A 112381-nucleotide genomic window follows, 5' to 3' on the forward strand; every position below is an offset into this window, starting at 1 on the left:
TAACACGCACCTCGTGACCAACATGAACCTGCCGCTCCTTATTCAGCTGCTGTTCGTGCCCGAATCCACCCCGATCGATGAGGCCATTCGCCAGATCGTCGAGGCGGACGACACCAAGGTCAAGTACGTCAACGACCTGCTGGGGCAGGCCGAACTCGATGAGTTTTAACCACTAGGGAGCACATCATGATTCAGATGATTCGCGTGGACTATCGACTGCTTCACGGCCAGGTTGCCGTTAGCTGGACCTCGGCTCTGGGTGCCGACTGCATCTTGTTGGTGAGCGACACGGTCCTCAATGACAAGCTTCGTCTGCAGGCCCTGTCCCTTGCAAAGCCGGAGGGCTGCAAGGTCGTTGTCAAAAACACCGAGGATGCCGTCAAGGCGCTCCAGAGCGGAGTGACCGACAAGTACAAGCTCTTCGTGGTTTGCGAGACGATCCAGCAGGCCGGTGCCGTCGCCAAGGCGATGGGAGTCAAGAAGATCAACCTCGGCAACGTTGCCTTTAGCGAGAATGCCCGCCAGGTCTCGACGAGCGTGTTCCTTACGCCCGAAAACGAGGCATACGTCAAAGAGCTGCTCGGCGAGGGCTATGAACTGTTCATTCAGATGATTCCGGCAGATGCGAAGACTGACGCCGCGAAGGTTATCGGTTAGGGGCTGTCATGGTTATCAAGACAATCCTGATTTTCCTGATTGCCCTTTTGGGCTATTCCGAGTGGCTGACGGGCACGAGCTACCTCCAGCGCCCGATCGTGCTCGGACCTCTGGTTGGCCTTGTCATGGGCGACATGGTGACCGGTACGATCATGGGCGCCACGATGGAGCTTGCCATGGTCGGCGCCATCTCGGTCGGCGCCTATAACCCGCCCGATACGATTTCCGGCACTATCCTGGGCGTATCTCTTGCCATGCAGGCCGGCGCGGACGCTTCGGCGGCCCTGACCCTGGGCATTCCCATCGCAACGATCGTCCTGGCGCTCGATACTGCCCTGGGCCAGCCGGTGATGCTGCTGCTGGTGCACCGTATCGACAAAAACGTCGAGGACGGAGACACCAAGGCCATCACGCGCAACATGCTCATCGCCGGCTACGCGCAGAGCTGGTGCGGCCTGCTGATTATTCCCCTGGCATTCTTCTTTGGCGCCGATGCTGTTGCCAGCCTGCTCAACATCATCCCCGATTTCGTTCAGACCGGTATGGATGTCGCCGCCGCCTTCTTGCCCGCACTCGGTTTTGCAATGTTGGCTCAGATGATTATGAACAAGACGGTGGCGCCGTTCTTCTTCGCTGGCTTCTTCCTCGTCGCCTACTTTGGCATTAGCACGACGGGCGTGGCGATCTTTGCCGCGATCATCGTCGTCGCGATGACGGTTTTGGGTGACAAGAAAAAGGCGGAGCAGCCCGCAGTGGCAACCGATGATCCTGCGATTGGGAGTGGGTTCGATGAGTTTTAAGTTTGAGTCTTCTTACGACGGGCTGATTTCCCGCGCAGACCTTAAGAAGCTGTTCTGGCGCTCGATTCCCTATGAGCATTCCTGGAACTACGAGCGTATGGGCCATATCGGCTTTATGTGGGCCCTTATGCCGATCCTTCGCAAGCTGTATCCGCAGGATGCGGACTTTAAGGCCGCCCTCAAGCGCCATATGGAGCTCTATAACGTCACGCCGTACATCTCGACGCTCCCCATGTCCATCGCCGCTGCAATGGAGGAGGTCAACGCTACTGACGATAGCTTTGACACGAGCGCGATCTCTAATGTCAAGCTTGCTTTGATGGGGCCGCTGTCCGGCGTGGGCGATGCCTTCTACTGGGGCACGCTGCGAATTTTGGCAACGGGTGTCGGCACGTCGCTGGCGCTACAGGGCTCTATTCTTGGCCCGATTTTGTTCCTGCTCGTGTTCAATGTCCCTCACTACATCATCCGTTACCTGCTGACGTTTGTGGGGTATCGCTTTGGCTCGGACATGATCAGCAAGGTCCAGGAATCGGGCATTATGGACACGATCGTCAAGATGGCCTCTATCATGGGCGCCATGGTGATCGGCGCTATGACCATGGAGATGGTCACCGTGGACATTCCGCTCATGGTCGGTGCGGGCGATGGTGCTCAGACGCTGGCCGAGCTGCTCAACGGAATCTTCCCGGGCTTTGTCACGATGGGGCTGTTTGGAATCGTCTATCTCATGCTCAAAAAGAAGATGAATCCGCTGGTCATCATGCTCGTGATCCTGCTCGTGAGTATCGCTGGCGCGTTCTTTGGAGTGCTTGGTGTCCAGTAGAGTATCCGTCATAATGAGAACAATGTAAGAGGGGGCGTCGCGCACACTGTGCTGCGGCGCCCTTTTGCCGAAAGGTGGACAAGATGGAGTATCCGCAGCTTGCCGTTATGAATATCAGCCATCGCTACTTTGATCTTGAGGAGTTCTTTTCTTCGGCGTCGGCTTCGGGCTACACGTGTTGCGAGCTTTGGACCGGGGCGATGCATCTGTATGTCGATTGCCATGGATACGATTCGCTCGAGCGGGTACGGGAGCTGTCGCAGCGGTATGGGGTTCGGATTGTGGGACTTTGTCCCGAACAGAACAACCCCAAGCCGTGGAATATCGCGGCGCGCGGGAATGAGGCGCGTGCCCGCACGCTCGCGTACTTTAAGAACGTTGTAGATATCGCGGCGGAACTTGGAGCCGAGCAGGTCATGGTCTCGAGCGGCTGGGCATTTTTGAACGAGCCGATCGGGGACGCGTGGGGTCGCAGCGCCTCGATGCTGCGTGCGATTGCCGAGCATGCGGGAGAGTGCGGTGTGCGACTGGTGCTCGAGGCCCTACAGCCGGTTGAGTCGATGATCGTGAACTCGGCGGCCGATACGAAGCGCATGATCGAGGCAGTTGATCATCCGGCACTTAAGGCGTGTCTGGATTTGGGCGCTATGGCGGTGGCAGGGGATACCATCGACGATTATTTCGATCTGCTTGGCGATGATGTCGCCCACGTGCATTTTGTCGATGTTGCGGCAGATGGCACGACGCATCTTGCCTGGGGTGACGGCGACCGCGATATGCGCGCCGACCTGGATAGGCTGGTGGCGCGCGGCTATCGCGGAGTTGTTTCGGCCGAGACCTATGACTGGCGCTATTTTGCCGACCCCGCAGCTGCCGATGCGCAGGTAATGGCAGAGTATCGTCGTGCGATTGGCGTCTAGGTGGGGTTGGGTTGCGACAATCCGCTCCTATGTTTCCAAATGAATACGGTGTGAGCCGAGGAGGACGATTCTCCCCGCAAACACTCTAGTATGCTAAAGTACCCAGAAAACCGGCGGAGCTATGCCGGTCTTCTGTTCCATACGAAACACAGCATGAGGAGGCTCACCAGATGACGGCCACACCGTGGGGATTCCGGGACATATTGCCCGAGGAGGCTCAGGCGCGCGAGGAGATTGCGCTGACGGTGAAGGGCTGCTTTAGGGAGCATAATTATCTGCCGGTTGAGACGCCGCTGCTCGAGGACAAGGGCTCGCTCGAGGAGGGCGGCCGTATCGCGGACACGCCGTTTAAGCTTTTTGACGATGACGGCCGCTTGTTGGTGGTTCGTCCCGACAATACGTTGCCGATCGTGCGTTTGGTCTCGACCCGCATGCGCGCGGCCGACTTGCCGCTGCGCCTGCGCTATGAGGCGCCGGTGGTTCGCGAATGCCAGCGCAATGCCGGCGGTTCGCGTCAATTTACCCAGCTGGGTTTTGAGCTCATCGGCGCGGGCGATACCGCGGGCGATGTCGAGATCGTCTCGCTGGTGGCCGAGGCCGTTCGCAAGTTGGCGCTGCCCGATGCGCGCATTATCGCAGGTAGCGTGCGCCCGTTTAAGGAGCTGCTCGCGGCGTGCGAGGATCGCGAGCTGGCTGCCGAGGCTCTGCGCTGCGTGCACGCCAACGACTTTGTGGGCCTCGATGCCCGCGTGGCGGCAAGCGCCGAGACCGATGCCGTTAAGGCCGCCGTCAGCGAACTGCCGCGCTTGCATGGTGGTGCCGAGGTGCTCGACCGCGTGGACGCGCTGCTGGAGGCCGCCGGTATCGCCGCGCCGCTGACGCGCGAACTCCGTGCCCTGGTCGAGGGCCTGGCTCCCGAGGACGCTCAGGTACTGTCCTTCGACTTTTCCATTATGAATTCTTTCGATTACTACACGGGCCTGGTCTTTAAGGCCTATGCCGGTGGCCTGCCCGATCCGGTGGGCTCGGGCGGTCGCTACGACTCTATCTTTACCGGCGCGTTCGGCGACGGCATCGAGGTGCCGGCGGCGGGCTTCGCCTTTTCGCTCGAGCGTCTGGAGGCCGCGTGCACCTCTGCCGAGGACGCCGCCTCCGATGGTGACCACGCCGTGGGCCGCGGCGCCGAAGGCCCGCTACGCATCGCCGTGCCCAAGGGCTCGCTTAAGGCCGACACGCTCGACGTGCTCGAGGCCGCGGGCCTGGATGTCTCTGAGCTGCGCGACCCCGGCCGTCACCTGATTGTGCGCGGTCGCGACACGCGTGCCGGCGAGGGCACGGTCGGCGATATCGAGTTTGTCATCGTGCGTCCCAGCGATGCGCCCGCCTTTGTGGGCTGCGGCGGCGCCGACTGCGGCATCTGCGGTTGGGACTCGCTTATCGAGGCCGACCTCAACCTGCTGCAGCTGGTCGATCTGGGCTACGGCCTGTGCACGTTTATCGAGGCGGAGCCTGCATGGCGCGCCGGCCAGGCCGAGCGCAACTACGCCCGCCGCGGGTCGCTTCGTGTGGCCACCAAGTACCCGCGCATCGCGAGTGCCTGGTATGCCGAGCGCGGCGTGAATGCCGATATCGTCTCGCTGCACGGTAACATCGAGCTGGGCCCCATCGTCGGCATGACCGATCGCATCGTGGACGTTACCGCCACGGGTGCCACGCTACGCGACAACGACCTGGTTATTACTGGTCGCATTATGGACTGCACGGCCCGCTTCTTTGTCAACCCGGGTGCCGCTCGCCTGGATCCGCGCGTGCGCAACCTGGCAGATCGCCTGGCCGCGGCCGTGAAGGACAAGCATTTTGAGCCCGTCGCGGGCTCGGCACAATAGCGCGAGCACGCACGGGCGTCCCAACGTCTGGGCTGCGGGCCGATTGGCGCCGCCGCCCGGTCTCTCGTTTTTTCAAACGCAACCTCGACCGATAGGGGATACCGATATGAAGACCATCAAGCTTGCTCCCGGTGAGCGCCTCGTTACCAACCAGCTCAACCGCAAGGGCGTGCTGCCGCAAAACATCGTCGACGCCGCCCGCGATATCGTGGCCAACGTGCGCGCCAACGGCGATGCCGCAGTGCGCGATTACTGTCAGCGCTTTGACGGTGTTGAGCTGCAGAGCTTCCGCCTGCCGCAGGAGCAGATCGATGCCGCGCTCGAAGACCTCGACCCCGCGTTTGTCGCGGCGCTCGAGAAGGCCGCGCGCCAGATTCGCGAGTTCCACCAGCGCGAGGTCGAGCAGAGCTGGTTTACCACGCGCGCAGATGGCACGATGCTCGGCGTTAAGGTGACCCCGCTCGCGGCGGCCGGCATCTACGTGCCGGGCGGTCGCGCGCAATATCCCTCCACGGTGCTCATGAATGCCATTCCCGCCAAGGTTGCCGGCGTCAAGCGCGTGGTCATGGTGACTCCTCCGCAAAAAGATGGCCTGATCAGCCCCTATACGCTCGCGGCTGCCAAGCTCGGCGGCGTGGACGAGATCTATATGGTGGGCGGCGCTCAGGCCGTGGCCGCGCTGGCGTACGGCACCGAGACCATTCCGCGCGTCGACAAGATCACCGGCCCGGGCAACGCCTTTGTCGCCGCGGCCAAGCAGATTGTCTCGGGCGACGTGGGAATCGATATGGTCGCTGGCCCTTCCGAGGTCTGCGTACTTGCCGATGCCACGGCCAAGCCCATGGTGGTCGCGGCCGACCTGATGGCCCAGGCCGAGCACGATCCGCTGGCAGCCTGCTATCTGGTGACCTGCGACGAGCAGTTTGCGCGCGAGGTCGAGGCTGGTATCGACATTCTGGTAGCGCAGTCCCCGCGTGCCGAGATCACACGCGCCTCGCTCGATAACGAAGGCACCATCGTGGTGGCCGCCGACATGGCTGCCGCCGTCGAGGCCGTGAACACCGTGGCGCCCGAGCACCTTGAGCTGCACTGCAAGGACGCGATGGGCCTGCTCGGCGGCATTCGCAACGCCGGCGCCATCTTTGTGGGCGCCTGGAGCTCCGAGCCGCTCGGCGATTATGTTGCCGGCCCCAACCACACGCTGCCGACCGGCGGCACGGCCATGTTCTCCAACCCGCTTTCGGTCGAAGAGTTCGTTAAGCGCTCGAGCGTCATTTGCTATACGCCCGAGGGCCTGCTCTCCGACGCTCCCGCCACACAGCGTCTGGCCGAGGCCGAGGGCCTGTGGGCGCACGCGCTATCCGCCGCCCTGCGTCGCCGTGTGCTGGAGCAGGGCGAGGATGCCGTGAGTGCCGAGTCTCTGGCCGCGGCCGACCTGACCAAGGTCGCTTGGCCGGGTGACGCCGTGGCGACGGTTGCCGAGGGCGTTGACCTGGCGGCTGCGGGCGCGGATGGCGTTGGCGCGACCGGCGAGGAGGCCTAACATGGCCGAACTCACGCCGCGCATGAAGGAGCTCGTCCAGCCCTACCTGGCCGGCATTGAGCCCTATGATCCCAACTTTACGCCCACGCGCATCAACCTTTCGGCCAACGAGAACACCTATCCCGTGCCGGCCGGCGTGCGCGAGGCGATTGATGCAGCCCTGGCTGCCACGCCGCTCAACCGTTATCCCGACCCCATGTCCAACGACCTGCGCGATGAGCTTGCTGCTTGGCATGGCGTGACGCGCGAGAATATCTGCGTGGGCAACGGCGGTGACGAGCTGCTCTATAACTACTTGCTGGCGTTTGGCGGCGCGGGGCGGACCCTGCTCAACTGCCCGCCGTGCTTTAGCGAGTATGCGTTCTTTGCGTCTCTGTGCCAGACCGAGGTGCGCGACGTGTGGCGCGACCCGGCGACCTTTGAGCTCGACCAGGCGGCGGTGCTTGCGGCGGCTCCCGAGTGCAATCTGGCGATCGTGACCTCGCCCAACAATCCCACGGGTGACGTGGCGCCGCTCGACTTTGTTGCGGCTCTGTGCGATGCCTGCCCCGGCATGGTGATGGTCGACGAGGCCTACGTGGAGTTTGCCGACGATTCGTTTGGCGCGGCCACCACGGCGCAGGGGCTTATCGCCGAGCATCCCAACCTGGTGATTCTGCATACGCTGTCCAAGGCGTTTGGCGCCGCCGGCACGCGTCTGGGCTATGTGATCGCGGCGCCCGAGGTCATCGATGTGTTTGCGGCGATTCGGCAGATCTACTCGGTTAACGTGCTAAGCCAGGCCGCCGCGCTTGCCTGCGTACGTGCCCGCGATGCGTACGCACCCGTGGTGGCACAGGTTGCATCTGAGCGCGAGCGCGAGCTGTGCGCCCTACGCGCAATGGCTGCCGAGGGTCTGCCCGTGGAGGCGTGGCCGAGCGCGGCGAACTTTGTGCTCGTGCGCACGCCGCATGCCACGCGCGTGCGCGAGCGTCTGCGCGACGAGTATTCGATTTTGGTGCGCGACTTTAGCTACGCGCCGGGGCTCGCGGACTGCCTGCGCATTACCGTGGGCACCCCGCAGGAAAACGACGAGGTGCTGGCAGCGTTTGCCGCGCTGGTGAAGGAGGAGATGTAGATGGACCGCTATGCCGAGGTAACCCGCAAGACGGGCGAGACCGACATTGTCGTAAAGCTCGACCTGGACGGATCTGGCGTGTGCGATATCTCGACCGGCGTGCCGTTTTTCGACCACATGCTCAACGCTTTTGGCCGCCATGGTCTGTTCGATCTGACGGTGCACGCGGTGGGCGACGTCGAGGTCGATGCGCATCACACCGTCGAGGACACGGGTATTGTGCTGGGCGAGGCGTTTCGCCAGGCGCTGGGCGACAAGGTGGGCATTACGCGCTTTGCCGACGCGGCGATCGCCATGGACGAGACGCTTGTGATGGCTGCCGTTGATATTTCGGGCCGTGGGCAGGCCTACTGCGAGCTGCCCGTACCGACTGAGCGTGTGGGCAGCTTCGATACCGAGCTGGCCGTCGAGTTCTTCTACGCCTTTGCGCGCGACGCCAAGCTCACTCTGCACGTGCGCGAACTGGCGGGCGGCAACTCGCATCACATTATCGAGGCCGCCTTTAAGGCCGTGGGCCGCACGATGCGCCAAGCCTGTGAGCTGGACCCTCGCGTGCAGGGCATCCCCAGCACCAAGGGTTCACTGTAACCGCCACAAGGGTAAAAACCACCACGAAGGTGCCTGTCCCCTTTGTGGTGGTTTTGGATGATGGGAAAAGGGAGGGTCGCGTGGGCGAACCGAAGATCGTGGTGGTCGACTACCACAAGGGCAACTTGTCGAGCGTCGTGCGCGGGCTTGCGCGCGCCGGTGCCGCCGCCTGCACATCGGACGACCCGGAGCAGATTCGCAACGCCGACGGCCTGGTCATCCCGGGCGTGGGCGCGTTCTATGACGCGATCGCCTTTATGCGCCAGAGCGGCGAGGAGGCGGCCGTGCTCGACGCCGTTGCCGCTGGAACTCCGCTGCTCGGCATCTGCCTGGGCCTTCAATTATTTTTTGAGCGCGGCAACGAGGGCGTGCCTGCGGACGAGGGCGCAGTTGCCGACGGCAACACCCCCGAGCAGGCCGGTGGCCCCTGGGTCGATGGCCTGGGTATTATGCGCGGTTCGTGCGCGCGTCTGGAGTCGAGCCGCCTGAAGGTGCCGCACGTGGGGTGGGACCAGGTGCACATGACGCCTGCCGGTGCGGCCGATCCGCTGCTCGCCGGTTTTGCCGAGGGCGCCAATATGTACTTCACCCACAGCTATGCGGTGGCCGACGATGCCGATGCCGCCGATGTTCTGGCACGCACGCACTACACGCGGAGCTTCCCGTGCATCGTGCGCCACGGCAACGTGTGGGGCTGCCAGTTCCATCCCGAGAAATCCTCTGCGCTGGGTCAGCGCATTCTTAAGAACTTCGTGAGCATCGTCGAGGGGGCCGGCCGATGATTCTGTTTCCCGCAATCGATTTGATCGGCGGCAAGGTCGTGCGCCTGGAGCGCGGCGACCGGAGCCGCTGCAAGGTATATTCCGACGACCCCGTGGCCGTTGCCGGCTCCTTTGCCGAGCAGGGTGCGAGCTGGGTGCACGTCGTCGACCTGTCCGCTGCCTTTGGCGAGGACGAGGACGCGTGCGCTGCCAACTCGGCAGCGATTAAGGCCATCTGCAGCGTCGACGGTCTGTCCGTGGACGTGGGCGGCGGCGTCCGCTCGCTCGCGCGGATCGACGAGCTGGCCGGCTACGGCGCGCGTCGCATCGCACTCGGCACGGTGCTCGTGACCGAGCCGGGATTTGCCGAGGTGGTGGCTCGCGGCTTTAGCGAGCTGTTGGTGGCAGACATCGCCGCGCGCGACGGTCAGGTCAAGGTGAACGGCTGGCGTGACGGCGCGGGCGTGGCACTCGACGACGCCGTGGCGCAGCTCACCGAGCTGGGCTTTAAACACTTGGTCTATACCGATATCGCGCGCGATGGCATGCAGACGGGCATCGACGTGGCGGCATATCGCCATGTGGCCGAGGTCGCGGGCTTTCCCGTTGTGGCTTCGGGCGGTATCTCGACACTCGACGATATCCGCGCGCTTGCCGCGGTGGGCGAGGATGCCATCGAGGGCGCCATTACCGGTCGTGCGCTCTACGAGGGCAACTTTACGCTGGCCCAGGCGCTGGCCGCCGCCCGAGGGGAGGAGTAGCCCATGCTTACCAAACGCGTAATTCCCTGTCTGGATGTTAAGGACGGCTGCGTGGTCAAGGGCGTCAACTTTGTGAGCTTGCGCGATGCGGGCGACCCGGTGGAGCTAGCGCGTGCCTACGATCGCGAGGGTGCGGACGAGGTCGTCTTCCTGGATATTACCGCCACGAGTGACAACCGCGCGACGACTATCGAGATGGCGGCGCATGCGGCCGAGGAGCTGGCTATTCCCTATACCGTGGGCGGCGGCTTTCGCGATCTTGCGGGCATGCGCACCATGGTTGCCGCCGGTGCCGACAAGGTGTCGCTCAACTCGGCGGCCGTGCGCGACCCGTCGCTGATTAGCCAGGCTGCCGCGGCGTTTGGCAGCCAGGCCGTGGTCGTGGCGATCGATGCCAAGCGCGTGGGGCTGCCCGGGGAGCCGGGCGCCGATAAGTGGGAGGTCTTTACGGCGGGCGGCCGCAACGCTACGGGTATCGACGCGGTGGCGTGGGCCGAGGAAGCGGCTCGTCGCGGCGCCGGCGAGATCCTGCTGACCAGCATGGATCGCGACGGCACCAAGGCCGGCTTTGACCTGGCACTCACCCGTGCCGTGGCGCGCGCGGTGCCAATCCCCGTCATCGCGAGTGGTGGCGTGGGCACGCTCGAGCATTTTGCCGAGGGTGTGATCGAGGGCGAAGCCGACGCCGTGCTGGCGGCGAGCGTCTTTCACTTTGGAACCTTCAGCATTCGCCAGGTGAAGGAGTATATGGCCAGTCAAGGCATCCCCGTGAGATTGGATTTTTAAATGGAGCAAGTGACAACTGCGTCCGAGCTCAAATACGACGCCTGCGGGCTGATTCCTTGTGTGGTTCAGCAGTATGACACCAGCGAGGTGCTTATGGTTGCTTGGATGAACGAGGAGTCGGTGGGGCTGACGCTCAAGACCGGTACCACATGGTTTTGGAGCCGCAGCCGCCAGGAGCTCTGGAACAAGGGCGCGACGAGCGGCAACATGCAAGAGGTCAAGGAGCTCTGGGCCGACTGCGATAGCGATACGCTGCTGGTCAAGGTCGACTCGCCGGGTCCGGCCTGCCATACCGGCAACCGTACCTGCTTCTTTAAGAAACTCGCGTAGGGCGGGCGCTCGGCTAAGCGCTTGGCCAACCAGAAAGGATTGAACCATGGGTGTGCGCACCGCGAATGTTCAGGATGGAAATATCGGCGAGACGCTGACGGGGCTGGCCGAGGTGATTCATGGTCGTCGCGACGCGTCGCCGCAGGAGAGCTATACCGCTCGTCTGCTGACCGACGTCGAGGATGAACTGCTCAAGAAGCTTGCCGAGGAGGCGAGCGAGGTCATCATGGCCTGTAAGGATAACGACCACGATCACATTCGCTACGAGGCCGGCGACCTGGTCTACCACCTGCTCGTGACGCTCGAGCGCTACGGTATCACCCTTGACGAACTGGCCGGTGAGCTCAACGCTCGCCGCCACTAGTCTTAGGCGAGGGGTATGGATTCCCATTCTCCGGTGGGGTGGGGGATGTCGAAGGTTCGATAACCACAGTCGTAGGCGTGGGCCTGAGCCTCGCGGATGTTCCAGCAAATATCACAGGCGCGGTGCGCGTCCGAGCCAAAAGTAATCGGCACCTCGGCATGGGCAAAGCGACGCAACAGCCCGGTCGCGGGGTAGTAATCGTCGAGCCCCTTGCGCGGCGCAGCCGTCGAGACCTCAACGCGGCGACCCGTATCGTGGGCGCATTCGGCCATCTGCTCCCAAAACGGCGCCGGGTCAAAATCGGGCGCAAAGCCCTCCTTCGAAAAGCGCATGACCAGGTCGGGATGGGCCATCACGTCAAAGTTGAGTGAGCTTTCGCAAGCGCGGCACCAGTCGTCGACGTAGCGCTCCCACACGCCGCGTACCCCCAGGTTTTCCCAAACGTGCAGGTTGGTGTCGTCGTCGATCCAACCGCAAAGGGAATCGGGTGTATCGGGGCGAGCGACGTTTTCCGTTCCCGCCGTACCCGCGGCACCGGCCATGATATCGCCGGGGTCGCCAATCCAGTGCACGCTGCCCAAGCGCACTATGGCACCCGCGGACCAGCGCTCAACCAAAGGCTCGCAGCCCTCGTACCAATCGCATTCAAAGCCATAGATAAGCTCGAGCTCCGGCGCAATCTGCGCGGCGAGTTTGCGGGCGTCCTCAAAGGCCAGACGATGTGCCGGCAAGTCGCCCTCGACGACCTGCACCTCGCAGTTGGCGTCCGTGCTGGCGGGCAGGGTGAGGTGGTCGGTCGAGACCATAACGCGGCAGCCGGCGGCGGCAGCAGCGCGAACGTTGTCCTCAAACGAGGCATGGCCGTCCGAAAACGAAGTATGGGTGTGGCAATCGACCAGCGGGCAGGCGGGCATGGCGACTCCTTTGCATTCGGCGAATCTGCTCCATTGTAATGGTGCAGCTCTCAACACACCGCGCACGCCGGAGCTCGAAATCGATCGGAAAGGCTGCGCGGCGCGGCCTCGCTTGCTCTCAAAACATGTACGTCAGCCTCCAAAACCGACATAAAATGACATGTTTGGAGGCTGATGTACATGTTTGGATAGGGGCGAGGGCGGCGACGGACGAAAGTCACGCCTGTGCCACGTCCGATGTGCTAGCGTTTGGGTGAATAAAACGAGCCCGTGCGGAAAGGATCCGGACCGTATGCAACGTGGAAGTACATCTCCGCTGTCCCGCGAGACCGATGCGCCCGAGACCATCGTCAAGCTAGAGTGCGACATCGACGACGCGTCGCCCGAGGTGCTCGCCTTCGCCGCCGACCGCCTGCGCGAGGCCGGTGCGCGCGAGGTACATTGGCTGCCCCTCTATTGCAAGAAAGGTCGCCCCGGCTGGCAGCTGCAGGTAATCTGCACCCACGAGGATATCGAGCGCCTGCAGACGATTATCTTTTTGGAGACCACGACCAACGGCATCCGCCGCCAGGTTATGGAGCGCGTTTGCCTACCACGCCGCTTTGAGCAAGTGACGACGCCTTGGGGCGAGGTGGCCGTCAAAGTAGCCACCCTGCCCGACGGCAGTGAGCGTGCGGCGCCCGAGTACGAGGACTGCGCCCGTCTTGCCCGCGAGCATAACGTGCCGCTCCAGCGCGTGATGCAGGCGGCACAAGCCTCGGCACTGCGATTTGAGTAACGCGGTCGGCGACATCTCGCGCCCAGCCCCATCAACCCCTCCCGAAAGGACCACCATGAAATACCTCATCGCCTCCGACATCCACGGCTCGGCATACTGGACCGAGCGCCTCTGCGCCGCCATCGAGTCCGAGCAACCCGACCGCATCGTTCTGCTGGGCGACCTGCTCTACCACGGCCCGCGCAACGACCTTCCGCGCGACTACGCCCCCAAGCGTGTGATTCCGCTGCTCAACGCCCTGGCCGACCGCATCATCGCGGTGCGCGGCAACTGCGACGCCGAGGTCGACCAGATGGTGCTCGACTTCCCCGTCATGGCGGACTACGCCACGCTGTTCGACGAGACCGGTCGTGAACTGTTCCTGACGCACGGCCACGTCTTTGGCGCCGGCATGCACAACAGCGTCGACCACGCGCCCGCGCTGCCCGAGGGCTCCGCGCTCGTCTACGGCCACACGCACATCAAGGTTAACGAGGAAAGCGCCGCGCACCCGGGCCTGTGGCTCTTCAACCCCGGCAGCGTGAGCATCCCCAAGGACGGCTCGCACAGCTACGGCATCTACGAGGGTGGTGCGTTCCATCACGTGATCATGGAGGAGGACTAACCATGGCGCAGCATATGGCTCAGCAAAATGCCGAGGGTTCGCGCGACCTGTCCACGCTGGTCGACGCGTCGGCCGAGCTGCAGCATCTGGTGCAGACCATCTGGCGCCTGCGTCAGCCCGACGGCTGCCCGTGGGACCGCGAGCAGACGCATCAGAGCATCGGCAAGAACATGATCGAGGAAGCCTACGAGGCGCTCGATTGCATCGAGGCGGACGACGCAGCGCATCTGCGTGAGGAGTTGGGCGACGTGCTCATGCAGGTAGTGCTGCATGCGCAGATTGCGGCGGACGCCGGTGAGTTTACGCTGGCCGATGTGGCACGCGATATCGACGCCAAGCTCATCCGCCGCCACCCGCACGTGTTTGGCGATGCGGACGCCGATAACCCCGACGAGGTGCTCAAGATCTGGGACGAGGTCAAGCTTGCCGAGAAGGCCGCCAAGGACAAGGCCGTGGCGGCGGGCGAGGCTGCGCCCGAGGGCCTGCTCGACGGTGTGCCCACGCATCTGCCGGCGCTGATGCAGGCCCAGAAGGTGTCGCGCAAGGCAGCGGCCGTGGGCTTTGAGTGGGAGACGGTCCAGGACGTGTGGGACGAGGTCGCCGAGGAGCGTGCCGAGTTTGAGGCCGAGGCTCCCGGCTCGCCCGAGCGCGAGATGGAGTTTGGCGACCTGCTCTTTGCCCTGGTCAACGTTGCGCGCAAGGAGGGAATCGACGCCGAGAGTGCCCTTCGTGCCAGCACGGCAAAGTTCCGCCGCCGTTGGGCCGCGATGGAGCAGATGGCGGCCAACGCTCATGTAGATCTGGCTGAGCTTTCGACCCACGGCCTCAACGACCTCTGGGATGCCGCAAAGGCGGAGGAGTAAGACTGCGGGAACGACGGGCTGACATGCCTCATCGTTCCCGCTAAATTTTTCGAAAAACAATTGTATCCCTCGGCTAACTTATGGCATAATGCAAAAAGTGCGACATGGCTAACTTACGGAGGCGCACCGATGGTGCACGGTCGGCCAGTCGCTTGCATCAACTACGTTTCCAAGTGAGAGGGAGACAACATGAGCGATATTTTGGATGTCTACGGTCGCGAGGTGCTCGACAGCCGCGGCAATCCCACCGTCGAGGTCGAGGTCGTGCTCGAGGACGGCAGCTTTGGCCGCGCAATGGTGCCTTCGGGTGCTTCGACCGGCGCCTTTGAGGCCTGCGAGCTGCGCGACGGCGACAAGGGTCGCTACCTGGGCAAGGGCGTTTCGCAGGCCGTCGAGCACGTCAACAACGAGTGCACTAACGCCGTCGTGGGTCTCGACGCCTTCGACCAGCGCGCCGTCGATGCCGCGCTGATTGCCGCGGACGGTACCCCCAACAAGACCAAGCTCGGTGCCAACGCCATCCTGGGCGTGTCGCTGGCCGTCGCCCGCGCCGCTGCCGAGTCGGCGGGCCTGTCGCTGTACCAGTACCTGGGCGGCGTCAACGCCCATCTGCTGCCCACGCCCATGATGAACATTCTCAACGGCGGCGTGCATGCCGACAATAACGTTGACTTCCAGGAGTTCATGATCATGCCGGTGGGCGCCCCGAGTTTTGCCGAGGGCCTGCGTTGGTGCGCCGAGGTCTACCACACCCTCAAGGGCGTGCTGCACGAGGCCGGCCTGGGCGGCGGCGTGGGCGACGAGGGCGGCTTTGCCCCCAACCTTAAGACCAATGCCGAGCCGTTCGAGTACATCACCAAGGCCGTCGAGAAGGCTGGCTTTAAGCCCGGCGTCGACTTCATGTACGCCATGGACCCGGCGTCCACCGAGTTCTACAACGCCGAGACCGGCATGTACGAGCTCAAGGGCGAGGGCGTGGAGTACACGAGCGCCCAGATGGTCGATTACTGGGAGAAGCTCGTCGACACCTATCCCATCATCTCCATCGAGGACGGCATGGCCGAGGAGGACTGGGACGGCTGGGTCGAGCTTACCCGCCGCATTGGCAACAAGGTGCAGCTGGTGGGCGACGACCTGTTCGTCACCAACACCGAGCGCCTCAAGAAGGGCATCGAGCTTGGTGCCGCCAACGCGATCCTGGTCAAGGTCAACCAGATCGGTACGCTCACCGAGTCGCTCGAGGCCATCGAGACCGCCAAGGAGGCCGGCTACGCCTGCATCGTGAGTCACCGCTCCGGCGAGACCGAGGACTCCACGATCGCCGACCTGGTCGTGGGCGTCAACGCCGGCCAGATCAAGTCGGGCGCCCCGTGCCGCAGCGATCGCATCGCCAAGTACAACCAGCTCATCCGCATCGAGGACGAGCTCGAGGGCAGTGCGCGCTACGCCGGCAAGGCCGCGTTCTACAACATTCGCTAGGCACGCGGAGCTCGCGGGGGCGGGGAAGACTCGGATTCGCCTTGCTTCAGCCGGGCGCTGTTGAGCACCATTGGGCGCTGGGCCATATGACTCAGCGCCTTTTTTATGTCGAGCAAAGGCTGGCGAAGGCGGTGCGGGCGCTCGTGCTATAACTAGAATACTTAGCGCAAACAAACCTCAACCGCACAAGGCGCACATGGATCAGATTTACGACAACAGGTACTATTCCGCCGGTTCGCGTGAGCCGTCGCCTCGCCGTGCGCGCACGGTGCAGCTCGGTGGGTCCGCCTACGCCGGCGCCGACCGCTCCATGCAGCGCCCGACAAGTACCTCGCGCCCCAATGCTCAAGTGAATACTTCGACAGATGGACCGGTGCGCCCGGCACGTTCGTCGCATGCGTCGCGTCCCTCGGCCCAGACGCACGACGGGTCGAGCAGGCCCTCGAGCCGTCTTTCGGGCTCGGACTTTATGCGCTACGCCAACGACAATGCGGTGGTCAAGGCGATCTATGACTTTACGCATGGCTCTCTGCGCCCGCTGTTTATCGGTATCGTGGTGGTGCTGGCGCTTGTGAGCCTGTATTTCCCCGTGCGCGATCTGTACGTGGCAAAACGCTCGAGCGACATCTTGGCCAAGCAGGTTGAGATTCGCCAGCAATACAATGATGGGCTGCAAAAAAGCGTCGACAAGCTGCTCTCGGAGGAGGGTATCAAGGATGCGGCATCCGAGGACCTGGGCTTGGTGATGCCCGGCGAGAAGAGGATTGAAGTGCAGGGCCTGGACGGCGATTCGAATGCCTCGTCGAGCCAGAAGTCGTCGAACGCCAAGAAGGCCAGCGAAGTTGCCAAAGAGATCGAAGAGGTCGGCAAGGACGCACCGTGGTACATCCAGACGCTCGACATGCTGTTTGGATTTAACGGCGTCGAGGGCCAGACGGTCGTGTCCAACGGCGAGTAGCGCCCGGAGGGGAGCCTGCAATGACGAATTGCAAACGATATAAGGTGGCGGCGATTGACCTGGGAACGGTGTCGTCGCGACTGGTGCTGGCCCAGGTCGAGGGCGGGGCGATCGTGGAATCGTCCAAGCATACCGAGATTACCGATTTGGGCGAGGGCGTGGATGCGACGGGGCGCTTTTGCGAGGCGGCTGTCGAGCGTGTACTCGCTGCGTGTCGGATGTTTGTGGACGAGGCCCGTGCCTTTGGGGCCGCGTGCATCTGCACCACCTGCACGAGCGCTGCGCGCGATGCGTCCAATGCCGCGCTGCTGCTGGACGGCCTGCGCGATCTGGGGCTTGAGCCGCAGGTGATTCCGGGCGAGGTCGAGGCGCGCCTGACGTTTTTTGGCGTAGCACACGACTTTGCCGGCGAGCGCATCATTGTTGCCGATTCGGGCGGCGGATCCACGGAGCTCGCGACGGGTGTCTATGCACCGGAGCGCGGCGTCTTTGCGCTGGAGGGAACGCGCTCACTGGATATCGGTTGCCGTCGCGTGACTGAGCGGTTTTTCTCGGCACTGCCGCCGTCAACGGATGAGCTTGCGGCTGCTGCCGGCTGGGCAAACGAGCAGTTTGCGGGCTACTTTGAGAGTCTGCCTGTCGACTTTGAGCGCGCCGAGCGCCTGGTCGCGGTGGGTGGTACCGTCACTACGCTCGTGGCACTCGTTCACGAACTGGAGCCGTACGACTCGAACTTTGTGCACCTGCGCGAGCTTTCGATGGAGCAGATTTCGGCCGCCATCGATCGTATGTCTACGCTGGATGTGGAGGGTATCGCTGCGCTGCCAGGCGTGCAGCCCAAGCGCGCGGGCGTGATCCTGGCAGGTGCCGTGGTGATTCGCGAGCTCATGCGAGCCGGCGGCTACAAGACGCTCACCGTAAGCGAGAACAGTCTACTCGCTGGCATGGCCGCCACCATCAACGAGGTTCTCGACGGCGTGACTCCCACCATCGCCTGGACCCCGAGCCTGAGTGCTCTTTAACCGTCTTCCTCTGAGTTGCGGTGAAATAGTTCCTAAATAAGCTGGTAAACGGTATAAAGCAGTCCATATTCCACCGCAACTTAGAGCCCCGCCGGCGTGTAAAAGAAACGAGCCCGCATCCCTTGGGGACACAGGCTCGAAAGCTCCATATGGTAGGGGCGGTGGGACGTCTGCGTATTTGCTGCGCAAATACGCACCGGCTTCGGCCGCCTGTCGGCGCCCTCGCCGGCTCGCTGCGGACGCTGCGCGTCCGCTTGACGCTCGCCCCCTCGCGGGTTCGAGTCCCACCGGCATCTAAAAGAAACGAGCCCGCATCCCTGGGGGACGCGGGCTCGTAAACAATACGTGGTAGGGGCGGTGGGACTCGAACCCACAATCCTTGCGGCGAGAGATTTTAAGTCTCCTGCGTATGCCAATTCCGCCACGCCCCCGTGAGACTAGAAGTCTAGCACAAGCCGTCCGTTACGCGTTGACGGCCATCGAGTGTTGCCCCGACTTCTCCAGGAACTCCTGGAACTTGGCTTCGTCGCCCTTGTTCTTGTACTGCAGGGCCAGCAGGTATTCCAGGCGGCAGCTCTTGACCTTATCGTCGCCGGCCTCCTCGAGCATGCGCTCCAGCTCGGGAATATCGTTGTGGCGCTTCAAGATCATCGTGTCGTACATCAGCTGACACTCGTGTGCAACCGCTTCGGCTTGACCGCCCTCAAAGCCCTTGATCTCGTGCAACAGCTCCTTGGACTTTTTGCGGTCCTCCTGGCCAACGTAGTAGTTAAAGGCCTTAATTACCAGGTCGACACGCTGCATCTTGGGGAGGTTGAGTCCCAGCAGCAGGTCGAACATCTCGCTGGCGCGCTCGTGGTCCTCGCGCAGCAGATAGGAGTTCAGGCGCAGGTAGTCGCGGTTATAGCGCGGGTACAGCATGCTGGTGAGTTTGGCGTCGAGCAAACGATCGAACTCGTCCCACTGCTTGGCAGCCATAAGCTGCTGCAAGCGCTTGAACGTGGTGCGTTTTTTGACGCTAAAGAACACCGACACGGCGATGCAGATGATAACGACGGCGGTCCAGAGGGTGCGGGAATCGGGCATATTAGGGTCCTTAGTCGCTTGTAAAACAAGCGGTATGACAACACGTACTAGATGTATTATACGCAGCGCGCAAGCAAACTGGCATAAAAGTGCATCGAGGCCGAGCGCCATCGCTCGCTGCGGTACACTTACCTAAAGTAAACCATGAAGGGAGACATTACCTATGAAGAAGATCGTTTTGGCTTGCGGTGCTGGCGCTGCTACTTCCACGCTCGTTGCCCAGAAGGTCGCCACCTTGCTCGACGCCAACGGTTACGCCGACAAGTACGAGATCGTGCAGTGCGCCATCTCCGAGGCCAAGGACTACTGCGACGAGGGCGCCGACCTGCTGATCGCCACCACCGTTGCCCCCGAAGGCCTCACCTGCCCGTACGTGAGCGGCGTGCCCTTCATGACCGGCATGAACCGCGTCGCTGCCGAGAAGGCCGTTCTCGACGTCATGGCTCAGTAGGCACTGCCTGTATGAGTGAGCAGAACGCCAACCCGGTCGAGCTCTTTGGCATGCGCGTTGCCCATGTGGGCATTAACGCCGCCGACCCGGCAGACGCCCTGGAGATCGCGGAGCTGTTCTCGACGATGATGGGCCTGCCCGTCATCGAGACCCCGGTTTCGTACTTTAACGATTCGCTGGTCGAGATCATGAAGCAGAATGGTCGTGGCACCAAGGGCCACATCGGCTTTGCCGTCAACGACATCGATGCGGCCGAGAAGTGGTTTGCCGAGCGCGGGCTCGAGGTCAACGAGGAGTCGCGCGCGCTGCTGCCCGACGGTAGCACCAAGCTCGTGTACTTTAAGCGCGAGTTCGCCGGCTTCGCCGTGCATCTGTGCCGCGAGTAATGCACAAACTGCTATAGCTAGCAAAAAGGGATAGGACGCGTGGCCCTATCCCTTTATTTATGCCGAGGGGCTTCCTACCGCGGCAGGCGAATCGTAAAGCGGCTGCCGACGCCCTCGACCGAGGTCACGCCGATGACGCCGCCATGGCTATCGACGATCCACTTGGCAATGGCAAGCCCCAGACCCGAGCCCTGCGCGCCGGCATCGCGTGCGTTGTCGGCGCGGTAGAACCGTTCAAACGCGTGAGCTGCGGATTCCTGGTTCATGCCGATGCCCTCGTCCTCAACACTTATGTCGATCGTGCCCGCGCCCGCATCCGGCGTTATGCCAAATGTGACGGTCGTTCCCGCATCCGAGTACTTGGCGGCGTTTTGCACGATCACACGCAGGGCTTGCTTCACGAGCGCCACGTCGACGGGCGCATCGCAGCGCGGGTCGCTGACAAGCGCGGCGTCGTATGCCAGCCGATACGTGTGCGCGGCATCGATCATCTGCGATTCCTCGCATACCTCGCCGACCAGTGCGGCCAGGTTGGTATCCGCACGCCGCAGGACCGTGCGTCCGGCATCGCCGCGCGCCAAAAACAGCAGCTGCTCCACGAGCTCCTGCATGTGCTCGCTTTCGGCCTTGAGCGAGGCGATGGACTCTGCCAGTACGTCCGGGTCGTCTTTGCCCCAGCGGTCGAGCATGTTTACGTAGCCCTGAATCACCGCGATGGGCGTGCGCAGCTCGTGGCTTGCATCGTTGACAAAGCGCATCTGCTGCAGCTTGGCCTCTTGCATCTGGCGCAGCAGGCGGTTGAGTGCGACCTCGATGCTTGCCAGGTCGGCATCGCCGGTGGTGACGCTTGGTGAGTCGACGCTTGCGCGCACGATGGCCTGCTCCAGCGTTTCCATCTTGCCGCCGGAGAGCTGCATGCGGCCGAGCTCGTCCACGCGCAAGGCCAGATCGTTGAGAGGCGCCATGGTGCGGCGTACGCGCCTCGCGCCGCCGAGCATGTTGAGTACGCTGATGACCTGCCAACCCACAACGACAAGGTAGAGAGGCCATAACGTGACGAGGTCCTGTGCGAGGGGGAAAGTCTTGGTGGTACGCGCAAACTCGACGGTATAAGTGAGCGTTGTCAGGTCCCAGCCGCGCGCGGGCTTCAGCGACATGCCACGAACGGTGGCGCTGGGGATCCATCCTGCGGTAAACGCGCCGTCGGGCAGCGTCTGGTTGTATCCATAGACGAGGATCGCCGCCGCAATAACCAACAGCAACAGATCGAGCCAGACGTAGCTCATCAAGCGGCGCCACATATAGCTCCAGTTGATGGCGCGGGCGATGGATGTGACGCGCTTGGCCTCGGCGTTACGCACGGCAGACATAGCCCACCCCGCGCACGGTTTGGATGATTCGGGCGCCGCCGGCGTCTTCGATCTTGGCACGCAGGTGCGCGATGTGCACGTCGACGTTGTTGGTGTCGCCCACGTATTCGTAGCCCAGCGCCTCGTGCGCGATGCGCTCGCGCGTGAGCACGGTCTCGGCGTGTGCCATAAGCAGGGCGAGGACGTCGAACTCGCGGGCCGTGAGCGCGATGGGCGAGCCGCCGACCGTGACTTCGCGGCGGTCGGAATCGAGCACAACCGATCCCACGGTGAGCGTAGCGGGGGAGGGCGAGGCGGATGCCTGGGTCGAGTCGCCGACCGGGGGTATCGCAGCGGCGTCGACGCTCGCGCCGCCCGCCCCGGCGCCGCCAACGCCCGAAGCCGCCCGCACGGCCTCCGAGCGCTTCAGCGCCACGCGGATCCGTGCGAACAACTCCTCAATCGCAAATGGCTTGGTCAGGTAATCGTCGGCGCCGGCATCGAGCCCGGCCACCTTGTCCATCACGGCATCGCGCGCGGTGACCATAATCACCGGCACATCCTTGTGCTTGCGGACACGCCGCAGGACCTCCATGCCGTTGAGCTGCGGCAACAGCACATCGAGCAGAATCAGATCGTAGTCGCGCTCCAGCGCCAGGTCCACGGCGGTGCGGCCGTCGGCGGCGTGCTCCACCTGGTAGCCCTCGTGCTCCAGCTCAAGCGTCACAAAGCGGGCGATTTTCTCCTCGTCCTCTACGATCAGGATCCGTGCCATGCGTGCCCCCGTCTGCGATTACTTGTCGTCGTTCAGATTTTGCTTGATGTCGTCCGCGGCGTCGGCGGCGTGATTCATAAGGTTGTTGATGCTGCCGGGCACGTCGCCGTCGCTGTCGATGCGGTAGCGCATGCCAAAGAACAGGCCAATCAGCATCAGCCAAATCGTAGCGCCCCAGGCAAACAGCGCGACGATGGGGATCAGGATGGGGATGTTGAGGATGATCGCATCGCGGCGCGTGGCGATAAACTTGGTGTCCAGGCTCAGGCGGAAGAGCTTTTTGAGGTACTCCCACACGCTGTCCATCTTCTTGGAGAAGTCGGTCTTTTCGCTCGACTTTTCGTAGGCGGCCTGCGCGGCGACCATCTCGGCCGAGGGCTCGTCGACCGGCACGGACTCGGTGGCGGCGTGCGCCGACGTGGTCTGGGTCTTGCCCTGCGACTCGAGCCAAATGATGGCATCCAGGACGTTGCCGTCGGCAGCGTCGAGCGCAGTCTTGGCATCGGTGTAGCTCACGTTGCACTTGGTGCGGATTGTTTCAACTTTTTCGAGGTCGTCCATGACCTGTCCTTTCGTTCGATGGGCGCGACGCCGGGCGATCTGCCCGGGCGCGAGCGCTGCGTTCGGCGGCCTGCGTTGCGCGGCGCCGCCCCGCCCTTGGTCGAACTCTATAGTGCAGGTTATAGATTAAGCGATTCTTGAGCCAAGATTAATGTTGGATGAGTTTTTGGGTGGCAGTGGGAAAAGTATTAGACCTCGATAGCGGGAGATGGGGTGCCGGTGCAAAACGGCGTCAAGGGTTGGTCGAGCAGGCGGTTTTCAGACGACTGGGACATGGCGGGCGGTCGATCGCCTATACTGGTTGAGCTCAACTGGAGAGGTGATAACTAGTTATGAAATCAATCAATGTTGCAGCAGCGATTATTCAGAAGGACGGGAAAATCATGAGCTGCCAGCGCGGCTATGGCGAGTTTAAAGACGGCTGGGAGTTTCCGGGCGGAAAGCTCGAGCCGGGCGAGACCGGCGAGCAGGCAATCGTGCGCGAGATTCAGGAAGAGCTCGAGGTCACGATCGGCAACCTCGACTATCTTTGCACGGTCGAACACGATTACGAGACGTTTCACCTGTCGATGCAGTGCTACCTAGCTAACATCCTTTCGGGGGAGTTCAAAGAGCACGCTCATGAGGACATGAAGTGGCTCGATACCAATAACTTGTGGGATGTCGATTGACTTCCAGCGGACGTTAAAGTCGTTAGGGAGCTCGAAAAGAAACTCGGGCTTATGTAAGAAAGGAGCGGACGTCGCATGGCGGCCCGCTCCTTCTTTGTTACTCTGTCTCACTCAGATCGCTGAGCATAAACTCGTAAATGTCCTGGCGCACGGGCGCATTGAGTTCATATTCGATTTCGACGGCGTTGTCGCCGCTCTTAGTTTTAATAGCTTTGAACTCGCCAGTCGGATGCATTTCGCCTAGGAAGTAAAATTCCTTGCCACCCTTATCGTCCTTGTTCTTGCGCATAAACAAATACGTCTTTAGCCCGTTGCCCGGCCATGCCTGCAGTCGCTGAATCTCGGGGGAGTTGAGCGTGCGATTGTTCTTAGAGATTGCAACTAGCTTACTCGGCGAAACAAAGCGGTCTTCATACTGAATGGACTCGCTAATGTCGGGTGCCTTGTCATAGTTAATAAACACGGGGAATGTATTGGTCTTCTCGTCGTAGAAGTAGCCGCCAAGATTTTGGCCGTTGATGTTCTTTTCCCAGTTCATCAAGCGGCAAACTTCTTCGTACGTGTACTTGGCGTTGAGAACGAAATTTGTGTTTTGGTACGTCTCGGCATAGTCGAGTCGGTTACGCGCAATGCCAAAATCCAGCACCTCGAGAATCTGACACTTGAACTCTGCGTTGCGCAGAGCGGTCGCAAACGCTTCGGTCAGACGAGGTCCGCATCCATCGTCAATAAGCAGGGAAACGAAATCCTTGGGAGTGGCAAAGTCGCCCTTAAGGACTGTGATTGCCGACCTAACGGCGCTGTCCTTAAGCTGTGTGTGGTAGTTCCTAAGCGCAGCCTCGCGCATATGCCGGTAGCCCTCGTGTCCGGCTTCGACGAGCGTTTGAAGCAAATAGAGGTCTTCGAAACGCTTGCCCGCGGCGAGCTTTTGAGAAATAAATTTGAGAATCTTGGTTTGATCAGAGGAAAATTGAACCGTGTAGTCCGGCTCGTATTTGGATAGAAATGCGTGGTAGGACCCCAGGCCGCTATTCTTGAAGATAAGCAGCGGATCGATGGAGCCATTACGATCAAATTCGAGCAGCGAGGGAATCTTGCCGAGTTTTTGGCGCAAGTCGAGATATTCGTTTTTCAAAAACCTGACGGAGGTGAAATCGCCGCCATCGATGGCCTTGTAGATGCGTGCCTCGGAAATACGATCGAAGCTCACGGTCGAGCATCCGGGGATCGTTGAGTCGCCCTCTTGGACGAGTCGACGCAGGCGGTCTTTGTTGTAGGTCTTGTCACCCGACAGAGCGATGGGTACCAAGAAGTTGCTCTGGTAGTTACCGATAAAGTCGAGTACCAGTGCGTATTCCTTACCATCATTCAGGCGCAAACCTCGTCCGAGCTGCTGAATAAAGATGATTGCGGAGTCGGTGCGTCGAAGCATGATGATCTGATTGAGCGAGGGGATGTCGACGCCTTCGTTCATGATATCGACCGAGAAAATGTACTCGAGCTCGCCGGCTTCAAGTTGGCTGATCGCGGCATCGCGGACCTCATCGGAATCTTGACCGCTAATCGCAGCCGTTCGATATCCGAGAGCGTTGAATTTGCATGACAGCTCTTTTGCCTCGGCGTTTCGATTGCAGAAGATTAAGCCCCTGCGGTTGCTTTTGGTGACGCTATATTCCTCGATCTTCTCGGTGATATGACGTACGCGCTCGTCGGATGTTAGGCGTCCGAACAGGGCGGTATCTTCGACCGTTTCGTCGTCAATCTCCAGATCGTGAATGCCAAAATAATGGAAGGGGGCTAGCATCTCCTCGGCCAAAGCGTCCTGCAGCGTGATCTGGAACGCGATGACGTGATTGAAAAGGGCAAAGACGTCATAGCCGTCGGTGCGATTGGGTGTAGCGGTCATGCCCAGATAAAACCGAGGCGTAAAGTGCGACATGATGGATTGGTAGCCCTGAGATCCCGTGCGGTGGGCCTCGTCGATGACGATGTAGTCGAACTCATCGGGACGGAAATCGCTCAAATGTTTGGCGACTGAAGAACACATGGCAAACACGCAGGTAGCATTGCTTATATTCTTGCCAGTTTGATAGGTGTCGAACGTATAGGTACTACCTAAGAGCCGTTCGTAGCTTGCACGGGAGGCGTCGATAATGCGCCGGCGGTGCGCAAGAAAGAGGACGCGCCGGGGTTTAAACGCGAGTACATCGAACGCCGAAAGGAAGGTCTTGCCGGTGCCGGTTGCCGAGACCAGCAGGGCGCGGGTCTCGCCCTTGCGATGGATTACACCGAGCGCCTCAAGGGCGCGCTGCTGCATTTTATTGGGCTTGATTTCTTCGAGGTCATTCGTGGTTGGGCTAACAGTTGCCTGGAACGTCGGTTTCGATTTGGGCTTTGACGGACGTGCCGATCGATATGCGGCATAGTTCTCAATCCAGTCTTGGGAAAGCAAAACGGTTGAGGTGTCGTTCCACAGCGAATCAAACTCGCCTCTAAGCTCTCCGAGCAGGCGGCTGTTCTCGACAGTCTGGTACAGCACGTTCCATTCTTTATTACAGGTGAGGGCGGTCTGCGTCATGTTGGAGCTGCCGACGATGACCGTGCTGGTTTCGCCCTTATCAAAAATGTATCCCTTGGCATGCAAATTACCCTGGAATACGCGAACTTCTATGTTGTCGTATTCCAGGAGCTTTCGAAACGCATCGGGTGAGTTGAAGTTGAGATAGGTGGACGTGAGCAGTCTGCCCTTAATGCCACGCTGCTTGAGCTCCTGGAACGCCTCGACCAGGATTTGAAGGCCGCCGTCTGCAACAAACGCTACGAAAAGTCAAAAGAGCTGCAGGTTGAGAGCTGCTCCTTGATAACGGATAGTAGTGTTCCGCCTGTCGCCTTCGAGTTGGCGATGAGCTTGGGTGAATCGTTCTCGCGTGCAAGCGAGTCGAATTCAATATCAATCTGCTGCTGCGTAGTCATCCCGGCCAAACCTTTCGAAAGACTATGTTGGCGCCAGGATAACAGATCGATCGTTCGTGTTTTAGATGTATGACGATTGGGATTGGCAGTATGGCGTGATCTTGCACGTGTGTCCGCACGACATGTGACACTTACCCTGCCGCCATGCTCCGTCGCGGCGGCATGCATCTGAACAACGATCCTCTAAGGAGTACGATATCGATGAGTGACAACACCAAGCATCTCGCAAAGAAGTGCGTCAAGGACGCGGGGCCGTGCCTCGCGCTATGCCTTGCCGGCGCAGCGGTCGCGCTGCTGGCTGTTCTGGGGCCGTTTGATGTGCTCCGAAGTGCCAGTTCTCTGCACGTTTGCATGGCTCTTGCCGGTGCCATGATGACCGGCGGCCTGCTAGATCTGGTTTTTTGGGTGCTCGACCCGTTTGGATGGAAGAACGAGGGGTAGGTCCTAAAGGATGGAAGGGCTGGAACGGTTGGCTTAGTGATCGTGCAGAATGTGGGCTAGCGACTTACAGGGAAGTGGTAATCCGATGACGGTCTATGTGACGGGCGATATTCACGGTGGCCTCGACATGCAAAAGCTGCGCGATTGGGATCTTGGGAAAAGCCTGACGAGCGACGACTATCTCATCATTGCCGGCGACTTTGGCTTTCCGTGGGATTTCTCCGCCGAGGAATGTGACGACATCGCTTGGCTGGAGTCGCGCCCCTATACCGTGCTGTTCGTCGACGGCAACCACGAACGCTACGACCATTGGGCGGAGCGCCCCATGGAGCTGTGGCATGGTGGGTTGACGCAGCGTCTGTCGGATACTTCGCCCATACGGCGCCTGACGCGCGGCGAGGTTTTTGAGCTCGACGGCTCAACGGTCTTTACCATGGGCGGCGCCACGAGCGTGGACAAGGAATACCGCATTCCGTATTCCAGCTGGTGGCCGCAGGAACTGCCGGACGAGCGCAACTTTGAGGAGGCACGGACAAAGCTCGACAGCGTGGGCTGGAAGGTCGACTACGTGATCACCCACACCTGCTCTACGCGCATGCTTTCGCCCACGCTTTATCCGGTGCCCGGCTGGAATTGCCCCGCCGTTGATCGGCTTACGGCGTTTTTCGATGAGCTGGAAGATCGCTTGGACTACAGGCGCTGGTATTACGGGCATTTTCATCGAGATGCCAGCCCGGCCGAGCGCCATACCGTGCTCTACGACTGCATCGTTCGCCTGGGCGACGAACTCCAGCCCTGGGATGTTGCGTAGGGGTGGGGTGCCTGATTACTCAGCCGTTACGGTGATGTTCTCCCTGTGCTTGCGGATAACATCCCAGCTAAAATGCTCGACCAGCTGCTCGGCAGAGCGCGGCGTGGTGCCCGGTGCGATGCCTGTTTGTCCGGCGAGCCAGCCCAGCAGCGCTTCGGGCGTGCCAAAGCGGGCGCGGAGTTCGCCCAGGTCCAGATCGCGGTCTCGTTTGGAAAGGCGGCGGCCGTCCGGTGCCATGAGCAGCGGAATATGTGCGTAGTGCGGCGTGGGCAGTCCCAACAGGTGCTGCAGATAGATCTGGCGCGGCGTGGACCCCAGCAGGTCGCATCCGCGCACGACCTCGGTGACGCCCATGGCAGCGTCGTCGACCACCACGGCTAGCTGATAGGCAAACACGCCGTCGCTGCGGCGCACCAAAAAGTCGCCGCACTCGGTGGCGAGTGCTTCGCATTGGGCGCCGTACGTGCGATCCACAAATTCGATCACGTCGTCTGCGAGGTCGTCGACGGTGGGCACGCACAGACGTGTGGCCGGGGCGCGCAGGGCGCTGCGACGGGCCACCTCCTCGGCCGAAAGACTTCGGCAGGCGCCACGGTAGATGGGCGTGCCGTCGCTCGCGTGCGGTGCGCTCGCGGCGTGGAGCTCGGCGCGCGTGCAAAAGCAGGGATAGGTGAGGCCGGCGTATTGCAACTGGCGCAGGGCGTCCTCGTACAAGTCCAGGCGGTCGTGCTGGTAGTAGGGGCCTTCGTCCCACTCCAGCCCCAGCCAGGCCAGGTCGCCAATCAATTGAGTGGCAAGTTCGGGGCGCTTGCAGCGATCGTCCAGGTCCTCAATGCGTAACACGATGCTGCCGCCCTGGCTGCGGGCCGAAAGCCATGCGCACAGGCAGCTGAACACGTTGCCCAGGTGCATGCGGCCCGAGGGCGACGGGGCAAAGCGCCCCACGACGGGGGTGGGGGCGGCCGGCGTCGTTGGCGCGTCGGCGGCGGGTGTTGCTATGTTGCGTGCGTTGATGTCCATGCGGACGAGTATAGCGCGGGGCGCGGTGGGGGAGACGCTGCCGTGGCCTGCAAGTTGCTGAGGCCGCGCGTTGCGCGTGCCGGACCACCGGCTCGGCGCCTTAATCGCCGTCAATCAATCTAGCCCTCAAACGACAGAAACCCCGGCAGCTCTTCGCAACTGCCGGGGTTTCCGCGGAAAAGGGGGACATGATCCTCGAGCGGACGGCAAAGGGGCAAACCGTTTTCGCTCAACTGCTTTATGCCCCTCAACTGGCGGCTCAATCAGCGCATGCCGCGCCCACACAAAGCCGCTACACCTGTGATGGAGCTATGAAGTGGTATCTATTGCCGGGGCAGTGCCTGGCCAAAGAGTGTCCCCAGCGACTAGTCGTTTAAGAACGTCCCCAAAACGACTGCCCGTGGGCGTGACTTTTGTCCCGTTTTGACGCTCCGCTGACCTAGATGTTCGTCACATGAACCCGCAAACGTGGGACAATGACGCTACTGGTACCACAGACAAAGGATGTGCCTATGAACGCCCCCGTTGCCAAGACCTGTCGGCAGCGCCGCCTGTTTGCGCGATTCGCTTCCGTCTGCGCGCTCGTCGCGCTTGCGTTGTTGCTGCTGCCTGCCGTCGCGCACGCCGACGGCTACTCCATGAGCCAAACCTACATCGGCGCCACGGTTGAGGCCGATGGCTCGCTGACCGTTGTCGAGGGACGCCAGTTCGATTTCGACGATGACATCAACGGCGTGTATTGGGATATCAATACAGGCTCTAACCAGCAAGGCGGCTCGGTGGTCGTCAATGTGCTGAGCGTCGAGGAAGACGACACTGCGTTTAACAAGGTCGACAGCGCAAACAAAGGCGACGACGGCGTTTACACGGTGGAACAGTCCGACGACGGCGTAAAGATTAAGGTGTTCAGCCCCCACGAGAGCGGCGACAGCGCAATCTACTACGTGAGTTATTCCATGACCGGTGCGGTTATGAACTGGGCCGATACCGCCGAGCTTTACTGGAAATTCGTCGGCGACGGCTGGTCGGCTGACTCCGATGACGTCGAGATGGAAGTCTACTTTGCAAATGCCGCTGCCGGGACGGCTGCCGTCAAGGGCGATAACTTCCGCGCATGGGGCCACGGCCCGCTGACGGGCGACGTGTCGCTCGATGCGGACGAGCCCATGGTCACCTATACCATTCCCTGCGTGCATGAGGGCGAATTCGCCGAGGCACGCATCGCCTTCCCCAGCGACTGGGTGCCGCAGCTTGCCGTCTCGGGCGAAAAGCGCATGTCAACGATTCTGAGCGAAGAGAAGGAATGGGCCGACGAGGCCAACGCTCGCCGTGAGCACGCGCGTGCGGTTGCCGGCGCGATTGCCGTGGTGTGTGTTGCCGTGGCGGTTGCCTATACCGGTGTGATCGTGATGCTCAAGCTGCGCAGGCCCAAGCCCAAGCCGCTCTTCCAGGACGAGTACTTCCGCGATGTGCCCTCCGCCGACCATCCCGCGGTGCTTGCAACTCTTATGAGCTGGAACGACGTGCCCGATCAGGCATATATCGCCACACTGATGAAGCTGACCGACGACCGCGTGATCAAGCTGGAAGAAGCGACCGAGACCAAGAAGAAGGGTCTGCTCCGTCGCGAAAAAGAGGAGCAGACGTATCGCATCACAGTGACCGACGAGGCCTGGAAGGCTGCCAAAAAGGACGGCATCGATCGCGATGTGCTCAAGGTCTTCTTCGCCGGCGTTAAGCCCGATAAGGACGGAGTCCGTTCGCGCACGTTTAGCGAGCTGGAGGAGTACGCTAGCGAGCGCACCACATCTGTTGGCGACAAGCTCGAGGACTATCAGAGCACGGTTAAGGGCAGGCTGGAGGCGCGCGAGCTTATCGCCTCGGACGGCACCATCGCCCTGGTTGCCGGCCTGGTTCTCGGCATCATCATCGTCTTTGGCATTCTGGGCTCTCTGATCTATACCGACTTTGCGGATGCCAATGTCGGCGCCGCTATGATCTCGATCCCCGTCACGATCGTGGGCTTTGTCCTGAGCTGCACCTTCCGTCGCTACACGCCGGAGGGCGCCGAGGTGGCGGCTCGCTGCAAGGCGCTCAAGCATTGGCTCGAGGACTTTACGCGTCTGAAGGAGGCCGTTCCCAGCGACCTGATCTTGTGGAACAAGCTGCTGGTGATGGGCGTTGCCCTGGGCGTTTCGAAAGAAGTGCTGCGACAGCTGGCCGAAGCCGTGCCTGCGGACCTGCGCAACAGTGACGATTTCTACGACAACTACCCCTGCTACTGGTGGTATTACCATCACTACGGCAACGAGTCTCCGCTCGATTCGTTCAACGATGTGTATCACGAGACCATCCGCGAGCTGGCTTCGAGTTCCGATAGCTCGAGCGGCGGCAGCGGCGGCGGCTTTTCCGGTGGCGGCGGTGGCGGCGTCGGCGGAGGCGGCGGTGGAACGTTCTAGCGAGCGCTTGCTTTGGGGTGGATCTTTCTGGGCGGTTGCCAGGGAAGATTCATCCCATTTTTGTGCATCGAAACGGGCCAAACTTTCCGCTGCGGACCTTCGCGCAAGGGGCAGTGGACAAAAAATGCCAAATATGAGTACTGTTGCTGCGTTGGTCACATATGTTTGCACATAATAATGGGTTCCTAATGAGAGCACTTCTCGTTAGGGGCCCATTTTATTGAACATTTGAGGAGCTACGTCAGCTCGTGCAGCTGGTCGTCATGCCTATAAGCATCAAAAATGCCCCGAATCGCTGCTACTAAAAAGGTAACAGTACTCATATTTGATGTTTTTTGACCACAGCTATTTGCAGACCACCAAGGCTACTCATTGGGGACAGACTTAAATGACTAGTTGTTGGGGATCAGTCATTGGGGACAGACTTAAATGACTAGGTGTGGCTGCTTGGGCTAGGCTGTTAGGTCGAGTTCGTAGAGAAAGCTTTCACGCGGCATGTCGTGACGGCGCTCTTCGCGGTTGGCGCGGTGCGTGGCCGTGCGCTTAAAGCCGTGCAGCTCGTAGAACTTCCACGAGCAGTTGGAGTCGGTGTACAGGTGCGCCCTTGTCGCCCCGCGCGAGGACAGGTACGAGACCGCGGCATCGAGCAACACTGAGCCTACACCCAGGCCGTGGACATCGGGATCGACGGCGAGCAGCGTGACCTCGTTGTCGTGGGGCAACGGGCTGCTTTCGAGCAGGCGGTTGTTGGTTCGGATGGTTGCGCGCACAAACGAGAGATACTCGGCGCAGGCATCGGGCTCCAGCTCGCGCATTTGCGATAGCAGAGCGCGTTCGGTGTCCATCCAATGTTCCTTGACGGTGGCGCCGGAACTCTGTCCCGCGCGCGCGAGCGCAATGCCACGCGCCTCGCCGTCAATCACCGCAACCTGCGAAAACGTCGAGGACGAAAGGCAGTAGGCGAGGTCGCACGCGGCCTCAAGGCGGTTGTACTCATCGTTATCCGAATTGTTATGCCAAAGCTGCTGCAGAATCAGCGCGATGGCGTCGAAGTCTTCGGTATCAAACGGTCGGTAGAGAACCCGCGAGACCATGGTGCCTCTTTCTTTTGCGGATGCATATCGAGCACAGTTCTACCACGCCATTGGCATCTAATTATGGTGCCCCTGTGTTCCATGAACTCACCGTGCCCAGTGCCGTGCCCATCCCCTCTGCTCGCAAACTTTTTCTGCACATGCGCCCGTTGCGGGGTGCATCGATGCGCTTGATGCGCTACATTGAATCAGTATTTTCAATGCCGCTGCGCGAGCGCTACAGATCGACGTATCACCGACTCACAGAGCACGGCGGCGTACCAGACAGGAGGACTGCATGGGATCTGATGTGAAGATCGCACGCGCGTTGATTTCGGTTACCGATAAAACGGGTGTCGTCGATTTCGCACGGACGCTGGTTGACGACTTTGGCGTCGAGATCATCTCTACGGGCGGCACAGCTCGTGCCATCGAGGACGCGGGCGTTCCCGTAACCCCCATCGAGGAGTTCACGGGCTATCCCGAGATGATGGACGGCCGCGTTAAGACCCTGCACCCCAAGGTTCACGGCGCGCTGCTGGCCCGCCGCGATTCCGAGCAGCACATGCAGGAGGCCGCTCAGCATGGCATCAAGCTGATCGACCTGGTCGTCGTCAACCTGTACGAGTTCGAGAAGACCGTCGCTAACCCCGAGGTCACCTTCGCAGACGCCATCGAGCACATCGACATCGGCGGTCCCTCCATGCTGCGCTCTGCCGCCAAGAACGCCACGAGCGTTACCGTCATCTCCGACCCGGCCGACTACGACGCCGTCCTGGCCGAGATGCGCGAGACCGGTGGCTGCACCACGCTTTCCACCCGTCGTCGCCTGCAGGTGAAGGTCTACCAGACCACCGCCGCCTACGACACGGCTATCTCCCGTTGGCTTGCCGCCCAGGCAAGCGACGTGGCGGACACCTCTGCCAAGCTCGAGATTTCGCTGGAGAAGGTCGACGACCTGCGCTATGGCGAGAACCCGCAGCAGAAGGCCACGGTCTATCGCTTTGCCGAGGGCTGCGAGAACACCGCGAGCTCGCAGTTCCCGCTCGTGGGCTCCGAGCAGATCCAGGGCAAGCCGCTCAGCTACAACAACTATCTGGATGCCGACGCCGCCTGGAACCTGGTCCGCGAGTTCGACGAGCCGGCCTGCGTGATCCTCAAGCACCAGAACCCCTGCGGTTCCGCCGTTGCCGAGGACATCACGGCCGCCTACGATCGCGCCTTCGCCTGCGATCCCAAGAGCGCCTTTGGCGGCATCATCGCCTGCAACCGCGAGGTTCCCTTTGAGCTGGTTGAGCACTTTGCCGATCAGAACAAGCAGTTCGTCGAGGTCATCATCGCCCCGAGCTACACCGACGAGGCGCTCGAGCGCATGGCCAAGCGCCCCAACCTGCGCGTGTTGGCTACCGGCGGCGTGGACCACGGCGCCCAGGTGGAGCTGCGCTCCGTCGACGGCGGCATGCTGGTGCAGGAAGTCGACCACGTGACCGAGGACCCCGCGACCTTTACGTTCCCCACCGACCGCAAGCCCACCGACGCCGAGATGGCCGAGCTCGAGTTTGCCTGGAAGGTCTGCAAGGGCGTTAAGTCCAACGCCATTCTGGTCTCCAAGGGCAAGGCCGGTATTGGCATGGGCCCGGGTCAGCCCAACCGCGTTGACTCTGCGCTGCTTGCCTGCGAGCGCGCCGAGGACTTCTGCGAGCGCGAGGGCGTGGAGAAGGGCGGCTTTGCCTGTGCAAGCGACGCGTTCTTCCCGTTCCGCGACAACGTCGACGTGCTTGCCGCGCACGGCGTGACCTGCATCATCCAGCCCGGCGGCTCCAAGCGCGACGACGAGAGCATCCAGGCCTGCAACGAGCATGGTATTGCGATGGTCTTCACAGGGGCCAGGCATTTTAGGCACTAGAGGCTTTCCCAAGCACCCGACCTTGCCCCTCAAACCGTCGCTTGCGTACATTTAGTACGCGGCGCTCCTCTTTCGGGGCAATCTCGGGCACTTGGAAAACCCTTAATGGGATGTTGTTCTATCCCATTAAGCCGATCGGTCGCCTGACCGTATCGTCAAAATAATCTCTGCAAAAGACGGCTGCTCCGTTTGGAGGGCCGTCTTTTTGGTATAAGAGGACGGAATGACTAACACGAAAGGTACAACCATGCCCCAGATTGATGATGCCGAGCTGTTTGGCAATGCCGAGGATCAGCGTGCGTACGAGGACTTTTGCGCCAATCAGGAGGCGGTCGAGAAGTTTACGCTCGACAAACCCGCGCTTGTCTGCCGTTGGCGCATGTCCAACAAAAAGGTACCCATGCTCAACCGCCACATTCGCGCACTGTCCGAGCGCTTGGTGCAGGGCGAGCCGCTTACCCATAACATGCTCAGCTGGGCCAAGCAGCACGTTGAGTGGTCGCTTGCCGAGGGCGATTACACCGCACGCGACGGCGTGCTCATGCTGGTGATCGACGTCAACGGCAACGCCGCCATGACGGTGGGGGAGTACGAGCCGCTAACCGATACGTCGGCCAAGGCGCTACGTGCCCGCTCCGCCGAGGCCCGCTCCGAGGCCGACGAAACCGGCGTGGCGCCCGAGCTGCTCGCTGCCGTCGATAACGGCGAGCTTGCCTTTGTGGCGCCAGCGGACGAGTGCCTGTGCGGCACGGCGACGCTCATCGAGCAGCTGGCCCAGACCAAGGGCATCTCGGTCACGCGCGTAGATATTCCCGCACAGCTCAAGGGCGCGCTGTTCCTGGTGAGCGACGAGCACGGCGTGGTTCCCGCCGACGATACCGATGCCGCCGAGGCGGACGCTGCTATGGTCACCTTCTTCGCCGACGGCTACGAAAAGCTCCGCGCCCGTCGCTAAATGATTTTTCTGGGACGGGGATTAAAGAATCATTCCATCTCTGCATACATGCGTACGCTCGAGTAGAGGCTCGAGGTCGAAGTGATGGGGCCGATCGGTTTAGGACCGAGGCCCCTATTTTCTCTTAAGGCTATCGAACACTTTTGTCATATTAGGTGCCCACGGGGTCGTATCGTTGCGACGCCGTGGGCATAATGGTGTGGAAGGTGCAAGTTACGCGAAATGGGAGGACACATGCCGCTGATCTATATCGTTGAGGACGACGAGCCCATTCGTCGTGAGCTTGTCGACATTCTTGCCCGCGCCGGGTTTGAAATCGAGGCCTGCGAATCGTTCGAGCGCGTCTCGCGCGATATTCTCGCCGCCGCTCCCGACCTGGTGCTGCTCGACCTCACACTCCCTGTCAAAGACGGCCAGCACATCTGCCATGAGGTTCGCCGCGAATCCGAGGTTCCCATCATCGTCCTCACGTCGCGCACGACCGAGATTGACGAGGTCATGGCCATGACGCTCGGCGCGGACGACTTTGTTCCCAAGCCCTACAGCGCCCGTGTGCTCGTGGCGCGCATCAACGCACTACTGCGTCGCACCGCGGCGGCGGGCGAGCGCAGCACGCTCGTCCACAAGGGACTGGAGCTCGACCTCGCACGCTCCATGGTCACCAACACGCAAACGGGCACCAGCACCGAGCTCACCAAAAACGAGCTGCGTATCCTCTCGTTGCTTCTGAGCCGCGCGGGCAAGATCGTCTCGCGCTCGGCCATCATGCAGGACCTGTGGGACTCCGATGCCTTCGTGGACGACAATACGCTCACCGTCAACATCAACCGCCTGCGTACCACGCTCGAAAAAATCGGCATCAAGGGGTATTTGACGACGCATCGCGGCCAAGGCTATTCGGTCTAGGGGCCGGCTATGTCGTTTGGCAAGTTCTTTAAAGATGCGCTGCTTCCCGTCGCCGTGTGGACGTGCGGCGTGCTGCTGAGCTGCTTTGTGCTGACGGCCGCCGGTGCTTCGACATCTATTGTGGTCGTGGCGGTCGGCGTGTCCTTTATCTTTGGTATGCTCGGCATCGTGGTCGAGTACGCGCGCCGTCGCCGTTTTCTGCGTCAGCTGGAGCGTGCGGCCGAGGAGCTCGAGAGTCCCGCATGGGTGCAGGAGATGGTGCAATGCCCGACCTATGCCGAGGGCGAGCTCGAGTACGAGGTCTTGCGTCGCGTGGGCAAAGCTGCTTGCGACGAGGTTGCCGAAGGCCGGCGTCAGACCGATGACTATCGCGACTATATCGAGAGCTGGGTCCACGAGGCCAAGCTGCCCCTGGCGGCGGCCCACCTGATTTTGGAAAACCTGGACGGCAGCGAAGACGACCTGTCGCGCGTGGATGACCTGGGCCGTGAGCTGGCTCGCGTGGAGCGCTATATCGACCAGGCACTGTACTACGCGCGCTCGGAAGTCGTGGAGCGGGACTACCTGATTCGCCGCTGGGATCTCAAGACCTTGGTGACGGGCGCGATTAAAGCCAACGCGCGCGAGCTCATCGCGGCGCACGTGGCCCCGGTGTGCGAGAACCTCGACTTTGAGGTCTTTACCGACGAGAAGTGGCTCGAGTTTATCTTGGGGCAGCTCATCCAGAACAGCATTAAATACGCGTGCGAGGACGGCGCGAAGATCGTGTTTTCGGGCGCGTTGCTGGACGAGGGTCTGGCGAGTGAGCGCATTGAGCTCACTGTTGCCGATAACGGCTGCGGCGTGAGTGCGGCAGACCTGCCACGCGTGTTCGAGAAGGGCTTTACCGGCGACAACGGCCGCACCACCAAGCGCGCAACGGGCATCGGCCTCTACCTGGTGGCACGCCTGTGCTCCAAGATGGGCATTGACGTCACCGCGGCATCCGAGCCCGGCGAAGGCTTCGTCGTCACGTTTGCCTTCTCGACCAACAAATTCCAATACTTTGAGTAGTCGTCGCGGTGTAACGTCCCGGAGCGTCATTCACGTTAAGACAATTATCCCAAACGGGATAATTCCATCATGATGTGCTATGATTATCCCGTTTGGGATAATCATAGGGGATTAGCATGCAAGACTGGAATGAGCGAACGATTTTTGACCCAGCTGAACTCGGTGCATATTTGCGTGAGCGCCGGAAGAAGCTCGGTTATACCCAACGCGATGTGGCTGATTTCAACCAGTGCAGTTTGCGCTTTGTGAGCGAGCTTGAGCGTGGAAAGGCGGGTGCCAATCTTCGCCAAACCCTTCAAATCGCTAACAGCTTGGGGGTCGATTTGATCCTGAGGGAGAGGGGCGACGGCTCATGGCATTAAAGGTTTATCGTGAGTATCGGGGAACGTTTGAGCTGGTCGGAGAATTTGAGAGGGCCGACCCCGTAAACGAGACGTTTGCATATGATGAGGGATATCTTGAACGCGACGATGCTGCCGCACTCTCAGCTTCTCTTCCCTTGCGACATGAGCCATATGCCAGCAATGAGTTTTCGGCCTTCTTTTCGGGCATGCTTCCCGAGGGCCCGGTTCGGCATGAGCTGTCGATGCGTTTTCAAATCCCCCAGTCAGACTATTTATCGATGCTCGAGCGTTTGGGCGATGAGTGCGTTGGTGCCTTGAGGTTTCTCGGCGATGAGAAATCGAGCTACGATCCGGGCTATCGTCCTCTGCAAGACGAGGATTTTGAGGCACTTTCTAAGGCGGAAGTGTTTGAGATTGCAAATGATATGCAGGATTCGAGGCTGTCGTTGGCGGGCGCTCAGTCTAAAACCGGTTGGTTTTTACCGCGCGGTAAAGATGCAAAAAAGGCCGGGTCGGGGGATTGGATGCTGCCGCTCGGCTCTGCCCCCTCGACTCACATAGTCAAGATTGCTTCAACTAAACATCCGGATTTGCCGTTCAACGAATTAATTTGCATGACGGCAGCGTCTGCTGCTGGGCTTGAAATTGCCCGTTCAGAAGCTTCGGATACGATTCCTGGTGCGTTCTTTTCCGAGCGTTATGACAGAATCTGGAGCAATGAGCCGCCGTCGATGAGCGGATTCGATGTGCCTCTGAGGCTGCATCAGGAGGATTTTTGCCAAGCGGTTGGCTGGCCTTCGTATATGAAATACGAGACACGTCCCGATAGCTGCTATATGGCTCTTTGCGGCCGATTGATAAGAGAGCAATCGTCTAACGTAATTGCTGATACTCAAATGTTCGCTCGTCAGGTAATGGTCGATTATGCGTTGGGGAATTGCGACTCGCATCTCAAGAACCATTCGTTTCTTTATAGTCCGAGTTGGCGGGAAAAGAGGTTGGCCCCTGCATACGATATTGTTTGCACGACGATAATGGGATACGACCATAATCTTGGGATTGATATTGGGGATCACCGGGTGATCGATGGGGTGACTCCTGAAGATTTCGAATTCATGTCTCAAGATTTGCATCTGCCACTCAAGATGATCAAGAACATCGCGGCGGAAGTGGCTGAAGAGGTGTCTGCCCAGCTTGCAGAACTTGCCTCTGCAACCGGAGATTTGGGTCGGGTCGCTCTGAAAATTCAGACGGATTCCGTTGAGAGAATGAGGGTTCTGGAGCAATTCTCAGCCTAAAGCAAAGCGGGGCCACCGTAATGGTGGTCCCGCTCTTGGAAGACTTGGGCACGTGGGCTTGCGCTCCGCGATGCGTTAGGCGTACGTTTGCTACTTCACGACCAAGATGTCGCAGTCCGTATTGCGCAGCAGGAACGTCGAAATCGAACCCAGCAGCGCATACTTGATCGAGGACAGGCCGCGGGCGCCGCAGAGCACCAGGTCGGGCTTAACCACGTCGAGCATCTCGTCCTTGAGCGTCTCGCGAATACGGCCGGCGCGAATCATGACCTCGACCTCGGGAATATCGGGATTGGCCTTGGCCTCTTCGAGCTGCTTGGCGATGGAGTTCTTAAATGCCTCCTCTAGGCCGTTGACCAGATCGACCGGATAGGAACCGGCGCTCTCGAGCGCCGTGGAATCGATAACGTGGCCGATGATTAGCTTGGCGCCGTTGTTCGCGGCGACCTTGATGGCGCGTGCGAGCACAAAATCCTGCTGCTCAGTACCGTCGAGTGAAACAAATACCTTGGTGTAGCCCTCGTTCATGGTTTCCTCCTTGGTCTATCGCACGGGCGCGGGGCTCGTGCATCGGGCGGGCGCGGGCGCGTTGGCCGCCGGACACTTTATCTTGTTGCAGTTATACCCAAGGATTTGGGTTTGACCGCTCGCAATTCTGTGAACGGGCGAGTTTTTTGGTAAGGGTGGGCGCAGCCGCGGCCGAACGGTTGATAATGGGACATCGCCCGCAACCGTCCGCAGAACAACTATCGGCGGGTGTCTAACGAGGGGGTCCCTTTGGATATCATCGAGCTTCTAAAATCTGCCTTCATGGGCCTGGTCGAGGGCATCACCGAATGGCTGCCTGTTTCGTCGACCGGTCACATGATCTTGGTGGACGAGTTCGTCAAGATGAACGTGAGCGAGACGTTCTGGAATATGTTCCTGGTCGTGATTCAGCTTGGCGCCATTTTGGCCGTCTGCGTCCTGTTCTTCTACGATCTCAACCCGTTTTCTCCCAGCAAGGGCAAGGAGGGCCGTCGCGACACCTGGGTGCTGTGGGGCAAGATTGTGCTCGGTTGCATTCCCGCCGCGGCGATCGGTCTGCCGCTTAACGACTGGATGGAGGAGCATTTCTATAATGCTCCCGTCGTGGCGCTGGCGCTCATTGTGTACGGCGTGTTGTTTATCGTGATCGAGAACTGGCGCGCGAGCAAGCGCGAGGAAATGGCCGTTGCCGGTTCGTTTGGCTCGCGTGCTGTGGTGTCGGGTGGACGTCCCGCCGGTGCGCACTTTGCGGCGCCCGCCGCGGCTACCGCTGAGGATGAGGACGATGACGAGAATCTGGACTTTGGCTCCATCGCCACGCTCGAGGACCTGAGCTGGAAGACTGCGCTGGGTATCGGCTGCTTCCAGGTGCTTTCGCTGGTGCCTGGTACGTCTCGCTCCGGTTCTACCATCATCGGCGGCCTGCTTTTGGGCTGTACGCGTTCGGTGGCGTCCAAGTTTACGTTCTTCCTGGCCATCCCTGTCATGTTTGGCGCGAGTGCACTCAAGCTGGTCAAATACTTCATCAAGGGCGGCACGTTCGGCGCCAACGAGGTCGCTATCTTGGGCGTGGGCTGCGTTGTGGCCTTTGTGGTTTCGCTCATCGCCATCAAGTGGCTCATGGGCTTCGTCCGCCGTCACGACTTCAAGTGCTTCGGTGTTTACCGCATCATCCTGGGCGTCGTAGTGCTCGCATACTTCTTCGTTCTGGAGCCTATGCTCGGCCTGTAACTTGGTTGACGCCGCTCGCTACCGTTGCCATGACATCGGTGGCTCCGTGATTGGCGCAATGGGGTCAGGTTGCTTTGCAGCAACATGGTGCAGACTAACCTGACCCCATTGCGCCTAATCCGCTGGGGTGGGCCTGACGGTGGCGCACGGAGTCGTGGTGTGATTTGCGTCGGTGTCCGCGCGGCTCGGTATACTGGTACGGCTCAAACTATGGCGCCGCCCGCAGGCGCGCCGTCCGTCAGATGAGGAGTCGCCCATGACCCAGCCCTTGCCCTGGGAAAAGAACGCCACGGTACCCGTGCCGCCCGCGCCGGAACCCGTGCCGCTCGATGCATACACCGCCCCTGCAGCGCCGGAGCCCGAGCTCGTCCCGCTCGACATCTACGACGCTCCTGCGCCGGCACCCAAACCCGCCAAGCCGCTCGTCGACATCGACAGCCTGAATCCCGCCCAGCGCGAGGCGGTTCTGACCACCGAGGGCCCGTTGCTGGTGCTCGCCGGCGCCGGCTCGGGCAAGACCCGCGTCCTGACCTTCCGCATCGCACATATGCTCGGCGACCTGGGCGTTAAGCCTTGGCAGGTTCTTGCCATTACGTTTACCAACAAGGCCGCGGCCGAGATGCGCGAGCGTTTGGCGGCGCTCATTCCCAGCGGTACCCGCGGCATGTGGGTGTGCACCTTCCATGCCATGTGTGTGCGCATGCTGCGCGAGGACGCCGACCTGCTGGGCTACACCGGTCAGTTCACCATCTACGACGACGATGACTCAAAGCGCATGGTGCGTGACATTATGCAGGCGCTCGGCATTGAGCAAAAGCAGTTCCCCATCAACATGATCCGCAGCAAGATCAGCTCGGCCAAAAACGCCATGATCGGCCCCGAGGACATGCTCAAGTCCGCCGATAGCCCCAACGATAAAAAGGCCGCACAGGTCTACTTGGAGCTGGAGCGCCGCCTGCGCGCTGCCAATGCGATGGACTTTGACGACCTGCTCGTGCGCGCGCTCGAGCTGCTGCGCACCCGCCCCGAGGTGCTCGACAAGTACCAGGAGCGCTTCCGCTACATTAGCGTCGACGAGTATCAGGACACCAACCACGTCCAGTACGAAATCGCTAACCTGCTGGCCGCCAAGTACCAAAACCTCATGGTCGTAGGCGACGATGACCAGTCCATTTATAGCTGGCGCGGCGCCGACATCACCAACATTCTGGACTTTGAGAAGGACTTTAAAAACTGCAAGACGGTCAAGCTCGAACAGAACTACCGCTCTACGGGCCACATCCTGAGCGCCGCCAACGCCGTGGTGCGCCACAACTCTCAGCGCAAGGACAAGCGCCTGTTTACGGCCGAGGGCGATGGCGAGAAGATTCAGGCCTTCCAGGCGAGCGATGAGCGCGACGAGGGCCGCTGGATTGCCGGTGAGATCGAGAAACTGCATGCCAAAGGCATGAGTTACGACGACATCGCCGTGTTCTACCGTACCAACGCCCAGTCGCGTATTCTCGAAGATATGTTCCTGCGCGCGGGCGTGCCCTATAAGATCGTGGGCGGCACGCGATTCTTCGACCGTGCCGAGATTCGTGACGTCATGGCCTACCTTAAGATGATCGTGAACCCGGCCGACGAGATGAGCGTCAAGCGCGTCATCAACACACCTCGCCGCGGCATCGGCTCCACCTCGATCCAAAAAATCGAGCAGCTGGCGCGCGACAACCGTTGCTCGTTCTTCCAGGCTTGCGAGATCGCGTGCGCCGAAACCGGCATGTTTAGCGCCAAGGTGCGCAACGGCCTGTCGAGCTTTGTCTCGCTGGTGCGCGAGGGCCGCCGCATGGACGGCGAGCTCAAGGACGTCGTCGAGATGATCGTCGATAAGACGGGCCTGCTGCAGGCGTTTCGCGCCGAGGGCACCATGGAGTCCGAGAGCCGCGCCGAGAACATCCAGGAATTCCTTGGCGTCGCCGCCGAATTTGAGGAGACGCACGAGGATATCGAGGGTACGCTCGAGAGCTTGGAAGAGCTGCGCGCAGCCGGTGTTGCCGATGTGCCTGCCGAGCCCGAGTCCGTCGTGGTGAGTGCGCCCGCGCCCGAGCCGGGGCCGTCCGCCCCGGCATCCTCGTTTGAGGCACTCGTCGGCGCGCGCGATGCTGCAGGTTCCAATCCGCTCGATAGATTAGCCGCCCCGGCGCTCTCACCGCAGGATGCCCTGGCCGCTGCCATCGCGGGCAACGCGTATGCCGCGCCGACGGAGATGCCGGCGGGTGCCGTGCATGCCGACGAGATTGAGCGCACCTACGGTCCGCTCACCTGTAAGGCGCTGCCGGCACTCATGGAGTGGCTGGCCCTGCGCTCCGACTTGGATTCCCTGGCCGGCGAGACGCATGCCATCACAATGATGACCATCCACTCCGCCAAGGGCCTGGAGTTCCCGGCGGTGTTCGTGGCCGGCATGGAGGAGGGTATCTTCCCGCACGTGCACGACTTTGGCGGCAGCGATGACCCGGGTAAGCTCGAGGAGGAGCGTCGCCTGGCCTACGTCGCCATCACGCGCGCCCGTAAGCGCCTGTTCTTGACCTATGCGGCCACGCGTCGCACCTACGGCTCGACCTCTGCCAACCCGCGCTCGCGCTTCCTCAACGAGATTCCGTTTGAGGATATCGAGTTTAGCGGTATCGGTTCTGCCGGTTTTGAGGGAACGGGCTGGGAGAAGCGCGGCGACCGTCGCGGCACCTTTGGCTCGGGCATGGGCTCGGATATGTATGGCGGCAAGGTGTTTGGTTCGCATACGCGCTCGACCGGCGGTTCCGGTTCGCGCGGCGGCTCGAGCTTTGACGATTTCTTTGGCGGTAGCAGCCGCGGGACCGAGCGCCATCGTGGGGTCTCGCCCGACGCCGGCCGTGTTGCCTCGACCTTTGGTTCGGGTGCGCCGCGAGCCAAAAAGCTGTCGTCCAAGGTGTCTCCGACGGTGGAGCGCAAGGTCGATCGTGCCAGCGCGTCGCAGGACTTTGCCGCAGGCGATACCGTGAGCCACAAGACCTTTGGCACGGGTACCGTGATCTCGGTCGCTGGAGACATGATCGAGGTTCAATTCGAAAAGACCGGCCAGACCAAAAAGCTAATGAAGGGCTTTGCTCCGATCGTCAAGCTGTCGTGATCCTGGCGGACCTGGGCGGGCGTATAGGGCAACATCGCCTGCTCGGGCAGTCCTGCGCAAGACGGAGAGCACATTAAGTGCTCTCCTTTGCGTGCGGAACTCGCGATCGATGTTGCCCTATACGCCCGCCCAGGTCCTTGGGTAACGGTGCTTGCGAACGTCGCTCTGCTCGTTCGCTTTTTGATCTGGAGAGCCGGGTGGGCTGAAATGTAGATACGAGTAGGGGCTCCTCCGTTGATGAACGGGGGAGCCCCTTGTTTCGTTTTGGTTGTTGTTGTGACCTAGAGGTGGCTGATGATCAGTTCCATCTTGCCTTCGAGGTCGATGGAGCTGACGGTGCTGGGGGCCAGCAGGTGGCTTCCCTTGCGGACGGGGTCGCCGCAGATGGTGCCTTCGCCGTCGATGACCGACAGACACATGAAGGGCCAGCGCTGCTCCAAGGTCTTGCTGCCGTCGACGCGCACGCGATCGACGGTGTAGCAGGGGTTGGACTCGAGCTCGGTCACGCCGTCCACCTCGGGCGCGGTCACGGTACCATCGACCGGGGCCTGGACGTCAAAGTCGATGCAGTCGAGGCTCTGCTTAATGTGCAGCGGGCGCAGTTTGCCGTCGGTGCCCGGGCGATCATAGTCGTACAGACGATACGTCACGTCGCTCGACTGCTGCGTTTCCAAAATGAGCGTGCCGGCCTTGATGGCGTGAACGGTACCGGAATCAATCTGGAAAAAGTCGCCCTTGTGGATCGGTAGTACGTTGAGCATGTCGTCCCAGCGGCCGTCCTTGATCATCTGTGCGGCCTCAGTGCGGTCTTTAGCACGCTGGCCGACAATGATCGTGGCACCGGGCTCGCAGTCCAGCACATACCAGCACTCGGTTTTGCCCAAGCTGCCGTTCTCGTGCTTGGCGGCGTACTCGTCGTTGGGGTGAATCTGGATCGAAAGGTCGTCCTTGGCGTCCAGAATCTTGATGAGCAGCGGGAACTCCTTGCCTTCACAGTTGCCAAAGAGCTCGCGGTGCTCGGCCCACAGCCACGACAGCGTGTGGCCGGCGTACGGGCCCTCAGCGATCTGGCAGTCGCCGTTGGGGTGGGCCGAGATGGCCCAGCACTCACCGATGGGACCATCGGGAATGTCGTAACCAAATACGGTTTCGAGCTGGCGGCCGCCCCAGATCTTCTCGTGAAAGATCGGCGTCAGCTTAATCAAATCGGACATGTTTATACCCCCATTGTGTTGTGCGGGCGCTGCACAAAACAGCTCAAAGCGAGCGCCCGGATGACTACAAAAACCTATGCCAACGTTACGTTGTGCAACTCAAAGCGGTCGCCAACGTTGCGCGAGACCGAATACTCAAAGGCGGCGCCGCTGTCCAAAAAGCCAATCTGGGTGAGCTCGAGCAGGGGAGAGCCAGGTTTGGTGTCCAGGCGATTGGCTTCTTCCTCGGTTGCTGCCACGGCGCGAATGGTACGGTGGAAGCTCGAAATTTTCAGCCCGCATTGCTCGCGGATGAAATGGTAGACCGATCCGTACAGGTCCTTCTTTTTAAGGCCTGGAATCAGCTCGAGGGGCATGTAGGTGTACTCGATAACGATGGGCTTCCCATCGGCCTGACGCACGCGCACGACGTGATAGGCAAAGTCATCCTCGGCAATTCCCAGCTGGGCTGCGATGTCCGCTGGTGGATTAACAATCGAGAAATCGTAGACCACCGAGGTCACCTTTTCCCCGCGGTGCTCATACGAAAAGCCCTGGGCACGGTCGTTTTTGCCCTGGAAAAACGCCTGGCCGGGAAGTCCCGCCGTGTCCTTAACGTAGGTACCCGATCCGCGCCGGCTGGTAATAAGACCTTCCTCGGTGATTTGCTCGATAGCTCGTTTGACGGTGATTTTGGAAACGCTATAGAGCTCACAGAACTCAACGACGGTGGGAAGCTTGTCGCCCGGTTTAAGAGCGCCATCCTCGATACTTCGACGAATATCTGCAGCTATCGCCTCGTATTTGGGAATCATGGAACCTCCTTTCCGACATATATGAATACAAAAAGTAAGTATAACCCTCAACAGGGCATCCATATTACTTTTATCTAAGAAGTTCGAGAAAGAAAAAAGAAAAAGACGCTTTACTTTTAAAATTAGAGCGCTATAGTTTAAGCAACGAACGGAATCCTTCCGCACAACAGGATCGACCGTTTGGGGACGGTTTTGTTTTGGCGGGTTGGATATCGGTATGGCCGGTGCGCGCCCGCGCCGGATAACCTGCCAAAGCAAACCCGTCTCCAACCGGAAGCTCTAGAACACGAAAGCGAGGACTTTGATGGCACAGTATCAGCTGCCCAACGACTTCTTCTTTGGCGCTGCTATGTCCGGCCCGCAGACTGAGGGTCAGTGGAACCAGGGCGGCAAGCTCGAGAACCTGTGGGACACCTGGTCCATCCAGGATCTGGGTTCGTTCTACAACCGCGTTGGCTCTTACGCCGGCAATGACTTTATGGCCAAGTACCAGGAAGACCTTCGCATTTTGAAGGACTTGGGTCTGGATACCTATCGCACTTCCATCCAGTGGAGCCGTCTGCTCGATGCCGACGGCAACCTCAACGAGGAAGGTGCCGCGTGGTATCACGAGTTGTTCCGCGCCTCTCGCGAAGCCGGCTTGGAGCCGTTTGTCAACTTGTACCACTTTGACATGCCCACCTACCTCTTTAACCGTGGCGGCTGGGAGAGCCGTGAGGTTGTCGAGGCTTACGCACATTACGCCGACGTCGCCTTCCACGAGTTTGGCCAGGAGATTAAGTACTGGTTCACCTTTAACGAGCCCATCGTCGAGCCCGAGCAGCGCTATCAGGAGGGCGTGTGGTTCCCGCAGCTCCACGACTTCAACCGCGCCCGCACCGTGCAGTATCACATCTCGCTGGCGCACGCGCTGGCCGTGGCCAACTATCGTCGCGCCTATGACGAGGGCGCTATTCGCGCCGATGCCAAGATCGGCATGATCAACTGCTTTACCCCGGTCTACACCAAGGAGAACCCCAGCGAGGCGGACCTCGAGGCCGTGCGCATGACCAGCGGCATCAACAACCGCTGGTGGCTCGACCTCATCACCAAGGGCGAGCTTCCTGCCGACGTGCTCGACAGCCTGGCCGAGGGCGGCGTTAAGCTCCCGTTCCGCGCCGGCGACCAAGAGATCCTCAAGCAGGGTGTTGTCGACTGGCTCGGCTGCAACTACTACCACCCCACGCGTGTTCAGGCGCCGGCGAGCAAGGTCGACCAGTACGGCCTGCCGCACTTTGCCGACGAGTACGTATGGCCCGACGCCGTTATGAACGAGAGCCGCGGCTGGGAGATCTACCCGCAGGGCCTCTACGACTTTGGCATGGACTGCGCTAAGAACTACCCCGATCTTGAGTGGTTCGTTTCCGAGAACGGCATCGGCATCATGGACGAATACAAGAACCGTGACGCCGAAGGAACCATCCAGGATGACTACCGCGTCGACTTTGTACGTCAGCACCTGGAGTGGGTGGCCAAGGCCATCGACGAGGGCGCCAAGTGCCGGGGCTATCACTACTGGGCCGTCATCGATAACTGGTCTTGGGCCAATGCCTTTAAGAATCGTTACGGCTTTGTCGAGGTCGATCTCATGGACGGCTACAAGCGCCGCCTTAAGAAGTCGGCGGCCTGGCTCAAACAGGTCGCCACGACCCACGTGGTTGATTAGCGACCGGGCGAACGCCCAGACCGCGCGCCGCCGCGCGCAACACATGGCACATCTGGTGGCAGAGGGCGACAGACCACCGTGCGCATAGGAAAAGGCCGGATTTGAAAGTTAGGAGCAATCATGGCCAGTGACAACGGAAAGAGCTTCCTCGACAAGTTTGCCGAGGTCTCTGCGAAGGTGGGAAACCAGGTTCACCTGCGTTCCCTGCGTGACGCCTTCGCGACCATCACGCCGCTCTATATCCTTGCGGGTATCGCGGTTCTTATTAACAACGTCGTGTTCCCTCTGTTCCCGCTCGATGCGGCGGGCCTTGCCAACCTTCAGACGTGGGGCTCGGCAATTACGCTGGGCACCCTCAACGTCTCTGCCATTATCTTGGCCGGATTGATTGGCTACAGCCTCGCCAAGAACAAGCGTTTCGATAACCCGCTCGCTTGCGTGGTCGTCGCCATCTCTGCCTTCGTCATCATGATGCCGCAGCAGATCACCGCCTCGCTTGCCGCCACGAGCCCACTGCTCACCGACAAGATCACCTCCACCGAGGTCACGGGCGCCCTTTCGACTGCCAACACCGGCACCAACGGTCTGTTCTCGGCTATTATCATCGCCCTGCTTTCCGTCTCGCTCTTCATCAAGATTTCTGGCGTCGAGAAGCTCAAGGTTAAGCTGGGCGAGGGCGTGCCTCCCGCGGTCTCCAACTCCTTCAACGTCATGATTCCGATGCTGCTTAACCTCGCGGTCTTCGCTCTTGCCGCAGCCCTGCTCGCCGTGTGCGCCGGCACCGATCTGTGCACCATCATCTCCACGTGCATCTCCAACCCGCTCAAGAGCATCATGAACGCCGGTCCGTGGGCTGTTATCCTCATCTACACCCTTGCTAACCTGCTGTTCTGCGTCGGTATTCACCAGTCCACCATCTCTGGCGCTACCGTCGAGCCGATCCTGACCATGCTCATCGTCGACAACATGGCTACCTTTGCCGCCGGTGGCACCATCCAGCCCGATCACTACATGAACATGCAGATCGTTAACAGCTTCGCCCTCATCGGCGGCTCGGGCTGCACCCTCATGCTCCTGCTCGACACGCTCCTGTTCTCCAAGAACAAGGCTTCCGAGACCGTTTCCAAGATGGCTATCCTGCCTGGTCTGTTCAACATCAACGAGCCGGTTATCTACGGTTACCCCATCGTGTACAACCTGCCGCTCATGATCCCGTTCGTTCTTCTTCCCGATCTGTTCATCGGCATCACCTATGGCCTTACCTGCGCAGGCATCATCAGCCCCTGCATCGCCCAGGTGCCCTGGACCATGCCTCCCGTCATCAATGCCCTGCTCGCTACGGGCTTTGACTGGCGCGCCGGCGTGTGGCAGGCTATCGAGATTGTCATTGGCATGGCCGTCTACCTGCCCTTTATGAAGATTTCCGAGAAGGCAATCGCCAAGCAGGAGGCTTTCGCCGAGTAGAACGCCTAACGTTCGTCCCTTTCACCTTTGCGGGCGCCGGTACGCGGTGCCGGTGCCCGCAGCTCTCTCCCTTGTGTAAAGATGCAGGGGGTGGGCACAATAGCCGCAAGGAATAAAACCAGTTGTCGTCTGCGCGCCGCGCAGTTATAAGGAGGAAACCATGAAGAAGATCATGCTCTGCTGCAATGCCGGTATGTCCACGAGCCTGCTGGTCCAGAAGATGCAGGCCGAGGTTGCAAACCGTGGTCTGGATATTGAGGTCGAGGCTCGTCCCATGAACGAGGCCCACGATCACCTGGACGAGTGCGACATGTTGCTGCTTGGTCCGCAGATCGGCTACACCAAGGGCGATTTTGAGAAGGAGGCCGCCGGCCGCTTCCCGGTCGAGGTTATCAACATGGTCGACTACGGCCGCATGAACGCTGCCGGCATCATCGACCACTGCGTCAGCGTGATGGGCTAGGTGCTCTGCATGGAGGATATGAACGAACTGCAGATGACCTGCTTTGAGATCATCAGCTACGTCGGTACCGCCAAGAGCATGTACATCAATGCCGTGCAAAAGGCCAAGGAGGGCGATTTTGACGCCGCCGAGGAGCTTATCAAGCAGGGCGACGAGGCCTATAACGGTGGCCACGATGTTCACATGGGGCTTCTGAAGAAGGAGGCCAACGGCGAGCGTAACGGCGAGGCCCCGTTGATTTTGCTGCATGCCGAGGACCAGATGGCCGGCACCGAGACCATGCGCGTCATGGCGACGGAGCTCATCGAGGTTCACAAGCAGCTGCAGGCACTTCAGGCCTAGTCGGCGTTATCGCCGCGACGGACCGTGCGGTCCAACAGACAACATAGTCCCTTTGACGGGCGCCGGGAGCCTCCGCCTCCCGGCGCCTTTATTTTTGGGGATGGTCTTGCGCGGCCTGTTGGGCAGCCAATTGCGTTACCCCAGATAAAACCTGCCAAAACAAACCTGTCCCTTTTTGGTAGGTTTTTGCCTTGAGAGCGGTACCATACAGGCAATGTTTAAACGAGAAAGGTGGGCTCCCATGGAACCTAAGCAGTACTACATCGGCATCGACGTCGGCGGCACTTCGGTTAAGGAGGGCCTGTTCGACGAGGACGGCAACCTGCTTGCCAAGGCCAGCGTGCCCACGCCTCCTATCGTTGACGCTGCGGGCTTTGCCGCGGTGACCGAGGCTATCGACCAGGTGGTCGCCAAGGCACAGATTCCGCGTGCCTTTGTGGCGGGCATTGGCCTGGCCGTTCCGTGTCCCATCCCGGCGTCGGGCGATGCCAAGGTCAAGGCCAACATTTCCATTAATCTGCCCGAGCTGAGGGTCGCCATTCAGAAGCACTGCCCCGATGCGGTCGTTAAGTATGAGAACGATGCCAACGCCGCTGCCATGGGCGAGGCCTGGCTCGGTTCTGCCAAGGGCGTGCAGAACGTGGTGATGGTCACCATCGGTACCGGCGTGGGCGGCGGCGTTATCGTTAACGGCGACGTGGTATCGGGCGTTGTGGGCGCCGGCGGCGAGATTGGCCACATGTGCCTGAACCCGGCCGAGGAGCGCACCTGCGGCTGTGGCGGCCATGGCCATCTGGAGCAGTATTCCAGCGCCACCGGCGTGGTGAGCAACTACCTTGCCGAGTGCAAGAAGGCGGGCGTCGAGCCCATTGAGCTCACCGGCCCCTCCGATTCCAAGGACGTGTTCCAGGCCTGCCGCGAGGGCGACAAGCTTGCGCTGGCCGCAGCCGACACCATGGCCGACTACCTTGGCCGCGCCCTGGCGCTTATCGCCAACGTGGTCGACCCCGAGATGTTCCTGATCGGTGGCGGCGCGTCTGCCTCGGCCGATGTTTATCTCGACAAGGTTCGCGAGCACTTTAAGCAGTGCGCGCTCTCTGCCTCGCGCGAGACGCCCATTAAGGTCGCTTCGCTCGGAAACGACGCCGGCATCATCGGTGCCGCCTACGTAGCCCTGCGCGCCGCCGGTAAATAGTCGGTGCAGGAGGGCGGTGGTACAAGGGGGCAGACTTCGCCCCCAGGCTCGCCCCAAATTGCGCCGCGGCCCTTGCGTCTCATAAGGTTCGGCGCCAGCGTGCTACCATAGCTACGTCCAAGTACACATATCAAGTGGAGGATATCCATGGCAAACGTTCTTGTCTTTGGTCACCAGAACCCCGATAACGACGCCATCATGAGCGCCGTCGTCCTGTCCCAGCTGCTCAACCAGGTTGAGTATGCCGGCAACACCTACGAGGCCTGCGCCCTGGGTCAGCTTCCGGCAGAGTCCGCCAAGCTGCTCGCCGACGCCGGCATCGCCGAGCCCCGCGTGATCGAGTCCGTCGAGGCCGGTCAGCTCGTCGTCCTCACCGACCACAACGAGTCTGCCCAGTCCGTCGCCGGCCTTAAGGACGCCACGGTCTTTGGCGTTGTCGATCATCACCGCATCGGCGACTTCGAGACCGCCGGCCCGCTGCACTACATCTGCCTGCCCTGGGGTTCCAGCTGCACCATCGTCACCAAGCTCGCCGGCGTGCTCGGCGTCGAGCTTTCCGACGTCCAGGCCAAGCTGCTGCTCTCGGCCATGATGACCGATACGCTCATGCTCAAGAGCCCCACCACCACCGATGTCGACCGCGCCGTCGCCGCCAAGCTCGGCGAGCAGGTGGGCGTCGACCCGGTCAAGTTTGGCATGGAGGTCTTCCTCACCCGTCCGTCCGGCTCCTTCACCGCAGCCGAGATGGTCGGCAACGACATCAAGATGTTCGAGCCCGCCGGCAAGAAGCTGCTCATCGGCCAGTACGAGACCGTCGACAAGACCCGCGCGCTCGGCATGATCGACGAGATCCGCGAGGCCATGCGCGCCTACGCCGCCGAGAAGGATGCTGACGGCATCGTCCTGTGCATCACCGACATCATGGAGGAGGGCTCGCAGGTCCTGCTCGAGGGCGAGACCGAGGCTGCTCAGAAGGGCTTGGGCATTGCCGACGAGCACGACGGCGTCTGGATGCCGGGCGTCCTCTCCCGTAAGAAGCAGGTCGCTGCCCCCATCATGGCCGCCTGCTAGGTTTAGTTGACCAAACGCCACGACCGGATCGCGGACGCCCCGCGCTCCGGTCGTTTTTTGTGCACGGCGCCGCGTCGTCTCTTGGACAGGCGTACCCGCGCCGTTAAGCAAATAATGTTCAACCTGTGGTTCCGCTTTTCGGCCGTGCTTGTGCGCTTGTCGTGCAGGGTAGGCTAGATGCAAGCGTAATACGTTAGAGCGCGGCGCCGCCACTTGGGCGGGCCGTGCTTTTTTAAGACGGGAGCTTTCCCGTGAAAGGAGCCGCCCATGGCAGCAACTGAGCAGCTGTTCAACGTTCGTGAGCGCAAGCGTTTTGAGCGCCACGACATTTGGGAGCGCATCACCGAGAACGGCACGATTTCCGCCGCTGTCATGGTCTTCGCCGCCATCGCCGCCGTCATTTGCGCCAATACCGATGCCTACGAGGCCATCCATCACTTTTTGGAGACCCCGCTGTATGTGGGTCTGGGCAACCTTACGGCCGGTCTCACCGTTGAGCTTTTCGTCAACGACTTCCTCATGGCGATTTTCTTTTTGTTGGTGGGCATTGAGCTTAAGTACGAGATGACGGTCGGCGAGCTCAAGAATCCGCGTCAGGCCATGCTTCCCATGCTGGCGGCCGTGGGCGGCGTCGTCGTTCCCGCCTGTATCTACCTGATCTTCAACCATGCCGGCGCCCGCAACGGTTGGGCCATCCCCATGGCAACCGATATTGCCTTTGCGCTGGGCGTGCTATCGCTTTTGGGCAATCGCGTTCCCAACGGCGTGCGCGTGTTCTTCTCGACGCTCGCCATCGCCGACGACCTCATCTCCATCGCCGCCATCGCCATCTTCTACGGTCAGAGCCCCAATCCGTTTTGGTTGGGCGCCGCCGCGCTTGTGACCTGCGCGCTCGTGTGGCTCAACAAGACGCAGCATTACCGCCTTGCCCCGTATTCGGTACTGGGTCTGCTGTTGTGGTTCTGTATGTTCAAGAGCGGCGTGCACGCCACGCTTGCTGGCGTTATCTTGGCCTTTACCATCCCGGCTAAGTGCGGCGTCAAGCTCGATAGCCTCACCGATTGGTTGGGCGAGTGCCTGCCGCTGCTCGATGACCGCTACGACGACGAGGCACACATCCTGGGCCAGCATGACTTTACCGTCTCGACCACCAAGGTCGAGCGCGTCATGCACCGCGTAACCCCGCCGCTCATCCGCATGGAGCGTCTGATCTCCACGCCGGTCAACTTTGTGATTCTGCCGATCTTTGCGTTCGTGAACGCACAGGTTCGCCTGGTGGGCGTGGACATGAGCACACTGCTCACCGACCCGGTGACGCTCGGCGTGTACTTTGGCATGCTGCTGGGCAAGCCGATTGGTATTTTTGGCATGACATTTACCCTGGTCAAGCTCAAGGCTTGCCAGTTGCCGCGCAACGTCAACTGGCACATGATTGCCGGTGTGGGCATTCTGGGCGGCATCGGCTTTACGATGTCGATCCTCATCAGCGGCCTCGCTTTCCCGACGGCCCAGTTCGAGGTCCTGGCTGCCAAGGCCGCTATTCTCGCCGGCTCTGTCACCGCGGCCGTACTTGGCATGATCTACATGAGCGTGGTCTGCAAACACCCCGCGCCCAAGGACGAGTAAGAGCACATACAAGTTTGAAAACGCCGCCTGTGAACACCATCACAAGCGGCGTTTTAGTCATTGGGGACGTTCTTAAATGACTAGGCTTATTCCACGGTGCCGTAGACGGCGCCCCAGCCGTGGGCGGCCAAGGCGGAGTTGAGCTGGTCGCAAAGCGATTGGCGGTCGTAGTAGCCGGGCGGCAAAAGGTTCACGATTTCCATAAGGTCGGGTGTCAGGTCCAAGATCTCGGCCTGCACGATGAGATCCAGGCGGTCGATGGCGTGGCGGTCGTAAAACAGTCCGTCGACCAGGCGCTGAAGGTCGCCGAATTCCTCGGCCTGGAACGATCCGTACTCCATAGTGCCTCCTTGGGCGCTTCATGCCGGCATGCGCGGCGATTCGTAATTCATTGCGATGGACTTAATCTATCACGGCTTCATAACGTTGCGACGGTGGCGGTCTATACTTAGAAGAATTGCAACGTACCGCTTCGTGAAAGGTCGCACCCATGCAGACGATCTACCAGAAGATGGAAACCACCGAACTCGATGCCGCCATCGAGGCACTCAAAGCCGAGGTTGCCGAGGTCAAGGCCAAGGGCCTGACGCTCGACATGGCCCGCGGCAAGCCGTCGCCCTCCCAGGTGGACATCTCTCGACCCATGCTCGATATCCTCAATACCGATGCCGATCTGCACGACGGCAACGTCGACTGCTCCAACTACGGCTGTTTTGAGGGCATTCCCTCGGCGCGCAAGCTGGCAGGGGAGTTCTTGGGCTGCCCCGCCGAGCAGACGCTCGTACTGGGTTCGTCGAGCCTTTTGATCGAGCATGACATCGCCGGCATGTTCTGGCGCTGCGGCTCGTGCGGCAGCGAGCCCTGGGAGGCTTACGAGGCCGCGCATGACGGCAAGAAGGTCAAGTTCCTGTGCCCCGTTCCCGGCTACGACCGCCATTTTGGCATCACCGCCGACCTGGGTATCGAGAATGTCCCCGTCGCGATGACCGACAACGGCCCCGACATGGACGAGATCGAGCGCCTCGTTGCCGCCGACGATTCCATCAAGGGTATCTGGTGCGTGCCCAAGTATTCCAACCCCACGGGCATCACCTTTAGCGAGGACACCGTGCGCCGCCTGGTCGAGATGCCCACGGCTGCACCCGATTTCCGCATCTTCTGGGACAACGCCTACTGCGTGCACGACCTGTACGACGAGGCCGACGAGCTCGCCAACATCTTTGACCTCGCCCGCGCGGCGGGCACCGAGGACCGCGTGGTGGCCTTTGCCTCGACGTCCAAGATCACCTTCCCGGGCGCCGGCATCGGCTTTATCGGTGCGAGCCCCGCGGTTATCGCGGAGTTCTCCAAGCGCCTGAAGGCCGGCCTTATCAGCGCCGACAAGCTCAACCAGCTGCGCCACGTACGCTTCCTTCCCACCATCGAGGCGGTCAAGGAGCACATGAAAAAGCATGCCGAGTTCCTGCGTCCGCGCTTTGAGGCCGTCGAGCGCAAGCTCACCGAGGGCTTGGGCGACACAGACTGTGCCACCTGGACGCACCCCCGCGGCGGCTACTTTGTAAGCTTCGATGGTCCCGAGGGCTCGGCCCAGAAGGTCGCCGCGCTTTGCGCCGACCTGGGCGTCAAGCTCACGCCGGCCGGTGCTACCTGGCCCTATGGCAAGGACCCGCGCGACACCAACATCCGCATCGCGCCGAGCTATCCCACGGTCGAGGACCTGGAGGCCGCGCTCGATGTGCTGGTGCTGGCTGTGAAGCTCGTCGCTGCCGAGCTTGCGCGTGCCGAGCGCGCCTAACGCGCGGCTTCCCGTACTATCCGCACTTTCGATACGTAAAGGAGCGTATACATGGATTTGGGTATTTCCACCAACCCCACGCCAGAGCTCTACACCATTAAGGTAACCGGCGAGATTGATATCTCCAATGCCGATAGTCTGCGCAACGCCATCGACTTGGCGCTCGAGCAGCCCACCGAGGCCGTTGAGCTCGACTTTGCTCAGGTGAGCTACATCGATTCGACGGGCATTGGCGTGCTCGTGGGCGCCGCGCACCACGCGGTCGACCACGGCAAGCGCTTTAGCTGCACCAATGTGCAGCCCCAGGTGATGCGCGTGGTTCAGCTGTTGGGTGTCGACCAGGAGATTTCGATCACCGCTGCATAATCTTTGTCCCCAAAAGGGCGTGCCGTTTGGCATATGTTTGTGATGCGCTCGGACGTTTTGGCGTCCGGGCGCTATACTTGACCGAATGAATAGACGAGTTCCGGCCGAATGGCGCGGTGCGGGCTCGACTCACATCGAGCCTTGGAGGTATGTGTGTTTGGTATTGGAGAGGGTGAGCTCGCGATCATCGTGGTCTTCGGCTTTTTGCTGTTTGGCCCGGATAAGCTCCCGCAGATGGGCCGCACAATCGGCCGTGCCATCCGTCAGTTCCGCGAGACGCAGGAAAAGATGACGGCCGTTGTTCAGTCCGAGATTATCGATCCGGTAAGCGAGGCCGCGTCGGCCCCGGTCAAGCCCAAGAAGGCTGCCGTCGATGACGATTCCGATGCGGACGAGGGTGCCGTCGAGACGGCTGCGCCCGCAAAGAAGGAGACTTTTGCCGAGCGCCGTGCCCGCCTTGCCGCCGAGAAGGCTGCGAGCGAGGGTGCCACCGAGGGCGAAGGCGCTGCTGATGAGGCCGAGAGCGCCGAGTCCGCCAAGGCCGAGCCTGCCGCTGCCGTCGCCGAGCCCGAGCCTGCTGCAGAGCCGGAGCCCGAGCCCGAGCCGGCAGAGCCCACGACGGCTGACCTCTACGCCCGCCGTCCCCGTAAGCGCAAGGCTGTCGTCGACCAGCTCGCTCGCGAGCTCGAGGCCGAGGACGACGCCGCTGCCGCCGACGCCCCGAAGGGAGGCGATGAGTAATGCCTATCGGACCTGCGCGTATGCCGCTCTTCGATCACCTGGGAGAGCTCCGTCGTCGTCTGACCATCGTAGTCGTGTCGGTGTTTGCCGCCGCTATCGTGCTGTATTTCGCCACACCCGTGGTGCTCGACATCCTGGAAGACCCCATCCGCTCCTTTGTACCGGACGGTAAGTTCTACATCACCACTACGCTCGGCGGCTTTGGCCTGCGCTTTTCGCTGGCCATCAAGATGGCCGTTGTCATGTGCACGCCCATGATCATCTGGCAGATTCTGGCATTTTTCCTGCCGGCGCTTCGCCCCAACGAGCGCAAGTGGGTCGTGCCCACGGTGCTCGCCTCGACGGTGCTGTTCTTCCTGGGCGCCATTTTCTGCTACTTCATCATCATTCCTGCGGGCTTTGAGTGGCTCATCGGCGAAACCTCGGCCGTCGCTACGGCGCTGCCCGATCTGGAGAACTACGTCAACATGGAGCTGCTCTTTATGATCGGCTTTGGCGTGGCGTTTGAGCTGCCGCTCATCATCTTCTACCTGTCCGTCTTCCACATCGTGTCCTACGCTGCTTTCCGCGGTGCCTGGCGTTACGTATACGTTGGCCTGCTTGTGGGCTCGGCTGTGATTACGCCTGACGGCTCGCCCGTTACGCTCGGCCTCATGTATGGCGCCCTGCTCTCGCTTTACGAGATTTCGCTTGCCATCGCCCGTGTGGTCATTACCGCGCGCGAGGGCAAGGAGGGCTTGTTCGTGAGTCGTCTGGACCTGTTCTCGGACGACGAGGACGACGAGGAGTAAATCGGTATGCACGAGGTTGGCATTGTCAACGGCATACTCGATACAGTGATTCGCGCGGCGCGTGGGGCGGGGGCCTCGCGCGCCGTTTTGGTAACGCTGCGTATCGGGGATATGACCGAGGTCGTGCGCGAGGCACTCGACTTTGCATGGGAGACATTTCGCGACGAGGACCCGCTCACGCGCGGCTGCGAGCTTGCCGTAGAGGAAGTCCATCCACAAAGCGAGTGTCTGGACTGCGGCGAGGTCTTTGAGCACGACCGCTTCCATTGCCGTTGTCCCCAGTGCGGTGGCGCCAATGTGCGCCTACTGCACGGCCGCGAGCTCGACATCGCCAGTATAGAAATCGAAACCCCCGACGATTAGCCCGCCAGCCACCTGGGGACGGGGTATAAATGTTGGAAATTAAGGAGTGCCGAATATGGCCGAGAAAACGATTGATATCGCGTCGCCGATTCTGTCGCGCAATGAGCGCCTGGCAGATCAGCTGCGACAGCGATTTAAAGAGACAAACACCTATGTGATCAATGTGTTGTCGAGCCCCGGCTCGGGCAAGACTACCACGATCCTGGGCACCAACGAGCGTCTACGTGACAAGGCCGGCCTGCGCTGTGCCGTCATCGAGGGCGATATCGCCTCGGATGTCGACGCCATCACCATGAAGGAAGCCGGCATGCCCGCCATCCAGATCAACACGGGCGGCCTGTGCCATCTCGAGGGCAATATGATCATGGAGGCAGTTGACGCCTTCGACCAGGCTGTGGGTCTTCAAAACATCGACGTCATCTTTATCGAAAACGTGGGTAACCTGGTCTGCCCAGTCGACTTTGACCTGGGCGAGAATCTGTCCATCATGATTCTCTCGGTGCCCGAGGGCGACGACAAGCCCGTCAAGTACCCGGGCATCTTCCAACACGCCGGCGCACAGCTGCTCAACAAGGTCGACGTGGCCCCGGCTTTCGATTTTGACATGGATAGGTATACTAAGACACTCGATGACCTCAATCCGCAGGCGCCGCGGTTTGCCGTGAGCGCGCGCAAGGGCGAGGGCATGGATGCCTGGTGCGATTGGCTCATCGGGCAGATTGAGCAAGCAAGGGCGTAAGTCGGCCGCCATACGGGCGGGCGTAGCCGCAGAGATACGAGATAGGAGCCTCTTTTGAAGCTCATCATCGCCGAGAAAAACGACGCCGCGCGTCAGATTGCCGAGCGTCTGTCCACGGGCAAGCCCAAAAAGGACAAGGTGTACAACACCGCCATCTACCGTTTTGAGTGGAAGGGCGAGGAGTGTGTGACGATCGGTCTCGCCGGTCACATCCTTGCGCCCGATTTTTGCGACAGCGTGCTGTTCGATAAAAAGCTGGGTTGGTATTCGGTGACCGAGGACGGCGAGATGCTGCCGGCCGACATGCCCGATGGCCTGGCTCGTCCGCCCTACGACACCAAGCGTAAGCCGTTTCTTGCCGACGGTATCTCCATCAAGGGCTGGAAGCTCGAGAGCCTGCCCTACCTCACCTGGGCGCCCGTCATTAAGCTACCGGCCGAGAAGGAGCTCATTCGCTCGCTCAAGAACCTGGCTAAGAAGTCCGACAGTGTCATCATCGCCACGGACTTCGATCGCGAGGGCGAGCTGATCGGTTCGGACGCCCTCAACAAGGTGCGCGAGGTTGCGCCGGACTTGCCGGTCGCCCGCGCCCAGTACTCTTCGTTTACCAAGGCCGAGATCACGCAGGCCTTCGATAATCTCGTCTCGCTCGACCAGAATCTGGCCGACGCCGGCGAGAGCCGCCAGCACATCGACCTCATTTGGGGTGCGGTGCTCACGCGTTACCTGACGCTCGCCAAGTTTGGCGGCTTTGGTAACGTGCGCTCTGCCGGCCGCGTGCAGACGCCGACGCTTGCCCTGGTGGTCGAGCGCGAGCGCGAGCGCATGGCGTTTGTGCCCGAGGACTATTGGCAGATTCGCGGCATGGGTGCTGCGCAGGGCGCTGCCGAGGATGACCGCTTTAAGATTGCGCACAAGACGGCACGCTTTACCGACAAGGATGCTGCTGAGACGGCGTACGGCCATGTTGACGGCGTCGCGACGGCAACCGTCGCCGCGGTGACCAAGCGCTCGCGCAAGCAGCAGCCGCCCACGCCGTTTGCGACCACCTCGCTGCAGGCTGCCGCCGCAGCCGAGGGCATCTCGCCTGCGCGTACCATGCGCATCGCCGAGTCTCTCTACATGGCGGGCCTCATCAGCTACCCGCGTGTCGACAACACCGTGTATCCCGCGACGCTCGATTTGGGCGCCGTGGTGAGTGACCTGGCAAAGATCAACCCGGCGCTGGCGCCCGTGTGCAAAAAGGTACTCGCTGGTCCCATGAAGCCCACGCGCGGTAAAGTCGAGACCACCGACCACCCGCCTATCTACCCCACGGGCGAGGGCGATCCGTCCACGCTCGACGGCGGTCAGCGCAAGCTCTACGACCTCATCGCCCGCCGCTTCCTGGCGACGCTTATGGGTCCCGCGACCATCGAGAACACCAAGCTCGAGCTCGACGTGAACGGTGAGCCGTTCGTGGCTTCGGGCGATGTGCTCGTGACTCCGGGCTTCCGCGAGGCGTATCCGTATGGACTTAAGCGCGATGAGCAGATGCCGCCGCTGGAGCAGGGCGATACGGTCGACGTGTTCGACATTAAACTCGAGGCCAAGCAGACCGAGCCGCCCGCGCGCTACAGCCAGGGCAAGCTCGTGCAGGAGATGGAAAAGCGCGGCCTGGGTACCAAGTCCACGCGTGCGAGCATCATCGAGCGCCTGTATGCCGTGCGCTATCTCAAAAATGATCCCGTTGAGCCGAGCCAGCTGGGCATCGCCATCATCGACGCGCTGACGCAATTTGCCCCGCGCATCACGAGCCCCGATATGACCAGCGAGCTCGACGGCGACATGACCCGCGTCGAGCGCGGCGAGGACACCGAAGAGCATGTCGTGACGCACTCGCGCGCGCTGCTGGCCGGTGTGCTCGACGAGCTGCTCAAACATACGCAGGAGCTCGGCGACGCCATCAGCGACGCCGTCACGGCCGATGCGCGCGTGGGTGCCTGCCCCAAGTGCGGCAAGGATCTGGTTATGAAGACGAGCGCCAAGACCCGCGGTAGCTTTATCGGCTGCATGGGCTGGCCCGACTGCGACGTGACCTATCCGGTGCCGAGCGGCGTCAAGGTAAGCCCGCTCGAGGGCGAGGCGGCCGTGTGCCCCGAGTGCGGCGCGCCGCGCATTAAGTGCCAGCCGTTCCGCCAGAAGGCCTTCGAGATTTGCGTGAACCCCACGTGCCCCACCAACTACGAGCCTGACCTTAAGGTGGGCGAGTGCAAGGTGTGCGCCGAGGCCGGACGCCATGGCGACCTGATCGCGCACAAGAGCGAGAAGAGCGGCAAGCGCTTTATCCGCTGCACCAACTACGATGACTGCGGCGTGAGCTATCCTCTGCCGGCGCGCGGTAAGCTCGAGGCGACGGGTGAGACTTGCCCCGAATGCGGCGCCCCCATCGTGGTGGTCAACACGGCGCGCGGCCCGTGGCGCATCTGCGTGAACATGGACTGCCCGACCAAGGAGAAGAAGCCCGCCCGCGGTCGCAAGACCACGACCAAGGCGAGCACGGCCAAGAAGACGACGGCGGCCAAGAAGACGACGGCGGCAAAGAAGACTGCTGCCAAGAAGACGACCGCGAAGAAGTCGACTGCCAAGAAAGCAGCCGCCGACAAGTAGCGGCGCAGTCGAAACATTGCCCAAAACAAAAACGAGCGAGGACCTCAAAATCCTCGCTCGTTTTTTATCCGGCAGTTAGGGACGTTTCTTTTCTGCCGGCAGTTTAGGAACGTCCCTAACTGCCGGCTCGGGAACGACAAAGCGCTAGTTCACTTCGACGGGTTTGGCGCCGGGATAGCGCTCCTCAAAGTCTAGGCGGTACTTATTGTCATTGGTGCCCGCCACGTTGTCGCGCGACAGCGGCGCCACGATCTCATTCTTGTGGTCCGCAGGCTTGGCGTATTTCAGGCTGATCTCCCAGGCATCACAGATTGCGTCAATGCGGTGATTCAGGTCGTCGTACAGGGCAACGATGTCTTTCCAGGAGCTGTAGTTCTTGGAGCTCGTCGGGACGTCTAGGTCCTCGACGATGTCGTAATACTGCTCGATGGTGTCCTCCGTGCGCTCGGCGACGTCGGCGAGATTTTGACGGGTGGTTCGATCCTCTTCCAGATAGCTGCCGTTGAAGTTCTGTGCGCAGCCACGGACGTAGTTGTCGAGGTCTTCGAGCAAGTCGTAGTATTCGCTCAGTCGGCGGTAGAGGTTCTGCTCGGAGAGCGTTGCTTCGCCGCCATCCTCGTCGTCATCGTCATCATCGTCGTACAGGCTGTTGGGATCGCCGAGAGGCTTTAGGTCATCGTCATCGACGTCATGGTGCAGCTTAGCTACCTCGGCAGTCGTCTGCGTGGCGGCGTTGTCGAAAGGCTTGATCACAAAGAAAACGACCAGGGCGATGATGATCGCCACCAGCACAACGATAACGGCGATAAGCGGCCCGGTGCCGCTCTTTTTGGGAGCGGGGGTCTGTGGCGAAGCGGGCGCGTATGCGGGAGCCGGCTGCTGTTGGGGCGAGCCGCTCGCGACGGGTATGCGCTGCGTGGTCTCGACGGCCGCGGGGCCTGCGGCGGGGTCGGGGCGATAGGCGAGGGGGTCGTCCGCCTTGGCTTGCGGCGTATCGAGGGAACCGGTCTGCTCGAAAGCGGGCTGGCTATCGCTCGCGGCTGTTTGCTCAACGGGTGCACCGCACGAGGTGCAGAACTTGGCATTATCTGCAAGAAGCTTGCCGCACGAGGCGCAATACCGAGACATTGCCACTCCTTTCGCCACATTTCAATGCAATACGACGATTATACCCAGCGTCCAAAATTCTCCATCATAAGTTGCGGTGAAATAGGGACTGTTTGGCGGTCTCAGAGCTTCAATCAGTCCCTATTTCACCGCAACTTCGGGGATGCCTCGATGGCTAGGTTGGATTTGGGACGCGCCGAGCACTGGGGTATCATGGCTTGGTTGATATATCTGCATTTACGCGCCTTGTAGGAAGGGGCTGCGCCCATGGCTTTTGAGCCCGCTCAACATAGCTTTATCACGCTCGAGGGCGTCGATGGCGCCGGCAAGTCCACGCAGGCGCGCCTGCTTGCCCGCGCGCTCGAACTCGCTGGCTACCAGGTTGTGAGCCTGCGCGAGCCGGGCGGTACCGCCATCAGCGAAAAGATCCGTGCTCTGCTGCTCGACCCCGCCAATACGACGATGGGAGACACCTGCGAGTTGTTGCTCTACGAGGCCGCGCGCGCCCAGCTGGTGCACGAGGTCATCGCGCCTGCCCTTACTGACGGCAAGGTGGTCCTGTGCGACCGCTTCTACGATTCCACAACTTGCTATCAGGCGTTTGCCGATGGCCTCGATCGCCAGATAGTACGCGATGCCAACAACCTGGCCGTCGCGGGGACGCACCCGGCGCTCACGCTCGTCTATCACATCACGCCCGAGCAGGCGGCGCTGCGCATGGCAGCCCGTGGCGCGGCAGATCGCATGGAGGCTAAGGGCATGGCCTTCCAAGAGCGTGTCTACCAGGGATTTTGCGCCATCGCCGCCGAGGAACCAAACCGCGTAAAGCTCATCGACGCGACCGCGTCCATCGAGGACGTCTTCGCGCGGACGGTCGAGCAGGTTCGCGTCTACGGCCTCGACATTTCCCAGGACGCCGTCACCGCCGCGCTTGCCCAGGAGGCCGAGTAACATGGCCCCCGCTCAGACAAGCCTGCTGGCCAAGCTTGACACCCAACAGCGCGTGCGCGACTTTTTGACCAATGCCGTCGCCAGCGGTCGCGCATCGCACGCCTACCTGTTTTTGGGCGCGCCCGGCGCGGGCAAGCTCGACGCCGCGTGGGCGCTCGCCCAAGCCTTCCTGTGCGAGCAGGATGGCTGCGGCTCATGCGATAGCTGCGTGCGCGTCGCCCGCCATACGCACCCCGACGTGCACTATTACACGCCCGAGAGCGCCACGGGCTACCTCATCGCCCAGACCCGCGAGCTGCTCGACGACGTTCCGCTGGCGCCCATCCGTGCCAAGGCCAAGGTCTACATCATCGACCGTGCCGAGCAACTGCGCGCCAACACCGCCAACGCACTGCTTAAAACACTCGAGGAGCCGCCCGAGGGCGTTATGTTCATCCTGCTGGGCACCTCGGCAGACGTGATGTTGCCCACCATCGTGAGCCGCTGCCAGTGCGTGCCGTTTCGGCTGGTATCGCCCGTCGTCGCCGCGCAGGCCGTGAGCCGCGCCACCGGTCAGGACCCTGCGCGTTGCCGCATGGCCGTCGCCGTAGCGGGAAGCCCCACGCGTGGCATCGAGTTCCTCAAGAGCGCCGAGCGCCAGGACGCCCGCCGTCAGATGGTTCGCGCCATCGATTCGCTTATCGCCGCCGACGAGGCCGACGTGCTCAGCCGCGCCAAGTCACTCATCGTCGCCGTTAAGGCGCCGCTCGCCGAGGTCAAGTCCACGCAGGAAAAGGTGCTCGAGCAAAACGCCGATTACCTGTCGCGTGGAGCATTGAAGCAGCTTGAGGACCGCAACAAGCGCGAACTCAACGCGCGCGAGCGTTCGGGTATCATGGAAGCGCTGGCGAGCGCGCGGACGCTCATGCGCGACGTGCTGCTGACGCTTCAGGATGAGGCGGCCGACGTCGTGAACGAGGATGTGCGCGACACGATCGGTCGGCTTGCCGCCGCGACCAATGTTGCGGGCGCCACCCGGGCGCTCGAGGCGGTCGCAACCGCCGAGCGCAACATCGCCAGAAACGTTACTCCCCAGCTGGCCATCGAGGTCATGCTGTTCGATATCAGGAAGGCACTGAAATGCCGTTAGTCGTACCCGTTAAGTTTACCTACGCCTCGCGCGACCTGTGGTTCGATCCGCAGGATCTGGATATCCTCGAGGCCGATTATGCCATTTGCTCCACCGAGCGCGGAACCGAGATCGGCCTGGTCACGGCCGATCCCTTTGAGGTGCCGCAAGACGAGATCGGTCAGCCGCTCAAGCCCGTGCTGCGCGTGGCGAGCGACATCGACCTGCAGCTTGCCGACGACCTGGCCATTCAGGGCGACGAGGCCATGGTCGACTTCCGCCGCCTGGTCAAGGAGCTCGACCTCGAGATGAAGCCGGTGGGCGTTGAGTACCTGTTTGGCGGCGAGAAGGCCGTGTTCTACTTTGCGGCCGAGGAGCGCGTCGATTTTCGCCAGCTCGTCAAGGACCTGTCCTCGACGCTGCACATTCGCGTCGACATGCGCCAGATCGGCGTGCGCGACGAGACCCGCCTGGTGGGTGGCTACGCCCAGTGCGGACAGGAGCTCTGCTGCACGCGCTTTGGCGGACAGTTTGAACCCGTCTCGATTCGCATGGCAAAAGAGCAGGACCTGCCGCTCAACTCGTCCAAGATCAGCGGCGTGTGCGGCCGCCTGATGTGCTGCCTGCGTTATGAGTTCGAGGCGTACAAGGACTTTAAGAGCCGTGCGCCCAAAAAGAAGACGCTCATCGATACGCCGCTCGGCAAGGCGCGTATTCAGGAATATGACACGCCGCGTGAGCAGCTGGTGCTGCGCCTGGAGAACGGCAAGGTTTTTAAGGTCAACCTAGCCGATATGACGTGCTCGGAGGGCTGCAAAAAGAAGGCTGCCGAGCAGGGCTGCAATTGCCGCCCCGACTGCGTGACGCGTGACGTGCTCGAGCGCATCGAGTCGCCCGAGATGCGCCTGGCGCTCATGGAGCTCGACCGCGAGAACGGCGTCGACGTGGGCGATGGCCTGTCGAGCGCCGACCGTCTTGCCGGCACGTCGATGCCCAAGCGCCGTCGTCGCGATGCCGAATCCGATGCTCGCGCTGCTCAGAGCCAGGGCGAGGGCCGTGGCCGCGGAAAGGGCCGTGGTAAGGCCGAGACACCCGAGGCCGAGGAGGCCGCCGGTGGCCGTCGTCGTCGCAAGCGCGCGGCGTCCGTCGACAATGGCGAGACCGCGGGCAAGAACGCTTCCCGCGAGCGCGAGGTTCAGCAGCCCCAGCAGCAAAACCGCGGCGGTGGCATGAATCCCACGCGCCGTCGTCGCCGTCACCTGTCGAGCGAGGAGCGCGAGGACGTCTTCCGCGCCGCAGCTGCTCGCGAGGCCGGTGCCGCTCCCAAGGGCGTCTCGGCCTCCGATGCGCCTGCCGACAAGGCTGGCAAGCCGCGTGGCGAGGAGGAGCGCGCGCCACGTCCGCGCCGTCGCCATTCCTCGGGCACGCAGCAGAAGCCCTCGGTTCCTTCCGTGGCCGATCAGGTTTCGGATGGCGAAGTCAAGGTCACGCGCCGTCGTCCCGGAGATGGCGGGGGAGCGGCTGCCAAGGCTTCGCGTGGCGCGGCTCGCGACGAGCGCGAGCCGCGCGAGGATCGCGGTGGCGAGGGCTCGGCCGACCAGGGTCAAAAGCGCCGTCGCCGTCGCCGTTCCCGCAAGCCGCGCCAGAATGGTGGCGAGGGCTCGACCCCGTCTTCGTCTGCACCACAACCGCCCGCCGGCGAATAACGCCCGCGAGCGGATTTAGCCCGCCTTGCCCCGAGCACATCGGGGTATCATAGCGCCGAATCAACAACCCTCCCTGCGACCGAACGTAGGGAGGGTTGTGTCTTGAAGAGCCATCTGAACATATTGAGCTGTCTGCAGGGTGCCGGTACCCTACCGTTTGCGGACGAATTACTACCGTTTGCCGAGCGGGTGGCACGCGAGGCGCTCGAGGCATTGTCGCCAACACGATGTGCCGGCTGCGAGCGCGCCGGTACGCTTATTTGCCAAGACTGCCTGGCTGCGCTCACGCTCATCGACCCACGTCATAGCTGCACCCGATGCGGCGCCCCGTTTGGGGATTTGCTGTGCACTGAGTGTTCGGTCGAGGGCACGTCCTCGGCAATGGCGGAGGCGCTCGACCGCTGCCTGGCGTGCGCCGTCTATGCGCATCCGCTGCCGCGCATCATTAAAGCGTACAAGGATGCGGGCGAGCGACGTCTGGCTCCGTATCTGGCGGAGCTGCTCTACGACACCGCCCTGCATGCCCAGGTCGTAGCGCCCGATCGCTACGGAGGCGTGCTGTCCGGTGCGGATGCTGTGGTGTTTGTGCCTGCGACGGCGGCAGCGTTTCGGCGGCGTGGTTTTGATCATATGGAGGCTATCGCGCGCCCATTTTGCGAGCTGTCGGGTGTTCCCCTGCTCGATGCTCTCGTCAAGTACGGGCATGGCGACCAGCGCGAACTCGGTCGTGAGGAGCGCCGCGAGCGTGCCCAAGGCATGTACGAGACGGTTGAGGACGTGCACGGCCGCCGCTTGCTGCTTATCGATGACGTTATCACCACGGGCGCGACGATGGCCGCGGCTTCGGCGGAACTCAAGCGCGCCGGCGCTGCGGCAGTCGATGGCCTTGCTATCGCACGCGTTTGGTAGGGGTGGTTTTGTGGCAGTAAAGATTGAGCGGTGCAACGAGCCGACAGGCGAACAGCTAGCGGCTTCCGTAATCCTAACAGGCGCCTCGGCGCTACGCATGATGCGCGCCGAGCGCCGGCAGATGGGCTACATAAGCTGGAGGGACCTCAATCCCGATGAAGAGCGCCATGTGCTGCGCACGTCGTCGCCCTCGACCGAGGACATCTATCTTCCCGACTTGGTGCGGATTGGGGCCGCAAGCAGCGAGGTGCAAGAGGATTTGTGCTTGCTGGTAAGGTCTGCAGCGCAGCGCCGCCGCATTCTTGGCGTGAGCTGGTCCGTATGCTCCGGGTTGCCTGCCGGCTCGATTCTAGAGGTGGAACCGGGGGTGTACAGTCTATCTCCCGAGGCCCTTTGTGTTGTCGTCGCCCGCGAGGTCGGCTGCATCCAGGCATTTGCCCTGGCTCAGGAGCTGTGCTCTAAGATTTCACTGAGTGACCGCGGGAAGTATCTGCCTCCCTACACCTCGCCTGTCGTGAACAAATTGGCAAAGGACAAAGACCAGCCGCCAGATGTCGGTTACTTTGAGGTCGAGTCCGTGCTGACACCCGATTGCATGGTAGATTACCTCGCGGCATGCAAGGGGAATGTGGCCAAACAGCTGCTGCGCCTGTGTCCCTACCTGTCAGAAAATCTGCGCTCGCCCATGGAGTGCATCATGCTCGCTCTGTTTTCGCTTCCGTTTTCCTATGGCGGATTTGCCTGCGGTCCCTTTAAGACCGACTACAAGATCGAGTTCGATGACCGTGCGCAGGCAGTCTCGGGGATGCCGCATGCAGTTTGCGATGCGTATCAGGAAGCAGCCCAGTTTGACCTGGAATACAACGGTGAGCTGGGCCATTCCTCCCGGAGGGGACGTATCCATGATGAAAAACGCAACACGGGCTTGATTACTATGGGAATCGAGGTCGCGACGGTCAATAACGAGATGCTCTGCGACATGGAAGCAATGGAGGCGCTCGCATGGCGCATGCACCAGCGTATGCGAAAGCGGTACCGGAATCGTGTCGATGCCCGCAGGAAAAAGCAAGAGGCGCTGCTTAACACGCTGCGGGCGTGTTTTGGGCTTAAACCCGCCTAACAATGCTCTGAAACAGGGGGTTGGATATATGCTCTGGCCAAAATATAGCAAATATGAGTACTGCTACAAATTCAGTAACAGCAAAATCAGGGATTTTGGGACTGGAAGAGGGCGTAAATTAGAAAGTTATTAAACAAATGTGGAATATCCTGGCATCAATCTGACGTTATAGAGCGTGAAAACAGCTTGCAGAGCCAAAAACTCCTGCTACTAAATTGGTAACAGTACTCATATTTGCTATTTTTTGGCCACGGCGCCCTAAGACGGGTGTGTTGGGGCTTTCCATAGGGGAGCGACGGGCTCAATCAGAGCACGTGCGGTCCGTCCTGACCTGCGAAATCTGTACTCGCGATGCGAATAACGCCCCTAACCTTAAACTTTAGCTTGAACTTAGCTATAATGCGCTACGTTCCTGCCAGGCTGTGGTTGCGGACGGACGAAATGCCCGTCCTAGTCCAAGACAGACGCGGTCAAAGGGATCCACGTAAGCGACCGCGTGCGCGCGGCGCGATCATGGCGCGTCCTAGATGTAAGCCGCACCGTCCGTTCGACTTTCTTTGGGGCAATACCGCCTCGCGGGCGAGCGGGCCAGTCGTGAAGGTGGCTGCGGCCTCCCGAGCAAACACCCCGGTGCGCAAGTGTGGGGTCAAATACCAGGTCAGCTGGTGGGAACAACCTGATATTCCGTGCAACGCACGGATCGTATACGACACAGAAGGTAGGGTAGTGGACATGGTGAGGGGCAGCTTGATGCACGCGGCTCGGTTAGGTGCTGGGACCGCAGCGGTCATCGCCGTTTTGGGCCTGAGCGGATGTGCGTTCAACCCGCTGTCTGCGTTCACGACTCCCACGATCGACCAGATCGAGTACGAGACCGTCACGCCGGCGGTGTCGGACGACGCCCTGGTCACTCCCGGAACCCTGACGGTCGCCCTCGATACTTCCGATGCGCCGCAGGCCATGCAGGACGCCGACGGCGAGCTCACGGGGTATGCGGTTGACGCCGCCCGCGCCCTCGCAAGCCGCATGGGCCTTAAGGTCTCCTTTGTCGATGCGTCTTCGGCAGGTTCCGCGCTCGGCGACAAAAAGGCCGATATCTTTATCGGCGAGATTAGCTCCACGGACGGGGACATTAGCTCGCTCGGCACCTGCCTGTACGATGCCACTTCCGTGTTCGGTAAAACTAGCGATGGTGGGTCGCTAAGCGTTTCCACCGATACCCTTAACACGTCCACCCTGGGCGTTCAGATGTCCTCGGCCTCGCAGGAGGCGCTTGCTAAGCAGAACATTACCGCCAACCAAAAGACCTACTCCAACATCAACGAGTGCTTTGAGGCGCTCGAGTCCGGCGAGGTCGACTATGTGATCTGCGACTCCACGGCCGGCGGCTACCTTGCACGCCTGATGAGCGAGGTCTCCTATGTCGGTGCGCTCGAGGCGCCCTCGACGCTTGGTGTTGCGGGCCTCTCGTCCAATGACGAACTGTGCCGTGCCGTGAGCGATGCCCTCGACGACATCACGGTCGACGGTACGCTCGAGGCGGTCCACTCTGTCTGGTATGGCACGATGCCCTACGACCTCACCACTAAGACGGTTTCGGGCGCTAACGTGCAGCCGGGCGACTCTGAGTCCAGTGAGGCCACGTCCTCCGGCAGCGAGTCCTCCGATTCCAACAATGAGACCGCATCCTCCGAGGACAACTCGTCCAGCCAGGAAGGCACCATCACCGACGACGACATTAACAAGCTCAATAGCTAGTTATTGCTAGGGGTGGCGTCTCCTATGCGCTAAGAGAGACGCCTCTTCACGGTTTCAACACGCATTGCCGGGCTTTCCCAACAGGGGAGCCCGGCTTTTTCGTTTCCGTAAAACCAGCAGGTCAAAGACATTTTTTAGGTGCAAAACCAAAGTCGCCGTCGCCCTCCTATAGCGCACTTTGCCACAGAAAAGTGCGAGACTTCGGTATGCGGTATCAAGCAATCGTTATTCGGGTCTTTGGGAATCCGCGTGATTAAATGCACGGCAATGGGTACATAGCCAGTACAGTAAGTCCCCGAGGCAGATTGGAGCCACGTATGGATATCAAGGTTTCTGGACGCAAGACGACGGTAACCGATGCTCTGCGTGCGCATGTGGATGAGAAGATCGGCGAGGCGCTCAAGGTTTTCGATATCGAGCCCATGACGGTCGACGTTGTACTTCGCTATGAGAAGAACCCCTCGAACCCCAACCCGGCAATCGTCGAGGTTACGGTTCGTGTCCGCGGTTCGGTGATTCGCGTTGCCGAGCACGGTGCAGATATGTACGCTGCAATCGACCTCTCCGCCGATAAGGTCACCCGCCAGCTGCGCAAGTTCAAGACCAAGGTCGTGGACAACCGCCAGGGTGGTGCCAGTGCCGCGGATGTCGCGCCGGTCGAGCGCGTTGAGGATCTGGCCGACCTGCTGCTGCCCGAGGAGGACGACGACCTGCTCGTCCGCGAGAAGGTCATCGATGTCACCCCGATGACCGAGGAGCAGGCGCTGGTGCAGACCGATTTGCTGGGCCACGACTTCTACGTGTTCGAGAACGCGACGACCGGTCTCATCAATGTGGTGTATCACCGTAAGAATGGTGGATATGGCATCATCAAGCCCCGCATCGAAACACTTGACGAGTAAAATACGTTAACTTGCATGAGTTAACGGTTGGCGGCCATCCCATGCGGGTGGCCGCCTTTTTACGTAAGGAGTCGCTTTGATGGACAAGGCCGCATCCGCCGGTCATTCGAACCGTTGCCGCATCGTCGTCGATACCTGCTGCGACTTTAGCCCCGAGGTCGCCGCGAACCTCGATGTCGATATCCTGGGTTTCCCTTTCATTATCGATGGCGAGGAGCGCACAGACGACATCTGGTCGAGCATGAGCCCTAAGGAGTTCTACGACCGCATGCGCGCCGGTGCCCGCGTGTCCACCTCGGCTGTGTCGCTCGGTCGCTATATCGAGTTTTTTACCGAGTGCGCCAAAGAGGGCACGCCCACGGTCTACCTGTGCTTTACCTCGGCGCTGTCGTCGAGCTACAACTCCGCGTGCCAGGCGGCAGATGTCGTGCGCGCCGAGTATCCCAACTTTGAGCTCTACGTGGTCGACAACGCTCTGCCCTGCGCGACCGGTGCGCTCTTGGCGCTCGAGGCCGTGCGCCAGCGTTCGGCGGGACTGACCGCCAAGCAGCTGGTCGATTGGGCAAACGAGGCAAAGACCTACGTGCACGGCTACTTTACGCTCGAGAGCTTCGACGCACTGGCTGCCGGCGGCCGCATTCCTCCCGCGGCGGCGCAGCTCACGGCAAAGCTCGACGTCAAGCCCGAGCTCTCCTACGACCTGGCCGGCTCGCTGTCGCTGATCGGCGTCAACCGCGGCCGCAAGAAGGCGCTCAAGTCCATCCTCAAGTCGTTCCGCGAGAACTACGTGCCCGACCGCACCATGCCCATCGCCATCATGACGGCCGATGCCGAAAAGGACGGCGACTGGCTCGAAGCCGCCATCCGCAAGGAGGAGGGCTGCGCCGACGTTACGATCATTCGCAGCTCCGTGGGTCCCACCATTGGCTCGCACGTGGGCCCCGGCATGGTGGCCTGCGCGTTTTGGGGTAAGAACCGCGCCGACAAGGCGTCGCTTTCCGACCGCATCGCGCGCCGTGTGCGCGGTCAGTAGGCAAGCGCTGCGGCCGTAATCGATCCCAACTACAGCCCAAACGCTGGCACCGAGTATTCAACCTGGTAATAACACCCAACCCAAAAGGAAAGGTTTCATGGCAAACAAGCTCTCTGTCGCATTTATCGGCACCGGAATTATGGGTGCCCCCATCGCCGGCCACATTCTGGACGCCGGCTATTCCGTCACGGTCAACAACCGCACCAAGTCCAAGGCCGCCGCGCTTATCGAGCACGGTGCCGTTTGGGCCGATACGCCGGCCGATGCCGCGGCTAACGCCGATGTCGTCTTTACCATGGTGGGCTATCCCTCCGAGGTCGAGGAGCTCTACCTGGCGGGCGACGGCCTGCTCGCGTGCACTAAGCCCGGCGCGGTCCTGATCGACCTCACCACGAGCTCGCCCGAGCTCGCCCGTGACATTGCCGAGGCCGCCCAGGTTTCTGGTCGCATGGCGTTTGACTGCCCCGTCACCGGCGGCGAGTCGGGTGCTATCGCCGGCACGCTCACGGCTATCGTGGGCGCCACCGAGAACGACATCGCGCCGGTCCGCGATATCCTTTCCACCTTTGCGGCCAACATCTGCTGCTTCGACGGCGCCGGCAAGGGCCAGGCTGCCAAGCTCGCCAACCAGGTGTCACTGGGCGCCTGCATGGTCGGCATGGCAGACGCCATGGCATTTGCCGAGCTGAGCGGCCTTGACCTGGAGAAGACCCGCCAGATGATCCTGGGCGGTACCGGCAAGTCCGGCGCCATGGAGAGCCTGGCGCCCAAGGCGCTCGACGGCGACTACAAGCCCGGCTTTATGGTTGAGCACTTCATTAAGGACCTGCGCTTGGCACTCGCCTATGCCGACGACCGCGAGCTTGCGCTGCCCGGCGCCGACGTGGCCTTTACGCTCTACGACATGCTCGACGCCATCGGTGGTGCCAAGCTGGGCACCCAGGCCATCACGGTCCTCTATAAGGAGGAGGCCGACGCCATCGCCGCCGGTCTGGACTGGTCGCAGTATCGTCCCGAGGAGCATGGCGCTCACGAGGACGGCTGCGGTTGCGGCGAGCACGGCGACGACCATGAGTGCGGTTGTGGCCACCACCATGGCGAGGACCACGAGTGCTGCGGCGGCCACGGCCATGACGACGGCCATGAGTGCTGCTGCGGCCACCATCACGGGGAGTAGCGCCCATGAGCTGGACGTTCGTGGTACTAGCGCTGGTGCTCTTTCTCTTTGCGATCTACATTGGCTTTTTGTGCGGCCAGTGGGCGTGCGAAAAGCGCGTGATCACCAAGCGCGACTACTGGATTGCCAATTTTGCAGGAGCGGCGGCAGTCGTCCTACTGACCTGGGTGTTCTCGCTGTTCCCGCTGGTGCAGTTTGCGCCGATCGGCTGGCTCGGCGGCTTTATCGCCGGTCTTAAGATGAGCTTTGGCGAGTCCGTCGGCCCGTGGCGCAAGCACGACGAGGTCTTTAACGTCAACAAGGCTCACCGCGCCGCCGCCGACGCGGGCGATGCCGAGGAGCGTCGCCGCGCACGCCGCAATGGCGCGGCCGACCGACAGCTCATCTCGGTCACCGATGACAGCAAGGGTGCTGGCAAGCACGCTAAGAAATAGTAAGAAGAGGTAACTATGGCAGAAAACAAGGAAGAACAGCTCACCGACGAGGAGCTGGCACAGCTTCAGCTGGCAGAGGAGAACGAGAACGCCGTCGACCGTCTGGTCCAGGAGCTCGGCTGCCCCACGCGCCGCATCCGCCAGTTTGCCGCCCGCGTGCTGCACCTGCTTGCCGAGCGCGATCCGCAGCGCGTCGTGCCCTGCGTGCCCGCGTTGATCGAGGCACTCGACCGCCCCGAGGCGCAGACCCGCTGGGAGGCCCTCGATGCCCTGACGGCGCTCGCCACCACCTGCCCTGAGCAGCTGGGCGATGCCTTTGAGGGCGCCGAGACTGCACTGTTCGACGAAATCTCCTCCACGCTGCGCTATGCCGCCTTCCGCCTGCTGTGCGTGTGGGGTGCCACGAGTGTCGAGCGTTCGCGCGAGGCTTGGCCCATCCTGGACGAGGCCATCCAGTGCTACCACGGCGACCTTGAGTATCGCGACATGCTCGGTTGCCTGTACGAGTTTTGCCAGGGCGAGATCGACGCCGAGGTTGCCGAGAAGCTTGCGCTGCGCCTTAAGTTCGATGCCGAGAACGGTAAGGGCAGCTATCTCAAGGCCCGTTCGAGCGAGATTTGCGAAATGCTTGTTAAACGTTTTGGCCTGGATCTCTCCAAAAAGAAGAAGCGTGCTAGCGTTAAAAAATCTGAGGCCGCCGAAGACGAGGAGTAACAGATTATGGCGCACGATGTAGTCCTGATTCCCGGTGACGGTATCGGTCCCGAGATTACGCAGGCCATGCGCCGCGTGGTCGAGGCCACCGGTGTCCAGATCAATTGGAACGTCCAAGAGGCCGGTGCCGGCGTCATGGACGAGTTTGGCACGCCACTGCCTCAGCACGTGCTCGATGCGGTCGCCGAGACCAAGGTTGCTATCAAGGGCCCCATCACCACGCCGGTCGGTACGGGTTTCCGCAGCGTCAATGTGGCCCTGCGCAAGCACTTCGACCTGTACGCCTGCGTGCGCCCCTGCCTGTCGCAGCCGGGCGACGGCTCGCGCTTCCGCGACGTCGACCTGGTCATCGTGCGCGAGAACACCGAGGACCTCTACGCCGGCATCGAGTTCGATGAGGGCGCTGCCGAGGTCGAGGAGCTCTCGCAGCTTGTCGAGCGTTCGGGCCAAAAGACCTTCGCCGCCGATTCCGCGATCTCGATCAAGCCGATCTCCATCGCCAAGAGCCGCCGCATTGTGGAGTATGCCTTTGAGTATGCCCGCCGCTGCGGCCGCAAAAAGGTGACGGCCGTGCATAAGGCCAACATCATGAAGGCGACCGACGGCCTGTTCCTGCGCGTAGCGCGCGAGGTGGCCTCCAACTATCCCGATATCGAGTTCAACGACAAGATCGTCGACGCCACCTGCATGGGCCTGGTCCAGAACCCCAACGACTTCGATGTCTTGGTGCTGCCCAACCTGTACGGCGACATTGTGAGTGATCTGTGCGCCGGCCTGGTTGGTGGCTTGGGTATGGCTCCGGGTTCCAACATCGGTGCCGATTGCGCCATCTTTGAGGCAACGCACGGCTCCGCGCCCGATATCGCCGGTCAGGATATCGCCAACCCCACGGCCGAGATCCTCTCTGCTGCGATGATGCTCGATCACCTGGGCGAGACCGATGCTGCCAATCGCATTCGTGCCGCCGTCTCCGCCACGCTCGACGAGGGCGAGCAGGTTACCGGTGACGTGCGTCGTGCCCAGACCGGCTCCGTTGAGGGCGCGGTGGGCACGCAGGCCTTTGCCGATGCCGTTATTGCGCACCTGGCCTAAGGTATGCACGCTGCAAACGCCTAAATAGTACTTAAGTGTTTGCGTATAACCTAAGAATCAATACGCCCGGCGCTCTGTCGGGCGTATTCTATTGAGGACTATGTTTCCTAACAAGGAGTAACTGATATGGGTCTGATTCAAAAGAAGGACGAGAAGGACGAGATCGACGGCATCCAGATCATCGAGCGCGGCGAAGGCCCCGACGGTGATGAGGACGAGAAGATCGACCTGGTCGCCGGCACGTCTGCCGAACATATCGCCGCCGGCACGACTGCCGAGGAGGAGGACGCTCGCCTGGAGGCAAAGATCGCCGCCGACGCCGCCGACGAGAACCTTATGCCCGAGGAGCAGGACGAGGACGACGACTCCGACGCGAACGACCGCGCATCCAAGCACAAGAAGACGATGATTGCCGCCTTTGTGGTCGCCATCGTGATCGCTGCGGTGGTCGGCTTCTTTATTGGCAATGGCGGTTTTGGCGGCAAGGGCGTCGGCTCGGCGACCCTGACCGAGGATCAGCTCGATTCGACCGTGGCAAGCTATAGCTACAACGGCAAGAAGAGCGACATCACCGCGCGTGAGGCCATCGAGAGCCAATACAGCCTCGATACTGTCAAGGACGACGACGGCAACTACACCGCTCCGTCTGCCGACGTTATCCTGTCCTACGTGCGCAACCAGATTCTGCTGGACGCTGCCGAGGACGAGGGCATTACCGTCTCTTCCAAGGAAATGAAGCAGTACGCCGAGGAGTCCATCGGCACCTCCGACTACAAGACCATGGCCACGCAGTACGGCGTGTCCAAGGACCAGGCCAAGCAGATCGTCCGTCAGTCCGCGACGCTGCAGAAGCTCTACAAGAAGAAGGTGGGCGACAGCTCCGCAAGCATGCCGACCGCCCCGACCGAGCCTGCTGACGGCAACGAGGAGACCGCGAGCAAGGACTACGCCGACTACATCATCAACCTTGCCGGCGATGAGTGGGATAGCTCAAAGGGCACCTGGAAGGACGCCGATAGCACCTATGCTAAGGCTTTCGCCGACGATGCCTTTACGGCCGATAGCGCTACCTATAAGCAGGCCATGACCGCCTACTACACTGCTTATCAGCAGTACTCCTCGCAGGCTTCGAGCGCCAGCTCCAAGTGGACCGAGTACGCCAACGGCCTCTACGCCAAGGCCAATATCAGCATCTACGGCCTGTTTGCGTAAGGGCTGCCCGAGCCACCGAGTGCGTAGCCAAAAAGTCTGATAAGCCCGCTAGAACGGATGTTGTTCTAGCGGGCTATTTGCGTTTAGGCGCTGGTGGCTAAATTATGCCTATCAATCTTTAAGTCCAAAAAGGTTATCGGCTTCATCGTCAGGCATATATTCCAGTACATCGCCCGGTTGGCAGTCGAGTGCCCGGCATATCGCGTCAAGAGTTGAAAAACGTATGGCAGAAACCTTGCCCGTCTTAATGCGTGACATATTGACCTGGGAGATGCCCACGCGTCCCGCAAGCTCTTTGGATGAGATCTTGCGTTCGGCGAGCATGCGGTCAAGCCGCAGAATAATCATGGATTCCCCCTAGAGCAACTCGTCATCTTGTTTTTGCAGGATATACCCGTAGCGGAAGATGCTGGCAATCAGGCAAATAATCAGGCCCGCAAAGAGCATGGAGGGCTCGAATAACTGGCCGGCGAACGCATCCGTAAAGCTGCCGCCAAATCCTAAGAGTATCATTCCCGTGATTACGGCACCAAGAAGCCTCACGGCAACGCCGCCGATAAGGAATAAATGTCCTACTCGACGAAGTGTCTGGTTACATTCAAGGTCAAAGGGCCTGCCTTCCTTTTCAATGTTTAAGAAAAGCCTGCGCACGCTTAGCGCGATGGTAAGCGCGAGGCATGTCATCAAGAGGCTCCCTATGGCAGTGTGACCATCGTGTGCGACGAGCATAAGTGGGGTCTGCGCATCGGTACCGACGATAGCCAGGCACGGCCCTTCGCCGCCTTGAAGTTCTACGGATTGGAGACACGACCCTTGGGAGAGGCTAGGCAATACGAGTAGAAGGTCAATCGCAATGACTGCGAGAAGTCCCAGAGCGAGCGCCACGGTGGTGCAGATTGTGGCCCATTTGCAGATGCGAGTGAGCTTCCTCAGATCGGCTATTGCCTGTTCACGGTCGATGGCTTCATTCGATTTGGATACGTTCCAGCGGATCATAGCTCCTCCAACCAATGTCTTGGATGATACTTGTATCTTATATCATATTTAATGATAAACGATAAACAATTACAGATTAGAGTAAGTAATGTTTGTGAGACGAATAGCGAGAGCTATGGCTCATTTTGGGTGTCGGAGTTTGGCGCGCGGGGGATGAGGACAAATGTCAAAACTTCCCTTGATCGCGCAAGCGCTCCATTGTGTTTCCCTAATTCATCTGGGAAAACGACTGCAAACGATTGCAAGTAACCGGTGAACGGTCGAAAACTACCGTTCACCGATAATCTCAAAACTGGTTCTAACTGGTATTAAGTCAAAAAGACCAATTCACATATCTTCACAATGACCTGCAATTTTTCTACACGCTATTTTTAGCCGCCCTGCGTTGTTTAGACACAGGAAAAGATCCGATCTTTTGCCAAAGCATTTCGGAACGGTTTCAAAACCGCAGGTAGAAGTGTTAACGACCGGTAAACGGTCGATTTATCACCGTGAGCGGTGCAAAAACGTTTTACCGTATGAATCAACGAAAGCGACCTCTTCTGGGGTGATATAGTGACAACAACACGTCACGTGGTTACTACCAGTTTAGAAACCACTGGTCTTCAAAGTACGCTTTCTAAGAAGCTTTAAGGGCGAGCGCCCGCTGGCTTCCGAAAATCATCGGACTCAGATCGTACACACCTTCGGAAGGGAAATTTGAATGGTTGGCTTTATTCTTACCGGTCATGGACAGTTCGCACCCGGCCTCGCAAGCGCTATCGCTATGGTTGCTGGCGACCAGCCCGCTTTTACCGTCGTTCCTTTTGAGGGCGACCAGGCTGCTTCCTACGGTGAGGATCTCCGCGCCGCTATTACCGCCATGCGCGAGGAGTGCGATGGCGTGCTCGTCTTTACCGACCTGCTTGGTGGCACCCCGTTCAACCAGGCGATGATGATTGCCCAGGATGTCGACAACGTCGAGGTTCTGACCGGCACCAACCTTCCCATGGTTATTGAGCTTCTGTTCCTCCGCGGCAACGCCACGCTCGCCGAGCTTGGCGAGCAGGCCGTGACCGTTGGCCAGACGGGCATCACCGCCCAGACGGTCGCATCCGTTGCCGGCTCCGACGAAGAGGATATCTTCGGCGACGAGGACGGCATCTAATGGCCGATTTCGGAGCCAACGTCCTGAGCTCCTCGGTCGCCCTTTTAGGCCTGCTTGTCATCATGGGCTTGATTTACACCATCTGGTCGCAAATCAACATGAAGAAGAAGCAGAAGTACTTCAAGGAGCTGCACACCGAGCTCAAGCCGGGTCAAGAGGTTCTTTTCGCCGGCGGTATCTACGGAACCGTCAAAGGCATCGAAGGCGAGAAGGTCCAGATCAAAGTCCGATCCGGAGCCGTCGTAGATGTTTCGCGTTACGCGATTCAGGAGATCAAGTAACTGTCGTCAGCAAATAACGAAAGGAAGCTGATCAACATGGCAGAACCCAACATTCTTCTTACCCGCATCGATAACCGACTGGTTCATGGTCAGGTTGCCACCCAGTGGAACTCCACCCTGGGCTCCAACCTCATCCTCGTCGCCAACGACGACGTGGCGTCCAACACCATGCGCCAGAACCTCATGAAGATGGCCGCTCCCGCCGGCGTCGCTACGCGTTTCTTCTCTCTGCAGAAGACCATCGACGTCATTGGCAAGGCGAGCCCGCGCCAGAAGATCTTCATCGTGGCCGAAACACCGGAAGACGTGCTTACGCTCGTCAAGGGCGGTGTGCCTATAAAGAAGGTAAACATCGGCAACATGCACATGTCGGAAGGAAAGCGCCAAGTCGCCACCTCCGTCGCAGTTAACGACGAGGATGTCGCTGCGTTTAAAGAGCTGCAGGAATTGGGGGTGGAGTTGGAGATCAGGCGCGTTCCGAGCACGCCTGTTGAGGACACGAGCAAGCTCTTCTCGTAATCCTCGTGATCCACGTTGTCAGGAGTGAAACCCTGACGTTCTGTACGTGAAATCCAAAGTGCGTACATACATTTTGAAAGGAGGAGCAAGATGGAATACTCGATCATCCAGATCGCTCTGGTCTTCGTCGTCACGTTCATCGCGGCAATCGACCAGTTTGACTTCCTCGAGTCTCTCTATCAGCCCATCGTCACCGGCGCCGTCATCGGTCTTATCCTTGGCGACCTCAACACCGGTCTTCTCGTGGGTGGTACCTATCAGCTCATGACGATCGGCAACATGCCGATCGGAGGCGCTCAGCCGCCTAACGCCGTCATCGGCGGCATCATGGCAGCCATTCTCGCTATCGCCACGGGCCTCGAGCCCAACGCGGCAGTCGGTCTCGCCATTCCGTTCGCTCTGCTTGGCCAGCTCGGCGTTACCCTGGTCTTCACGCTTATGTCCCCGCTTATGTCCACGGCCGATAACATGGCTCACAACGCGGACACCAAGGGCATCGAGCGCCTGAACTACTTCGCCATGGCTCTGCTCGGCCTGATCTTCGCTGTCGTCGTCACCCTGTTCTTCATCGCTGGCGCTACCATTGGTCAGACCATCGCTTCCGCCATCCCGACTTGGCTGCAGACCGGTCTGTCCGCTGCAGGCGGCATGATGCGCTTCGTCGGCTTCGCCGTCCTGCTCAAGGTTATGATGAACCGCGATATGTGGGGCTTCTTCCTCATGGGCTTTGGCCTCGCGCTCATCACCGTTGCCAACGATTCGCTGGCAACCCCTGCTCTGCTCATCCTCGCTCTCATCGGCTTCGGCATCGCTTTCTGGGACTTCCAGCAGCAGACCGAGCTGAAGGGTGCAGCTGTTTCTGACGGAGGTGACTTCGAAGATGGCATCTAATGAGTATGTGATCCCGGAGCACTACGAGGATCTCACTCCTGCTCCGCAGCTCGACCAGAAGACCCTCAACAAGATGGCTTGGCGCTCCTGCTTCCTGCAGGCATCGTTCAACTACGAGCGCATGCAGGCCGCTGGCTGGCTCTACTCCATCATCCCCGGTCTGGAGAAGATCCACACCAACAAGAACGACCTCGCGGCTTCCATGAGCCACAACCTGGAGTTCTTCAACACCCACCCGTTCCTTGTCACCTTTGTTATGGGCATCGTGCTTTCGCTCGAGCAGAACAAGGTTGACATCCCCACGATCCGCGCCGTCCGCGTCGCCGCAATGGGCCCGCTCGGTGGTATCGGTGACGCCCTGTTCTGGCTGACGCTCGTGCCTATCACGGCCGGCATCACCTCCAACATGGCCATCAACGGCAACGCCGCTGCACCGATCATCTTCCTGGTGATCTTCAACGTCGTCCAGTTCGCTCTGCGCTTCTGGCTCATGAACTGGTCCTACAAGCTTGGCACCAGCGCTATTGACGCTCTGACCGCCAACATGCAGGCCTTCACGCGTGCCGCTTCCATCATGGGCGTCTTCGTCGTCGGTTGCCTGGTCGTCACCATGGGTGGCACCCAGATCAACCTCCAGATCCCCAACGGCACCACCCGTGGTCTCTCCGCTACTACCGTGATCGTCTCCGAGAAGGAGGCCGAGAACTTCACCGGTATGGAGGGCATCGATACCGAGACCGCTGAGGCCGGTACCATCGCCATGACCGATAAGGACGGCAACGCCCTTACCGCTTCCGATGCCGACGGCAACGCTGTCGAGTGCGGCGTCACCGATCTGGGTAACGGCATGGAGTCCGTGACCTACGGCACCGTTACCGAGGATCCGGTCAACTTCTCTGTTGCCGACACCCTCAACACCATCGTCCCGAAGCTCGTCCCGCTTATGCTTACGCTGCTGCTTTACTACATGTTCGCTAAGCACAGCTGGACCCCGACCAAGGGCATTCTCCTGCTCTTCGTCCTTGGCATCCTGGGCGCTGGCCCGCTTGGTCTCTGGCCGAGCATCTGGTAAGGCTCTAGCTTGAGGGGTGTGTCCCTACGCGGCTCACACCCCGACCCCTTAAGCCATGTGTATGTTAAAAGCCGCGTGCTCGAAAGAGCGCGCGGCTTTTGTTTTCTTAATGATTCGGGTGTGGCAGACAGATAATGCATAACACCCTAGGTAGTTAGCCGAAATCGAGCAAAAGGGAGGATAGGATGGCGATCGGAGCGCGTAAGCAACCGCTGTACGATCAGCTGGTCGATATTCTGACCGAAAAGATTGACCATGAATATCGCGCCGGTGACATGATTCCTTCCGAGCGCGAACTTTCGGAGCGCTATGGTCTCTCGCGCACTACGGTACGCCTGGCTCTGCAGGAACTGGAGCGTTTAGGACTGGTGGTTCGGCAGCACGGTCGCGGTACCTTTGTGACCGACCGTTCGGCAAAAGCAACCAATCTTATGCAGTCCTACAGCTTTACCGAGCAGATGCGCGCGATGGGTCGAGAACCCGAGACCACGATTCTCGAGTTTTGCGAGATGGAGGCCGATAAGAATCTGGCCGAGCATATGGGATTGCGCATCGGTGATCGCATTTTTAAGCTCAAGCGCCTTCGCTCTGCCGACAACATGCCCATGATGGTCGAACGCAGCTATCTACCGGTTCGTCAATTTCTGTCCCTAAAGCGACCGCTGCTGGAGCGTAAGCCGCTTTACGATGTGATTGAGCAGGACTTTCAGCAAAAGATTCGCGTGGCCGAAGAGGAGTTCTATGCGAGCATAGCCCGTCCCACCGATGCCCACCTTTTGGGAATTGTCGAGGGCTCGCCTGTGCTCGATTTGGTCAGGACTACGTATAACGAGTCAAACGAGGTAGTGGAGTACACACTCTCGGTTGCTCGTGCCGATCAGTTTAAATACAAGGTTTACCACCAGCGCAGTAACTAGTGCTCGCATCGTTTCCATATGGTGATTCTTTGCATTTAACTGGTTACTACCAGATAACCAACCGAAGTGTATAATTGCACGTCAGAGGATTACTTCTAGAGAGAGGTATTAGAAATGTTCGAGAAGAGTGTCGAGGAGCTCACCGAGCTCGGCGCCCAGATCACCACGGCCGAGATTGCTCAGCAGCCCGAGCTTTGGCGTGATACGCTCAGCATCTATCGCGAGAACAAGGAGGCCATCGAGGCCTTCCTGGCCGAGGCTCGCGCTATGGGCGAGGGTCGTCTGTCCGTTGTCTTCACCGGTGCCGGTACGTCCGACTACGTTGGCGATACCTGCGCCCCGTACCTGCGTCACGCTGGCAACACTGATCTCTACGACTTTAAGCCCATCGCCACGACCGACATCGTGAGCGCCCCGCGCGACTTCCTGCGCGCCGAGGATCCCACGCTCGTGGTTTCCTTTGCCCGCTCTGGCAACAGCCCCGAGAGCCTTGCCGCCGTTGCCGTTGCCAAGGAGCTCGTCCACAACGTCAAGTTCCTCAACATCACCTGCGCTCCCGAGGGCAAGCTTGCCGTCGAGTCTGCCGATGATCCCAATGCGCTGACGCTGCTCATTCCGCGCGCCAACGACAAGGGCTTCGCCATGACCGGTTCTTATTCCTGCATGACCCTGCTCTCCACCCTTATTTTCGACACTGCCTCTGACGAGCAGAAGGCCGAGTGGGTCGAGACGATTGCCAAGATGGGCGAGGAGGTCATCTCCCGTGAGCCCGAGATCGCCGATTACCTGGCTGGCGATTTCAACCGCGTGACCTACTTGGGTTCTGGCTCCTTCGGTGGCCTTGCTCAGGAGAGCCAGCTCAAGATCCTCGAGCTCGCTCACGGTCTGGTCGCTACTTCCTACGACACCTCCATGGGCTATCGTCACGGACCTAAGTCCTTCGTCGACGATAAGACGCTCGTCTTCGTGTTCGTCAACAACGACGCCTACACCCGTCAGTACGATATCGACATCCTCAACGAGATCGGCGGCGACGAGATCGCTCAGCACACCGTCGCCGTTCAGCAGGAAGGTGCTACCGTCTATGAGGGTGAGTCCTTCACCTTTAAGGGCTACGAAGCGCTTCCCGAGGGCTACCTTGCCCTGCCGTTCGTGATGTTTGCCCAGGCTATCAGCCTGCTCAACACCGTCCGCGTGGGCAACACGCCCGATACGCCGAGCCCCACCGGCACGGTCAACCGCGTGGTTAAGGGCGTGACGATTCACCCCTTCACCGCTTAATCGCGTCCCCCTGTAAGGGCGCCCGTCCGCTCATAACGGCGGGCGGGCGCTTTTTGTTTTACGTGAGCTGGGTATAAGCATTACCACAGTCAACTGCTTTAGAAGCGAGGAGTGCATATGAGCACGTACGCAATTAAGGCTGACAAGTTCTTCTTGCCGGCAGGCCCGCAACTGGGCGGCTATCTTATGGTCGAGGATGGCGTTTTTGGCGCCTGGCAGGCCGACAAGCCCTCTTGCGAGATCAAGGACTACACGGGATCGTGGATCGCACCGGGTATGGTCGATACTCACATCCATGGCTTCTACAACCATTCAACTACCGATAACGATCCCGAGGGCATCGATATCAGCTCAACCGAGCTCGCCCGTCGCGGTACCACCAGCTGGCTGCCCACGACGTTCACCGATGGCATCGAACAGATCAAGGACGCCTGCGCTGCTATCGCCAAGGCGGACGAGGGCCGCGGCCCCGACTTCTGCGGTGCCCGCATTCAGGGCATCTACCTGGAGGGCCCCTTCTTTACCATGAAGCACGTGGGCGCGCAGAACCCCGCTTACCTGATTGACCCCTCCGAGGAGGTTTTCGACCAGTGGCAGGAGGCTGCGGGCGGTCGCATCGTTAAGAGCGCCATGGCCGCCGAGCGCGACGGTGCCGCTGCTTATGCGGCTGCTCTGAACGCCAAGGGCGTGGTGACCAGCATCGGTCACTCCGACGCCACCTACGATGAATGCATCGCCGCTATCAATGCCGGTGCCAGCTGCTTTACGCATACCTATAACGGCCAGCGCGGTCTGCATCACCGTGAGCCCGGTGTCGTGGGCGCTGCCATGTCCACGCCCGAGACCTACGCCGAGATCATCTGTGACGGCAAGCACGTAAACCCTGCCGCCATCAAGGCACTGCTGCAGGCAAAGGGCTGGCAGCACACGGTGCTCATCACCGACTGCCTGGGCTGCGGCGGCATGCCCGAGGGCAGCTACACCAGTGGTGGCATGGACGTCATCATGAAGGACAACCTGTGCTGGCTCGCCGACGGCAAAAGCATTGCCGGCTCGGTGCTCACGCTTGCCCAGGGCGTCAAGAACATTGTCGATTGGGGCATCGCCAGCGCTGATATCGCCATTCGCATGGCAACCGAGGTGCCGGCTCGCTCTGCGCACATCGAGGATAAGTGCGGCAGCATCATGCCAGGTCGCGACGCCGACTTTGTCGTGTTCGACCATGAGCTCACCCTCGTCGAGACGTATGTTGGCGGCCAGAGCGTCGGCAACGCCTTTACCGATTAACGATAGAAAAAGACGGCGGGCCCGAATCTGCTCGGACCCGCCGTATGGGTTAAACGCTCAAAAGCACCTTAACAGTTACAGCTTGTTAACGATCTTCTTTGCCGTGCGCTTGACGCCGGCCACAAGACCCCCCGCGGGATGCTCCTTTTCGTATGCTAGACGCTTCTCGCGCTTGGCGTACTCTTCGACGATGATGTCGCCATACTCGTCTTCGATCTTGTCGAAGAAGTCGACGGCGCCCTTAATTTCCTCAGCGGTCGGGTGTCCCTTCTGGACGCCGCCGGTGAGTTTGAACGGCCCCCACGTATCAAAGCCGGGGCAGCCGTAGACACCCATAAAGATGGCCTGCCTCATGCGGCAGATGCCATCGATATCCTTGCCGTACCACTTGTTTTTGCCACCGTAGGTCATAAGGCCAAACACCTTGTCCTGCGGCTGCAGCACGTTCGTGAGCACGCGCGCCATATCTTTGTCGATCTCGGAGTAATAAATGCCCGTGGCGACGCCGATCAGATGGTATTCGTGCAGGTCGGGGTACTCGTTTTTACCGAGTGACTTCACGTCGAGGGTATCGATTTCGGGGTGTGCCTCAACGATGGCGTCCACGAGCTTTTTCGTATTGCCGTGGTGGCGTGAGGCATAAAGGATGATGGTTCGCATAAGAAGGCCTTTCAGCTGTAATTGCATCAATGTCTGTATGGTACCCCGTTGCATGCCTGGGAAACCGGACGCATCGATGAACGTGCGGGTTTGTCCTTTGGTCAGGGCCGAGACGGGTTCTTGCGAGCAAAAAGCAGTTGTTCGAAAGGATGGACAATGGAATACGCTCTCTCCAACGATTCGATTTCTATTAAGGTGTCCACGGCCGGTGGTTCGTTTACCTCGATTGAGGCCGGAGGTCGCGAGTACTTGTGGCAGGGCGATCCCGCAGTGTGGTCCGGTCAGGCGCCGGTCTGCTTTCCGATTTGCGGAGGCTTGCGCGATAACAGCGCCATGACGTTTGCCGGACATCATGTGAAGCTCGCCCGCCATGGGTTTGCGCGCAAACAGGAGTGGAAGCTGCTGAGCCAAGGCGAAAACGAGCTGGTGATGTGCCTGGCTTCGGAGAATAACGCCGCGCTGCTGAGCGATTATCCGTATCCGTTTAAGCTTGTCGCTCGTTATACGCTCGAGGACGCTGCTGTGCGCGTCTCCTATGAGGTGACCAACGAGGGAACCGAGGACATGCCGTTCTTTATCGGCGGTCATCCCGGCTTTAGGTGTCCGCTCGATGAGGGCGAGGCCTATACGGACTACGAGTTGCGCTTTGAGAAGGACGAGGCTGCGGAGCTCTGCACCGCTGTCCCTTCGACTGGCTTGATTGACGTTGCCAACCGCTCCAAGAACCCCATGGTGGGAAAGACACTGCCTCTGTCGCATGAGCTCTTCGATTTTGCGGAGACCATCTTTGACGTGCTCGAGAGCCGTCAGGTCACGCTTTCCAAAAAGGGCGAGGACAAGGGCGTCCGCCTGAGCTTTGAGGGCTTCCCATATCTCATTGTGTGGAGCAAGCCCGAGGGCGATTTTGTGGCGGTTGAGCCCTGGGGCGGCCTTTCGACCTGCTCCGATGAGGACGACGTGCTTGAGCATAAGCGCGGCTGCCTTGTCGCCAAGCCCAAGGAGACCGTCGTTCGCTCGTTCACGATTGAGATTCTGTAATTCCGTTTTGTCGACTCGTATCGCGAGGCACAAGGAGCCTGCGAGATAAGGAGCTAAAAATGATCCTCACCGTTACGATGAACCCGTCTGTCGATACGCGCTATCAGCTCGATGAGCTCATTATCGACGACGTTAACCGTGTGACGCCCGAAAAGACCGCTGGCGGCAAGGGCCTCAACGTGGCCCGTGTGCTGGGTCAGCTGGGCGACGACGTTGTGGCAACAGGTCTGCTCGGCGGCCACATGGGCGCCTACATGGCTGAGCTCATGGACGCCAACGGTATTAACAACGACTTTGTGCCCATCAAGGGCGAGACTCGAATTTGCCTCAACATTCTCCACGCCGGCAACCAGACCGAGCTGCTCGAGAGCGGCCCGACAATTGCCCCCGAGGAGCTCGATGCCTTTACCGCCAAGTTTACCGAGCTTGCAGGTAAGGCCGACGTCGTCACCATCTCGGGTTCGCTGCCCCGCGGCGTCGAGGCGGACTACTACGCCAAGATCACGGGCATTGCCGAGAACGCCGGAGCCAAGGTGCTGCTCGATACCTCGGGTGCCTCGCTCGAGGCTGCGCTCAAGTCCGAGGTTAAGCCCGAGCTGGTCAAGCCTAACCTGACCGAGATCAACGGCCTTCTGGGCACGAGCTTTACCACCGACGATGTGGACGAGCTCCGCGCCGCGCTCGCTTCTGACGCCCGCTTCTCCGATATCCCCTGGGTCGTCGTATCCATGGGCGCTGCCGGCTCCGTTGGTTTCCATAACGGCCGTGCGTTCCGCGCCAAGACCCCCGATATCCCCGCCGTTAACGCTACGGGCTCTGGCGATTCGACCATTGCCGGCTTCGCACATGCGATTGCTGCCGGAGCCGACGACGAGACGGTGCTGCGTACCGCCAACACCTGCGGCAAGCTCAATGCCATGGATCCCATGACTGGCCACTTGGTTATGGATCGTTGGGACGAGGTTTACAACGGCGTTGTCGTGACCGAGCTGTAGGAGCTTGTGCTGCGGCCCCGGCATCGGTTGCCAGCTCATGTCGACGACAAGTGCAGTAGCATTATGCCGGGGCGCGACGCCGACACTGTCGTGTTCAATCCCGACCTTACCCTGGTCGAGACGCATGTGGGTGGCAACAGCGTCGGTAATGCGTTTGCCGAGTAGCCGCCAAAGAAACGATCCGAGAGGGGATTTAGATGATTTACGGTGCATTGGGCGATATCGAGGAGTACCGTGGAATGCTCAAGGGCCTCGACGTGCTGATCGACTGGCTCGAGGAGAACGATCCGGCGAAGCTCGAGGTCGGCAGCCATCCGATTCTGGGCGACAAGGTCTTTGCGAACGTCATGGCTCCCACGACGCGTCCCGAAGCCGAGGCTCACTATGAGACGCATCAGCGCTATCACGACCTGCAGATCGACGTCGAGGGTCGCGAGGCCTTTAAGGTTGCCACGGGCAGCCTGACGCTGGTTCAGGAGTTTGACGAGAAGGACGACTACGATCTGGTCGATTCCGACGCCTCGATCGCCGGCGATCTTGCTGACGACAAGTTTGCGCTGTTTGTTGCCGGCGAGCCTCACATGCCCACGCTCGAGTTCCAGGGCGATGGCGCGCAGCCGGTCAAGAAGATTTGCTTTAAGCTGCTTGCAGATGCTTACTGGGAGGAGTAGCGCGCTGCTCGGCTGAGCTGTTCGTGTTGCGAGCGTTATCCCTTGGGGGAGCTCGCTTGGGCCCCGCTGAACGCGGTTCCTTTGGGGATTGCGGTTGGCGGGGCTTTTGTTGAGTAGGAGAGTTTCCGGCGGCGTTGTGCTTGGATTGGCGGAAGCGCGCCCGAAATCAGCAACAAAAAAGCCGCCCGAAGGCGGCTATCTTGTGCAATGGAGCCAGCGACCGGGCTCGAACCGGTGACCCCCGCTTTACGAGAGCGGTGCTCTACCAACTGAGCTACGCTGGCGGCCATGTGATGGCGCAACTGAGGCGTCAACGGCTGTCTATGATACGGGACATCGCAAATCCGCGCAAGTGTTCTGACGGCTTTTCTCACTTTAAATGCACTAATATTGGAGACGCGATGTCTTGCTCTTACGGGTCTCAAACAGAATGGGGCAGCGATGACTCAACCCAAGATTCTTCTCGCACGCATCGACGACCGTTTCATTTACGGACAAGACGTTGAGCTGTGGAACGAAGCCGTGGGTTCCAACCTTGTCCTAATCGTCAACGATGAGATCGCGGCAGATTCGCGCCAATGGGCACCCATGAGGGTGGCGGCGCCAGAAGGCGTTTGGACGCGGTTTTTCTCGGTGCAAAGGACCATCGACGTCATTCATACCGCAACGCCTCGCCAATTGATTCTGATCATGGTGGCCTCACCCTCCGATGCGCTCGCGCTGGTTAAGGGCGGTGTGCCGATCACCAAGATCAGCATTGGTCATATGCAGGCAGGGGAAGGCAAACGCTCTGTAACGCCCGCGGTCGCCATAGACGATGCGGACATCGCCGCCCTCAAAGAGCTGCAAAAGCTCGGCATAGAACTAGAAATCCGCTATCTCCCCAGCTCCAATCCTGACCCCATCCAGCTAGTCATTTAAGAACGTCCCCAATGACTAGGCAGCAAAACGCCCGTCGGCAGTGGTGCCGGCGGGCGCTGCTGTGCGATATGTTGCGTTGTGGGCTTAGTGCCTCATAAAGTGGTATTCGATCACATTGCTGTAGGGGTGACCCGGGCCCACAATGCCCTGCGGGAACAGCGGCTGGTGCGGCGTGTCGGGGTACATCTCTGCCTCGAGGGCAAAGCCGGCGCCCCAACCATAGTTGGCATCGTCCTTGGCGTGCTCGTCGCCCAGCCAGTTACCGGTGTAGAGCTGAACGCCCGGTGCGGTGGTGTAGTAATCCAGCTCGCGGCCGGTCCACATCTCCTCGACATGCAGGGCGCGACGCAGGTTGCGGCTGTACTGATAGCCATCGATGCACAGGCAGTGGTCGTAGCCGCGTGCCTGCTTAATCTGCGGGTCGTCGGCTTCCATGCCGGGCGCGACGGGGCGCAGCTCACGGAAATCAAACGGCGTGCCCTCAACCGGAGCGATCTCGCCGGTGGGGATGTTCTGCTCGTTGATGGGCAGGTAGTTGGCAGCGTTGGCAACAAAGAAGTGCTCGCAGTCCTTGCCGGCGTTATGGCCGGCAAGGTTAAAGTACGTGTGGTTGGTCATGGACACGTAGGTGGCGCGGTCGCTCTCGCAGCCATACTCGATGCGAAAGACGCCGGTGCGTGTAACGGTAAACACGGCCGTAAAGGTTCGGTTGCCGGGCAGGCCAAGCTCGCCATCCTTAAGCGAGGTGGTCATGCGCACGGCATTGTGGGCCTCGTCGAGTTCAACATCCCATACGCGCTTGTGCAGACCATGCTCAAGATCGCTGTGCAGGTTGTTGACGCCCTCGTTGGCGGGCATATGCCAGTCCGTGCCGTCGATGGTGATCGTGGCGCCCGCGGTGCGGTTGGCCACGGGGCCGATGGTCGCGCCAAAGCAAGCGGGGTTGTCAAAGTAATCCTCGAGCTTATCGAAGCCCAGCACCACATCGCGCACGTTGCCGGGGATGTCGGGCACGTCGATGCCCAACACGGTGGCGCCATAGTCCATAATGCGAACGCAGATCTCGGGCCCGTTGAGGGTGTAACGATGAACGGGGGTACCGCACGGCGCGGTGCCGAATAGCTCGGAAGTGATCATTTGGTTCCTAACATCGAGGTATTTCGGACAAACTGTAGCGCGAACAGGCGAGATTATCACTACATCCCACTAAAGCAGGGGGTATTTTTCTCAAAAAAGTGATGATTGGAGCTGTGCGAGCGTTCATTTTTGACGCGTACGAGTCTGATACAATTTGTTCGTTACTGTTTGAATGACATGCGCGCAAAGAACGGCGAGGATTCATCGTGATTAAGGCAGAGCGACAGGATAGGGTTCGTCAGCTGCTCGAAGAGCAGGGCACGGTCTCGGTCAAGGAGATTTCGGATGCACTGGGCGTCTCGGATATGACGATTCGTCGTGACCTTGAGGAGCTGGCGAGCCTGGGCGAGATCGAGCGCGTGCACGGCGGCGCCCGCAGTGCACAGGGCCGTCCCCACGCTATGCTGCGCCATGAGTATTCGCACAGCGAAAAGCGCACGAAGCATGCCGAGGAAAAGTTGCAGATTGCGCGCCGTTCTGTGGAGCTTATCGAGGAAGGCTCGACCATCTTTTTGGGCACGGGCACCACGGTTGAGCAGATGGCCTCGATGCTGCCGGCGTTTCGCCTGCGCATTGTGACCAATTCGCTTTCGGTGTTTAACCTGCTCGAGGCGCGCGAAGACTGCGACCTGTGCCTGGTGGGCGGCATGTACCGTCGCCGCACCGCCGCTTTTGTGGGACCAACGGCCGAGGATACCCTGCGTGCGCTGGGCATCGACGCGGCGTTTATCGGTGCCAACGGCATTCTGGACGGCGACGTGTCTACATCCAATATGGAAGAGGGCCGCATCCAGCAGCTCGCCTTTAGCAAGGCCGACTCGCGCTATCTGATCGCCGACTCCAGCAAGATCGGCAAGCGCGACTTCTACACCTTCTGCCGCCTGGACAATTTGGACGCCGTGGTGTGCGAGCCGGGCATCGCCGCCGAGGATCGTGCCGCCATCGAGGAACACACGCAGGTTATTTGCTAGTTATCGCTACGGGATTGCCAACGGGTGATGCGGGAGGACTTTTACCTCCTGTCATTGTGGAAACCAGCGCGTCAGCGCTACGCGATATGACGCGCAAATAAGGACTCCACTATCAAATCGTCTCAACCTGTAACAGGTAGGGGTGAAACTACCAACCAGATGTTACAGATTGAGACAATTCGGCGGGGCCTACCTTGTTTGTCTCGATCTGTAACGGTTGGGACTTAAAAACTCGGCTACGTGTTACAGATCGAGACAAAAGAAAAAGAACATTAGGACTTGAAAATAAAGTTTTGATAAGGGATTCGCCCAGTTAAGACGGTGCGGCAGACAATTGAGATCAGTTTGCCTCCGGAGTCGTAAGCATAATGAGTCAGTTCGATGACCGGAAGTTTTGCAACACCATAATTACTGGCTTCGGAATCGCTAAGCTGACGTGCTCTATAGCTTTCCCTAACAGATTGGATAGACTTGGACAAGTCGTCCATGATTCTGCTAAATGCCTGAAAATCTAACTGGTTATTCGGAACGCGCGACTTTGAAATGAAGAACGTATCAGCGCCTATGAAGCTGCCTTCAAGTTCGTAGGTCAATTCAAGACGCTGAATTTCATCGCGACTTTGACATCCAAATTGTTGGAGCATCATTACGGAAATTGGACGACCTGATGTGAGGCCGCCGAAATGTTTGGTGATGGCATCCGGATCAACGCCATCGCAATGGCTTGCAAAGTCAAAGTCTAAAAGTGAATTGAGCTCGCTAACGCGTTTCGGTGCAACAAACGATCCCTTACCTTGGATTCGATAGATACTTCCACGACGCTCCAGCTCACTCATGGCAAGTCGGACGGTTGTTCTGCTTACGGCGTATTCGTCGCAGAGTTCCATTTCTGTCGGAAGTTTATCGTCTGCTTGATATTCATCGACGATCTGCTTGAGCAGCGCGTCGGTGAGCTGTAAATAGAGTGGCCGTTTTTCGTGTGTATCGAGCATTAGAGCCTCAGTTTGCATGTTGGTTATACCTGATGGTTGCCTCAGTCGGGATGTAACGTGGGCAAGGTAACCTTAACGTATCACAGAGCGGCTCAGCATGACGATCTGATGCCTGTATCCACGAAGGGCTTGTCCGAGCGTGAAGATATTCTGGGGCAGGCAAATACCGTTCATGGAGTCCCCGATATGTTGGAGGTCAGCGCCGGCTGCTTTTGCTGCAAGGCCTATTTTCTTAATGGTCTCGCTGTCGCAGGAGTCTTGACTCGTCCCGTTCGCCGCCATGACGAGAACCTTATCTTCAATTGACTTGCCTACGTTGTGGGATCGTACAAAGTCTACGATGGCGCGCAGGTCTGCTTCTTGGAAGCAAGGGACGGTGTAGGGGGCGGGCACGAGAAGGATATCGACGCCGAGGTCAACAAACTTGCGCGCAATTTCGAGCGTCATGACAGGTTCCGCAACGCCCGCTCCATGCATTTTTCCGGCTATGACCAGGCCATTGAAATGCTCTTTGGAGAGTTTAATCGAATGGGCGATTGCATCGTTGGAGACGCCGGTTCCAGGGTTGCCCGTCAGGCAGATAAAATCAAATCCGAGTTCGTTAGCCTTTTCTAAGGTCTTGGGAGAGACGCGACGACCCATGGGGATTTCCGTTCGGGATTCAGACATCTCTGCCTCGTTATCAACTGGCTCCAGATTGACGCCAATGGGCCTTCCGCATGCTCGCTTCACCCAAGTGACCGGGTTTTCATTGAGATCATCTGGAATACCGGCAATAACTGGATCGAACACATCGAGCGCGTTAAACAGAAGCAGGTCGGCACCTGCAGCACGTTCGATTTCTGCATTAGTAACGCCGCCGAGAAATTGGGAAGAGGGTACGTTTTCCGCCATGATGGTACGTCCCTCGGAAGCCAGAATTGCCTGTTTTAGATCCATGGGTGACGTGGCGGCAAAATCGGATGCGGCCATGTTCAGTAATCGTTTGGGCATTGTTACTTCCTTTGACTAGAACGACAGGCTTGTGACATTGTCTCTAATATTGTTACAACAATATATTCAATATGTTATATCCAATCGGTGAACGGTTGCAAGCTTATTGTATTGCTCGGAAAAATAGCCTTTAGCTGGGAAAACCTTAAATTAATCAACTACCGTTCACCGAATAAGTATTTGAATTCTTGACATATCGACAAAGCGGAAAAAGAATTGGTTATGACAAATCGCGCAAATGATATTACATTTCGCACAAGAACGTATTCACTTACATAAGTGGATACAAACGGGGACGACGACGGTTGAGTCCGGATAAATCGTTGTGTGCCCGGGAATCATGAAAGGATGTGTTATGGACGCTATCGTCAAATTCCTTGAAAAACACCAGCCCCTCTTCGACAAAATCTCGAGGAACATTTATCTGGTGGCGATCAAGGATGGCTTTCTCTCGAATATGCCAATTGTGCTGTTCTCGAGCCTGTTCCTTCTTCTTTCGACGCTCCCTGCCTATGTAGGCATCACGCTTCCGTCTGAGGTGCTGGATTTCTTCAATAAAATCTATGCATATACCATGGGACTTCTTGGCATTATGGTGGCCGGCACCACGGCGAGCTCACTTGCCATGTCGATGAACCGTCGCATGCCTTCGGGTAAATCTCTCAACCCCACCTCGTGCATGGTTTGTGCCATGTGCGGCATGCTCTTGCTATCGGTGACGAACGATGTTGTCTCGATTGGCGGAGCAGATACATCTGTTTTTGAAACCGGCTATATGGGAACCAAGGGTTTTCTCGCTGCGTTCGTAGCCGCATTCTTGACCGTTAATATCTATAAGGTGTGCATTAGCCATAATGTGACGATCAAGCTCCCCAAAGAGGTCCCTGGCTCTATTGCGCAGAGTTTTCGCGATATCTTTGCATTTGGGTTTTCGATCCTTGCGTGCGCTTTTATCGATCTTGCGAGCCGCAAGCTGCTTGCTGTGCCGTTCGCCAATTTGGTATCCGCTCTCATCTCGCCGCTGTTCTCCGCGGTTGACACCTATCCTGGCATGGCGCTTATCGAAGGCGCGGTCGCACTTTTCCAATTTATGGGTATCCACGGTGCTTCGGTTGTCATGAGTCCGATCAATGCTGCGCTCTACGGCAATACCGTTACCAATCTTGAGGTTTTCCAAGCAGGTGGACACCCGTCAATTGCTCTCACGCAGGACTTTACAAGCTTCATCGGCGGTCTGGGCGGTTCTGGCTGCACGTTCATCGTTCCTATTATCCTGATCATGTTTATGCGCTCCAAGCAGCTTAAAGCCATGGGCAAGGCATCGATTATCCCGGTGATTTTTGGAGTTAACGAGCCCGTTATCTTCGGTATGCCGATTGTTCTCAATCCCTATATGTTCGTGCCCTTCCTAGTGGCTCCTATGGTCAACGCCATTATCGGTAAATTTTTCATTGACGTCATTGGAATGAACGCCCCCATGTATACCATGCCGTGGGCGCTTCCCGGCCCAATCGGTGCATTCCTCACCACGGGTCTCGATCTGCGTTCTCTCGTATTGATGGCAGTGCTGTTGGTCGTTGACTTTGTGATTTACTATCCGTTCTGCAAGGCGTATGACCATCAGCTTTGTTTGGAAGAGTCTGCAAAGGAGACTGCAGGAACCTCGGATGCAGATGCTATTGCCGCACAGGAAAATGTCGCAAAAGCTCTCGAGGCGGTAAAGGACAAGGCGGAGCAGATCCGCGTGCTTGTGCTTTGCCAGGGTGCCGGCACTTCGACTCTCTTGGCAAATGCTCTTCGCGAAGGTGCCGCTGCTAAGGGTATCGATCTGGTTTCTCAGTCCGGTGCGTACGGAAGCCACTATGAGACGATGGATCAGTACAACGTGATTGTTCTGGCACCCCAGGCACGCATGTACTATGACGCTATGAAGGCCGATACCGATCGCCTTGGAATTAAACTGCTCACCACAAGGGGCAAGGAGTATATCGACCTTACCAACGATCCCGAAGGTGCAATTGACTGGATCGTTCAGGAGCTGGCCAAATAGTGGATTCACTCCGTCGTTGATTCGTCGGTGTATAGTACGGCCCCGCAGCTTATTGAGCTGCGGGGCCGTATTTCGTTGAGTATCTAATTGAGACAATGAGCGCAACCGTCGTGAGATCGCATTGGCGCTCTCCGAGTCACCGACAAACTGCCTTCCATCTATGTGACCAATTCGCTTTCGGCCTTTAGCCTGCTCGAGGCGCGCGAGGGCTGCGAGCTGTGCCTGGTGGGCGGCATGTACCGCCGCCGCACCGCCGCTTTTGTGGGACCAACGGCCGAGGATGCCCTGCGCGCACTAGGGATTGACACGGCGTTTATCGGTGCCAACGGCATTCTGGACGGCGACGTGTCCACGTCCAACATGGACGAGGGCCGCATCCAGCAGCTCGCCTTTAGCAAGGCCGACTCGCGCTATCTGATTGCCGACTCCAGCAAGATCGGCAAGCGCGACTTCTACACCTTCTGCCGCCTGGACAATTTGGACGCAGTGGTGTGCGAGCCGAGTATCTCGGTCGAGGACCGCGCCGCCATCGAGGAACACACGCAGGTCATTTGCTAGCTAGCGCAGCAGGCGATACTTCTGTCCCCTGCCGGTGCCTTCAACTGTCGCCAGGCCTGTCTCAACGAGTTTTTTGAGGATGCGATTGAGCTTCGAGCGGCTGAAGCTAACTTTGGCTGCAAGCTCACCTGTCGATTGAGGATGTGCGCTACTCAACAGTTCGAATACGATAAGTTCGTCGCCTTTGAGCCCCGGGTTATCCATGAGCAGGGGAAGTGTGACCACAATGGCGTTATCCGAAACTTGAAACCGGGGCTTTCTGACGCTGTCCTTATAGGTGTCGCGAATTCGCATGATGCCCGTTCCAAAGGCTTCGATAAGACCCAGGCGCAAAAAGACTTCGGCAAGAATACGATTGCGTCTAACGGATAGCATGTCGGACAGGTATTCATCGACAGTCATGCTTGCTGGCAAGCCGCCGGGCGAGGCGACTTCCACGCGGTCGTCGAACATCGAGATGCGAATGTGCGCGGGTACATCCCAAGTCCTGTGAACGATTGCATTGGTAATGGCCTCGCGGAATGCTTCGAGCGGAATGAGCTCCTTGCGGACCCGCTCCATTCCCTTGATCTCTTCGTAACAGTACTGAGTTTCAAATAGTTCAAGAGCGCCGTCAATCTCCGTTAAAACCGATGCATGTTCGAGAGTTTTGCGCTGCTTAATGAGATTGATGGTGTCGCCAAACACCGCCATGTCGATACCTGGGAAATCGTTCTCGTCCGCGAGCAGTTCTGCCGCGTTGTTGTAGGTTCCGGTCTCATCGAGCAGGCCGAGGGTTTTGAGAGTATCGGTTGTGAATGACTGAAGTGAGAGCTTTGCTTTTAGGCGATTCTCTAAAACGGTGAAAGATAGATCTTGCTTGCTTGCCGGGAGCTGTTCAAAGGAGAGGTTTTGACCCTCGAGTACAAGACGCGAAAGCCCTAGGGTGTCAACTGGTATGGTCGCGGTGTCATTGCGCTTGTATGCCTTCGAGCGGTATAGGTAAGGCTTCGATCTGCCGGGAAAGACCGTAAGCTCTACGGTTGCATCGGACTCGTTGATTTTTAGGGAGTAATCGGGCTGGGGGATGATCGAATCGTTAATCTTGTTTTCGATATCCAGACAGGTCTGCTTGAGGTCATCGAGGCCAACGGCTTCTCCGTCGTCGTTAATTCCAAATAGCACGCGTCCTCCCGTGCCATTTGCATAAGCGGAGACGGTTTTAAGGAACGAATTGGTGACGCATTCCTTGAATTCAAGATCTTTGGATTCTTGCATCGTGTTGCTCCGTTTCGCTTCAATTTGACGTGAGAAATGACACGTAAAATTTTACACGTCATTTTGCATGTCAAAAATATGACACGAAAAAATTTGCGTGTCAAAGTGACGTGAAATGACACGCAAACGTGGACGCAGTGACGTTCTGCGGGCAAACGAAGTTTGCGGGCCTGTGATTTGGCTGAGCTGGCACACCGGATTCTCTCGCATAGCCGAACGGGCTTTCGGTGTCATATCAGCACCAAATGATACCGAAAGCCCGTTCGTGATACCGAAAACTTGAGGCTGTGCTCCATAGCTGATTGGATAGTTTGGATTCCACCATCCGATTGTCTCGATCTGTAACAGTTAGGGGAGAAAAGCTCATCTAGATGTTACAGATCGAGATTTTCTGCCTGGCCGATTCCGTTTGTCTAAATCTGTAACGGATAGGGGTGAAATGGTCGTCTAGATGTTACAGATTGAGATTGAATGGATTGGCCTGCGCGTTCGTCTCGATCTGTAACAGGTAGGCGGCCAATACCGGATTTAGTGTTACAGATTTAGATCTTTCGGCCCGGGCGGGCCCGTTCATCTCAATCTGTAACAGTAAGGACCGAAAACCCCTGCTAGATGTTACAGATCGAGACGAATGATCCGCTCGGGCTCACCAAAAACAAAAAGGCCGCATGCGAGCCCGTGGGGGATTCGTATGCGGCCGACAGGGGGTATGTGGCAAAAGTTAGGCCATGAGCAGGCCGGTCTCCGCGACGTTCTTGTACCAGTACGCGCTCGCCTTGGGATAGCGCTTCTGGGTCTCAAAGTCGATGTAGAACAGGCCGTAACGCTTGTTATAGCCGTTGGTCCAGGAGAACTGGTCCTGCAGCGACCACACAAAGTAGCCGTCGACGTTCACGCCGCCGTCGATTGCCTTGAGGATCCACGCGAGATGCTGACGCATATAGTCGATACGAGGGGCGTCATCGATAAAGCCGTCCTCGAAGTCGTCCTTATAGCCCATGCCGTTCTCGGTGATGTAGATCTTCTTGTAGTTGGGGTAATCGTTCTTAATGCGAAGCAGCAGGTCGTAGAGGCCCTCGGGATAGATGATCCAGTCCCAATCGGTGGTGGGTACGCCTTCGCGCACGCATGCCTCGCCCACGCCCTTGAGGAACCAGCGCGAGGAGCCCTTGTCGCCGGTGCCATTGTGGTTGATGTCGTTTTCGCCCTCGGCGGCACGCAGAAACTGGCACTTGTAGGTGTTGACGCCCAGGCAATCGTTGTAGGGGAGCGCGGCGGTCAACGCGGCGATGTCCTCGTCGCGAACGTCGAGCTCGCCGCCGGCGATATGGGTCAGCTTGGTCGCAGCCTCCATGGTGTCGGCTGCATAGTGGCCGCGGAAGGTGGCGTCGAGTACCCAGCGGTTGTTGATGACGTCGGCCATGCGGGCGGCCTCGCAGTCGGCAGCGCTGTTGGGGTCGAGAGGATACTTGGGCTCCAGGTTCTGGACAATGCCGATCTCGCCCTCAAAGCCGCCCTCATGGAAGGCGACGACAGCCCTGGCGTGGGCCACCATCATGTTGTGCATGAGCTGGAAGGCCTTGTCCAGGCGGTACTTCTCGCCGTGCGGCCAGTTGCCGACGATAAAGCTGCCCTCGGCGGTTGCGGGAATCTCGTTAAACGTGAACCAGTGCTTGATCTCGGTGAACTCGGCAAAGCAGAACTTGGCGTACTCGACAAAGGCGTCGATCGTCGTGCGCGTCAGGAAGCCCTCGCCGTCGTCCTGGTAGAAGGCCTCGGGCGTATCGAAGTGATCGAGCGTGACATAGGGGATAACGCCGGCATTGTTGCAGGTGGCGAAAAGCTCGTGATAGAAAGCGACGCCCTCGGGGTTAATCTCGCCGGTGCCACTGGGGAAGATGCGGCTCCAAGCGATGGAGACGCGAATGCCGTTAATGCCGAAGCGCTGGCACAAGTCGATATCGACCGGATATTTGTTGTAGAAGTCGCTTGCGGGGTCGGGGGAGAAGCGACCCTGAGCAGCCAGGAAATCGTCCCAGGGCACTTTGCCCTTGCCGTGCGTGCGGGTCTCACCCTCAACCTGGTAAGCGGCGGTGGCGCCGCCAAACACAAAGCCGTCGGGGAACTGCATGGGGTTGGTCATGAGTCATCCTTTCTGTGGGATTCGAATAGGGAGAGGTGCCCGAACTGGGGATCCGGGCACCAACAGAGGGAGGAACCTAGTCGAGGTTCTCGCGGAGCCACTTGATGGCGCCAGCGGGGTCGCGAGTAAGGTCGATATATTCCTTACCGCGCGGGGCGAGCAGCTTAATGCCCAGGCGATCGGTGTCGGCCTTCATGTCGTTGTAGTAGCTACGGACCTGCGGGGCAAGCACGATAACGTCGTACTGATCCATGATGGCAGTGTGCTGGCCATAGGCGCCTGCGGAGGAAGCGATGTTCTCTCCAGTCTGCGCAGCACCTTCCTTGATGGCGTTGGCAAGCATGGCAGAGGTGCCGGCGCCGGCACACAGGACGAGGACCTTCAGGCCATCGACATCCTTCTTGGCGGATGCATCGGCAGCGGGCTCGGACTGATCGGCGACAGGCTTGCTGTCGGCGGCGGCAACGGTCGTCTCGACGGAAGCGGTGGCCTGCTCGACAGCGGGCGTAGAGGCGTTGGCGGCGACGGAAGCGGCACCATCGGACTCGAGTCCCAGCTCGGCGGCGCGCTCGGCCTCTTGGTCGCAGAGCAGCTTATCGTATGCCTTCAAGAACGGCAGGTAGATGATGGCGTCCAGCAAGATGATGATTGCGACAAATACCAGGGCGATAAGCTGGAAGTTCGTGGTGATGAAGATGCCGATGGGGGCAGGGGTAGCCCAAGGCACCACGAAGGAGAAGCCGTTCATGCCCACGTTATCGATAAAGAACTTGGCAACACTCACGTTGACGCAGCCGGCGGCAACAAAGGGGATGAGCATGTAGGGGTTAAGGATCATCGGCGCGCCAAAGAGCAACGGTTCGTTGACGGCGAAGGCAACAGGAACGATCGAGGCCTTGCCGACGGCTTTGAGCTGCTTGGACTTCATAAAGAGAATCAGCAGAAGCGGCACGATGAACGTGGCGCCGGTGCCGCCGAACTCACCCACGAGCGACATGTTAAAGGTGAGGGAGTGGGCGGGGTGGCCGCCTGCCAGCAGAACCTGCAGGTTTTCGGCCTGGTTGGCAAGACGGATGGGGTCGATGCCCGGCTGGACGATCGAGGGGCCGTGGACGCCGATAAACCAGAAGAACGCGGTGGCTGCCTGGATAAGGATAAGGCCAGGATAGGTTTCTGCAGCGGTGAAGAGCGGGGAGAGCAGTTTGATAAGCAGCTCGGAGAACGGAACGCCCATGAGGTTGCGCACGACGACATCGATGATGCCGCAGATGATGACGGCGCCGCCAAAGGGGATGATGTCGCGGAAGTTCTGAGCGATGGCGCCCGGGACCTCCTTGGGCAGCTTAATGGTCAGATCGCGCGAGACACAGAATTTGTAGACCCACACGGTGATGAACGCGGCGATATAGGCCGAGAACAGACCGCGCGTGCCCATGCTGGTGCAATCGAAGACCGAAAGTTCGGAGCCGTTGAACTTGGTGGTGAACTGCGTGACTGCGAGCAGCAGCATGCTGCACTGGGCAGCCACCATGGTGGAACCGTCGTTGAGCACTTTGCCGGCGGGCATACGACGGTTCATGGATGCCGTGAAGTTCTTGGCAGTGGTGCCAGCAACCATGATGCCCATGACGCCCATGGTGAAGTTGTAGAGCTTGTTGCACCAGTCGATGAGCGGCTGGGGCAGCGTGATGCCGACTACGCCGGGAAGGGTGGCAATGAGCAGAAAGATCGAAGAGGTGAGGACAATGGGCATGCACCCAAGGAATCCGTCCTTGATGGCCTGGAGGTATATGTTCCTCGAGATCTTCTCAAAGAACGGTTGGTGCTTTTCGAGCATCTTTACGATGGCGTCCATAGAGCTCCTTTGCTACTTGATGCGCGATGCATGTGGATGGAACTGGTCGTCGATGGATGGTCAGGACTGCCCGGAAACCTTCCTGTTTAAGGAAGGCATTGCGAAATGACAACGTTGTCATTTCGTTAATGACAACGTAAGACATTTTTGGAAGAGCAACAAGGATTTAGGGGTGAGTGGTCGATATTGTCCGGTAAACGGTTGATTTATCAGTCAGGCAGGTAGTGTATGCTAGAACGCAAAAAACAAGCGATAGAGAACCGAGTGGAGAAGCAGTGGCAACGATGGACAAGAAAAACGTCTCGATGAACGATGTGGCGATTGCCGCGGGTGTTTCTCTCAAGACGGTTTCGCGTGTGATCAACGAGCCCGATAGCGTGCGAGAGTCAACACGCGATAAGGTTCATTCGGCCATGGAGGCGCTCGGGTTTCGAGCCAACTTTGCCGCGCGTTCGCTCAAGTTGGGCCGTTACGGGTGCATCGGCGTCGTGCTGTTCCACTTGTCGGGCGGTGCCGTGGACATGATTGACGGTATCGCCGATGCCGCCGAAGAACGCGGCTTTGCGCTCACGATGATTAAGAAGCGCGCAGGGGAGAAGATGACCCTTGCCGATGCGGCGCGCAGGATGTCGCAGCTGCCTGTTGATGGCATGATCTTCAACCTGCGTCAGATGGTCGATGACTTTGATACTTTTGAGGCACCGAAAGACCTCAAGACGGTGATTATCACACCGATGGAACATCCTACCTGCTCCACCGTCAGTGACGATCAAGAGGGCGGCGCGCGCATGGCGTGCGAGTACTTCTTGAATCACGGGCACAAGAACGTGTACTTCGTCTCTGGTAAGAAAGAAGCGCTGTCGAGCCAGTGCCGTATGAAAGGTTGGCGAGCGGCACTCGAGGCGCATGGCATTGAGCCGCCCGAGCCTCTGCAAGGCGATTGGAATGCGGATAGTGGCTATGCCGCGGGCCTTGTGCTTGCCGATAAAGCCGATTGCACGGCGGTCCTCGCTGCTAACGACTGCATGGCAAACGGCGTGATGATGGCTCTACGTGACAAAGGGCTCAGTGTGCCCGACGACGTGTCCGTGATCGGCTTTGATGACGAGCTTTACAAGACGATTCCCAACTCGATTCTGACGTCGGTGAAGTTCCGTCACCGCGAGCTGGGCGTCCGTGCGCTTAACGAGGTCGTCGCAGGTCTGGAAGCCCCGAGCTCCAGAAGCCGTACGCTCGTCTCGGGCGTGTTGGTCGAACGTTCCAGCGTAAAGGACCTGCGGGCGTAGACGTGCTCGGCCTGTTCGTCTAAATCTGTAACAGGTAGGGCCGAAAATCTCAGCTAGTTGTTACAGATTTAGACAATTCGGTCCGGTATATTCCGTTTGTCTCGATCTGTAACGTCTAAGCGGTCAAAAGTGGTCTACATGTTACAGATTGAGATTTTCGGCTTGGCCTGTGCGTTCATCTCGATCTGTAACAGCTAGGACCGAAAAACTCGGCTAGATGTTACAGATTGAGATGAACAGGAGGACGGGTGCGGTCTAAACAAAATGGCCCGCGCATCACACATCGATGCACGGGCCATTTATTGTCTGCAAGCGGCAGGTGGTGTCAGCGTCTTATGCCTCGAGGTTTTCCTCGATCCAGGCGACGGCACCCTTGGGATCCTTAGTGAGGTCGATGTACTGTTTGCCCTTGGGCGACAGCAGCGTGATGCCCAGGCGGTCGGTGTCGGCCTTCATCTCGTTGTAATAGGTGCGAACCTGCGGAGCCAGGACGATGACGTTGTACTGGTCCATGATGGCGTAGTGGCTGCCGTAGGCACCGGCGTTGGCGGTAATGTCGATGCCCAGCTCGTCGGCGCCTTCCTTAAGCGCGTTGGCGAGCAGTGCAGAGGTGCCGGCGCCAGCGCACAGAACCAGAACCCTCAGATCCTTGCCCTTAAGGGCGGACGGAGCTGCGGAGGCCTCAGTGGCAGAAGCGGTCTCGACAACAGGAGCCTCAACGGCGGGGGCGGCAGCGGTCTTGACGGCCTTGGTCTCCTCGGCCTCTTCTTCGGCCAGGGTCTCGGCCTCCTGCTTGCACAGGACGTTGTCGTAGGCCTTGCAGAACGGGTAGTAGATCAAGAAGTCAACGACCAGCAGGACGACAACCAGGACCAGAGAGATCGGCTGGAAGTTGGTGTCGATGAAGGTGCCGATCGGTCCGGGGAGTGCCCACGGCATGGCATAGATAAAGCCGTTCATGCCCAAAAAGTCGATGAAGAACTTACCAATGAGGACGTTGGCCACGGGGGCAAACAGGAACGGGATCAGGAAGTACGGGTTGAGGATGATGGGCGCGGCGAACAGCAACGGCTCGTTGACGGCGAACATCACGGGCACGACAGAAGCTTTGCCGACGGCCTTGAGCTGCTTGGAGCGCATAAAGAGCAGGAAGATGATCGGGACAATGAACGTGGCGCCGGTGCCGCCGAGTTCGCCGATGTAGTTACCGAAGTTTTCGGTCAGGGCGAGGGCGGGGTGACCGCCGGCCTGCAGCGTGGCGAGGTTGGTGGTGATGTTGCCAAACAGCGCGGCGTTGAGGGCAGGCTTAACGACCGAGGGGCCGTGGATGCCCATGAACCAGAACAGCGGGATCATGAACCAGATGAGGGCGAGGCCGGCGTAGGAATCGGCAGCGGCGAACAGCGGGCTCACCAGCGTGGAGATGACGTTGGCAAACGGGACGGCCAAGCAGGTGCGGCAGATAACGTCGATGACGGCGACAAACAGGATGGAGAAGCTGAAGGCGAAGATGTCGCGGAAGTTCTGGGCGATGGCGCCGGGGACTTCTTTGGGCAGCTTGATGGTGATGTCTCGCTTAATGCAGAAGGCATAGATGTTGACCGTGGCAAATGCGGCGACAAAGGAGCTCAGCAGGCCCTTGGTGCCCATGTTGTCGGTAAAGAACACCGAGACATCGGCGCCGTCGATCTTGGCACTCGTCTGGGTAACGGCCAAGATGAGCATAGCGCACATGGCGGCGACCATGGTGCTCGTGGCGTTGATGGCCTTGCCGGCAGGCATGCGGCGGTTCTTGGAGCCGGTCAGCGCGCTTGCGGTGGTGCCGGCGACCATGATGCCCACGACGCCCATCGTGAAGTTGTAAACCTTGTTGCAGAAGTTCACGACGTCGACGTTCCACCAGTCGGGCAGCGTAAAGCCGCCGACCGTGGCGACAACGCCCGGCAGGGTCGAAATAAGCAGGAAGACAGAAGAAGACAGGATGATGGGCATTGCTGCCAAAAAGCCGTCTTTAATGGCCTGAAGGTAGATGTTCTTAGAGACCTTGTCGAAGTACGGCTGACCTTTCTCCAAGAACTTAACGATCGATTCCATAGTTCACGCTCCTCTTTGCATGAAATCTTAATGGCATGGACGTTGAAAACCTATATGGTCTCCCGCTTGCTAAAAGCCCGGGTGCAGGCGGGGCCGGTCCCAGGGGGAGAGAGGGGGGGGCGGCTGGGTTTGTATCGCATAGGGCCGCTCCCTTCTCGGGGGAAAGCGAGGCGATGCGCTACTGCGCGTCCGCCATAGTGTCGGCGAGCTCCTTGTACCAGAGTGCCGACTGCTTGATGTAGCGTTTTTGCGTGTCGAAGTCGATGTAGAACAGGCCGTAGCGCTTGTTATAGCCATTGGCCCACGAGAACTGGTCCTGCAGGCTCCAGATAAAGTAGCCCTGGACGTCGACGCCCTCGGCGCGCGCCTGGAGCACCTTCTCCATGTGCTGGTCGACAAAGTCGATGCGCTCGGGATCGGCGACGATGCCGTTTGCGTCGGGCTCGGGGTCCTTGTGGCCCAGGCCGTTTTCGGTGATATAGATGACGGGGAGGTTGGGATAGGTGGCGCTGATGTGCTTGAGCGTGTCGTAGAGGCCTTGCGGGTAGATGAGCCAATCCCAGTCGGTGGTGGGGATACCCGGCATATCGACCTGCTGCCCGACGCCCTTAAACTTAAAGCACGAGGTGCCCTTGTCTCCGGTGCCGTTAAAGCTGTTGGTTGACTCGCCATCGTAGGCGGCGATAAACGCCGACTGATAGTAGTTGAGGCCGAACATATCGTTGCGGGGCGCCGCCTTGGCGAGCTCCTCCATGTCGCTGTCCTCAACCGTAAGTGTGGCGTTGTTGGCACGCAGAATCTCGTTGATGAGTGAGAGGGTGCGCGCGGAGTAGTGACCCAGGAAGGCGCCGTCCATGATGAAGTCGGTGTAGAAGGCGTTGTACAGGTCGGCGGCGTGCTGGTCGGCGGGCGAGTCGGTGGCAGGATATGCCGGCGTCAGGACGTTGACCATGCCAATGCGTCCGCCCAGGTGCTCGGTCTCGTCAAGATCCTTATACAGGTTGACGGCGCGGGCGTGGGCAACGAGCTCGTTGTGCTGGCTCTGGATGCCGCTCGTCACATCAAAGTGATGGTTGGGCGGGAAGTTGCCTTGGATGTATTGGGAGTGCGAGAGGCTGATGAGCTCGTTGATGGTGAACCAATTCTTGACCTCGCGGAACTCGCGGAAGCAGAACTCGGCATAGCGCACATAGGCGTCGACGGTCTTGCGGTTGAGCCAGTCGCCCTGGTTGAACAGGGCGGCGGGGGAGTCAAAGTGATGCAGGGACACATAGGGCTCGACGCCATACTTTTTGCAGCAGGCGAACAGCTCGTGGTAGTGCTTAACGCCCTCGGCGAGGGGTTCGGCATCGTCGCCGTTGGGGAAGATGCGGGTCCAGCCGATGGACACACGAATGGCGTTGAGTCCATGCTCGGCAGAAAGGCGGATATCCTCCTCGTAGCGGTTGTAGAAATCACTGGCCGGGTCGGGCAAAAAGCGACCCTGGGCGACAAGGTAATCGTCCCACATGGTCTTACCCTTGCCTGCCACCTTCGTGGAACCTTCCGTTTGGTACGCGGCGGTTGCGGCGCCCCAAACAAAGCCCTTCGGCAGCTGCTGTACGCGGTTTAGCAAAGACATATGCATACACCCTCTCGTCTCGCTGTTCGATATTGTGCGTTTGCGCTCAGGAGGCTCCCTAGTTAGCGTTCAGCGGTGAAAAAGCCCGATAAACACTATCTTAAAATGATTAGAACCAAAATGAGCACGTGAACATTTGACAATGAGCACGTTAACATCCGGCTGGGATGTATAGAAACAAAACAACTTCAAACAGCCGCGAACGGTTGTATTTGTTCGGTAAGCGGTTTTGATTGACAGAAGTTTTCATGTTGTGGTATATGGCTCGGGTATCATGAGCACGTTATCAATGTATGTACGATGCGCCATGGGCGCGGGGAATAGTTGGGAAGCAGGTTAGCGTGGAAGGCATGGATCAGCAGACAAGGAATGGTCGTTCGGCGAGCGCGGCAGAGGTTGCGGCGCTCGCTGGCGTGAGCCGCCAGACTGTGTCTCGCGTGGTCAACGGTATGCCCAACGTGACGGAAAAGACGCGCAAGCGTGTGCTGGCCGCCATGGAAGAGCTGGGCTTTCGTCCCAATTTTGCTGGAGCGGCGTTGCGCGGCGGGTCGTATCGTTCTATTGGCCTGTGCATGTACAACATCACACGTGTCGGTAACCTGGCGACGCTCGAGGGTATCATGCAAGCGGCGCGCGAGCACGATTTTGCCGTCACTATGATCGAGATGGGCGGCGACAAGCCCTATGCACTTGCCGATGCCTCGCGCCGCATGGTCGAGCGACCCGTCGACGGCATGATTCTCAACATGAACCGCATGGCTCCCGATTTTGAGGAGTTTGTTCCCCAGCCGGGAGTGCGAACGGTCATCCTGTCCATGTATGCGCATCCGCGCTGCACGACGATCGACTCCGACCAGTATGGTTCGTGCGAGCTGTTGACCAATTATCTGCTGGAACATGGTCACTCGAATATGCGGTTTGTGGCGGGTCCGGAAAACTCGATTTCCTCGCGTTTTCGTGAGGCCGGTTGGCGCGATACGCTGGGTCGTGCTCATGTCGATGCCGCTCCGATGCTGCGTGGCGATTGGAGTGCGGACAGTGGGTACGCCATGGGCGAGCGGATTGCGGCCGAGGTGCTTGCCGGCGGGTCGCAGGCGCCGACTGCCGTGCTTGCGGCAAATGACCAGATGGCGCTGGGCGTTATCGCCGCGCTCGAGAACGCGGGCCTGTCCGTGCCCGACGACGTGAGCGTGGTTGGTATCGACGACGCACTCGAGGGACTTGTTCCTCACAATCGGCTGACGACGCTGCGATTTGATTTGCGCGGTGTCGGTAAGCTTGCGTTTGAGGCGGCGATTGGAGAGAGCTCGTCTATCGAGGCGATTCATGTGCCGAGCACGCTGGTCGAACGCTCGACTGTTAGGGACATACGGGGTTAGGTCCTACTCCGTTTGTCTCGATTTGTAACAGGTAGACGGTCAAAAGCGGGCTACGTGTTACAGATTTAGATTCTTCGGAAAGAGCAATCCTGTTCGTCTCAATCTGCAACAGCTAGGACCCAAAAACTCGGCTAGATGTTACAGATTGAGACAAACAGACCCCGAACCGCCCAAAAAGGCCGGGGGCGGCGCGCCGTGTGACGTGCCGCCCCCGGCTGAGAAATGGGGACAGGTTATGTGGGCGGTGCAATTCCGCCAACCGCTTGTCGCAAGCCGCTAGTCCAGACGACGGGTCTGCGCCACGTGCTTGTACCAGTAGGCGCTTGCCTTGGGCGTGCGCTTCTGGGTTTCAAAGTCAACGTAAAAGAAGCCGTAACGCTTGTTGTAGCCATTGGTCCAGGAGAACTGATCCTGCAGGCTCCACAGGAAGTAGCCGCCCACGTTGACGCCCACCTCCATGGCCTTGAGCAGCCAACGCAGGTGCTGCTCGATGTAGTCGATGCGCGGCTGGTCGTCCACAAAACCGTTCTTGTAGGGGTCCTTGTAGCCCATGCCGTTCTCGGTGATGAAGATCTGCTTGTAGTTGGGGTAGCGCTGCTTAATGTAGACGAGCAGATCGAACAGACCCTCGGGATAGATGATCCAGTCCCAGTCGGTGGTGGGGATGCCGGGCTTGTTCACATGCTCGCCAATACCCTTAACGCGCCAGCGGCCGGTGCCCTTCTCGCCCGTACCGTTGTGGTGCAGGTCGTTCTCGCCGTCGTAAGCCTTCAAGAAGCGGCACTGGTAGTTGTTAACGCCCAGGTAGTCGTTGTAGAGCGCGGCCTCGCGCATAATCTCGAGGTCCTCGCCCAGGATCTCGATGGTGCCGCCCGAGACGGCAGCCAGGCGGTTGGCGCACTCGAGGGTGTCGGGGGCATAGTCGCCGCGGAAGGTGGCGTCGAGCAGAAACTGGTTCTGCAGCACGTGCTCGTTGTTGGCGGCTTTGATGTCGGCGGGGTCGTTCTCGTTGAGCGGATACTTAAACTCCAGCGACTGAATGACGCCGATCTTGCCCTTAAAGCCGCCGTTGTGGAAGGCCAGCACGGCCTTGGCGTGGGCGAGCATCATGTTGTGCTCGCACTGGAAGGCCTCGGCCAGATGCGCCTTGACGCCACCGGGGAAGGTGCCCTCGATGTAGGTGTTGGAGGCGTCGGCCCAGATCTCGTTAAAGGTGAACCAATAGGTCACCTGGTCGGCGTACTCCTTAAAGCAGAAGGTGGCAAAGTCCACAAAGGCATCGATGGTCTCGCGGTTGAGGAAGTCGCCCTTCTCAAAGAGGGCAAGCGGCGTGTCAAAGTGATGCAGCGTGACGAACGGCTCAACGTGGTGCTTGTGGCACTCGGCGAAGAGGTCGTGGTAGAACTGGACACCCTCGGGGTTGATTTCGCCGGTACCGTTGGGGAAGATGCGGCTCCAGGCGATGGAGAGGCGGATGCCGTTGATACCGAACTCCTCGCACAGCTCCAAGTCGACGGGGTACTGGTTGTAGAAGTCCGAAGCGGGATCGGGGGAGAAGCGCCCCTGGGCCTCCAGGAAGTCGTCCCAGGCAACCTTGCCCTTACCGTGGGTGCGGGTCTCGCCCTCTACCTGGTAGGCAGCGGTGGCGCCGCCAAAGACAAAGTCCTCGGGAAACTGCGCGGGCGGGTTGGTGACGCTAGCAGGGTTAACGGACATGATGATCCAATCGTCTAAATCGAAGGGCCAGCCGGCTGTGGATGGTCGGCTGGCCCTGAGCGTTACTTACTTCGAAAGCTGCTCGGAGACGAAGGCGAGAGACTTATCGCCGTTCTGGGAGAGCTCGATATACTGCTTGCCACGGCAGGCGACGCACTTGTTGCCCACGCGCTCGCAGTCCTTCTGCAGGTCGGCCAGGTAGCTTGCGGCCTGCGGGGCCAGGACGACCAGATCGAAGTCGGGGAGCATGTCCACGTGGTTGCCATAGGCCTCGGCAGCGGTCTCAAGATCAATGCCGCGCTCCTTGGCGGCCTTGGCCAGCGCGTTGGCGAGCAGGCCCGAGGTTCCGCCACCCTGGCAGAGCACGAGTACGCGCTTGCCGTTGAGGTCGCTGGCGGTCGTTGCCTCAACGGCGACAGCGGCGGGAGCATCGGTCTTTACAGCCTCGGCAGCGGCGCCGGCGGCAACGCTCTTGGCATCGGCCTTGCCCTGGAAAGCGTCGTTGAGCTTGGCGGCCTTCTCGGCGTTCTTGGCGGCGAGCTCCTCCTGGGAGATCTCGGCCTCCTCGGCGCACTTCTGGGCGTCATAGGCGCGGAAGAACGGATAGTACAGAGCGAAGTCGACGACCAGGATAAGGGCGAGCATCACAAAGGCGAGCGGCTGGAAGCCCAGGCCCATGATAGTGCCGATGGGGCCGGGGACGGTCCAGGGCAGGGTGTACATAAAGCCGTTCATGCCCAAGAAGTCGATAAAGATCTTGAGGATCCAGATGTTGGCGATCGGGGCAAAGACAAACGGGACAAAGAAGACGGGGTTGAGCACGATGGGCGCGGCGAACAGCAGCGGCTCGTTGACGGCAAAGCAGACGGGGACGATGGCGGCCTTACCGACGGCGCGCATCTCCTGAGACTTGGCCAGGAAGCAGAACATAAAGACCAGGACGAGCGTGGCGCCGGTGCCGCCCATGCAGACGACGAAGTACTGGGCACCCTGGGTCAGGACAGCGGAAGCGTGCTGGCCAGCCTGGAACGCAGCCAGGTTGTCGGTCATGTTGGCAACGAGGGCGGCGGCGATGGCGGGCTCGACGATCGAGGGGCCGTGGACGCCCACGAACCAGAACAGGCTCATGGCGCCGTAGATCACAGCGAGGCCGATGTAGCCATCGGCAGCGGTGAACAGGGGCTGGAACACCTGGATGACGCCCTGGGCAAAGCAGAAGCCAAAAGCAGCGCGGAAGGCGATGTCAAAGACCCAAAAGACGGTGATGCAAACGGAGAAGGGGATGATGTCCTTAAAGGTCTGCGAAATGTTGGGCGGAACCTGCTCGGGCATCTTGACGGTGATGTTGCGCTTAATGAAGAACTTGTAGATGATGCCAGTCACAAACGCAGCGATGAAAGCGGTCAGCAGGCCCTTGGAACCAAGGTAGGTGGTGTTGAAACCGCTGGCGGCGTCCGTGGCGATCGTGTCGCTCGAAAGGAGCAAGAAGCCGATGATGGCCGCGCACATGCACGAGATGAAGTTGATCTGGTTGTTCTTGGGCAGATCGCGGTTCTGAGCGTCGGCGAAGTGCTTGGCCGTGGTGGCGGCGCAGGCGATGGCCAGGATGCCCATGGAGTAGTTGTAGCACTTCCACAGGGCGTTGTTGATGTCATCGGGCCAGTAGAAACCCCAGATGTTGGGGACCGAGGCTACCAGGCAGAAGATGGACGAGAAGATGATGATGGGGATGACGGAGATAAAGCCGTCGCGGATCGCCTTGAGGTACTTGTTGCGGGCGATCGCGTTGAAAAAGGGCTGGCCCTTTTCGATGATGGCGATGAGTTGCTCCATGCAATGCTCCTAAGAGTCGGTGGGTTAGCAACGATGGTAGCTTTTGACTTTCGGTTGCCAAAATGTTGACGTTGCCATTTTGTGACACAAAAAAAGAAGCGAACCGGTGGTTCCTGTGCCTGCGAACCGTCGATTCCTTACGCGTAAACGTTTGAGCCGCCCGGTGGCTCTGTGTTTGCACAATGGCAACGTTAACATTTGGTCGACAAAAGCCGTTTGGGGAAGCAAAAATGTCGGTGAACGGTAGGTTTTGGGTGGTGAGCGTATGGTGGGGGAGGCGTTGGATATACTTGAAGGCGGTAAAAATGACTGCGCAAGGTGCCATCAATGGCATCGTTGACATAGAAAGATCGACCTATGGCCGCTGTTAAAAAATCGGTATCCGTTAAGGATGTGGCGCGTCTCGCGGGCGTCTCGGAGCAGACGGTCTCGCGCACCGTGCACGATTCGCCCAGCGTGCGCCCCGAGACCAAGGAACGCGTGCGTGCCGCCATGCGCGAGCTGGGGTATCGCCCAAACTTTGCCGGTCGATCGCTGCGCCGCGGTAAGTTTAAGACCGTCGGCGTCGCCATGTTCAACATTACCGGCACCGGCAACCTCGACCGTATGGAGGGCTTTGCCGCCGCGGCCGACAAACACGGCTATGCCATCACCCTCACTAAAGTAGACGGGCATCCGTATACCCTCGAGAGCGCATCGTCACGCATGAGCGCACTGCCAGTGGACGGTATGGTTGTGATCATGAATCGCATGCCGGCGGACTTTGGCACCTTCGAGCCGCTACCTGGCATGCAGACGGTGCTCGTTACCATGCTGGAGCACCCGCTCTGTTCAACGGTCGATAACGACCAGTTCGATTGCTCGCGCCAGGTGGTCGAGTATTTGCTGGGGAGGGGGCACAAGACTGTGCACTTTATCTCATGCCCCGAGCGCTCGCTTTCGGGCATGCGGCGCGAGGAAGGCTGGCACGAGACATTGCGCGCGCATGGCATTGAGCCCCCGCAGCTCGTGCGCGGCGACTGGACGGCACAGAGCGGGTATGCCGCAGGCCAGGCTCTGGCGGATGATCCGACCTGCACGGCCATTTATGCCTCCAACGATGCCATGGCATATGGCTGTATCCGTGGGCTCGAGTCGCGCGGGAAGTGCGTGCCCCAGGACGTGAGCGTGGCGGGTGTTGACGATAGTCTGGGCGATATCGTGCCCGACCGTCGCCTGACCACGGTGCGCTTTGACAACAAGCGCGTCGGCATGTGGGCGGTCGACAAGATTGCCGGCGCCGATGGGGGTGCGTCTGGCGTGGAGCACATGCTGATCCCCGGTGTGCTCGTAGAGGGCGATACGGTGCGCGATTTGCGTTAGGGTGCGGTCCTGTTTGGGTTGTCACTAACTGTGTTCGATATTGTTCAGATTGGTTTAAAAACCGTTCACGGGCGAAAAGTGACCGTTCATAGCTTGAAATTGCGTTTTGCGCTGTTCTTTTTTGTTTGAATGTTAATGTTTCTGTCATACAGAACGCAGCGCGTATGCCCGGACGCGATGCTCTCCATTGGTTCATATGTGAAAGGAACGCAATATGGCAACCAAAGAAGAAATCTCGATGGTTGGATTCGAGATTGTCGCATACGCAGGTGACGCCCAGACCGATCTGCTTGCAGCGCTCGATGCTGCTCGCGAGGGCGATTTTGAGAAGGCCGAACAGCTGCACAAGGATGCCAGCGATGCACTTATCGGCGCCCACGACACGCAGACCAAGCTGCTTTCGCAGGAGGCCGGCGGTGGCGAGATGGAGATGACCTTCATCATGGCTCACGCTCAGGACACTCTCATGACCACTATGATCCTGGAGAAGCAGGCCCGCTTTACCATCGATGCCTACAAGCGCATCGCCGAGC

The 112381-nt window shown here is 59.8% G+C and carries 106 protein-coding genes and 2 tRNA genes (1 of these 108 only partly in view); 79 read left to right on the forward strand and 29 right to left on the reverse strand.

Annotated features, from left to right (window positions below; all coding sequences use genetic code 11):
• Window positions 1-186: 186 nt before the first annotated feature.
• From PGW49_RS00370 to hisE, 13 genes are all read left to right on the forward strand, one after another.
• Entirely contained in the window at window positions 187-657 is a 471-nt protein-coding gene (locus PGW49_RS00370) for a PTS sugar transporter subunit IIB (protein WP_117564885.1), read from the forward strand.
• An 8-nt stretch (window positions 658-665) separates the two neighbouring features.
• Entirely contained in the window at window positions 666-1457 is a 792-nt protein-coding gene (locus PGW49_RS00375) for a PTS mannose/fructose/sorbose/N-acetylgalactosamine transporter subunit IIC (RefSeq protein WP_138113421.1), read from the forward strand.
• Window positions 1447-2283, forward strand: coding sequence for a PTS system mannose/fructose/sorbose family transporter subunit IID (locus PGW49_RS00380; protein WP_117629983.1), 837 nt, complete (start codon window positions 1447-1449; stop codon window positions 2281-2283). The genes PGW49_RS00375 and PGW49_RS00380 overlap by 11 nt, the downstream gene beginning before the upstream one ends.
• Window positions 2284-2366: 83 nt before the next feature.
• Window positions 2367-3203 (forward strand): sugar phosphate isomerase/epimerase family protein, encoded by an 837-nt coding sequence (locus tag PGW49_RS00385; RefSeq protein WP_138113419.1) that lies wholly within the window; start codon window positions 2367-2369, stop codon window positions 3201-3203.
• A 170-nt stretch (window positions 3204-3373) separates the two neighbouring features.
• The gene (hisG, locus tag PGW49_RS00390) at window positions 3374-5089 is read left to right on the forward strand and encodes an ATP phosphoribosyltransferase (protein WP_138113417.1); all 1716 of its coding nucleotides are present in this window, start codon (window positions 3374-3376) and stop codon (window positions 5087-5089) included.
• 106 nt (window positions 5090-5195) lie between these two features.
• Window positions 5196-6632 (forward strand): histidinol dehydrogenase, encoded by a 1437-nt coding sequence (hisD, locus tag PGW49_RS00395; RefSeq protein WP_138113415.1) that lies wholly within the window; start codon window positions 5196-5198, stop codon window positions 6630-6632.
• Between the two features lies 1 nt (window position 6633).
• Window positions 6634-7749, forward strand: coding sequence for a histidinol-phosphate transaminase (gene hisC, locus PGW49_RS00400; protein ID WP_270224937.1), 1116 nt, complete (start codon window positions 6634-6636; stop codon window positions 7747-7749).
• Window positions 7750-8337, forward strand: a complete 588-nt coding sequence (hisB, locus tag PGW49_RS00405; protein WP_117769952.1) for an imidazoleglycerol-phosphate dehydratase HisB — start codon at window positions 7750-7752, stop codon at window positions 8335-8337. It begins immediately after the preceding gene.
• A gap of 80 nt (window positions 8338-8417) precedes the next feature.
• Entirely contained in the window at window positions 8418-9119 is a 702-nt protein-coding gene (locus PGW49_RS00410) for an imidazole glycerol phosphate synthase subunit HisH (protein WP_138113411.1), read from the forward strand.
• Complete coding sequence (locus PGW49_RS00415) at window positions 9116-9859, forward strand: 1-(5-phosphoribosyl)-5-[(5-phosphoribosylamino)methylideneamino]imidazole-4-carboxamide isomerase (RefSeq protein ID WP_138113409.1); 744 nt, start codon at window positions 9116-9118, stop codon at window positions 9857-9859. The genes PGW49_RS00410 and PGW49_RS00415 overlap by 4 nt, the downstream gene beginning before the upstream one ends.
• A gap of 3 nt (window positions 9860-9862) precedes the next feature.
• The gene (gene hisF / locus PGW49_RS00420) at window positions 9863-10645 is read left to right on the forward strand and encodes an imidazole glycerol phosphate synthase subunit HisF (RefSeq protein WP_270224940.1); all 783 of its coding nucleotides are present in this window, start codon (window positions 9863-9865) and stop codon (window positions 10643-10645) included.
• The gene (hisI, locus tag PGW49_RS00425; RefSeq protein ID WP_138113407.1) at window positions 10646-10975 is read left to right on the forward strand and encodes a phosphoribosyl-AMP cyclohydrolase; all 330 of its coding nucleotides are present in this window, start codon (window positions 10646-10648) and stop codon (window positions 10973-10975) included.
• A 46-nt stretch (window positions 10976-11021) separates the two neighbouring features.
• Window positions 11022-11339 carry a phosphoribosyl-ATP diphosphatase gene (hisE, locus tag PGW49_RS00430; RefSeq protein ID WP_006235893.1) on the forward strand — a complete coding sequence of 106 codons (318 nt, stop codon included), beginning with the start codon at window positions 11022-11024 and terminating at the stop codon, window positions 11337-11339.
• Window positions 11340-11341: 2 nt separating this feature from the next.
• On the opposite strand, the gene PGW49_RS00435 is transcribed toward hisE, so the two are convergent.
• Entirely contained in the window at window positions 11342-12253 is a 912-nt protein-coding gene (locus PGW49_RS00435; RefSeq protein WP_270224944.1) for a PHP domain-containing protein, read from the reverse strand.
• 292 nt (window positions 12254-12545) lie between these two features.
• Here PGW49_RS00435 and larC2 point away from each other — a divergent pair, with 292 nt between their 5' ends.
• The 6 genes from larC2 (at window position 12546) to PGW49_RS00465 (ending at window position 17957) form a co-directional block, all read left to right on the forward strand.
• Window positions 12546-13031 (forward strand): nickel pincer cofactor biosynthesis protein LarC2, encoded by a 486-nt coding sequence (gene larC2, locus PGW49_RS00440; protein WP_138113403.1) that lies wholly within the window; start codon window positions 12546-12548, stop codon window positions 13029-13031.
• A gap of 55 nt (window positions 13032-13086) precedes the next feature.
• A complete protein-coding gene (gene yfcE / locus PGW49_RS00445) occupies window positions 13087-13635 on the forward strand; it encodes a phosphodiesterase (protein ID WP_138113401.1) in 549 nt (182 codons plus the stop codon).
• 2 nt (window positions 13636-13637) lie between these two features.
• Window positions 13638-14498, forward strand: coding sequence for a nucleoside triphosphate pyrophosphohydrolase (mazG, locus tag PGW49_RS00450; RefSeq protein WP_138113399.1), 861 nt, complete (start codon window positions 13638-13640; stop codon window positions 14496-14498).
• Between the two features lie 189 nt (window positions 14499-14687).
• Window positions 14688-15977, forward strand: a complete 1290-nt coding sequence (eno, locus tag PGW49_RS00455) for a phosphopyruvate hydratase (RefSeq protein ID WP_138113397.1) — start codon at window positions 14688-14690, stop codon at window positions 15975-15977.
• 196 nt (window positions 15978-16173) lie between these two features.
• Complete coding sequence (locus PGW49_RS00460) at window positions 16174-16935, forward strand: FtsB family cell division protein (protein ID WP_270224945.1); 762 nt, start codon at window positions 16174-16176, stop codon at window positions 16933-16935.
• Between the two features lie 20 nt (window positions 16936-16955).
• The gene (locus PGW49_RS00465) at window positions 16956-17957 is read left to right on the forward strand and encodes a Ppx/GppA phosphatase family protein (RefSeq protein WP_270224946.1); all 1002 of its coding nucleotides are present in this window, start codon (window positions 16956-16958) and stop codon (window positions 17955-17957) included.
• A 346-nt stretch (window positions 17958-18303) separates the two neighbouring features.
• Here the strand turns inward: PGW49_RS00465 and PGW49_RS00470 are convergent.
• Together PGW49_RS00470 and PGW49_RS00475 are read right to left on the reverse strand one after the other, a co-directional pair.
• A tRNA-Leu gene (locus PGW49_RS00470) sits at window positions 18304-18388 on the reverse strand.
• Window positions 18389-18419: 31 nt separating this feature from the next.
• A complete protein-coding gene (locus PGW49_RS00475; protein ID WP_270224947.1) occupies window positions 18420-19043 on the reverse strand; it encodes a hypothetical protein in 624 nt (207 codons plus the stop codon).
• 163 nt (window positions 19044-19206) lie between these two features.
• Between PGW49_RS00475 and PGW49_RS00480 the strand changes: the two genes are divergently transcribed.
• Window positions 19207-19494 (forward strand): PTS sugar transporter subunit IIB, encoded by a 288-nt coding sequence (locus PGW49_RS00480; protein ID WP_006235903.1) that lies wholly within the window; start codon window positions 19207-19209, stop codon window positions 19492-19494.
• 11 nt (window positions 19495-19505) lie between these two features.
• Window positions 19506-19880 carry a VOC family protein gene (locus PGW49_RS00485; RefSeq protein ID WP_118450408.1) on the forward strand — a complete coding sequence of 125 codons (375 nt, stop codon included), beginning with the start codon at window positions 19506-19508 and terminating at the stop codon, window positions 19878-19880.
• A 74-nt stretch (window positions 19881-19954) separates the two neighbouring features.
• Here PGW49_RS00485 and PGW49_RS00490 read toward each other — a convergent pair whose 3' ends face one another.
• Genes PGW49_RS00490 through PGW49_RS00500 form a run of 3 tightly spaced genes read right to left on the reverse strand, consistent with a single transcriptional unit; the run spans window position 19955 to window position 22565 of the window.
• Window positions 19955-21250 (reverse strand): sensor histidine kinase, encoded by a 1296-nt coding sequence (locus PGW49_RS00490; RefSeq protein WP_270224948.1) that lies wholly within the window; start codon window positions 21248-21250, stop codon window positions 19955-19957.
• On the reverse strand, window positions 21234-22004 hold the full coding sequence (locus PGW49_RS00495) for a response regulator transcription factor (protein WP_270224949.1): 771 nt from the start codon (window positions 22002-22004) through the stop codon (window positions 21234-21236). Before PGW49_RS00495 ends, PGW49_RS00490 begins: the two co-directional genes overlap by 17 nt.
• Before the next feature lie 18 nt (window positions 22005-22022).
• On the reverse strand, window positions 22023-22565 hold the full coding sequence (locus tag PGW49_RS00500; RefSeq protein WP_270224950.1) for a UBA domain-containing protein: 543 nt from the start codon (window positions 22563-22565) through the stop codon (window positions 22023-22025).
• A 332-nt stretch (window positions 22566-22897) separates the two neighbouring features.
• On the opposite strand from PGW49_RS00500, the gene PGW49_RS00505 reads away from it, so the two are divergent.
• The gene (locus PGW49_RS00505) at window positions 22898-23236 is read left to right on the forward strand and encodes a (deoxy)nucleoside triphosphate pyrophosphohydrolase (protein ID WP_270224951.1); all 339 of its coding nucleotides are present in this window, start codon (window positions 22898-22900) and stop codon (window positions 23234-23236) included.
• 97 nt (window positions 23237-23333) lie between these two features.
• On the opposite strand, the gene PGW49_RS00510 is transcribed toward PGW49_RS00505, so the two are convergent.
• Together PGW49_RS00510 and PGW49_RS00515 are read right to left on the reverse strand one after the other, a co-directional pair.
• Window positions 23334-26027, reverse strand: coding sequence for a DUF3427 domain-containing protein (locus PGW49_RS00510; RefSeq protein ID WP_333494002.1), 2694 nt, complete (start codon window positions 26025-26027; stop codon window positions 23334-23336).
• 26 nt (window positions 26028-26053) lie between these two features.
• Window positions 26054-26209, reverse strand: a complete 156-nt coding sequence (locus tag PGW49_RS00515) for a hypothetical protein (RefSeq protein WP_270224953.1) — start codon at window positions 26207-26209, stop codon at window positions 26054-26056.
• A gap of 201 nt (window positions 26210-26410) precedes the next feature.
• Here PGW49_RS00515 and PGW49_RS00520 point away from each other — a divergent pair, with 201 nt between their 5' ends.
• Together PGW49_RS00520 and PGW49_RS00525 are read left to right on the forward strand one after the other, a co-directional pair.
• Entirely contained in the window at window positions 26411-26650 is a 240-nt protein-coding gene (locus PGW49_RS00520; RefSeq protein ID WP_270224954.1) for a hypothetical protein, read from the forward strand.
• 85 nt (window positions 26651-26735) lie between these two features.
• Entirely contained in the window at window positions 26736-27461 is a 726-nt protein-coding gene (locus PGW49_RS00525) for a metallophosphoesterase (RefSeq protein ID WP_270224957.1), read from the forward strand.
• 15 nt (window positions 27462-27476) lie between these two features.
• On the opposite strand, the gene gluQRS is transcribed toward PGW49_RS00525, so the two are convergent.
• A complete protein-coding gene (gene gluQRS / locus PGW49_RS00530) occupies window positions 27477-28481 on the reverse strand; it encodes a tRNA glutamyl-Q(34) synthetase GluQRS (protein WP_416242428.1) in 1005 nt (334 codons plus the stop codon).
• Window positions 28482-28993: 512 nt separating this feature from the next.
• Between gluQRS and PGW49_RS00535 the strand changes: the two genes are divergently transcribed.
• On the forward strand, window positions 28994-30940 hold the full coding sequence (locus PGW49_RS00535; protein WP_270224961.1) for a DUF2207 domain-containing protein: 1947 nt from the start codon (window positions 28994-28996) through the stop codon (window positions 30938-30940).
• Window positions 30941-31392: 452 nt separating this feature from the next.
• Here the strand turns inward: PGW49_RS00535 and PGW49_RS00540 are convergent, their stop codons facing one another.
• A complete protein-coding gene (locus PGW49_RS00540; RefSeq protein WP_270224962.1) occupies window positions 31393-32034 on the reverse strand; it encodes a GNAT family N-acetyltransferase in 642 nt (213 codons plus the stop codon).
• 277 nt (window positions 32035-32311) lie between these two features.
• Between PGW49_RS00540 and purH the strand changes: the two genes are divergently transcribed.
• From purH to PGW49_RS00570, 6 genes are all read left to right on the forward strand, one after another.
• Complete coding sequence (purH, locus tag PGW49_RS00545; protein ID WP_270224964.1) at window positions 32312-33919, forward strand: bifunctional phosphoribosylaminoimidazolecarboxamide formyltransferase/IMP cyclohydrolase; 1608 nt, start codon at window positions 32312-32314, stop codon at window positions 33917-33919.
• 247 nt (window positions 33920-34166) lie between these two features.
• Entirely contained in the window at window positions 34167-34874 is a 708-nt protein-coding gene (locus tag PGW49_RS00550; protein WP_270224966.1) for a hypothetical protein, read from the forward strand.
• Window positions 34875-35108: 234 nt separating this feature from the next.
• Window positions 35109-35780, forward strand: coding sequence for a response regulator transcription factor (locus tag PGW49_RS00555; protein ID WP_270224967.1), 672 nt, complete (start codon window positions 35109-35111; stop codon window positions 35778-35780).
• Window positions 35781-35789: 9 nt separating this feature from the next.
• A complete protein-coding gene (locus PGW49_RS00560) occupies window positions 35790-36833 on the forward strand; it encodes a sensor histidine kinase (protein WP_270224968.1) in 1044 nt (347 codons plus the stop codon).
• A 116-nt stretch (window positions 36834-36949) separates the two neighbouring features.
• On the forward strand, window positions 36950-37195 hold the full coding sequence (locus PGW49_RS00565; protein ID WP_138374527.1) for a helix-turn-helix domain-containing protein: 246 nt from the start codon (window positions 36950-36952) through the stop codon (window positions 37193-37195).
• On the forward strand, window positions 37186-38475 hold the full coding sequence (locus tag PGW49_RS00570; protein WP_138374526.1) for a HipA domain-containing protein: 1290 nt from the start codon (window positions 37186-37188) through the stop codon (window positions 38473-38475). Before PGW49_RS00565 ends, PGW49_RS00570 begins: the two co-directional genes overlap by 10 nt.
• A 90-nt stretch (window positions 38476-38565) precedes the next feature.
• Here the strand turns inward: PGW49_RS00570 and PGW49_RS00575 are convergent, their stop codons facing one another.
• Entirely contained in the window at window positions 38566-39003 is a 438-nt protein-coding gene (locus PGW49_RS00575; protein ID WP_006235921.1) for a universal stress protein, read from the reverse strand.
• A gap of 249 nt (window positions 39004-39252) precedes the next feature.
• Between PGW49_RS00575 and PGW49_RS00580 the strand changes: the two genes are divergently transcribed.
• Both PGW49_RS00580 and PGW49_RS00585 read left to right on the forward strand, forming a co-directional pair.
• Window positions 39253-40233 (forward strand): undecaprenyl-diphosphate phosphatase, encoded by a 981-nt coding sequence (locus PGW49_RS00580; RefSeq protein ID WP_270224971.1) that lies wholly within the window; start codon window positions 39253-39255, stop codon window positions 40231-40233.
• A 256-nt stretch (window positions 40234-40489) separates the two neighbouring features.
• A complete protein-coding gene (locus PGW49_RS00585; protein WP_270224973.1) occupies window positions 40490-43384 on the forward strand; it encodes an ATP-dependent helicase in 2895 nt (964 codons plus the stop codon).
• 281 nt (window positions 43385-43665) lie between these two features.
• On the opposite strand, the gene PGW49_RS00590 is transcribed toward PGW49_RS00585, so the two are convergent.
• Entirely contained in the window at window positions 43666-44598 is a 933-nt protein-coding gene (locus PGW49_RS00590; RefSeq protein WP_270224975.1) for a type I phosphomannose isomerase catalytic subunit, read from the reverse strand.
• A 74-nt stretch (window positions 44599-44672) separates the two neighbouring features.
• Window positions 44673-45392 (reverse strand): GntR family transcriptional regulator, encoded by a 720-nt coding sequence (locus PGW49_RS00595; RefSeq protein ID WP_158554581.1) that lies wholly within the window; start codon window positions 45390-45392, stop codon window positions 44673-44675.
• 304 nt (window positions 45393-45696) lie between these two features.
• On the opposite strand from PGW49_RS00595, the gene PGW49_RS00600 reads away from it, so the two are divergent.
• The 7 genes from PGW49_RS00600 (at window position 45697) to nhaA (ending at window position 53258) form a co-directional block, all read left to right on the forward strand.
• The gene (locus tag PGW49_RS00600) at window positions 45697-47097 is read left to right on the forward strand and encodes a glycoside hydrolase family 1 protein (protein WP_117746098.1); all 1401 of its coding nucleotides are present in this window, start codon (window positions 45697-45699) and stop codon (window positions 47095-47097) included.
• Between the two features lie 120 nt (window positions 47098-47217).
• Window positions 47218-48561, forward strand: a complete 1344-nt coding sequence (locus PGW49_RS00605; RefSeq protein ID WP_270224979.1) for a PTS sugar transporter subunit IIC — start codon at window positions 47218-47220, stop codon at window positions 48559-48561.
• A 160-nt stretch (window positions 48562-48721) separates the two neighbouring features.
• A complete protein-coding gene (locus PGW49_RS00610) occupies window positions 48722-49024 on the forward strand; it encodes a PTS sugar transporter subunit IIB (protein WP_035137700.1) in 303 nt (100 codons plus the stop codon).
• 9 nt (window positions 49025-49033) lie between these two features.
• Window positions 49034-49366 carry a PTS lactose/cellobiose transporter subunit IIA gene (locus PGW49_RS00615; RefSeq protein ID WP_197736861.1) on the forward strand — a complete coding sequence of 111 codons (333 nt, stop codon included), beginning with the start codon at window positions 49034-49036 and terminating at the stop codon, window positions 49364-49366.
• A gap of 241 nt (window positions 49367-49607) precedes the next feature.
• Window positions 49608-50561 carry an ROK family protein gene (locus PGW49_RS00620; RefSeq protein ID WP_270224983.1) on the forward strand — a complete coding sequence of 318 codons (954 nt, stop codon included), beginning with the start codon at window positions 49608-49610 and terminating at the stop codon, window positions 50559-50561.
• A gap of 147 nt (window positions 50562-50708) precedes the next feature.
• Window positions 50709-51632 carry a manganese-dependent inorganic pyrophosphatase gene (locus tag PGW49_RS00625; protein WP_270224984.1) on the forward strand — a complete coding sequence of 308 codons (924 nt, stop codon included), beginning with the start codon at window positions 50709-50711 and terminating at the stop codon, window positions 51630-51632.
• A gap of 267 nt (window positions 51633-51899) precedes the next feature.
• Entirely contained in the window at window positions 51900-53258 is a 1359-nt protein-coding gene (gene nhaA, locus PGW49_RS00630) for a Na+/H+ antiporter NhaA (protein ID WP_270224986.1), read from the forward strand.
• 86 nt (window positions 53259-53344) lie between these two features.
• Here the strand turns inward: nhaA and PGW49_RS00635 are convergent, their stop codons facing one another.
• Window positions 53345-53599, reverse strand: coding sequence for a hypothetical protein (locus PGW49_RS00635; RefSeq protein WP_161144548.1), 255 nt, complete (start codon window positions 53597-53599; stop codon window positions 53345-53347).
• A 149-nt stretch (window positions 53600-53748) separates the two neighbouring features.
• On the opposite strand from PGW49_RS00635, the gene PGW49_RS00640 reads away from it, so the two are divergent.
• The 7 genes from PGW49_RS00640 to PGW49_RS00670 all read left to right on the forward strand — a co-directional run bounded on the left by PGW49_RS00640 (window position 53749) and on the right by PGW49_RS00670 (window position 60702).
• The gene (locus PGW49_RS00640) at window positions 53749-55053 is read left to right on the forward strand and encodes an aspartate aminotransferase type Ic (protein ID WP_270224989.1); all 1305 of its coding nucleotides are present in this window, start codon (window positions 53749-53751) and stop codon (window positions 55051-55053) included.
• Between the two features lie 51 nt (window positions 55054-55104).
• Window positions 55105-55419 carry an STAS domain-containing protein gene (locus PGW49_RS00645; protein WP_006235932.1) on the forward strand — a complete coding sequence of 105 codons (315 nt, stop codon included), beginning with the start codon at window positions 55105-55107 and terminating at the stop codon, window positions 55417-55419.
• Between the two features lie 153 nt (window positions 55420-55572).
• Entirely contained in the window at window positions 55573-56160 is a 588-nt protein-coding gene (locus PGW49_RS00650; RefSeq protein ID WP_270224990.1) for a twin-arginine translocase TatA/TatE family subunit, read from the forward strand.
• Window positions 56160-56951: a twin-arginine translocase subunit TatC gene (gene tatC / locus PGW49_RS00655; RefSeq protein WP_022093860.1), complete on the forward strand. Its 792-nt coding sequence runs from the start codon at window positions 56160-56162 to the stop codon at window positions 56949-56951. The genes PGW49_RS00650 and tatC overlap by 1 nt, the downstream gene beginning before the upstream one ends.
• Window positions 56952-56957: 6 nt before the next feature.
• Window positions 56958-57314 carry a hydrogenase maturation nickel metallochaperone HypA gene (gene hypA, locus PGW49_RS00660; RefSeq protein ID WP_117565013.1) on the forward strand — a complete coding sequence of 119 codons (357 nt, stop codon included), beginning with the start codon at window positions 56958-56960 and terminating at the stop codon, window positions 57312-57314.
• A 55-nt stretch (window positions 57315-57369) separates the two neighbouring features.
• The gene (hypB, locus tag PGW49_RS00665) at window positions 57370-58053 is read left to right on the forward strand and encodes a hydrogenase nickel incorporation protein HypB (protein ID WP_270224992.1); all 684 of its coding nucleotides are present in this window, start codon (window positions 57370-57372) and stop codon (window positions 58051-58053) included.
• Window positions 58054-58107: 54 nt separating this feature from the next.
• Window positions 58108-60702: a DNA topoisomerase I gene (locus PGW49_RS00670; RefSeq protein ID WP_195624870.1), complete on the forward strand. Its 2595-nt coding sequence runs from the start codon at window positions 58108-58110 to the stop codon at window positions 60700-60702.
• 144 nt (window positions 60703-60846) lie between these two features.
• Here PGW49_RS00670 and PGW49_RS00675 read toward each other — a convergent pair whose 3' ends face one another.
• Complete coding sequence (locus tag PGW49_RS00675; protein WP_195624871.1) at window positions 60847-61830, reverse strand: zinc-ribbon domain-containing protein; 984 nt, start codon at window positions 61828-61830, stop codon at window positions 60847-60849.
• A 246-nt stretch (window positions 61831-62076) separates the two neighbouring features.
• Here PGW49_RS00675 and tmk point away from each other — a divergent pair, with 246 nt between their 5' ends.
• The 13 genes from tmk (at window position 62077) to PGW49_RS00740 (ending at window position 75925) form a co-directional block, all read left to right on the forward strand.
• Window positions 62077-62760, forward strand: a complete 684-nt coding sequence (tmk, locus tag PGW49_RS00680) for a dTMP kinase (protein ID WP_195624872.1) — start codon at window positions 62077-62079, stop codon at window positions 62758-62760.
• A gap of 1 nt (window position 62761) precedes the next feature.
• Complete coding sequence (locus PGW49_RS00685) at window positions 62762-63889, forward strand: DNA polymerase III subunit (protein WP_270224993.1); 1128 nt, start codon at window positions 62762-62764, stop codon at window positions 63887-63889.
• Window positions 63880-65574 carry a PSP1 domain-containing protein gene (locus tag PGW49_RS00690; protein ID WP_270224995.1) on the forward strand — a complete coding sequence of 565 codons (1695 nt, stop codon included), beginning with the start codon at window positions 63880-63882 and terminating at the stop codon, window positions 65572-65574. The genes PGW49_RS00685 and PGW49_RS00690 overlap by 10 nt, the downstream gene beginning before the upstream one ends.
• Before the next feature lie 102 nt (window positions 65575-65676).
• Entirely contained in the window at window positions 65677-66483 is an 807-nt protein-coding gene (locus PGW49_RS00695) for a ComF family protein (RefSeq protein WP_270224996.1), read from the forward strand.
• A 10-nt stretch (window positions 66484-66493) separates the two neighbouring features.
• Window positions 66494-67603 (forward strand): hypothetical protein, encoded by a 1110-nt coding sequence (locus tag PGW49_RS00700; RefSeq protein ID WP_270224997.1) that lies wholly within the window; start codon window positions 66494-66496, stop codon window positions 67601-67603.
• Window positions 67604-68335: 732 nt separating this feature from the next.
• The gene (locus PGW49_RS00705) at window positions 68336-69361 is read left to right on the forward strand and encodes a substrate-binding periplasmic protein (protein WP_270225054.1); all 1026 of its coding nucleotides are present in this window, start codon (window positions 68336-68338) and stop codon (window positions 69359-69361) included.
• A gap of 317 nt (window positions 69362-69678) precedes the next feature.
• The gene (gene hpf, locus PGW49_RS00710) at window positions 69679-70263 is read left to right on the forward strand and encodes a ribosome hibernation-promoting factor, HPF/YfiA family (RefSeq protein ID WP_117746081.1); all 585 of its coding nucleotides are present in this window, start codon (window positions 69679-69681) and stop codon (window positions 70261-70263) included.
• 79 nt (window positions 70264-70342) lie between these two features.
• Window positions 70343-71296 (forward strand): DegV family protein, encoded by a 954-nt coding sequence (locus PGW49_RS00715; RefSeq protein WP_270224999.1) that lies wholly within the window; start codon window positions 70343-70345, stop codon window positions 71294-71296.
• 97 nt (window positions 71297-71393) lie between these two features.
• Window positions 71394-72473, forward strand: a complete 1080-nt coding sequence (locus PGW49_RS00720; protein WP_270225001.1) for an NAD(P)-dependent oxidoreductase — start codon at window positions 71394-71396, stop codon at window positions 72471-72473.
• Between the two features lie 5 nt (window positions 72474-72478).
• On the forward strand, window positions 72479-72907 hold the full coding sequence (locus tag PGW49_RS00725) for a hypothetical protein (protein ID WP_055310425.1): 429 nt from the start codon (window positions 72479-72481) through the stop codon (window positions 72905-72907).
• 15 nt (window positions 72908-72922) lie between these two features.
• Window positions 72923-73621 carry a HEAT repeat domain-containing protein gene (locus PGW49_RS00730; protein WP_270225002.1) on the forward strand — a complete coding sequence of 233 codons (699 nt, stop codon included), beginning with the start codon at window positions 72923-72925 and terminating at the stop codon, window positions 73619-73621.
• Window positions 73622-73627: 6 nt separating this feature from the next.
• Complete coding sequence (locus PGW49_RS00735) at window positions 73628-74713, forward strand: isocitrate/isopropylmalate dehydrogenase family protein (RefSeq protein WP_270225004.1); 1086 nt, start codon at window positions 73628-73630, stop codon at window positions 74711-74713.
• A 126-nt stretch (window positions 74714-74839) separates the two neighbouring features.
• Window positions 74840-75925 (forward strand): hypothetical protein, encoded by a 1086-nt coding sequence (locus PGW49_RS00740; RefSeq protein ID WP_270225006.1) that lies wholly within the window; start codon window positions 74840-74842, stop codon window positions 75923-75925.
• Between the two features lie 111 nt (window positions 75926-76036).
• Here the strand turns inward: PGW49_RS00740 and PGW49_RS00745 are convergent, their stop codons facing one another.
• A complete protein-coding gene (locus PGW49_RS00745; protein WP_215674969.1) occupies window positions 76037-76273 on the reverse strand; it encodes a helix-turn-helix domain-containing protein in 237 nt (78 codons plus the stop codon).
• Between the two features lie 9 nt (window positions 76274-76282).
• On the reverse strand, window positions 76283-76921 hold the full coding sequence (locus tag PGW49_RS00750; protein ID WP_270225007.1) for a DUF2975 domain-containing protein: 639 nt from the start codon (window positions 76919-76921) through the stop codon (window positions 76283-76285).
• Between the two features lie 703 nt (window positions 76922-77624).
• Here PGW49_RS00750 and PGW49_RS00755 point away from each other — a divergent pair.
• The 8 genes from PGW49_RS00755 to nagA all read left to right on the forward strand — a co-directional run bounded on the left by PGW49_RS00755 (window position 77625) and on the right by nagA (window position 84316).
• A complete protein-coding gene (locus PGW49_RS00755) occupies window positions 77625-78068 on the forward strand; it encodes a PTS sugar transporter subunit IIA (RefSeq protein WP_022094613.1) in 444 nt (147 codons plus the stop codon).
• A complete protein-coding gene (gene yajC, locus PGW49_RS00760; protein WP_022094612.1) occupies window positions 78068-78349 on the forward strand; it encodes a preprotein translocase subunit YajC in 282 nt (93 codons plus the stop codon). Before PGW49_RS00755 ends, yajC begins: the two co-directional genes overlap by 1 nt.
• Window positions 78350-78385: 36 nt before the next feature.
• Entirely contained in the window at window positions 78386-78868 is a 483-nt protein-coding gene (agaV, locus tag PGW49_RS00765; protein ID WP_022094611.1) for a PTS N-acetylgalactosamine transporter subunit IIB, read from the forward strand.
• A gap of 90 nt (window positions 78869-78958) precedes the next feature.
• Window positions 78959-79759, forward strand: coding sequence for a PTS mannose/fructose/sorbose/N-acetylgalactosamine transporter subunit IIC (locus PGW49_RS00770; protein WP_022094610.1), 801 nt, complete (start codon window positions 78959-78961; stop codon window positions 79757-79759).
• Window positions 79749-80831, forward strand: a complete 1083-nt coding sequence (locus PGW49_RS00775; RefSeq protein ID WP_055251210.1) for a PTS system mannose/fructose/sorbose family transporter subunit IID — start codon at window positions 79749-79751, stop codon at window positions 80829-80831. The genes PGW49_RS00770 and PGW49_RS00775 overlap by 11 nt, the downstream gene beginning before the upstream one ends.
• 185 nt (window positions 80832-81016) lie before the next feature.
• Window positions 81017-81748 carry a GntR family transcriptional regulator gene (locus tag PGW49_RS00780; protein WP_022094608.1) on the forward strand — a complete coding sequence of 244 codons (732 nt, stop codon included), beginning with the start codon at window positions 81017-81019 and terminating at the stop codon, window positions 81746-81748.
• Between the two features lie 114 nt (window positions 81749-81862).
• Complete coding sequence (locus PGW49_RS00785; protein WP_270225011.1) at window positions 81863-83029, forward strand: AgaS family sugar isomerase; 1167 nt, start codon at window positions 81863-81865, stop codon at window positions 83027-83029.
• Between the two features lie 117 nt (window positions 83030-83146).
• On the forward strand, window positions 83147-84316 hold the full coding sequence (gene nagA / locus PGW49_RS00790) for an N-acetylglucosamine-6-phosphate deacetylase (protein WP_270225012.1): 1170 nt from the start codon (window positions 83147-83149) through the stop codon (window positions 84314-84316).
• Between the two features lie 75 nt (window positions 84317-84391).
• Here the strand turns inward: nagA and PGW49_RS00795 are convergent, their stop codons facing one another.
• On the reverse strand, window positions 84392-84976 hold the full coding sequence (locus PGW49_RS00795; protein WP_240128869.1) for a flavodoxin domain-containing protein: 585 nt from the start codon (window positions 84974-84976) through the stop codon (window positions 84392-84394).
• 156 nt (window positions 84977-85132) lie between these two features.
• Between PGW49_RS00795 and PGW49_RS00800 the strand changes: the two genes are divergently transcribed.
• From PGW49_RS00800 to PGW49_RS00810, 3 genes are all read left to right on the forward strand, one after another.
• Complete coding sequence (locus PGW49_RS00800) at window positions 85133-86014, forward strand: aldose 1-epimerase family protein (RefSeq protein WP_270225014.1); 882 nt, start codon at window positions 85133-85135, stop codon at window positions 86012-86014.
• A 59-nt stretch (window positions 86015-86073) separates the two neighbouring features.
• Window positions 86074-87009 carry a hexose kinase gene (locus PGW49_RS00805; protein ID WP_118334259.1) on the forward strand — a complete coding sequence of 312 codons (936 nt, stop codon included), beginning with the start codon at window positions 86074-86076 and terminating at the stop codon, window positions 87007-87009.
• 197 nt (window positions 87010-87206) lie between these two features.
• The gene (locus PGW49_RS00810) at window positions 87207-87680 is read left to right on the forward strand and encodes a NanQ anomerase/TabA/YiaL family protein (protein WP_117772916.1); all 474 of its coding nucleotides are present in this window, start codon (window positions 87207-87209) and stop codon (window positions 87678-87680) included.
• A gap of 208 nt (window positions 87681-87888) precedes the next feature.
• Here the strand turns inward: PGW49_RS00810 and PGW49_RS00815 are convergent.
• Window positions 87889-87964, reverse strand: a tRNA-Thr gene (locus PGW49_RS00815).
• Window positions 87965-88121: 157 nt separating this feature from the next.
• Here PGW49_RS00815 and PGW49_RS00820 point away from each other — a divergent pair.
• On the forward strand, window positions 88122-88601 hold the full coding sequence (locus PGW49_RS00820) for a PTS sugar transporter subunit IIB (protein ID WP_270225016.1): 480 nt from the start codon (window positions 88122-88124) through the stop codon (window positions 88599-88601).
• An 84-nt stretch (window positions 88602-88685) separates the two neighbouring features.
• Here PGW49_RS00820 and PGW49_RS00825 read toward each other — a convergent pair whose 3' ends face one another.
• Window positions 88686-89738 carry an aldose epimerase family protein gene (locus tag PGW49_RS00825; protein ID WP_270225017.1) on the reverse strand — a complete coding sequence of 351 codons (1053 nt, stop codon included), beginning with the start codon at window positions 89736-89738 and terminating at the stop codon, window positions 88686-88688.
• Between the two features lie 206 nt (window positions 89739-89944).
• Between PGW49_RS00825 and PGW49_RS00830 the strand changes: the two genes are divergently transcribed.
• Window positions 89945-90709 carry a DeoR/GlpR family DNA-binding transcription regulator gene (locus PGW49_RS00830; RefSeq protein ID WP_270225019.1) on the forward strand — a complete coding sequence of 255 codons (765 nt, stop codon included), beginning with the start codon at window positions 89945-89947 and terminating at the stop codon, window positions 90707-90709.
• Between the two features lie 272 nt (window positions 90710-90981).
• Here PGW49_RS00830 and PGW49_RS00835 read toward each other — a convergent pair whose 3' ends face one another.
• Both PGW49_RS00835 and PGW49_RS00840 read right to left on the reverse strand, forming a co-directional pair.
• The gene (locus PGW49_RS00835) at window positions 90982-91719 is read right to left on the reverse strand and encodes a GntR family transcriptional regulator (RefSeq protein ID WP_055310562.1); all 738 of its coding nucleotides are present in this window, start codon (window positions 91717-91719) and stop codon (window positions 90982-90984) included.
• 54 nt (window positions 91720-91773) lie between these two features.
• A complete protein-coding gene (locus PGW49_RS00840) occupies window positions 91774-92694 on the reverse strand; it encodes a DUF7916 family protein (protein ID WP_270225022.1) in 921 nt (306 codons plus the stop codon).
• Between the two features lie 355 nt (window positions 92695-93049).
• Between PGW49_RS00840 and PGW49_RS00845 the strand changes: the two genes are divergently transcribed.
• A complete protein-coding gene (locus PGW49_RS00845; protein ID WP_195520962.1) occupies window positions 93050-94744 on the forward strand; it encodes a PTS lactose transporter subunit IIBC in 1695 nt (564 codons plus the stop codon).
• A gap of 162 nt (window positions 94745-94906) precedes the next feature.
• Window positions 94907-95302 carry a DeoR/GlpR family DNA-binding transcription regulator gene (locus PGW49_RS00850; RefSeq protein WP_270225026.1) on the forward strand — a complete coding sequence of 132 codons (396 nt, stop codon included), beginning with the start codon at window positions 94907-94909 and terminating at the stop codon, window positions 95300-95302.
• On the opposite strand, the gene PGW49_RS00855 is transcribed toward PGW49_RS00850, so the two are convergent.
• From PGW49_RS00855 to PGW49_RS00865, 3 genes are all read right to left on the reverse strand, one after another.
• The gene (locus PGW49_RS00855) at window positions 95303-96559 is read right to left on the reverse strand and encodes an ATP-binding protein (protein ID WP_195232837.1); all 1257 of its coding nucleotides are present in this window, start codon (window positions 96557-96559) and stop codon (window positions 95303-95305) included.
• 721 nt (window positions 96560-97280) lie between these two features.
• Window positions 97281-98702, reverse strand: coding sequence for a 6-phospho-beta-galactosidase (gene lacG, locus PGW49_RS00860; protein WP_270225030.1), 1422 nt, complete (start codon window positions 98700-98702; stop codon window positions 97281-97283).
• 76 nt (window positions 98703-98778) lie between these two features.
• The gene (locus tag PGW49_RS00865; RefSeq protein WP_270225032.1) at window positions 98779-100557 is read right to left on the reverse strand and encodes a PTS lactose transporter subunit IIBC; all 1779 of its coding nucleotides are present in this window, start codon (window positions 100555-100557) and stop codon (window positions 98779-98781) included.
• Between the two features lie 284 nt (window positions 100558-100841).
• On the opposite strand from PGW49_RS00865, the gene PGW49_RS00870 reads away from it, so the two are divergent.
• Window positions 100842-101843 (forward strand): LacI family DNA-binding transcriptional regulator, encoded by a 1002-nt coding sequence (locus PGW49_RS00870; protein ID WP_270225034.1) that lies wholly within the window; start codon window positions 100842-100844, stop codon window positions 101841-101843.
• Between the two features lie 333 nt (window positions 101844-102176).
• On the opposite strand, the gene PGW49_RS00875 is transcribed toward PGW49_RS00870, so the two are convergent.
• Together PGW49_RS00875 and lacG (PGW49_RS00880) are read right to left on the reverse strand one after the other, a co-directional pair.
• Window positions 102177-103937 carry a PTS lactose transporter subunit IIBC gene (locus PGW49_RS00875; RefSeq protein ID WP_022094682.1) on the reverse strand — a complete coding sequence of 587 codons (1761 nt, stop codon included), beginning with the start codon at window positions 103935-103937 and terminating at the stop codon, window positions 102177-102179.
• A gap of 178 nt (window positions 103938-104115) precedes the next feature.
• The gene (gene lacG / locus PGW49_RS00880) at window positions 104116-105558 is read right to left on the reverse strand and encodes a 6-phospho-beta-galactosidase (protein WP_333494001.1); all 1443 of its coding nucleotides are present in this window, start codon (window positions 105556-105558) and stop codon (window positions 104116-104118) included.
• Between the two features lie 350 nt (window positions 105559-105908).
• On the opposite strand from lacG (PGW49_RS00880), the gene PGW49_RS00885 reads away from it, so the two are divergent.
• Window positions 105909-106937: a LacI family DNA-binding transcriptional regulator gene (locus tag PGW49_RS00885; RefSeq protein ID WP_040358938.1), complete on the forward strand. Its 1029-nt coding sequence runs from the start codon at window positions 105909-105911 to the stop codon at window positions 106935-106937.
• 276 nt (window positions 106938-107213) lie between these two features.
• Here the strand turns inward: PGW49_RS00885 and lacG (PGW49_RS00890) are convergent, their stop codons facing one another.
• Together lacG (PGW49_RS00890) and PGW49_RS00895 are read right to left on the reverse strand one after the other, a co-directional pair.
• Window positions 107214-108653, reverse strand: a complete 1440-nt coding sequence (gene lacG, locus PGW49_RS00890; RefSeq protein WP_270225039.1) for a 6-phospho-beta-galactosidase — start codon at window positions 108651-108653, stop codon at window positions 107214-107216.
• Window positions 108654-108719: 66 nt separating this feature from the next.
• A complete protein-coding gene (locus PGW49_RS00895; protein WP_195543946.1) occupies window positions 108720-110486 on the reverse strand; it encodes a PTS transporter subunit EIIC in 1767 nt (588 codons plus the stop codon).
• A gap of 357 nt (window positions 110487-110843) precedes the next feature.
• Between PGW49_RS00895 and PGW49_RS00900 the strand changes: the two genes are divergently transcribed.
• Together PGW49_RS00900 and PGW49_RS00905 are read left to right on the forward strand one after the other, a co-directional pair.
• Window positions 110844-111848: a LacI family DNA-binding transcriptional regulator gene (locus tag PGW49_RS00900; protein ID WP_270225042.1), complete on the forward strand. Its 1005-nt coding sequence runs from the start codon at window positions 110844-110846 to the stop codon at window positions 111846-111848.
• 214 nt (window positions 111849-112062) lie between these two features.
• Window positions 112063-112381, forward strand: the 5' portion of a protein-coding gene (locus tag PGW49_RS00905; protein WP_055252615.1) for a PTS lactose/cellobiose transporter subunit IIA. Its footprint extends 20 nt past the window's final position; the window shows 319 of its 339 coding nt (coding positions 1-319); the start codon lies at window positions 112063-112065; the stop codon falls past the right edge of the window.

The sequence above is a fragment of the Collinsella aerofaciens genome, assembly GCF_027679495.1.
GTDB lineage: Bacteria > Actinomycetota > Coriobacteriia > Coriobacteriales > Coriobacteriaceae > Collinsella > Collinsella aerofaciens_AK.

What these genes read in the sequence shown, in the direction of transcription:
- PGW49_RS00370 (WP_117564885.1), top strand. Translation starts at nt 187, where the DNA reads ATGATTCAGATGATTCGCGTGGACTATCGACTGCTTCACGGCCAGGTT.
- PGW49_RS00375 (WP_138113421.1), top strand. Translation starts at nt 666, where the DNA reads ATGGTTATCAAGACAATCCTGATTTTCCTGATTGCCCTTTTGGGCTAT.
- PGW49_RS00380 (WP_117629983.1), top strand. Translation starts at nt 1,447, where the DNA reads ATGAGTTTTAAGTTTGAGTCTTCTTACGACGGGCTGATTTCCCGCGCA.
- PGW49_RS00385 (WP_138113419.1), top strand. Translation starts at nt 2,367, where the DNA reads ATGGAGTATCCGCAGCTTGCCGTTATGAATATCAGCCATCGCTACTTT.
- hisG (WP_138113417.1), top strand. Translation starts at nt 3,374, where the DNA reads ATGACGGCCACACCGTGGGGATTCCGGGACATATTGCCCGAGGAGGCT.
- hisD (WP_138113415.1), top strand. Translation starts at nt 5,196, where the DNA reads ATGAAGACCATCAAGCTTGCTCCCGGTGAGCGCCTCGTTACCAACCAG.
- hisC (WP_270224937.1), top strand. Translation starts at nt 6,634, where the DNA reads ATGGCCGAACTCACGCCGCGCATGAAGGAGCTCGTCCAGCCCTACCTG.
- hisB (WP_117769952.1), top strand. Translation starts at nt 7,750, where the DNA reads ATGGACCGCTATGCCGAGGTAACCCGCAAGACGGGCGAGACCGACATT.
- PGW49_RS00415 (WP_138113409.1), top strand. Translation starts at nt 9,116, where the DNA reads ATGATTCTGTTTCCCGCAATCGATTTGATCGGCGGCAAGGTCGTGCGC.
- hisF (WP_270224940.1), top strand. Translation starts at nt 9,863, where the DNA reads ATGCTTACCAAACGCGTAATTCCCTGTCTGGATGTTAAGGACGGCTGC.
- hisI (WP_138113407.1), top strand. Translation starts at nt 10,646, where the DNA reads ATGGAGCAAGTGACAACTGCGTCCGAGCTCAAATACGACGCCTGCGGG.
- hisE (WP_006235893.1), top strand. Translation starts at nt 11,022, where the DNA reads ATGGGTGTGCGCACCGCGAATGTTCAGGATGGAAATATCGGCGAGACG.
- PGW49_RS00435 (WP_270224944.1), bottom strand. Translation starts at nt 12,253, where the DNA reads ATGCCCGCCTGCCCGCTGGTCGATTGCCACACCCATACTTCGTTTTCG.
- larC2 (WP_138113403.1), top strand. Translation starts at nt 12,546, where the DNA reads ATGCAACGTGGAAGTACATCTCCGCTGTCCCGCGAGACCGATGCGCCC.
- yfcE (WP_138113401.1), top strand. Translation starts at nt 13,087, where the DNA reads ATGAAATACCTCATCGCCTCCGACATCCACGGCTCGGCATACTGGACC.
- mazG (WP_138113399.1), top strand. Translation starts at nt 13,638, where the DNA reads ATGGCGCAGCATATGGCTCAGCAAAATGCCGAGGGTTCGCGCGACCTG.
- eno (WP_138113397.1), top strand. Translation starts at nt 14,688, where the DNA reads ATGAGCGATATTTTGGATGTCTACGGTCGCGAGGTGCTCGACAGCCGC.
- PGW49_RS00460 (WP_270224945.1), top strand. Translation starts at nt 16,174, where the DNA reads ATGGATCAGATTTACGACAACAGGTACTATTCCGCCGGTTCGCGTGAG.
- PGW49_RS00465 (WP_270224946.1), top strand. Translation starts at nt 16,956, where the DNA reads ATGACGAATTGCAAACGATATAAGGTGGCGGCGATTGACCTGGGAACG.
- PGW49_RS00475 (WP_270224947.1), bottom strand. Translation starts at nt 19,043, where the DNA reads ATGCCCGATTCCCGCACCCTCTGGACCGCCGTCGTTATCATCTGCATC.
- PGW49_RS00480 (WP_006235903.1), top strand. Translation starts at nt 19,207, where the DNA reads ATGAAGAAGATCGTTTTGGCTTGCGGTGCTGGCGCTGCTACTTCCACG.
- PGW49_RS00485 (WP_118450408.1), top strand. Translation starts at nt 19,506, where the DNA reads ATGAGTGAGCAGAACGCCAACCCGGTCGAGCTCTTTGGCATGCGCGTT.
- PGW49_RS00490 (WP_270224948.1), bottom strand. Translation starts at nt 21,250, where the DNA reads ATGTCTGCCGTGCGTAACGCCGAGGCCAAGCGCGTCACATCCATCGCC.
- PGW49_RS00495 (WP_270224949.1), bottom strand. Translation starts at nt 22,004, where the DNA reads ATGGCACGGATCCTGATCGTAGAGGACGAGGAGAAAATCGCCCGCTTT.
- PGW49_RS00500 (WP_270224950.1), bottom strand. Translation starts at nt 22,565, where the DNA reads ATGGACGACCTCGAAAAAGTTGAAACAATCCGCACCAAGTGCAACGTG.
- PGW49_RS00505 (WP_270224951.1), top strand. Translation starts at nt 22,898, where the DNA reads ATGAAATCAATCAATGTTGCAGCAGCGATTATTCAGAAGGACGGGAAA.
- PGW49_RS00515 (WP_270224953.1), bottom strand. Translation starts at nt 26,209, where the DNA reads ATGACTACGCAGCAGCAGATTGATATTGAATTCGACTCGCTTGCACGC.
- PGW49_RS00520 (WP_270224954.1), top strand. Translation starts at nt 26,411, where the DNA reads ATGAGTGACAACACCAAGCATCTCGCAAAGAAGTGCGTCAAGGACGCG.
- PGW49_RS00525 (WP_270224957.1), top strand. Translation starts at nt 26,736, where the DNA reads ATGACGGTCTATGTGACGGGCGATATTCACGGTGGCCTCGACATGCAA.
- gluQRS (WP_416242428.1), bottom strand. Translation starts at nt 28,481, where the DNA reads ATGGACATCAACGCACGCAACATAGCAACACCCGCCGCCGACGCGCCA.
- PGW49_RS00535 (WP_270224961.1), top strand. Translation starts at nt 28,994, where the DNA reads ATGAACGCCCCCGTTGCCAAGACCTGTCGGCAGCGCCGCCTGTTTGCG.
- PGW49_RS00540 (WP_270224962.1), bottom strand. Translation starts at nt 32,034, where the DNA reads ATGGTCTCGCGGGTTCTCTACCGACCGTTTGATACCGAAGACTTCGAC.
- purH (WP_270224964.1), top strand. Translation starts at nt 32,312, where the DNA reads ATGGGATCTGATGTGAAGATCGCACGCGCGTTGATTTCGGTTACCGAT.
- PGW49_RS00550 (WP_270224966.1), top strand. Translation starts at nt 34,167, where the DNA reads ATGCCCCAGATTGATGATGCCGAGCTGTTTGGCAATGCCGAGGATCAG.
- PGW49_RS00555 (WP_270224967.1), top strand. Translation starts at nt 35,109, where the DNA reads ATGCCGCTGATCTATATCGTTGAGGACGACGAGCCCATTCGTCGTGAG.
- PGW49_RS00560 (WP_270224968.1), top strand. Translation starts at nt 35,790, where the DNA reads ATGTCGTTTGGCAAGTTCTTTAAAGATGCGCTGCTTCCCGTCGCCGTG.
- PGW49_RS00565 (WP_138374527.1), top strand. Translation starts at nt 36,950, where the DNA reads ATGCAAGACTGGAATGAGCGAACGATTTTTGACCCAGCTGAACTCGGT.
- PGW49_RS00570 (WP_138374526.1), top strand. Translation starts at nt 37,186, where the DNA reads ATGGCATTAAAGGTTTATCGTGAGTATCGGGGAACGTTTGAGCTGGTC.
- PGW49_RS00575 (WP_006235921.1), bottom strand. Translation starts at nt 39,003, where the DNA reads ATGAACGAGGGCTACACCAAGGTATTTGTTTCACTCGACGGTACTGAG.
- PGW49_RS00585 (WP_270224973.1), top strand. Translation starts at nt 40,490, where the DNA reads ATGACCCAGCCCTTGCCCTGGGAAAAGAACGCCACGGTACCCGTGCCG.
- PGW49_RS00590 (WP_270224975.1), bottom strand. Translation starts at nt 44,598, where the DNA reads ATGTCCGATTTGATTAAGCTGACGCCGATCTTTCACGAGAAGATCTGG.
- PGW49_RS00595 (WP_158554581.1), bottom strand. Translation starts at nt 45,392, where the DNA reads ATGATTCCCAAATACGAGGCGATAGCTGCAGATATTCGTCGAAGTATC.
- PGW49_RS00600 (WP_117746098.1), top strand. Translation starts at nt 45,697, where the DNA reads ATGGCACAGTATCAGCTGCCCAACGACTTCTTCTTTGGCGCTGCTATG.
- PGW49_RS00605 (WP_270224979.1), top strand. Translation starts at nt 47,218, where the DNA reads ATGGCCAGTGACAACGGAAAGAGCTTCCTCGACAAGTTTGCCGAGGTC.
- PGW49_RS00610 (WP_035137700.1), top strand. Translation starts at nt 48,722, where the DNA reads ATGAAGAAGATCATGCTCTGCTGCAATGCCGGTATGTCCACGAGCCTG.
- PGW49_RS00615 (WP_197736861.1), top strand. Translation starts at nt 49,034, where the DNA reads ATGGAGGATATGAACGAACTGCAGATGACCTGCTTTGAGATCATCAGC.
- PGW49_RS00620 (WP_270224983.1), top strand. Translation starts at nt 49,608, where the DNA reads ATGGAACCTAAGCAGTACTACATCGGCATCGACGTCGGCGGCACTTCG.
- PGW49_RS00625 (WP_270224984.1), top strand. Translation starts at nt 50,709, where the DNA reads ATGGCAAACGTTCTTGTCTTTGGTCACCAGAACCCCGATAACGACGCC.
- nhaA (WP_270224986.1), top strand. Translation starts at nt 51,900, where the DNA reads ATGGCAGCAACTGAGCAGCTGTTCAACGTTCGTGAGCGCAAGCGTTTT.
- PGW49_RS00635 (WP_161144548.1), bottom strand. Translation starts at nt 53,599, where the DNA reads ATGGAGTACGGATCGTTCCAGGCCGAGGAATTCGGCGACCTTCAGCGC.
- PGW49_RS00640 (WP_270224989.1), top strand. Translation starts at nt 53,749, where the DNA reads ATGCAGACGATCTACCAGAAGATGGAAACCACCGAACTCGATGCCGCC.
- PGW49_RS00645 (WP_006235932.1), top strand. Translation starts at nt 55,105, where the DNA reads ATGGATTTGGGTATTTCCACCAACCCCACGCCAGAGCTCTACACCATT.
- tatC (WP_022093860.1), top strand. Translation starts at nt 56,160, where the DNA reads ATGCCTATCGGACCTGCGCGTATGCCGCTCTTCGATCACCTGGGAGAG.
- hypA (WP_117565013.1), top strand. Translation starts at nt 56,958, where the DNA reads ATGCACGAGGTTGGCATTGTCAACGGCATACTCGATACAGTGATTCGC.
- hypB (WP_270224992.1), top strand. Translation starts at nt 57,370, where the DNA reads ATGGCCGAGAAAACGATTGATATCGCGTCGCCGATTCTGTCGCGCAAT.
- PGW49_RS00675 (WP_195624871.1), bottom strand. Translation starts at nt 61,830, where the DNA reads ATGTCTCGGTATTGCGCCTCGTGCGGCAAGCTTCTTGCAGATAATGCC.
- tmk (WP_195624872.1), top strand. Translation starts at nt 62,077, where the DNA reads ATGGCTTTTGAGCCCGCTCAACATAGCTTTATCACGCTCGAGGGCGTC.
- PGW49_RS00685 (WP_270224993.1), top strand. Translation starts at nt 62,762, where the DNA reads ATGGCCCCCGCTCAGACAAGCCTGCTGGCCAAGCTTGACACCCAACAG.
- PGW49_RS00690 (WP_270224995.1), top strand. Translation starts at nt 63,880, where the DNA reads ATGCCGTTAGTCGTACCCGTTAAGTTTACCTACGCCTCGCGCGACCTG.
- PGW49_RS00705 (WP_270225054.1), top strand. Translation starts at nt 68,336, where the DNA reads ATGGTGAGGGGCAGCTTGATGCACGCGGCTCGGTTAGGTGCTGGGACC.
- hpf (WP_117746081.1), top strand. Translation starts at nt 69,679, where the DNA reads ATGGATATCAAGGTTTCTGGACGCAAGACGACGGTAACCGATGCTCTG.
- PGW49_RS00715 (WP_270224999.1), top strand. Translation starts at nt 70,343, where the DNA reads ATGGACAAGGCCGCATCCGCCGGTCATTCGAACCGTTGCCGCATCGTC.
- PGW49_RS00720 (WP_270225001.1), top strand. Translation starts at nt 71,394, where the DNA reads ATGGCAAACAAGCTCTCTGTCGCATTTATCGGCACCGGAATTATGGGT.
- PGW49_RS00725 (WP_055310425.1), top strand. Translation starts at nt 72,479, where the DNA reads ATGAGCTGGACGTTCGTGGTACTAGCGCTGGTGCTCTTTCTCTTTGCG.
- PGW49_RS00730 (WP_270225002.1), top strand. Translation starts at nt 72,923, where the DNA reads ATGGCAGAAAACAAGGAAGAACAGCTCACCGACGAGGAGCTGGCACAG.
- PGW49_RS00735 (WP_270225004.1), top strand. Translation starts at nt 73,628, where the DNA reads ATGGCGCACGATGTAGTCCTGATTCCCGGTGACGGTATCGGTCCCGAG.
- PGW49_RS00740 (WP_270225006.1), top strand. Translation starts at nt 74,840, where the DNA reads ATGGGTCTGATTCAAAAGAAGGACGAGAAGGACGAGATCGACGGCATC.
- PGW49_RS00745 (WP_215674969.1), bottom strand. Translation starts at nt 76,273, where the DNA reads ATGATTATTCTGCGGCTTGACCGCATGCTCGCCGAACGCAAGATCTCA.
- PGW49_RS00750 (WP_270225007.1), bottom strand. Translation starts at nt 76,921, where the DNA reads ATGATCCGCTGGAACGTATCCAAATCGAATGAAGCCATCGACCGTGAA.
- PGW49_RS00755 (WP_022094613.1), top strand. Translation starts at nt 77,625, where the DNA reads ATGGTTGGCTTTATTCTTACCGGTCATGGACAGTTCGCACCCGGCCTC.
- yajC (WP_022094612.1), top strand. Translation starts at nt 78,068, where the DNA reads ATGGCCGATTTCGGAGCCAACGTCCTGAGCTCCTCGGTCGCCCTTTTA.
- agaV (WP_022094611.1), top strand. Translation starts at nt 78,386, where the DNA reads ATGGCAGAACCCAACATTCTTCTTACCCGCATCGATAACCGACTGGTT.
- PGW49_RS00770 (WP_022094610.1), top strand. Translation starts at nt 78,959, where the DNA reads ATGGAATACTCGATCATCCAGATCGCTCTGGTCTTCGTCGTCACGTTC.
- PGW49_RS00775 (WP_055251210.1), top strand. Translation starts at nt 79,749, where the DNA reads ATGGCATCTAATGAGTATGTGATCCCGGAGCACTACGAGGATCTCACT.
- PGW49_RS00780 (WP_022094608.1), top strand. Translation starts at nt 81,017, where the DNA reads ATGGCGATCGGAGCGCGTAAGCAACCGCTGTACGATCAGCTGGTCGAT.
- PGW49_RS00785 (WP_270225011.1), top strand. Translation starts at nt 81,863, where the DNA reads ATGTTCGAGAAGAGTGTCGAGGAGCTCACCGAGCTCGGCGCCCAGATC.
- nagA (WP_270225012.1), top strand. Translation starts at nt 83,147, where the DNA reads ATGAGCACGTACGCAATTAAGGCTGACAAGTTCTTCTTGCCGGCAGGC.
- PGW49_RS00795 (WP_240128869.1), bottom strand. Translation starts at nt 84,976, where the DNA reads ATGCGAACCATCATCCTTTATGCCTCACGCCACCACGGCAATACGAAA.
- PGW49_RS00800 (WP_270225014.1), top strand. Translation starts at nt 85,133, where the DNA reads ATGGAATACGCTCTCTCCAACGATTCGATTTCTATTAAGGTGTCCACG.
- PGW49_RS00805 (WP_118334259.1), top strand. Translation starts at nt 86,074, where the DNA reads ATGATCCTCACCGTTACGATGAACCCGTCTGTCGATACGCGCTATCAG.
- PGW49_RS00810 (WP_117772916.1), top strand. Translation starts at nt 87,207, where the DNA reads ATGATTTACGGTGCATTGGGCGATATCGAGGAGTACCGTGGAATGCTC.
- PGW49_RS00820 (WP_270225016.1), top strand. Translation starts at nt 88,122, where the DNA reads ATGACTCAACCCAAGATTCTTCTCGCACGCATCGACGACCGTTTCATT.
- PGW49_RS00825 (WP_270225017.1), bottom strand. Translation starts at nt 89,738, where the DNA reads ATGATCACTTCCGAGCTATTCGGCACCGCGCCGTGCGGTACCCCCGTT.
- PGW49_RS00835 (WP_055310562.1), bottom strand. Translation starts at nt 91,719, where the DNA reads ATGCAAACTGAGGCTCTAATGCTCGATACACACGAAAAACGGCCACTC.
- PGW49_RS00840 (WP_270225022.1), bottom strand. Translation starts at nt 92,694, where the DNA reads ATGCCCAAACGATTACTGAACATGGCCGCATCCGATTTTGCCGCCACG.
- PGW49_RS00845 (WP_195520962.1), top strand. Translation starts at nt 93,050, where the DNA reads ATGGACGCTATCGTCAAATTCCTTGAAAAACACCAGCCCCTCTTCGAC.
- PGW49_RS00855 (WP_195232837.1), bottom strand. Translation starts at nt 96,559, where the DNA reads ATGCAAGAATCCAAAGATCTTGAATTCAAGGAATGCGTCACCAATTCG.
- lacG (WP_270225030.1), bottom strand. Translation starts at nt 98,702, where the DNA reads ATGACCAACCCCATGCAGTTCCCCGACGGCTTTGTGTTTGGCGGCGCC.
- PGW49_RS00865 (WP_270225032.1), bottom strand. Translation starts at nt 100,557, where the DNA reads ATGGACGCCATCGTAAAGATGCTCGAAAAGCACCAACCGTTCTTTGAG.
- PGW49_RS00870 (WP_270225034.1), top strand. Translation starts at nt 100,842, where the DNA reads ATGGACAAGAAAAACGTCTCGATGAACGATGTGGCGATTGCCGCGGGT.
- PGW49_RS00875 (WP_022094682.1), bottom strand. Translation starts at nt 103,937, where the DNA reads ATGGAATCGATCGTTAAGTTCTTGGAGAAAGGTCAGCCGTACTTCGAC.
- lacG (WP_333494001.1), bottom strand. Translation starts at nt 105,558, where the DNA reads ATGTCTTTGCTAAACCGCGTACAGCAGCTGCCGAAGGGCTTTGTTTGG.
- PGW49_RS00885 (WP_040358938.1), top strand. Translation starts at nt 105,909, where the DNA reads ATGGATCAGCAGACAAGGAATGGTCGTTCGGCGAGCGCGGCAGAGGTT.
- lacG (WP_270225039.1), bottom strand. Translation starts at nt 108,653, where the DNA reads ATGTCCGTTAACCCTGCTAGCGTCACCAACCCGCCCGCGCAGTTTCCC.
- PGW49_RS00895 (WP_195543946.1), bottom strand. Translation starts at nt 110,486, where the DNA reads ATGGAGCAACTCATCGCCATCATCGAAAAGGGCCAGCCCTTTTTCAAC.
- PGW49_RS00900 (WP_270225042.1), top strand. Translation starts at nt 110,844, where the DNA reads ATGGCCGCTGTTAAAAAATCGGTATCCGTTAAGGATGTGGCGCGTCTC.